Annotated in this window: 104 protein-coding genes and 5 tRNA genes (2 of these 109 cut by a window edge); 33 read left to right on the top strand and 76 right to left on the bottom strand. The window is 69.3% G+C overall.

Going from position 1 to position 113,171, the window contains the following annotated elements; genetic code table 11:
- On the top strand, positions 1-421 hold the 3' portion of the coding sequence (locus ACGFNK_RS33300; protein WP_393421836.1) for a M23 family metallopeptidase. 251 nt of this gene lie to the left of the window's left edge; 421 of the gene's 672 nt are visible here — the last part of the coding sequence; the start codon falls outside the window, past its left edge; it ends in the stop codon at positions 419-421.
- Positions 422-541: 120 nt separating this feature from the next.
- Here ACGFNK_RS33300 and ACGFNK_RS33295 read toward each other — a convergent pair whose 3' ends face one another.
- From ACGFNK_RS33295 to proS, 18 genes are all read right to left on the bottom strand, one after another.
- Complete coding sequence (locus ACGFNK_RS33295) at positions 542-1,099, bottom strand: TetR/AcrR family transcriptional regulator (RefSeq protein WP_393421959.1); 558 nt, start codon at positions 1,097-1,099, stop codon at positions 542-544.
- 203 nt (positions 1,100-1,302) lie between these two features.
- Positions 1,303-2,139, bottom strand: a complete 837-nt coding sequence (gene whiG, locus ACGFNK_RS33290; protein ID WP_386346510.1) for an RNA polymerase sigma factor WhiG — start codon at positions 2,137-2,139, stop codon at positions 1,303-1,305.
- 319 nt (positions 2,140-2,458) lie between these two features.
- On the bottom strand, positions 2,459-3,604 hold the full coding sequence (gene dprA / locus ACGFNK_RS33285; protein ID WP_393421957.1) for a DNA-processing protein DprA: 1,146 nt from the start codon (positions 3,602-3,604) through the stop codon (positions 2,459-2,461).
- A gap of 61 nt (positions 3,605-3,665) precedes the next feature.
- Positions 3,666-5,300, bottom strand: a complete 1,635-nt coding sequence (locus ACGFNK_RS33280; RefSeq protein WP_393421834.1) for a YifB family Mg chelatase-like AAA ATPase — start codon at positions 5,298-5,300, stop codon at positions 3,666-3,668.
- Positions 5,300-5,671 carry a YraN family protein gene (locus ACGFNK_RS33275; RefSeq protein WP_393421832.1) on the bottom strand — a complete coding sequence of 124 codons (372 nt, stop codon included), beginning with the start codon at positions 5,669-5,671 and terminating at the stop codon, positions 5,300-5,302. Before ACGFNK_RS33275 ends, ACGFNK_RS33280 begins: the two co-directional genes overlap by 1 nt.
- Positions 5,672-5,823: 152 nt before the next feature.
- Positions 5,824-6,132 (bottom strand): DUF2469 domain-containing protein, encoded by a 309-nt coding sequence (locus ACGFNK_RS33270; protein WP_003993268.1) that lies wholly within the window; start codon positions 6,130-6,132, stop codon positions 5,824-5,826.
- 55 nt (positions 6,133-6,187) lie between these two features.
- Positions 6,188-6,718 (bottom strand): NUDIX hydrolase, encoded by a 531-nt coding sequence (locus ACGFNK_RS33265; protein ID WP_393421955.1) that lies wholly within the window; start codon positions 6,716-6,718, stop codon positions 6,188-6,190.
- Between the two features lies 1 nt (position 6,719).
- Positions 6,720-7,466: a signal peptidase I gene (lepB, locus tag ACGFNK_RS33260; protein WP_393421830.1), complete on the bottom strand. Its 747-nt coding sequence runs from the start codon at positions 7,464-7,466 to the stop codon at positions 6,720-6,722.
- An 80-nt stretch (positions 7,467-7,546) separates the two neighbouring features.
- On the bottom strand, positions 7,547-8,503 hold the full coding sequence (gene lepB / locus ACGFNK_RS33255; protein WP_393421828.1) for a signal peptidase I: 957 nt from the start codon (positions 8,501-8,503) through the stop codon (positions 7,547-7,549).
- Complete coding sequence (gene lepB / locus ACGFNK_RS33250; protein ID WP_393421826.1) at positions 8,412-9,473, bottom strand: signal peptidase I; 1,062 nt, start codon at positions 9,471-9,473, stop codon at positions 8,412-8,414. Before lepB (ACGFNK_RS33250) ends, lepB (ACGFNK_RS33255) begins: the two co-directional genes overlap by 92 nt.
- Entirely contained in the window at positions 9,466-10,206 is a 741-nt protein-coding gene (lepB, locus tag ACGFNK_RS33245) for a signal peptidase I (RefSeq protein WP_393421824.1), read from the bottom strand. Before lepB (ACGFNK_RS33245) ends, lepB (ACGFNK_RS33250) begins: the two co-directional genes overlap by 8 nt.
- A gap of 44 nt (positions 10,207-10,250) precedes the next feature.
- Complete coding sequence (gene rplS, locus ACGFNK_RS33240) at positions 10,251-10,601, bottom strand: 50S ribosomal protein L19 (protein WP_019760519.1); 351 nt, start codon at positions 10,599-10,601, stop codon at positions 10,251-10,253.
- A gap of 134 nt (positions 10,602-10,735) precedes the next feature.
- Entirely contained in the window at positions 10,736-11,569 is an 834-nt protein-coding gene (gene trmD / locus ACGFNK_RS33235) for a tRNA (guanosine(37)-N1)-methyltransferase TrmD (protein WP_393421821.1), read from the bottom strand.
- Positions 11,569-12,159, bottom strand: coding sequence for a ribosome maturation factor RimM (rimM, locus tag ACGFNK_RS33230; protein ID WP_393421819.1), 591 nt, complete (start codon positions 12,157-12,159; stop codon positions 11,569-11,571). The genes trmD and rimM overlap by 1 nt, the downstream gene beginning before the upstream one ends.
- Positions 12,160-12,283: 124 nt before the next feature.
- Positions 12,284-12,523: an RNA-binding protein gene (locus ACGFNK_RS33225; protein WP_327353152.1), complete on the bottom strand. Its 240-nt coding sequence runs from the start codon at positions 12,521-12,523 to the stop codon at positions 12,284-12,286.
- 2 nt (positions 12,524-12,525) lie between these two features.
- On the bottom strand, positions 12,526-12,954 hold the full coding sequence (rpsP, locus tag ACGFNK_RS33220; RefSeq protein ID WP_386346500.1) for a 30S ribosomal protein S16: 429 nt from the start codon (positions 12,952-12,954) through the stop codon (positions 12,526-12,528).
- A gap of 225 nt (positions 12,955-13,179) precedes the next feature.
- Positions 13,180-13,776, bottom strand: coding sequence for a hypothetical protein (locus tag ACGFNK_RS33215; RefSeq protein ID WP_393421816.1), 597 nt, complete (start codon positions 13,774-13,776; stop codon positions 13,180-13,182).
- Positions 13,777-14,026: 250 nt separating this feature from the next.
- Positions 14,027-15,469: a proline--tRNA ligase gene (gene proS, locus ACGFNK_RS33210; RefSeq protein WP_393421815.1), complete on the bottom strand. Its 1,443-nt coding sequence runs from the start codon at positions 15,467-15,469 to the stop codon at positions 14,027-14,029.
- Positions 15,470-15,701: 232 nt separating this feature from the next.
- Here proS and ACGFNK_RS33205 point away from each other — a divergent pair, with 232 nt between their 5' ends.
- Positions 15,702-16,586, top strand: coding sequence for an SAM-dependent methyltransferase (locus ACGFNK_RS33205; protein WP_393421813.1), 885 nt, complete (start codon positions 15,702-15,704; stop codon positions 16,584-16,586).
- Between the two features lie 80 nt (positions 16,587-16,666).
- On the opposite strand, the gene ffh is transcribed toward ACGFNK_RS33205, so the two are convergent.
- From ffh to ACGFNK_RS33180, 5 genes are all read right to left on the bottom strand, one after another.
- Positions 16,667-18,220 (bottom strand): signal recognition particle protein, encoded by a 1,554-nt coding sequence (ffh, locus tag ACGFNK_RS33200; protein WP_393421811.1) that lies wholly within the window; start codon positions 18,218-18,220, stop codon positions 16,667-16,669.
- Between the two features lie 141 nt (positions 18,221-18,361).
- Positions 18,362-20,836 (bottom strand): [protein-PII] uridylyltransferase, encoded by a 2,475-nt coding sequence (locus tag ACGFNK_RS33195; RefSeq protein WP_393421809.1) that lies wholly within the window; start codon positions 20,834-20,836, stop codon positions 18,362-18,364.
- Between the two features lie 25 nt (positions 20,837-20,861).
- Positions 20,862-21,200, bottom strand: a complete 339-nt coding sequence (locus tag ACGFNK_RS33190; RefSeq protein WP_009308760.1) for a P-II family nitrogen regulator — start codon at positions 21,198-21,200, stop codon at positions 20,862-20,864.
- A complete protein-coding gene (locus tag ACGFNK_RS33185) occupies positions 21,197-22,540 on the bottom strand; it encodes an ammonium transporter (protein ID WP_393421807.1) in 1,344 nt (447 codons plus the stop codon). The genes ACGFNK_RS33190 and ACGFNK_RS33185 overlap by 4 nt, the downstream gene beginning before the upstream one ends.
- A 312-nt stretch (positions 22,541-22,852) precedes the next feature.
- On the bottom strand, positions 22,853-24,337 hold the full coding sequence (locus ACGFNK_RS33180) for a hypothetical protein (RefSeq protein WP_393421953.1): 1,485 nt from the start codon (positions 24,335-24,337) through the stop codon (positions 22,853-22,855).
- Positions 24,338-24,775: 438 nt separating this feature from the next.
- Between ACGFNK_RS33180 and ACGFNK_RS33175 the strand changes: the two genes are divergently transcribed.
- Complete coding sequence (locus tag ACGFNK_RS33175) at positions 24,776-25,444, top strand: bifunctional DNA primase/polymerase (RefSeq protein ID WP_393421805.1); 669 nt, start codon at positions 24,776-24,778, stop codon at positions 25,442-25,444.
- A 90-nt stretch (positions 25,445-25,534) separates the two neighbouring features.
- On the opposite strand, the gene ftsY is transcribed toward ACGFNK_RS33175, so the two are convergent.
- Positions 25,535-26,731 (bottom strand): signal recognition particle-docking protein FtsY, encoded by a 1,197-nt coding sequence (gene ftsY, locus ACGFNK_RS33170; RefSeq protein ID WP_393421803.1) that lies wholly within the window; start codon positions 26,729-26,731, stop codon positions 25,535-25,537.
- A 175-nt stretch (positions 26,732-26,906) separates the two neighbouring features.
- Between ftsY and ACGFNK_RS33165 the strand changes: the two genes are divergently transcribed.
- On the top strand, positions 26,907-27,896 hold the full coding sequence (locus tag ACGFNK_RS33165; protein WP_386346490.1) for an LLM class flavin-dependent oxidoreductase: 990 nt from the start codon (positions 26,907-26,909) through the stop codon (positions 27,894-27,896).
- A gap of 97 nt (positions 27,897-27,993) precedes the next feature.
- On the opposite strand, the gene ACGFNK_RS33160 is transcribed toward ACGFNK_RS33165, so the two are convergent.
- From ACGFNK_RS33160 to ACGFNK_RS33145, 4 genes are all read right to left on the bottom strand, one after another.
- On the bottom strand, positions 27,994-29,412 hold the full coding sequence (locus ACGFNK_RS33160) for a sugar porter family MFS transporter (protein WP_393421801.1): 1,419 nt from the start codon (positions 29,410-29,412) through the stop codon (positions 27,994-27,996).
- Between the two features lie 227 nt (positions 29,413-29,639).
- The gene (gene smc / locus ACGFNK_RS33155) at positions 29,640-33,221 is read right to left on the bottom strand and encodes a chromosome segregation protein SMC (RefSeq protein WP_393421799.1); all 3,582 of its coding nucleotides are present in this window, start codon (positions 33,219-33,221) and stop codon (positions 29,640-29,642) included.
- A gap of 212 nt (positions 33,222-33,433) precedes the next feature.
- Positions 33,434-33,637: a hypothetical protein gene (locus tag ACGFNK_RS33150; protein WP_165338055.1), complete on the bottom strand. Its 204-nt coding sequence runs from the start codon at positions 33,635-33,637 to the stop codon at positions 33,434-33,436.
- Between the two features lie 390 nt (positions 33,638-34,027).
- Positions 34,028-34,309, bottom strand: a complete 282-nt coding sequence (locus ACGFNK_RS33145; RefSeq protein WP_393421797.1) for an acylphosphatase — start codon at positions 34,307-34,309, stop codon at positions 34,028-34,030.
- Between the two features lie 131 nt (positions 34,310-34,440).
- On the opposite strand from ACGFNK_RS33145, the gene ACGFNK_RS33140 reads away from it, so the two are divergent.
- Together ACGFNK_RS33140 and ACGFNK_RS33135 are read left to right on the top strand one after the other, a co-directional pair.
- On the top strand, positions 34,441-35,583 hold the full coding sequence (locus ACGFNK_RS33140; RefSeq protein ID WP_393421795.1) for a CAP domain-containing protein: 1,143 nt from the start codon (positions 34,441-34,443) through the stop codon (positions 35,581-35,583).
- A 71-nt stretch (positions 35,584-35,654) separates the two neighbouring features.
- Positions 35,655-36,044 (top strand): winged helix-turn-helix transcriptional regulator, encoded by a 390-nt coding sequence (locus tag ACGFNK_RS33135; protein WP_393421793.1) that lies wholly within the window; start codon positions 35,655-35,657, stop codon positions 36,042-36,044.
- Here ACGFNK_RS33135 and mutM read toward each other — a convergent pair.
- The 9 genes from mutM to ACGFNK_RS33090 all read right to left on the bottom strand — a co-directional run bounded on the left by mutM (position 36,017) and on the right by ACGFNK_RS33090 (position 45,310).
- A complete protein-coding gene (gene mutM, locus ACGFNK_RS33130; RefSeq protein ID WP_393421791.1) occupies positions 36,017-36,877 on the bottom strand; it encodes a bifunctional DNA-formamidopyrimidine glycosylase/DNA-(apurinic or apyrimidinic site) lyase in 861 nt (286 codons plus the stop codon). The genes ACGFNK_RS33135 and mutM overlap by 28 nt on opposite strands.
- A 163-nt stretch (positions 36,878-37,040) precedes the next feature.
- Positions 37,041-37,865, bottom strand: a complete 825-nt coding sequence (rnc, locus tag ACGFNK_RS33125; RefSeq protein WP_386346483.1) for a ribonuclease III — start codon at positions 37,863-37,865, stop codon at positions 37,041-37,043.
- 19 nt (positions 37,866-37,884) lie between these two features.
- Positions 37,885-38,058 carry a 50S ribosomal protein L32 gene (gene rpmF / locus ACGFNK_RS33120; protein WP_033321093.1) on the bottom strand — a complete coding sequence of 58 codons (174 nt, stop codon included), beginning with the start codon at positions 38,056-38,058 and terminating at the stop codon, positions 37,885-37,887.
- A 2-nt stretch (positions 38,059-38,060) separates the two neighbouring features.
- Complete coding sequence (locus ACGFNK_RS33115; protein ID WP_344392626.1) at positions 38,061-38,705, bottom strand: YceD family protein; 645 nt, start codon at positions 38,703-38,705, stop codon at positions 38,061-38,063.
- A gap of 172 nt (positions 38,706-38,877) precedes the next feature.
- Entirely contained in the window at positions 38,878-39,969 is a 1,092-nt protein-coding gene (locus ACGFNK_RS33110) for an ATP synthase F0 subunit B (RefSeq protein WP_393421789.1), read from the bottom strand.
- A gap of 133 nt (positions 39,970-40,102) precedes the next feature.
- Entirely contained in the window at positions 40,103-40,582 is a 480-nt protein-coding gene (gene coaD / locus ACGFNK_RS33105; protein ID WP_386346532.1) for a pantetheine-phosphate adenylyltransferase, read from the bottom strand.
- 26 nt (positions 40,583-40,608) lie between these two features.
- On the bottom strand, positions 40,609-41,196 hold the full coding sequence (rsmD, locus tag ACGFNK_RS33100; protein ID WP_393421787.1) for a 16S rRNA (guanine(966)-N(2))-methyltransferase RsmD: 588 nt from the start codon (positions 41,194-41,196) through the stop codon (positions 40,609-40,611).
- Positions 41,197-41,241: 45 nt separating this feature from the next.
- Positions 41,242-43,440, bottom strand: coding sequence for an ATP-dependent DNA helicase RecG (recG, locus tag ACGFNK_RS33095; RefSeq protein WP_393421785.1), 2,199 nt, complete (start codon positions 43,438-43,440; stop codon positions 41,242-41,244).
- A gap of 109 nt (positions 43,441-43,549) precedes the next feature.
- The gene (locus ACGFNK_RS33090; RefSeq protein ID WP_393421783.1) at positions 43,550-45,310 is read right to left on the bottom strand and encodes a DAK2 domain-containing protein; all 1,761 of its coding nucleotides are present in this window, start codon (positions 45,308-45,310) and stop codon (positions 43,550-43,552) included.
- Between the two features lie 253 nt (positions 45,311-45,563).
- Here ACGFNK_RS33090 and rpmB point away from each other — a divergent pair, with 253 nt between their 5' ends.
- Complete coding sequence (gene rpmB, locus ACGFNK_RS33085) at positions 45,564-45,749, top strand: 50S ribosomal protein L28 (protein ID WP_003993230.1); 186 nt, start codon at positions 45,564-45,566, stop codon at positions 45,747-45,749.
- A 109-nt stretch (positions 45,750-45,858) separates the two neighbouring features.
- Here the strand turns inward: rpmB and thiD are convergent, their stop codons facing one another.
- Both thiD and ACGFNK_RS33075 read right to left on the bottom strand, forming a co-directional pair.
- Positions 45,859-46,662 carry a bifunctional hydroxymethylpyrimidine kinase/phosphomethylpyrimidine kinase gene (gene thiD, locus ACGFNK_RS33080; protein ID WP_393421781.1) on the bottom strand — a complete coding sequence of 268 codons (804 nt, stop codon included), beginning with the start codon at positions 46,660-46,662 and terminating at the stop codon, positions 45,859-45,861.
- Positions 46,659-47,624 (bottom strand): thiamine-phosphate kinase, encoded by a 966-nt coding sequence (locus tag ACGFNK_RS33075; RefSeq protein WP_386346477.1) that lies wholly within the window; start codon positions 47,622-47,624, stop codon positions 46,659-46,661. The genes thiD and ACGFNK_RS33075 overlap by 4 nt, the downstream gene beginning before the upstream one ends.
- Positions 47,625-47,851: 227 nt before the next feature.
- Here ACGFNK_RS33075 and ACGFNK_RS33070 point away from each other — a divergent pair, with 227 nt between their 5' ends.
- Together ACGFNK_RS33070 and ACGFNK_RS33065 are read left to right on the top strand one after the other, a co-directional pair.
- On the top strand, positions 47,852-48,085 hold the full coding sequence (locus ACGFNK_RS33070; RefSeq protein WP_344392617.1) for an Lrp/AsnC ligand binding domain-containing protein: 234 nt from the start codon (positions 47,852-47,854) through the stop codon (positions 48,083-48,085).
- A 20-nt stretch (positions 48,086-48,105) separates the two neighbouring features.
- Complete coding sequence (locus ACGFNK_RS33065; RefSeq protein ID WP_393421779.1) at positions 48,106-48,606, top strand: DUF3515 domain-containing protein; 501 nt, start codon at positions 48,106-48,108, stop codon at positions 48,604-48,606.
- An 18-nt stretch (positions 48,607-48,624) separates the two neighbouring features.
- On the opposite strand, the gene ACGFNK_RS33060 is transcribed toward ACGFNK_RS33065, so the two are convergent.
- Genes ACGFNK_RS33060 through ACGFNK_RS33050 form a run of 3 tightly spaced genes read right to left on the bottom strand, consistent with a single transcriptional unit; the run spans position 48,625 to position 51,644 of the window.
- Positions 48,625-49,782: a D-alanine--D-alanine ligase family protein gene (locus ACGFNK_RS33060; protein WP_393421777.1), complete on the bottom strand. Its 1,158-nt coding sequence runs from the start codon at positions 49,780-49,782 to the stop codon at positions 48,625-48,627.
- A gap of 60 nt (positions 49,783-49,842) precedes the next feature.
- Positions 49,843-50,862, bottom strand: a complete 1,020-nt coding sequence (locus ACGFNK_RS33055) for an NAD(P)H-dependent glycerol-3-phosphate dehydrogenase (RefSeq protein WP_386346474.1) — start codon at positions 50,860-50,862, stop codon at positions 49,843-49,845.
- Positions 50,859-51,644: a lysophospholipid acyltransferase family protein gene (locus ACGFNK_RS33050; protein WP_393421775.1), complete on the bottom strand. Its 786-nt coding sequence runs from the start codon at positions 51,642-51,644 to the stop codon at positions 50,859-50,861. The genes ACGFNK_RS33055 and ACGFNK_RS33050 overlap by 4 nt, the downstream gene beginning before the upstream one ends.
- A gap of 206 nt (positions 51,645-51,850) precedes the next feature.
- Here ACGFNK_RS33050 and cofC point away from each other — a divergent pair, with 206 nt between their 5' ends.
- Both cofC and ACGFNK_RS33040 read left to right on the top strand, forming a co-directional pair.
- Positions 51,851-52,483, top strand: a complete 633-nt coding sequence (gene cofC, locus ACGFNK_RS33045) for a 2-phospho-L-lactate guanylyltransferase (protein ID WP_393421773.1) — start codon at positions 51,851-51,853, stop codon at positions 52,481-52,483.
- A 10-nt stretch (positions 52,484-52,493) separates the two neighbouring features.
- Positions 52,494-52,697 (top strand): hypothetical protein, encoded by a 204-nt coding sequence (locus tag ACGFNK_RS33040; protein WP_235990986.1) that lies wholly within the window; start codon positions 52,494-52,496, stop codon positions 52,695-52,697.
- Between the two features lie 149 nt (positions 52,698-52,846).
- On the opposite strand, the gene ACGFNK_RS33035 is transcribed toward ACGFNK_RS33040, so the two are convergent.
- The 4 genes from ACGFNK_RS33035 to leuC form a co-directional block, all read right to left on the bottom strand.
- The gene (locus ACGFNK_RS33035) at positions 52,847-53,458 is read right to left on the bottom strand and encodes an HU family DNA-binding protein (RefSeq protein ID WP_386346471.1); all 612 of its coding nucleotides are present in this window, start codon (positions 53,456-53,458) and stop codon (positions 52,847-52,849) included.
- A 137-nt stretch (positions 53,459-53,595) separates the two neighbouring features.
- A complete protein-coding gene (locus tag ACGFNK_RS33030; protein WP_386346470.1) occupies positions 53,596-53,826 on the bottom strand; it encodes a hypothetical protein in 231 nt (76 codons plus the stop codon).
- A 301-nt stretch (positions 53,827-54,127) separates the two neighbouring features.
- Positions 54,128-54,721, bottom strand: a complete 594-nt coding sequence (gene leuD, locus ACGFNK_RS33025; protein WP_393421951.1) for a 3-isopropylmalate dehydratase small subunit — start codon at positions 54,719-54,721, stop codon at positions 54,128-54,130.
- 11 nt (positions 54,722-54,732) lie between these two features.
- Complete coding sequence (leuC, locus tag ACGFNK_RS33020; RefSeq protein WP_386346469.1) at positions 54,733-56,166, bottom strand: 3-isopropylmalate dehydratase large subunit; 1,434 nt, start codon at positions 56,164-56,166, stop codon at positions 54,733-54,735.
- Positions 56,167-56,354: 188 nt separating this feature from the next.
- On the opposite strand from leuC, the gene ndgR reads away from it, so the two are divergent.
- Positions 56,355-57,071 (top strand): IclR family transcriptional regulator NdgR, encoded by a 717-nt coding sequence (ndgR, locus tag ACGFNK_RS33015; protein ID WP_386346468.1) that lies wholly within the window; start codon positions 56,355-56,357, stop codon positions 57,069-57,071.
- A 135-nt stretch (positions 57,072-57,206) separates the two neighbouring features.
- Here the strand turns inward: ndgR and ACGFNK_RS33010 are convergent.
- The 9 genes from ACGFNK_RS33010 to ACGFNK_RS32970 all read right to left on the bottom strand — a co-directional run bounded on the left by ACGFNK_RS33010 (position 57,207) and on the right by ACGFNK_RS32970 (position 61,258).
- Positions 57,207-57,279, bottom strand: a tRNA-Glu gene (locus ACGFNK_RS33010).
- A gap of 28 nt (positions 57,280-57,307) precedes the next feature.
- Positions 57,308-57,379 (bottom strand) — tRNA-Gln (locus tag ACGFNK_RS33005).
- A 20-nt stretch (positions 57,380-57,399) separates the two neighbouring features.
- A tRNA-Glu gene (locus ACGFNK_RS33000) sits at positions 57,400-57,472 on the bottom strand.
- A 62-nt stretch (positions 57,473-57,534) separates the two neighbouring features.
- Positions 57,535-57,607, bottom strand: a tRNA-Glu gene (locus ACGFNK_RS32995).
- Positions 57,608-57,628: 21 nt separating this feature from the next.
- Positions 57,629-57,700 (bottom strand) — tRNA-Gln (locus ACGFNK_RS32990).
- A 90-nt stretch (positions 57,701-57,790) separates the two neighbouring features.
- Positions 57,791-58,558, bottom strand: coding sequence for an HAD family hydrolase (locus tag ACGFNK_RS32985; RefSeq protein ID WP_393421770.1), 768 nt, complete (start codon positions 58,556-58,558; stop codon positions 57,791-57,793).
- A 121-nt stretch (positions 58,559-58,679) separates the two neighbouring features.
- The gene (gene gltX, locus ACGFNK_RS32980) at positions 58,680-60,155 is read right to left on the bottom strand and encodes a glutamate--tRNA ligase (RefSeq protein ID WP_393421768.1); all 1,476 of its coding nucleotides are present in this window, start codon (positions 60,153-60,155) and stop codon (positions 58,680-58,682) included.
- Positions 60,148-60,936, bottom strand: a complete 789-nt coding sequence (locus ACGFNK_RS32975; protein WP_386346465.1) for a fumarylacetoacetate hydrolase family protein — start codon at positions 60,934-60,936, stop codon at positions 60,148-60,150. Before ACGFNK_RS32975 ends, gltX begins: the two co-directional genes overlap by 8 nt.
- A gap of 130 nt (positions 60,937-61,066) precedes the next feature.
- Complete coding sequence (locus ACGFNK_RS32970; RefSeq protein ID WP_393421766.1) at positions 61,067-61,258, bottom strand: hypothetical protein; 192 nt, start codon at positions 61,256-61,258, stop codon at positions 61,067-61,069.
- A gap of 594 nt (positions 61,259-61,852) precedes the next feature.
- On the opposite strand from ACGFNK_RS32970, the gene ACGFNK_RS32965 reads away from it, so the two are divergent.
- The 8 genes from ACGFNK_RS32965 (at position 61,853) to ACGFNK_RS32930 (ending at position 72,389) form a co-directional block, all read left to right on the top strand.
- Positions 61,853-65,650 (top strand): nitrate- and nitrite sensing domain-containing protein, encoded by a 3,798-nt coding sequence (locus ACGFNK_RS32965; RefSeq protein WP_393421764.1) that lies wholly within the window; start codon positions 61,853-61,855, stop codon positions 65,648-65,650.
- Between the two features lie 9 nt (positions 65,651-65,659).
- The gene (locus tag ACGFNK_RS32960) at positions 65,660-66,073 is read left to right on the top strand and encodes a roadblock/LC7 domain-containing protein (protein WP_033321189.1); all 414 of its coding nucleotides are present in this window, start codon (positions 65,660-65,662) and stop codon (positions 66,071-66,073) included.
- 99 nt (positions 66,074-66,172) lie between these two features.
- Positions 66,173-66,571 (top strand): DUF742 domain-containing protein, encoded by a 399-nt coding sequence (locus ACGFNK_RS32955; RefSeq protein WP_165339911.1) that lies wholly within the window; start codon positions 66,173-66,175, stop codon positions 66,569-66,571.
- Positions 66,552-67,127, top strand: coding sequence for an ATP/GTP-binding protein (locus ACGFNK_RS32950; protein WP_388683367.1), 576 nt, complete (start codon positions 66,552-66,554; stop codon positions 67,125-67,127). Before ACGFNK_RS32955 ends, ACGFNK_RS32950 begins: the two co-directional genes overlap by 20 nt.
- A 350-nt stretch (positions 67,128-67,477) precedes the next feature.
- Positions 67,478-70,708: a nitrate- and nitrite sensing domain-containing protein gene (locus tag ACGFNK_RS32945; protein ID WP_393421762.1), complete on the top strand. Its 3,231-nt coding sequence runs from the start codon at positions 67,478-67,480 to the stop codon at positions 70,706-70,708.
- A 10-nt stretch (positions 70,709-70,718) separates the two neighbouring features.
- Complete coding sequence (locus ACGFNK_RS32940; RefSeq protein ID WP_033321188.1) at positions 70,719-71,132, top strand: roadblock/LC7 domain-containing protein; 414 nt, start codon at positions 70,719-70,721, stop codon at positions 71,130-71,132.
- Between the two features lie 95 nt (positions 71,133-71,227).
- A complete protein-coding gene (locus ACGFNK_RS32935) occupies positions 71,228-71,827 on the top strand; it encodes a DUF742 domain-containing protein (RefSeq protein WP_393421760.1) in 600 nt (199 codons plus the stop codon).
- Complete coding sequence (locus ACGFNK_RS32930; RefSeq protein ID WP_031224757.1) at positions 71,808-72,389, top strand: ATP/GTP-binding protein; 582 nt, start codon at positions 71,808-71,810, stop codon at positions 72,387-72,389. The genes ACGFNK_RS32935 and ACGFNK_RS32930 overlap by 20 nt, the downstream gene beginning before the upstream one ends.
- A gap of 153 nt (positions 72,390-72,542) precedes the next feature.
- On the opposite strand, the gene ACGFNK_RS32925 is transcribed toward ACGFNK_RS32930, so the two are convergent.
- The 7 genes from ACGFNK_RS32925 to ACGFNK_RS32895 all read right to left on the bottom strand — a co-directional run bounded on the left by ACGFNK_RS32925 (position 72,543) and on the right by ACGFNK_RS32895 (position 82,004).
- The gene (locus ACGFNK_RS32925) at positions 72,543-72,731 is read right to left on the bottom strand and encodes an acyl-CoA carboxylase subunit epsilon (protein WP_344392590.1); all 189 of its coding nucleotides are present in this window, start codon (positions 72,729-72,731) and stop codon (positions 72,543-72,545) included.
- Positions 72,732-72,777: 46 nt separating this feature from the next.
- Complete coding sequence (locus ACGFNK_RS32920) at positions 72,778-74,382, bottom strand: acyl-CoA carboxylase subunit beta (RefSeq protein WP_393421758.1); 1,605 nt, start codon at positions 74,380-74,382, stop codon at positions 72,778-72,780.
- Between the two features lie 155 nt (positions 74,383-74,537).
- A complete protein-coding gene (locus ACGFNK_RS32915; protein WP_393421756.1) occupies positions 74,538-75,800 on the bottom strand; it encodes an ABC transporter substrate-binding protein in 1,263 nt (420 codons plus the stop codon).
- Entirely contained in the window at positions 75,797-76,876 is a 1,080-nt protein-coding gene (locus ACGFNK_RS32910) for a hypothetical protein (protein WP_393421754.1), read from the bottom strand. Before ACGFNK_RS32910 ends, ACGFNK_RS32915 begins: the two co-directional genes overlap by 4 nt.
- On the bottom strand, positions 76,873-78,273 hold the full coding sequence (locus ACGFNK_RS32905) for a hypothetical protein (RefSeq protein ID WP_393421752.1): 1,401 nt from the start codon (positions 78,271-78,273) through the stop codon (positions 76,873-76,875). Before ACGFNK_RS32905 ends, ACGFNK_RS32910 begins: the two co-directional genes overlap by 4 nt.
- 87 nt (positions 78,274-78,360) lie before the next feature.
- Positions 78,361-80,649, bottom strand: a complete 2,289-nt coding sequence (locus ACGFNK_RS32900; RefSeq protein ID WP_393421750.1) for a tetratricopeptide repeat protein — start codon at positions 80,647-80,649, stop codon at positions 78,361-78,363.
- The gene (locus tag ACGFNK_RS32895; protein ID WP_393421747.1) at positions 80,646-82,004 is read right to left on the bottom strand and encodes a serine protease; all 1,359 of its coding nucleotides are present in this window, start codon (positions 82,002-82,004) and stop codon (positions 80,646-80,648) included. Before ACGFNK_RS32895 ends, ACGFNK_RS32900 begins: the two co-directional genes overlap by 4 nt.
- Before the next feature lie 281 nt (positions 82,005-82,285).
- Here ACGFNK_RS32895 and ACGFNK_RS32890 point away from each other — a divergent pair, with 281 nt between their 5' ends.
- Both ACGFNK_RS32890 and ACGFNK_RS32885 read left to right on the top strand, forming a co-directional pair.
- Positions 82,286-82,891, top strand: coding sequence for a YceI family protein (locus tag ACGFNK_RS32890; protein WP_393421745.1), 606 nt, complete (start codon positions 82,286-82,288; stop codon positions 82,889-82,891).
- A gap of 186 nt (positions 82,892-83,077) precedes the next feature.
- Positions 83,078-83,713, top strand: coding sequence for a hypothetical protein (locus tag ACGFNK_RS32885; RefSeq protein WP_393421743.1), 636 nt, complete (start codon positions 83,078-83,080; stop codon positions 83,711-83,713).
- Here the strand turns inward: ACGFNK_RS32885 and ACGFNK_RS32880 are convergent.
- A complete protein-coding gene (locus tag ACGFNK_RS32880) occupies positions 83,710-84,318 on the bottom strand; it encodes a YdeI family protein (RefSeq protein WP_393421741.1) in 609 nt (202 codons plus the stop codon). The genes ACGFNK_RS32885 and ACGFNK_RS32880 overlap by 4 nt on opposite strands.
- Positions 84,319-84,625: 307 nt before the next feature.
- On the opposite strand from ACGFNK_RS32880, the gene ACGFNK_RS32875 reads away from it, so the two are divergent.
- The 4 genes from ACGFNK_RS32875 (at position 84,626) to ACGFNK_RS32860 (ending at position 88,711) form a co-directional block, all read left to right on the top strand.
- Positions 84,626-85,816: a Cmx/CmrA family chloramphenicol efflux MFS transporter gene (locus tag ACGFNK_RS32875; protein ID WP_393421739.1), complete on the top strand. Its 1,191-nt coding sequence runs from the start codon at positions 84,626-84,628 to the stop codon at positions 85,814-85,816.
- A gap of 148 nt (positions 85,817-85,964) precedes the next feature.
- Positions 85,965-86,459, top strand: a complete 495-nt coding sequence (locus ACGFNK_RS32870) for an N-acetyltransferase (protein ID WP_386356735.1) — start codon at positions 85,965-85,967, stop codon at positions 86,457-86,459.
- 364 nt (positions 86,460-86,823) lie between these two features.
- The gene (locus ACGFNK_RS32865) at positions 86,824-87,693 is read left to right on the top strand and encodes an alpha/beta hydrolase (RefSeq protein WP_393421737.1); all 870 of its coding nucleotides are present in this window, start codon (positions 86,824-86,826) and stop codon (positions 87,691-87,693) included.
- A gap of 235 nt (positions 87,694-87,928) precedes the next feature.
- Entirely contained in the window at positions 87,929-88,711 is a 783-nt protein-coding gene (locus tag ACGFNK_RS32860; RefSeq protein WP_393421735.1) for a S1 family peptidase, read from the top strand.
- Positions 88,712-88,815: 104 nt separating this feature from the next.
- On the opposite strand, the gene ACGFNK_RS32855 is transcribed toward ACGFNK_RS32860, so the two are convergent.
- From ACGFNK_RS32855 to ACGFNK_RS32835, 5 genes are all read right to left on the bottom strand, one after another.
- Complete coding sequence (locus ACGFNK_RS32855) at positions 88,816-90,147, bottom strand: hypothetical protein (protein ID WP_393421733.1); 1,332 nt, start codon at positions 90,145-90,147, stop codon at positions 88,816-88,818.
- An 80-nt stretch (positions 90,148-90,227) separates the two neighbouring features.
- Complete coding sequence (cimA, locus tag ACGFNK_RS32850; RefSeq protein ID WP_393421731.1) at positions 90,228-91,853, bottom strand: citramalate synthase; 1,626 nt, start codon at positions 91,851-91,853, stop codon at positions 90,228-90,230.
- A 331-nt stretch (positions 91,854-92,184) separates the two neighbouring features.
- The gene (locus ACGFNK_RS32845; RefSeq protein WP_393421729.1) at positions 92,185-93,444 is read right to left on the bottom strand and encodes a TolB family protein; all 1,260 of its coding nucleotides are present in this window, start codon (positions 93,442-93,444) and stop codon (positions 92,185-92,187) included.
- Between the two features lie 230 nt (positions 93,445-93,674).
- On the bottom strand, positions 93,675-94,763 hold the full coding sequence (locus ACGFNK_RS32840; RefSeq protein ID WP_393421727.1) for a branched-chain amino acid aminotransferase: 1,089 nt from the start codon (positions 94,761-94,763) through the stop codon (positions 93,675-93,677).
- A 242-nt stretch (positions 94,764-95,005) separates the two neighbouring features.
- A complete protein-coding gene (locus tag ACGFNK_RS32835; RefSeq protein ID WP_386356715.1) occupies positions 95,006-96,046 on the bottom strand; it encodes a 3-isopropylmalate dehydrogenase in 1,041 nt (346 codons plus the stop codon).
- Between the two features lie 178 nt (positions 96,047-96,224).
- Here ACGFNK_RS32835 and ACGFNK_RS32830 point away from each other — a divergent pair, with 178 nt between their 5' ends.
- The gene (locus tag ACGFNK_RS32830) at positions 96,225-97,826 is read left to right on the top strand and encodes a fibronectin type III domain-containing protein (protein ID WP_393421725.1); all 1,602 of its coding nucleotides are present in this window, start codon (positions 96,225-96,227) and stop codon (positions 97,824-97,826) included.
- Between the two features lie 72 nt (positions 97,827-97,898).
- On the opposite strand, the gene ACGFNK_RS32825 is transcribed toward ACGFNK_RS32830, so the two are convergent.
- A complete protein-coding gene (locus tag ACGFNK_RS32825; protein ID WP_121406138.1) occupies positions 97,899-98,027 on the bottom strand; it encodes a hypothetical protein in 129 nt (42 codons plus the stop codon).
- Positions 98,028-98,284: 257 nt separating this feature from the next.
- Positions 98,285-98,833 carry a GNAT family N-acetyltransferase gene (locus ACGFNK_RS32820; protein ID WP_393421723.1) on the bottom strand — a complete coding sequence of 183 codons (549 nt, stop codon included), beginning with the start codon at positions 98,831-98,833 and terminating at the stop codon, positions 98,285-98,287.
- Positions 98,834-98,964: 131 nt separating this feature from the next.
- On the opposite strand from ACGFNK_RS32820, the gene ACGFNK_RS32815 reads away from it, so the two are divergent.
- Positions 98,965-99,912: an NADP-dependent oxidoreductase gene (locus ACGFNK_RS32815; protein ID WP_393421721.1), complete on the top strand. Its 948-nt coding sequence runs from the start codon at positions 98,965-98,967 to the stop codon at positions 99,910-99,912.
- A 156-nt stretch (positions 99,913-100,068) separates the two neighbouring features.
- On the top strand, positions 100,069-101,976 hold the full coding sequence (locus ACGFNK_RS32810; RefSeq protein WP_393421719.1) for a glycoside hydrolase family 97 catalytic domain-containing protein: 1,908 nt from the start codon (positions 100,069-100,071) through the stop codon (positions 101,974-101,976).
- A gap of 120 nt (positions 101,977-102,096) precedes the next feature.
- On the opposite strand, the gene ACGFNK_RS32805 is transcribed toward ACGFNK_RS32810, so the two are convergent.
- Entirely contained in the window at positions 102,097-103,275 is a 1,179-nt protein-coding gene (locus ACGFNK_RS32805) for a serine hydrolase domain-containing protein (protein ID WP_393421717.1), read from the bottom strand.
- Positions 103,276-103,618: 343 nt separating this feature from the next.
- On the opposite strand from ACGFNK_RS32805, the gene ACGFNK_RS32800 reads away from it, so the two are divergent.
- On the top strand, positions 103,619-104,407 hold the full coding sequence (locus ACGFNK_RS32800) for an SDR family oxidoreductase (protein ID WP_393421716.1): 789 nt from the start codon (positions 103,619-103,621) through the stop codon (positions 104,405-104,407).
- Positions 104,408-104,476: 69 nt separating this feature from the next.
- Here the strand turns inward: ACGFNK_RS32800 and ACGFNK_RS32795 are convergent, their stop codons facing one another.
- The 3 genes from ACGFNK_RS32795 to ACGFNK_RS32785 form a co-directional block, all read right to left on the bottom strand.
- A complete protein-coding gene (locus ACGFNK_RS32795; protein ID WP_393421714.1) occupies positions 104,477-105,373 on the bottom strand; it encodes a LysR family transcriptional regulator in 897 nt (298 codons plus the stop codon).
- 166 nt (positions 105,374-105,539) lie between these two features.
- Positions 105,540-107,171, bottom strand: coding sequence for an L-glutamate gamma-semialdehyde dehydrogenase (gene pruA, locus ACGFNK_RS32790; RefSeq protein ID WP_393421712.1), 1,632 nt, complete (start codon positions 107,169-107,171; stop codon positions 105,540-105,542).
- A 253-nt stretch (positions 107,172-107,424) separates the two neighbouring features.
- Positions 107,425-108,351: a proline dehydrogenase family protein gene (locus ACGFNK_RS32785; protein ID WP_386356697.1), complete on the bottom strand. Its 927-nt coding sequence runs from the start codon at positions 108,349-108,351 to the stop codon at positions 107,425-107,427.
- Between the two features lie 179 nt (positions 108,352-108,530).
- Between ACGFNK_RS32785 and ACGFNK_RS32780 the strand changes: the two genes are divergently transcribed.
- Complete coding sequence (locus tag ACGFNK_RS32780; protein WP_393421710.1) at positions 108,531-109,724, top strand: PucR family transcriptional regulator; 1,194 nt, start codon at positions 108,531-108,533, stop codon at positions 109,722-109,724.
- 20 nt (positions 109,725-109,744) lie between these two features.
- On the opposite strand, the gene ACGFNK_RS32775 is transcribed toward ACGFNK_RS32780, so the two are convergent.
- Together ACGFNK_RS32775 and ACGFNK_RS32770 are read right to left on the bottom strand one after the other, a co-directional pair.
- Positions 109,745-110,236 carry an SRPBCC family protein gene (locus ACGFNK_RS32775; RefSeq protein ID WP_393421949.1) on the bottom strand — a complete coding sequence of 164 codons (492 nt, stop codon included), beginning with the start codon at positions 110,234-110,236 and terminating at the stop codon, positions 109,745-109,747.
- A 5-nt stretch (positions 110,237-110,241) separates the two neighbouring features.
- The gene (locus ACGFNK_RS32770; protein WP_393421708.1) at positions 110,242-110,625 is read right to left on the bottom strand and encodes a metalloregulator ArsR/SmtB family transcription factor; all 384 of its coding nucleotides are present in this window, start codon (positions 110,623-110,625) and stop codon (positions 110,242-110,244) included.
- Between the two features lie 164 nt (positions 110,626-110,789).
- Between ACGFNK_RS32770 and ACGFNK_RS32765 the strand changes: the two genes are divergently transcribed.
- Both ACGFNK_RS32765 and ACGFNK_RS32760 read left to right on the top strand, forming a co-directional pair.
- Positions 110,790-112,280, top strand: a complete 1,491-nt coding sequence (locus tag ACGFNK_RS32765) for an ABC transporter substrate-binding protein (protein ID WP_393421706.1) — start codon at positions 110,790-110,792, stop codon at positions 112,278-112,280.
- Positions 112,277-113,171, top strand: the beginning of a protein-coding gene (locus ACGFNK_RS32760) for an ABC transporter permease subunit (RefSeq protein ID WP_393421704.1). Its footprint extends 968 nt past the window's final position; 895 of the gene's 1,863 nt are visible here — the first part of the coding sequence; its start codon is at positions 112,277-112,279; its stop codon lies off the right edge, out of view. The genes ACGFNK_RS32765 and ACGFNK_RS32760 overlap by 4 nt, the downstream gene beginning before the upstream one ends.

Below are 113,171 nucleotides of genomic sequence, written 5' to 3'. Positions count from 1 at the left end.
GACCCGCGGCTGGGACCCGCCGGCGACGGAGTACGGCCGGGGCCACCGCGGCGTGGACCTCGCGGCGCCACCGGGCACGCCCGTCCGCGCCATCGCCCCAGGCCGGGTCTCCTTCGCGGGCAGGGTCGCGGGCCGCGGAGTCGTCTCGATCGAACTCGGCAGCACCGGCGATCCACCCTTGCGCACCACATACGAACCGGTGCGCGCGACAGCGAAGAAGGGAGACGACGTAGCGCCGGGCGACATCGTCGGTGTCGTGGAACCCACGGGCTCCCACTGCCAGGCATCCTGCCTGCACTGGGGCCTACTCCGAGCCGACACCTACCTGGACCCGCTCTCCCTGCTACCCCCGGGTCTACTCCGCCGCGGCCCTTCACGCCTGCTCCCGGTCATCGGCGTACCGGAGGGACCACCGACGTAGGGGGAGCAGTGCCGGCGTGGCTTGGCGTCGCGTCCAGTCGACCGTTTTGCCGCAGAGGCGGAGGGGGAGGGTGGGAAGCCCGGAAGAGCGAACTCACCCTCCAATCAACCGAGAAGGGCCTCAGCCCCGCACCCCCCGCAACGCCATCGCCACAGCGGCATCGGTGATGGCGTCCGGATCCTCGGCCGCGCCCAGTTCGATGCGCCGTACGGCAGCGTCCACGATGCCCTGGAGGAGCATGGCGGCCATGCGGGGCTGGTCGTGACCTATGTCCCCGAGCGCTTCCACGATCATGGCGACGAGGCCGCCGTGCGCGGCGCGGATCTTTTCGCGCGCGCCCGCGTCGAGTTCGCTCGCGGAGATGGCGACGACTGCCCGGTGCCGCCGGTCGCCGACCAGGGCGAGCTGCCGGCGGACATACGCCTCGACCTTGCCCTCGGGCGTCTCGGCCTGCGACATCGCCGCCTCGACCTCGGCCGCCCACACCGGGAAGTCGACCGCGCAGAGTTCTTCCACCACGGCCGCCCGTGACCGGAAGTACTCATAGACGGAGGACCGCGCGAGTCCCGTGCGCTCGGCGAGCGCGGGGAACGTCAGCGCCTCAGTCCCACCCTGCGACAGCAATGATCGTGCCGCGTCCAACAGGGCGGCTCGCTGCATCGACCGGTGCTCGGCCACGGAGGCCGCTCGAATCCTTGGCACGCCTCCACTTTACGGATGGACCACCCGCGACGGGAGTCACTCCGCATGACGGGGTCTGATCAGGACTCCTCGGCCGGACGGCCCGAGGACGCCGCGATCGAAGGGAGCGGAGAGGAGCAGGAGGCGCGATTCAGCCAGGTCGGCGGAGGCCAGCGGCTGTCAGACACCGTCAGCAGCGGTCAGCGTCCGAAGCTCGCAAGCTTCGCCCGCAACTGGAGCACCGACTTCGTGTGGATCTGGCTGACCCGGCTCTCGGTCACCCCAAGTACGTTGCCGATCTCGGCGAGCGTGAGGCCCTCGTAGTAGTACAGCGTGACCACGGTCTTCTCACGCTCGGGCAGCGTGTTGATGGCCCGTGCGAGAAATCGCCGCAGCTCGCGGTCCTCGGCGACCTCCACAGGGTTGTCGGCCGCGGTGTCCTCGAGCGTGTCCATCAGGCTCAGCCGGTCACCGCTCTCGCCGCCGACGTGCAGCAGCTCCTCGAGGGCGACCACGTTCGCCAGCGACAACTGGCTGAAGACGGCGTGGAGTTCGTCCACCCCGATGCCCAGCTCGTGGGCCACCTCGCCCTCGGACGGACTGCGCCGCAGCCGGGCTTCCAGCGTCGCGTAGGCCCGCTCGACGTTGCGCGCCTTCTGCCGCACGGACCGCGGAATCCAGTCCAGCGCCCGCAGTTCGTCGATCATCGCGCCCCGGATCCGGGTGATCGCGTACGTCTCGAACTTGATCTCCCGCTCGATGTCGAACTTCTCGATCGCGTCGATCAGACCGAACACCCCGGACGAGACGAAGTCCGCCTGCTCCACATTGGGCGGCAACCCCACACTCACCCGGCCCGCGACGTATTTCACCAGCGGCGAGTAGTGGAGGATCAGCTGCTCGCGCAGCCGCTCGTCGCCCGTCGCCTTGTACGACCTCCACAACTCGTCGAGCGTCGAGGGCGCGGGCGGCCGCACGTCGCCGCGGGCAGCGGGGGGAACAGCCGCCCTGTCTGACCCGGAGGTGTGCTGGGGCATTCGTCGTCTTGTGCCGTTCTGCCGTGAACAGGCGATGCCTGAGTGAGCTGTCGGTCCGAAGTCGAGGTGCTTGTCTGGATTGCTCGGCTGAGTTGCTTGTCTGAGTTGCTTGGGTCCTTGTCTGATTCGTAATCCTCGTGAGCGTAGCGTGACTGAGGAGTCGCAGTGAGCGAAGAGCGGGGTATCCACCGTGCGCAGATACGTTCCGCTGGGCGCCCCTCAGGGTCAGGTCCGTCGCCGTACGTGACCACCGCGAGGCACCAACTGCGGGAACTGCCAGGCACATCGGGGTGTCGCCCGGACGGAGGAACACGCTGGGTCAGCATCGCCCCCGATCCGGGTGGACGGGGATCACCGCTTCGCGTGTCAACTTCCAGCCGTCGCCGTGTCGTTCGACGTAGCCAAGTGACCGGAGTTCGTACAGCCTGCCGATCGCGTCGTCCTGCGTCGTCCCGGCACCTCTGGCGATCTCCTCAGCCGGCGCGGTACCTCGGGCGGGCAGCGCGGCAAGCACTCGGCGGGCGTCCGGGTCCAGGAGGTCCCGCGGCAGCACCGGCCCGCGCCGGTCCGGCGCCAGGTCACCCATGTCGCCGACCAGCTCGGCAATCTCGGCGGCGTCGGTGACGAGCACCGCGTCCCCACGCAGCAGTTCGTGCACACCGGCCGACAGCCCGCTGGTGGCGGGGCCCGGCACTCCTATCGTGTAGCGCCCCAACCGCTGTGCGGCGCGCGCGGTCACCAGCGCCCCGCTGCGGTAGGCCGCCTCGACGACCACCGTGCCGCGGGTCAGCGCCGCGATGACCCTGTTGCGGAGGATGAATCTGCTCGGTGTCGGGTGATCACCGGGTGGCAACTCGCCGACGACCAGGCCCTGTTCGGCGATCCTGGTGATCAACTGGGTGTGTCCGCGCGGGTACGGCTGGTCGACCCCGCAGGCGAGCACGGCGACGGTGGCTCCGCCGGCCCCGAGCGCACCGCGATGCGCCGCGCCGTCGACTCCGTACGCGCCCCCTGACACCACGACCCAGCCCCGCTCCGCGAGCCCCGCGCCGAGGGTGGCCGCCATATGGGCGCCGTACTCGGTGCAGGCCCGGGCGCCCACGACCGCGACGGACCGCAGCGCCCATATCCGCAGGTTGGGCCGCCCTCGCACCCACAGTCCGATGGGCCGCGCGTCCCCCAGGTCGTCGAGCTGCGCCGACCACTCGGGGTCCCCTGGACACACGAAACGCATCCCAACGTCCCGCGCCGCCGCCAGGTCCCGCTCCGGATCCGCCCGCTGTGCCCTGGCCCGCAGGCCCGCCCACCGTTTGTCCGTCACCCCCGGCAGCTGTTCCCCTTGTCCGGAGAGGCGGCGCACTACCTCGCCGGCCCCCAGCCGCCGGAGCCAGCGCCCGCAGACCTCGTCCCCGGGCTCGACGACGCGGGCGAGGAAAACCCGGTGGAGCCGCTCTCCGTCCCCGATCAACCAGTCGCCGCCCCCGCTCCTTCCCTCGCTGCCCCCGCTCACGCGCTCATCACCCCGCTCACGACATCGCTCCGATCGCCATGGGCACTCCCCGCGGCACCCCTGTGCGCAACTGCAGGGCGAGAGCGACATCCGTGGCCTCGGGCCGGTCGTGGCCGACGAGGTCCGCGACGGTCCAGGCCACGCGCAGTACGCGGTCGAGGCCGCGCGCGGTGAGGAGGCCGCGCTCCAGGCCCCGTTCGGCTTCGTCCATGGCACCAATCGAGGCGTACCACCGGCTGCGCAGTTCGCTTCCGGGGACCTCGCTGTTCGTCCGCCACGGCGTGTCCGTCAGGCGGGCGGCCGCGCGCTCCCTGGCCGCTCGTACCCGGTCGGCGACTGTCGCGGTGGATTCGCCCCGCATGCCTGCGTCGATCAGCGCCGAGCGCGTGACGCGGTCCACCTCGACCCTGAGGTCGACCCGGTCGAGCAGCGGACCGGAGAGCCTGGCCTGGTACCGGCGGATCATCGGAGTAGAGCACTCGCACGAGCTACCCGCCTGCGGCGCCTGCGAGAAGCGGCCACAGGGGCATGGATTGGCCGCGAGCACCATCAGAAATCTCGCCGGGAAGCGTACGACACCTGCGGTGCGCGCGATCACGATGTGTCCCGCCTCCAAAGGCTGGCGCAGCGCGTCCAGCGCCCGGCTGCTGAATTCTGGGGTTTCGTCCAGAAAAAGAACCCCGCGGTGAGACAGCGACACCGCGCCGGGTCGTGCGATTCCCTGGCCGCCACCGACCAGGGACTGCATCGTCGCCGAGTGGTGGGGCGCGCAGTAGGGCGGGATGTCGATGAGCGGCTTTCCCGGAGGGAGCAGGCCCGCGACGGAATGGACCGCCGTGACCTCAAGGGACTCCTCCCTGCCCAGCCGCGGCAGGATGGCAGGCAGCCGCTCGGCGAGCATCGTCTTGCCTGCGCCTGGCGGGCCTTCCAAGAACAGATGGTGTCCGCCGGCCGCGGCGATCTCCACCGCCGTCCGCGCCGAAGTCTGGCCGACGACATCGGCGAGGTCATGGTCCTGATCGTGCTGCGCGGCGCCCATGCCGTGCATGCCTGAGGCGGCGCGTGTACCCGGCATACGAAGGCCCGCGAGGAGCGGGTCGGGGCGGCCCTGTTCGTCCGCTTCCTCTTCGGGCACCGGCTCGTCCGTGAGGACGGCGATCAGCTGGCGCAGGCTGCGGACGCCGAGCACCGAGACGCCGGGCACCAGCGAAGCCTCGGCAGCGGCGCACTCGGGCACCACCACCTGTTCGTATCCGGCGTCCGCCGCCGCCAGCACCGCGGGCAGCACGCCCCGTACCGGCCGCACCCGGCCGTCCAGGCCCAGCTCCCCGATCATCACGATGTCGGGGAGAACCCGTGGGTCGATCCGCTCGGAGGCTCCCAGTACGGCGCAAGCGACAGCGAGATCAAACCCACTGCCGCCCTTCGGCACCGACGCCGGGCTGAGTCCCACCGTGAGCTTCTTCTGGGGCCACTCGCCGCCGGAGTTGACCACGGCCGCCCTGACTCGGTCCCGGCTCTCGGTCAGGCTCTTGTCGGGCAGGCCCACCAGCGTGAACGCCGCGACCCCCGGCTCCAGGTCCGCCTGGACCTCGACGACGACGCCCTCCACGCCGACCAGCGCCACCGAGCACGTACGGGCGAAACCCATCAGGCCACCCCCCGTACATGCTCGACGACGGGCGCGCCGCGGTCGGGGAGAAGGACGCCGACGACATCGATCCGTACGCCGCCGGGTGGCGCCCCTCCGTGTTCCTGCACCCAGCGCTCGGCCAGGCCTCGCAGTCGCTCCGCCTTGAGGGGCGTAATGGCGGCCATCGGGTGCTCGAAGGCACCGGCCCGGCGGGTCTTGACCTCGCAGACGACCACCGCGTCGCCGTCCCGGGCCACGATGTCGATCTCACCGGTCCTGCCACAGCGCCAGTTGCGCTCCAGGACCGTCATCCCGGCCTCGCCAAGCCGCCGCGCGGCCAGATCCTCGCCGTACTGGCCGAGTGCGCCCCGTGCATTGCGTGCGTTCATGTCGGCACCACCTCCGGCGCCAACGATGAGGGCAGCTCAGCAAGCTATTGGATCTTGGTGGACAACCCTGGGCTTGTGGACAAAGTCGCCGCTCCTGCGGGTGATCAGCGGCCGCCGGCACCTCCAGGTCAGCGGCGGCCGACAGCTCCGGGTCAGCCGCTCGGCAGCTCCAGGTCGCTCTTGTTCAGCTCCTCAATGTTCACGTCCTTGAACGTGAGTACCCGGACCTGCTTCACGAAACGAGCAGGCCGGTACATGTCCCACACCCAGGCATCCGCCATGGACACCTCGAAAAACACCTCACCCTGAACCGAGTGGACCTGCATCTCATAGTCGTTGGTGAGGTAGAAGCGCCGCTCGGTCTCGATCACGTATTTGAACAGACCGACGACATCGCGGTACTCCCGGTAGAGCTTCAGCTCCATCTCGGTCTCGTACTTCTCGAGGTCCTCGGCGCTCATGGCATGTTCCCCTTCAGCCGTGCGTCCCCCTATTGTGCGCCAGCCTCGCGAGCCCCTAGACGATTTCGGTGTCCAGGATCTCCGGCCTGGCCGGGGGCCCCTCGTCGAGCAGCCTGCGCAGCAGCTCGGCGAGTCTGGTCGGATACACCGTCTCATGTGCCTGGAGTAGTTCGTGGCACGTCCACCAGCGTGCACCTGCGACACTGCGCCGTTCCAGCTCGGTCAGGCCCAGGGCCTGGGTCGCCGTCTGACTCGTACGGGCCAGGTAGTACCACTCGTCCTGGTCCCAGCGGCGCCCCGCGAACGGGAAGGAGCACGTCCGCCGCCACAGCACCGGGCCGAGCTCGACGTCGGTGATGCCGGTCTCCTCCGCGAGTTCCCGCAATGCGGCTTCCTCGCGCGTCTCGTCGCCTTCCACGCCGCCGCCCGGAGTGAACCACCAGTTGTCCGACGGATCACCGGGCTCGTGGCCGTGCAGCAGCAGGATGCGGTCCCGCGGATCGAGAAGCACCACCCGCGCGACTCTCCGCAGCTCACCGAGCCCCTCCTGTCCCTCGGGCGGCAGCTCACCGAGGCCTTGAGGCACGTCAGCCGACAAGAACCTGCTCCTTGGCCGGCCCACCGCTCCGCCGCCGCGCCGCCCGCTTGGCGAGCGGCCCGTACGCGGCCCCGCCGAGGACGAGCACCGCGCCCGCCACGATCACGGCGAGGACCAGCCTCAGGGGCCCGGGCTGGGAAATGCCGCCCAGTGCCTCGAAGCCGGTGGCACGGTCCAGAACCCCGTTCATGGGCCACACCACCGCATCGACCCGCGCGTCCACCGAACCGCGCGGCACCGAACCGTTGCCGGCCTCCGTGAGATGGGCGGTCGAATCGAGGGAGCCGCTGCGCTCGTCACCGAGCAGGAAGAGCCGGCCCTCGGGAACCGTGACGGTCGGGATCTTGCTCGCCTGGGCCTCGGAGCCCTTGGCCAGATACGGTTCGTCGATCTGCTTGCCGTTGACGGTCAGCTTGCCGTCCGTGCAGCAGGCGACCGTGTCGCCGCCGACCGCGACGACCCGCTTGACCATGGGGACGTTGCCCCAGCTGGCCTGCTTGAAGACGACGACGTCGCCGCGCTGGACCTCACTGCCGTCGATCCGCTCGGCGAGGATCCGGTCGCCGGCCGCGATGGTGGGCGACATTGAGGCCGTCGGCACGGTGTAGGGCTGGTAGACGACCGCGCCCCACGCGAACCCTCCGAGGAAGAGCACACAGCCGAGGGCCACAGCCAGGTTCGACAGCATGCTGCCGAGCCGTCCCTGGCCCTCGTCCGTACGACGTGTCTGGCTCATCCCAGTGCTCCCCCAACTCGGAGAATCGACCCCGGGGCGCTCGTTGTGGCCCCGGAAGATCGGCGATCTGGGACGGCACCCTACCTGGCGGTACCCCGCCCAGAAACCCTGGTGTTTTCGACGGTGATCCGGCGCCTGCGCCACAACACCAGGGGCACCGCGCCCGCGAGGCCGAGCGCACCGGGAGCCGCGGCGCTGAGTCCCTGGTCGAAGGTTTCCGGCACCGGCAGCGTGGACCAGCGGGTGGGCGGCCAGGCGACCACGATGGCGCGGCCCACGACGTTGTCCGCGGGGACGAAGCCTTCGTTGTCGTCCTGCTGGTGGTAGCGGGAGTCCAGCGAGTTCTGCCGGTGGTCACCCATGACCCAGATTTTGCCCGGGGGTACCGTCTTCTTGAACTGGCCGCCCGAGTCGTCGTTGCTGCACGGCGTGTCCCCTGGGTACACGTAAGGCTCGTCCAGCTCCTTGCCGTTGACCTTCAGCGGCCCGGTGCCCTTGCACTCGACGGTGTCTCCGGCGACCGCGACGACCCGCTTGATGAGGTCTTTCTCGTCGGCGGACGGCATCAGGCCGATCCAGCTGAGGGCCGTCTGGACCGCGTTCGGACTCGGGGCCGGTTCGCCCGCCAGCCAGCCGTCGGGGTCGTGGAAGACGACGACCTCGCCGCGCTCGGGCTCGGAGCCGAACCACGGGGTGAGCTTGTCGACCAGGACGCGGTCACCCTGCTGAAGGGTGTTCTGCATCGAGTCCGAGGGGATCGAGAACGCCTGCACCAGGAAGGTTTTGATCAGCAGCGCGAGGATCAGCGCGATACCGATCAGGAGCGGGAGTTCCTTCCAGAAGGACCGCTGCTTCTTCGGCTTCGGGGCGTCCCCGCCGCCCTGCTCGTCGTCCCCGTCGTCGCCGTCTCCGGCTCCGGAGCCACCTCCGGAGGGCACGACGTCTTCAGTGGCCGGGGGAGCCGTCTTCTCGGGGTGCTCCGGTTTCTCCTCCGGACCCTCGTGTCCGGACCGTGCTCCGACCGCCAAATCCCCCACATCCACTCCTCACTCCGTGCCACCGGCCGCGCCCGATGCGGCGCAGGCCCACCACTCCCATAACGAGCGGGAGTTCCGCAGGGCTCGGGAGCGGGATCAATCCGTATCGATCCGCATTGGCCAGCCTATGCGACGCGCCCAGGGCGGTGGTCGATCCGCCGGGCGCGTCGGGCACGGACACATAGGTGTCCTGTTCTTCCAGACCTCGCCAGTGGCCGATGGGCCAGGCGATGACCATGGCGCGGCCGACGACCTCCTCCTCGGAAACGGTGCCGTTGTAGGCCTCGGTGCGGTGGAAACGGGAGTCGGCGGAGTTTTCCCGGTGGTCGCCCATGACCCACAGACGGCCTGCGGGCACCTTCACCTCGAACGGGATCGAGGAGGGTTTGTTGCCGGGATGGATGTAAGCCTCATTGATCGGCATGCCGTTGACGGTGACGCGGCCCTGGGCGTCGCAGCACTTGACGGTGTCACCGCCGACCGCGACGACCCGCTTGATCAGGTCCCGTTCGTTCTCGGAGGGCAGCAGGCCGATGAAGGTCAGCACTTGCTTGACCTGCTTGACGACGATGGGGTCTTCGTTCTTCGCGATCGGCTGCTCGTCCTCGAGCCATCCCCCGGGGTCCTTGAAGACGACGACGTCGCCGCGTGTGGGCTTCGAGCCGAACCACGGGGTGAGCTTGTCGACCAGGACGCGGTCGCCGATCCGGATCGTCTGTTCCATGGAGCCCGACGGGATCACGAAGGCCTGGACGAGGAACGTCTTCAGGACGAGGGCTATGAGCAGGGCGACACCTATGAGGAGCGGTATCTCCTTGACCGCCGAGCGTTGCCTGCGCCGCTTGACCTTGCGGGCGAGCTTGCGCCGCTCGGCCCGGCCCGGGCCTACGCGGCCACTGGTGGGCCGGTATCCGGTGGGCAGTCGGGTGTCGACACGGTGGCTTCCGCGCGGTCGTCCTCGATTACCCATGCGCACCGACCGTTGTGTTCAGCTCGTTCGCCTCCGGGTCGGGCACGCGCGCGTAGACATCGGCGGGCTCCAGGCGGGTCCAGTGGTCAGTGGGCCAGGCGATCCAGTCGGCTCTGCCGATCACATCACCGACGGGGACCATGCCTCCGCCCGGTGAGCCGAGATGGTCGCGGGAGTCGCTGGAGTCGCCGCGGTGGTCTCCGAGGACGAACAGGGTGCCGTCTGGCACAACGACGTCGAAGGGGGCCTCGGACGGCTTGTTCCCCGGGTACAGAAACGTCGATTCGTCGACCGACCGGCCGTTCACCTCGATCCTCCCCTGCCTGTCGCAGCAGACCACATGGTCTCCCCCCACACCGGCTACTCGTTTGATGTAGTCGGCGGTACCGAAATGGCCGGTGCCGTCGAACACGACGACATCGCCGCGGTTCGGCTCGGCACCAAAACGGTACGCCAACTTATTTACGAGAACGCGGTCCCCGATCCTCAATCCTGGCTCCATCGAACCACTGGGAATTTGGAACGGCTGCACCACAAACCGACTCAAAAGCAGCAGAAAAACCAAGGAGGCGAGCACTGTGAGGCTGATGCGACCACCGGGAAGCCACTCGGCGGTCCAGGACACCAACGAGAAACGCGACCGTCCTTCCGTCCCCTCTGTGCCCGAGATCTCCTCGGCTTCGGTGGGGCGGGAGGAGCGGTCGCGCTCCGTCGACTGTGCTTCGGCGTCCATCGGGCCAGATGCTATCCGGCCCTCTTGTGGACCCCGGCGCGAGCTCAGCTCTCGCGCTTCTCCTTGATCTTCGCGGCCTTGCCGCGCAGGTCGCGCAGGTAGTACAGCTTGGCGCGACGGACGTCACCGCGGGTGACGAGCTCGATCTTCTCGACGATCGGGGTGTGCACCGGGAAGGTGCGCTCGACGCCGACGGAGAACGAGACCTTGCGGACCGTGAAGGTCTCGCGGACACCGGCGCCCTGGCGACGGATGACTACGCCCTTGAACTGCTGCACACGGGAGCGGTTGCCCTCGATGACGCGTACGTGGACGTTGACCGTGTCGCCCGGGCGGAAGGCCGGGACGTCGCTGCGCAGCGACGCGGCGTCGACGGAGTCGAGCAGGTGAGACATGATCGTCTGCTTTCTTCGCTGATGCCACAGGTCATCAACGGGAACTAGGTTTCCGGGAGGTGTGCTGCCGTGTCGGGGCGGGCGTCCTATCCCCCTGTGGCAGGGGCGCACGCTGGACGACGTACAGCAGCGGTCTATTCTTCCACGCCCTCTGGCCTGCGCCAAAATCGGCCGTAGGCCTTCCCCTCCGGGTCCGGCGCCCAGCCAAGGATGGAGAGCATTTCGCGGTCCTTCTTGTCGAAGACCGAGGGGTCGCAGCGCTCGATGAGGTCTGGCCGGTTGGCTGTCGTACGCCGCAGGGCCTCGTCGCGGCGCCAGCGGGCGATCTTCCCGTGGTGGCCGCTGAGCAGGACGTCCGGGATGCCTCGGCCGCGCCACTGGGGCGGCTTCGTATAAACGGGCCCCTCCAGGAGGCTCGCCATGGCGCCGGGTGCGAAGGAGTCGTCCCTGTGTGACTCGGCATTGCCCAGGACTCCGGGCAGCAGTCGCGCCACGGCCTCCGTGATCACGAGTACGGCAGCCTCGCCGCCGGCCAGGACGTAGTCGCCGATGGAGACCTCGTGGACGGGCATCCGGGTCGCGTACTCGTCGATGACGCGGCGGTCGATGCCCTCGTAGCGAGCCGGCCCGAAGAGCAGCCAGGGCCGCTCGGAGAGCTCGACGGCGAGTTCCTGGGTGAAGGGCCGTCCGCTGGGCGTGGGGACGACCAGGGCGGGCTCGTGGGAGCCGGTCTCGTAGCCGTCTGCGAGCACGGAGTCCAGGGCCTCGCCCCAGGGCTCGGTCTTCATGACCATGCCGGGGCCGCCGCCGTAGGGGGTGTCGTCGACGGTGCTGTGCCGGTCGTACGTCCACTGCCGCAGATCATGGACGTGCACATTCAGCTGTCCACGCGCGCGTGCCTTGCCGACGAGGGAGACGTTCAGGGGCTCCAGGTACTCGGGGAAGATCGTGACGACGTCGAGCCGCATTACGCCTCTTCCCCGGAGGACGTGTTCCCGACGTCGGAGGACGTGTTGTCGGCGTCGTCCCTGGAGGAGACGATTTCCGCCTGGTCGTCGATCAGTCCCGGCGGCGGGTCGATGACCGCCCGCTGCTCCTCCAGGTCGATCTCTACGACGATCTCCGCGACGAAGGGGATCAGCGCCTCGCTGCCGTCGGCCCGCTCCACCACAAACAGGTCCTGCGAGGGCAGATGCGAGATCTCCGTGATACGTCCGACCTCGGCGCCGTCCTTCGTGACGACGTCCAGGTCCATCAGCTGGTGGTCGTAGTACTCGTCCGGCTCCTCGGGCGTCGCATCCGGGTCGACCTCGGCGATCAGCAGGGTGTTGCGCAGCGCCTCGGCGGCGTTCCGGTCGCGTACGCCCTCGAAGCGCAGCAACAGCCGGCCGCTGTGCACACGGCCCGTCTCGATGGTCAGCGGACCGGCCGAGGCGGGGTCCGTGGCCAGTACGGCGCCGGGCGCGAGCCGCAGCTCCGGCTCGTCGGTGCGTACCTCGACGGTGACCTCGCCCTTGATGCCGTGGGCGCGGCCGACGCGAGCGACTACCAGCTGCACTGTGTTTGATCTCCTGTCGTGTGCCTGCCGCATGAGTCGTGTGCCTACGGCATTACTCGTAGACGACTACGGGCCGGGGACGGCCCAGTGGCCCTCCCCGGCCCGAGCCGGTGTTGCGTATACGTCAGCGAACCTGATCCACGTCGACTAGGTCGACGCGGACACCACGGCCGCCGATGGCGCCCACGACAGTGCGCAGGGCGCGCGCGGTGCGGCCGTTGCGACCGATCACCTTGCCGAGGTCGTCGGGGTGCACCCGGACCTCGAGGACGCGCCCACGGCGCAGGGTGCGCGAGGCGACCTGCACATCGTCGGGGTTGTCCACGATGCCCTTCACGAGGTGCTCGAGAGCCTCCTCGAGCATGCTCAGGCCTCGGTCGACTCAGACGAAGACGACTCGGCCTTGGCCTCGTCCTTCTTCTCAGCCTTCTTCTTCTGGGTGATGGCCTCACCCTTGCCCTCGTCGTCGCCGCCCAGGGCCTCGAACGACGGACGCGCTGCCTTCTCGGCCGGCTGCAGCAGCGGCGGCGGGGCGGGCTCGCCCTTGTACTTCTGCCAGTCGCCGGTCTTCTTCAGGATGGCGAGAACCGGCTCGGTCGGCTGGGCGCCGACGGACAGCCAGTACTGCGCGCGCTCCGAGTCCACCTCGATGCGCGAGGGGTTCTGTACCGGGTGGTACAGGCCGATCTCCTCGATGGCCCGGCCGTCACGGCGGGTACGGGAGTCGGCGACGACGATGCGGTAGTGAGGCGCACGGATCTTGCCCAGACGCTTCAGCTTGATCTTGACTGCCACGGAAGTGGTGTCTCCTGGTCTTGACGTGGTTGGGCACGGCGAGATTGCCGCGTGGGGTTGCGGTACCCGAGTGCCCGATGGACGCGTCAGCCGGAGGAGAGAGGGGTCCTGTGCGGCTGTCGAGTACAGCCAGCCATTCTGCCATACGTGGACGGGCATGCCGAACCGGGGCCGTGGCCGTCACCAGGACGGCCACGGGCGTCACCGGCCCGTGAGGGGCGCCGCTCAGCCCGCTGCGGCGCCGACCACCTCGGGGATGCGGAACGGCTTCCCGCAGCCGCCGCAGACGATGGGTGCCTGGGCGAGTACCGACGGGACGACGCGGACGTTACGCCCACAGTCGCAGACCGCCTTGACCCGGACACCGCCTCCGGAGGAGCCGTGCCGGGCGGCCGGACCCCGGAAGCTGCGGGCCGTGTCGGCGGAGGTCGCGGCGGAGTGCGCCTTGAGGGCGCGGGTCAGCCGCTCGATCGTCGGGCGATAGCGCCGCTTCGCCTCGGGGCTGAGCGTGACCAGCGAGAAGCCACTGCTGGGATGCGGCTCCTCGGGGTGGTCGAGGCCCAACTCCTCGGCGATCGCGAGGAATCTGCGGTTGTGGTACCGGCCGGCGCGCGAGGTGTCACGGACTCCTCGGGCGGCGGCGATGCCGTGGACTGCCTCGTGAAGCAGTCGCTCGAAGGAGAGCTCGCGTCCGCAGGCGGACGACGACTCCCCGATCAGGGACTCGGGCGCGGCAAGATCCGGCAGTTCGGAGTGGTGCCGCTGAATGTCGGCCCACGCCCCTGCCAGCTCTGCGGCGAGAACAGGTGGTGTCGTGCTCACGTCGTGACAACGAGCCTGAGTGCCCGTGTGTTCCTATTCCGGGGCATCCCAAATAATTTGCACGTACCCGTCAGTTGCCGCTGATACGTCCGGACGAGGGCGGGTGCGCCGATCTGCGGAGAAGCCTCGCAGCTCACACCAATGCGGTACGTAGTTACACGTACGCCCCGGCACGTAGACGATGTCCGCGCACCGGGGCACCTGGAGTCATCAGATGCGCAAGGGGCGTTTCAGCCGCTCTCGTCGGGCGTCAGTAGGCGCGCGCGACAACGGCGACGTTACCGGGTGCGTCCTCGGACCCGGGAACCGACCCGTCCTCAGCGACCAGACAGCGTACGGTCACCGCGTGCTCGGCCAGCTTGGCCTCACCTTCCGCGCCGAGATCGGCCCACGGGATCCGCGCCCAGCCACCCGACGTCGCCGCCTCGACGGCCTCCGCGATCGTCGACACCTCAGCCGTACGGGACTCACGGCGCTCGCGCGACTGCCGCAGAAGCAGCGCCTGGTCCTCCTCGAGGACAGCGGGCAGCCGGCCGGCGAGCGAGTCGATCGCCACCGGCTCCTTGCCTCCCTCAGACTCCGTCCGGGAGGTACCCCCAGGAATGCGCCGGGCCAGCATCGCGGTGCCGCTCTCCAGGTCACGGGGGCCGACCTCGATGCGTACGGGTACGCCCTTGAGCTCCCAGTCGATGGCTCGGCGGCCGAACGGCAGGTCCGTGCGGTCGTCCACCTGGACGCGCACGCCCGCCGCCTTCAGCCGGTCGCCGATCTCGCGGACCTTGGCCAGAACCGCGTCATCGCCCTTCACGGCGAGGACTACGGCCTGGACGGCGGCGAGACGGGGCGGGATCCGGAGTCCGTCGTCGTCGCCGTGCATCATCACCAGGGCGCCGATCATGCGGGTCGTCGAGCCCCAGGAGGTCTGCCAGACCAGTTCCTGCGTGCCTTCCTTCGACAGGAAGCGGGTGTTGAACGCCTTCGCGAAGTTCTGGCCGAGTTCATGGCTGGTGCCCAGCTGGAGGGCCTTGCCGTCGCCCATCATGCCCTCGAGCGTGAGGGTGTTGACGGCGCCCGCGAAACGCTCCTTGACGGTCTTGCGGCCCAGGACGACATCCATCGCGAGGGTGTTCTCCATGAAGTCCGCGTAGACGTGGCGCTGGATACGTGCCGCGAAATCACGCGCCTCCTCGTACGTCGCGTGCGCGGTGTGCCCCTCCTGCCACAGGAACTCGGTGGTCCGCAGGAACAGGCGCGGGCGCAGCTCCCAGCGCACGACGTTCCCCCACTGGTTGATGAGCAGCGGAAGGTCCCGGTAGCTCTGCACCCATTTCGAGAAGGAAGCGTTGACGATCATCTCCGAGGTGGGGCGTACGACGGCGGGCTCCTCGAGCTCCTTGCCGCCGCCATGGGTGACCACGGCCAGCTCGGGCGCGAAACCGTCGACGTGATCGGCCTCCCTGGCGAGGTACGACTGCGGGATAAGGAGCGGGAAGTACGCGTTCTGGGTGCCTGTCTCCTTGATGCGGGCGTCCATGTCCTGCTGCATCCGCTCCCACAGCCCGTACCCATACGGTCGGATCACCATGGTGCCGCGCACCGGACCGTTGTCGGCCAGCTCGGCCTTGGTGATCAGATCCTGGTACCAGCGCGGAAAATCGTCCGCCCTGGGAGTGAGAACAGGTGCCTTCGCCATGGTGCGAAGGGTACGGCGGTCACTGTCCCGATCGTGACCGAATTATTCCTCCGCACGCGAAGCGGCCAGGGCGCATTGAGGCGCACACAGGTGGCACTCAAGCAGAAGGCCGCAACCCCTGGACGCCACGACGAGCGCGGAGTTTCCTGGCATACGGGGGGAGTAAGAGCGCATTGCACGGGGGCAAAGGAAACGGGGCACAGTAGCAACTCTCGGTGGATTGGGGCGCTTTATGACACCTACGCTCGTGCGGCAGCACCTGCCTCACGCAGGACCCACGTCCCGTGTGGACCCGTGCTCACGCGCGCGTGACTGGGCCGAGATCCAGGAACGGATGCTCGTCCCGCTCTGCGAAGCCGTCTACGAACGACTCGAAGTAGGCCACTCGACCCGTTTGCTCGGCCTCGGCTGCGGTTCCGGCCTCGCTCTCCTGATGGCGGCGTCACGGGGTGCCATGGTCACCGGTGTCGACTCGTGCACACCCGAACGGCTGGCCCTCGCGCGGGAACGTCTGCTGCCCGAAGCGTGGGGCACGCGCGCGCGTGCCGACGTACGAGACGTACGGCTGGTCGACGGGACCCCTCAAGACGCCTTAGCCGACGCAGATGCCGCCGATGCGGAGACGCCCGTGTACAGCCTGGTGACCGCCTTCGAACCGATCGGCTGCATGGCCGGCGACTCCGAGGGACTCGGTGAACTCCTGGAGGCCGCAACACCGCTCGCCGCCCGCGGCACCCCGGTGGTACTCGTCGGCTGGGGCCCGCCGGAACGCTGCACCACCTCGTCCGTGCTGCGGGTCGCCACCAAACTGGCGGACCCCCTGCGCAGCACGGGCAGCTGGCGCCCCGCCCGCCGCGACGACCTGGAGGAGGTCGCCCAGCGCGCCGGCCTGCGGCCCGACGGCTCCGGACGGGTGGCCTGCCCCTTCGGGTACGCCGACATGGACAACGCCGTACGCGGACTGCTGTCCACCGGGCTCTTCGACGCAGCCGCCGCCGCGACCGACCAGGCCCAGGTCGACAAGGAGCTGACGGAAGCGCTCCATCCGTATCAGCGGCACGACGGCACGGTGTGGATGCCGAATGTGTTCCGGTACCTCATCGCGCGTACGCCCTAGGCCCGATACGTCACTGGGGGCGCCCTCCCGGAGAAGGGCGCCCCCAGCGACGTACGAGAAAAGGCGTACCGGAACAGCCGTCAGCGCATGAACTTCTTGAACTCGTCGGGCAGTTCGAAGTCCTGCGGCTGCTGACCGCCCGGCAGGCCCAGGGCACCCCCGGCCTGGCTCGCGGCCTCCCGGCGGGCGGCTGCCTCCTGCTCCTGCTGCTTGCGCTTCATCGGGTTGCCGGAGCGCTGCTTGCCCTTGGCCTTCTTGGCCTGCTTCTTCGTCCGGCCGGCGCCGCCTCCCGTGCCCGGCATCCCAGGCATACCCGGCATACCGCCACCCTGGGCCATGCGGGACATCATCTTGCGGGCCTCGAAGAACCGCTCGACCAGGCCCTTGACCGCACTGACCTCGACACCGGAACCCTTGGCGATACGGGCGCGCCGCGAGCCGTTGATGATCGTCGGCTCCTGGCGCTCGGCCGGAGTCATCGACTTGATGATCGCGGCCGTACGGTCGACGTCGCGCTCGTCGAGGTTGTTGATCTGGTCCTTGATCTGGCCCATGCCGGGGAGCATGCCGAGCAGCTTGGAGATGGAGCCCATCTTCCTGACCTGCTCCATCTGGTCCAGGAAGTCGTCGAGCGTGAAGTCCTTGCCCTTGCTGGACGCCAGCTTGGAGGCCATCTTCTCGGCCTCTTGCTGCGAGAAGGTCTGCTCGGCCTTCTCGATCAGCGTGAGCATGTCGCCCATGCCGAGAATGCGGGACGCCATGCGGTCCGGGTGGAACGCGTCGAAGTCGTCCAGCTTCTCGCCGTTCGAGGCGAACATGATCTGGCGGCCGGTGACATGCGCGATCGAAAGCGCCGCACCACCGCGGGCGTCGCCGTCGAGCTTCGACAGGACCACCCCGTCGAAGCCGACGCCGTCGCGGAAGGCCTCCGCGGTGTTGACCGCGTCCTGACCGATCATCGCGTCGACGACGAAGAGGACCTCGTCGGGCGAGACCGCGTCACGGATGTCGGCGGCCTGCTGCATCATCTCGGTGTCGATACCGAGGCGGCCGGCGGTGTCGACGATGACGACGTCGTGCAGCTTCTGCTTCGCGTACTCGATGGAGTCCTTGGCGACCTGCACCGGGTCGCCCACGCCGTTGCCCGGCTCGGGCGCGAAGATGCCGACGCCCGCACGCTCGGCGACGACGCTCAGCTGGTTCACGGCGTTCGGGCGCTGGAGGTCGCAGGCCACGAGCACGGGGGCGTGGCCCTGGCTCTGGAGCCACTTGCCGAGCTTTCCGGCGAGGGTCGTCTTACCGGCACCCTGCAGACCCGCGAGCATGATCACGGTCGGCGGCTGCTTGGCGAAGCGCAGCCGCCGGGTCTCGCCACCGAGGATGCCGACGAGCTCGTCGTTGACGATCTTGATGACCTGCTGGGCAGGGTTCAGCGCCTGGGAGACCTCGGCCCCGGTCGCCCTCTCCTTGACCTGCTTGATGAAGGCGCGCACCACGGGCAGCGCGACGTCCGCCTCCAGCAGGGCGATACGGATTTCACGCGCCGTGGCGTCGATGTCCGCCTCGCTGAGGCGCCCTTTGCCGCGGAGGTTCTTGAATGTCGCTGCGAGGCGATCGGAAAGAGTGTCGAACACGGCGGTCGCGAATCCTCAAGTTGGGAGCAGGCGGACAGGGTCGCCCTCCAGGGTATCCGCACGCGCCAAGTGGGGTCTTCACCCAGTTCGTACGAAGCCAGAGGGCGCCCTCAGTCGTACGGCACCGCAGGCGCCCCCCGCCTACTCCCGCAACGTCTCCTCCAGCGCCCGAGCCACCGAGGCCGCCTCCTCGCCCGGCAAGGGCGCCCCCTCGGGACCCGTCACGTAGAAGGCGTCCACCGCGTTGGCCCCCAAAGTGCTGACGTGCGCGCTGCGCACCCGTACGTCCGCGTCCTCCAGGGCCCGGCCGATGCGGTGCAGCAGCCCGGGCGCGTCATGAGCCCGCACCTCGATCACGGTGGCCCGCCGCGATCCGACCGAAGCGACCGTCACCCGCGGCGGCGGCGCGATGATCCCCCGCCGCCGGGGATATGCAGCGTCCCGCTCGGCGAGCCGTCCCGCGATGTCGAGGGAGCCGTCGAGGGCGCGGACGAGGTCGGCGCGGAGCCGGGCGGCCTGCGGCAGCGAGCCGTACTCGGCGGCGACACGCCAGTCGAGGAGCAGCACAGAGCCCTCTGAAGGCGAGGAGTTCTCGGAGTCCTGGACGGAGTCCGGCAGATCCAGTGCGCGCAGTTCCGCCGTACGCACGGTGAGCCGGTGCATAGCGAGCACGCCGGCCACGGCAGGCAGCACCCCGGGCTGGTCCGGCACCGCGATGAGCAGTTCCACACCGAGGGGTTCCGGCTCGCCCGAGGGGTCCTCGGCCGGCGGCTCGGTCTGGGCGCGCAGGGACAGTACGGGGCTGCCGGTGCGGAACGCCTCGATCGCGAGACGTTCCTGCTCGGCGGTGGGCGCGGCGGTCTCCGGCTCCTCGGGGGCGTCCCCGGCGAGTACGGCCGAGACCCGCTTGACGAGGTCGGCCACCAGGGACGCGCGCCACGAGGACCAGGCGGCGGGCCCGGTGGCCAGCGCGTCCGCCTCGGTGAGCGCGTGCAGCAGCTCCAGCGTGCCCTGCGAGCCGACCGCCTCGGCGACGGAGCGCACGGTGGCCGGGTCCTCCAGGTCGCGCCGGGTCGCCGTCTCGACGAGCAGCAGGTGGTGGCGTACGAGGGCGGCGAGTGTCGCGACGTCCGTGCGGTCGAAGCCGATCCGGGCGGCCACGTCGCGCGCGATGATCTCGCCGGCTACGGAGTGGTCGCCGGGCCAGCCCTTGCCGATGTCGTGCAGCAGCGCGGATACCAGGAGGAGGTCGGGGCGGCCGACGCGGCGGGTCAGCTCGGAGGCCTGGACCGCGGTCTCGATGAGGTGCCGGTCGACGGTCCAGATGTGCACGGCGTTGCGCTGTGGGCGGCAGCGTACGCGTTCCCAGTCGGGCAGCAGCTGGGTGATCAGGCCCTCCGCCTCCAGCGCCTCCCAGACCTCGACGGTGGGGCGCCCGGAGCCGAGCAGGGTGACGAGCTGTTCGCGGGCCTCGGCGGGCCAGGGCGTGGGGAGCGGGCGGGCCGCGGCGGCCATCCGGCGGACGGCGTGCAGCGAGAGCGGCAGTCCGGACTGGGCGGCCGCGGCGGCGGCGCGCAGCGGCAGTACGGGGTCGCGGTCGGGGCGGGCGGCGCGGGCGAGGACGACCTCGCCGTCCTGCTCGACGACACCCTCTGCCAGCGGGGACCGCTCGGGGGCGGGCTTGCCGCCGCCCAGCATGGCGCGCAGGCGCGGGCGTACAGCGCGCGACTTGAGCACGCGCCCCACTTCACGCCAGGTGACGTCACTGGCGTACGAGATGACGCGGGCGGCCTCGTACACCTGGCGCAGCAGGGTGTCGGCGTCCAGCAGGCCGAGTTCTGCGGCGACCTGGTCCTGTTCCTGGAGCGAGAGCCGGTCGGTGGCGCGGCCGGTCGCGAGGTGCAGGGCGTCGCGGACGTCGAGTATCCGCTTGCGGGCGTCGGCGAGGCCCTCGCGCGGGGCGTCCGCGAGCCAGGAGGCGGCGACGGCGCGCAGGGCGGTGGCGTCGCGGAGGCCGCCGCGGGCTTCTTTGAGGTCGGGTTCGAGGAGGTACTGCAGCTCGCCCTGGCGCTCGGCCCGTTCGGCGCACAGTTCCTGGAGTTCGGGGAGGCGTTTGGGCGCCTGGTTGCGCCAGTCGGCGAGGACGGACGTACGCAGTCCTGCCGTCAGGCCGAGGTCGCCCGCGAGATGGCGGGCGTCGAGCAGGCCGAGCTGGACCTTCAGGTCTTCGCCCGCGGTCTTGCGCGCCTCGGCCGGCGTACGGACGGAGTGGTCGAGGGCGAGGCCGAGGTCCCATACGGGGTACCAGATGCGGTCCGCGAGAGCGGCCACCGCGTCCGGGTCGGCGCTGCCGTCGTGCAGGAGCAGCAGGTCGAGGTCGCTGCGGGGCGAGAGTTCGCCGCGGCCGTAGCCGCCGACGGCGATGAGGGAGACGCCGCGCAGTCCTTCGGCTCCGGCGTCGAACAGACCGGTGAGCCAGTCGTCGGTCAGTTCCGCAAGGGCCGCACGGCGCGGCGGCCCGGACCGCGCCCCCTCCTGGAGGAGGCGCAGCCGGGCCGCCGCATAGCCGCTGGGTCCCGAGTCCTCTGCTTCCGTACGTACGTCCGTACTCGTCACCCAGCGACTCCTGTTCTTCTTCTCTTTACAGCGCGTCGGGTCCGCGCTCGCCGGTCCGGACCCGGACGGCCGTCTCGACCGGGATGGACCAGACCTTGCCGTCTCCGATCTTGCCGGTGCGGGCCGCCTTGACGATGACGTCGATCAGCTGTTCGGCGTCGTCGTCCTCGGCCAGCACCTCGATACGGATCTTGGGGACGAGGTCGACGGTGTACTCGGCGCCGCGGTAGACCTCGGTGTGTCCCCGCTGACGACCGTAGCCGCTGGCCTCGGTGACCGTCAGGCCGTGCACCCCGAAGGCCTGCAGGGCTTCCTTGATCTCGTCGAGCCGGTGCGGCTTGACGACTGCGGTGATGAGCTTCATGCGTCCACCTTCTTGGCCTTGGCCTCCTGAGCCGGGGCGCTGGGAGCGGCGCTGAACGCCGAGCCACCACCACCACCGCTGAAGTCGTATGCGGTTTCGGCGTGCTCCGCCTGGTCGATGCCCGCGACCTCGTCGTCCTCACTGACCCGCATCCCGATCGTCTTGTCGATCAGGAAGGCGAGGACCGCGGAGGCCACCAGCGAGTAGGCGAGGACCGCGAAGACACCGGCGCACTGCTTCCAGAACTGGTCCAGGCCGCCGCCGTAGAAGAGGCCCGCGACGTCGGACTGGCCACCGCCGGTGGCGAAGAAGCCGATGAGCAGGGAGCCGACGACACCGCCGACGAGGTGGACGCCGACGACGTCGAGCGAGTCGTCGTAGCCGAGCTTGTACTTGAGGCCGACGGCCATGGCACACAGCACACCGGCGATGGCGCCGACGGCGATCGCGCCGAGCGGGGAGACCGCGCCACCGGACGGGGTGATCGCGACCAGACCGGCGACCGCGCCGGAAGCGGCACCGAGGGTGGTGAACGCACCGTGGCGGATCTTCTCGTAGGCGAGCCAGGCGAGTACGGCGGCAGCGGTGGCGACCTGCGTGTTGATGAACATCAGCGCGCCGACGCCGTCATCGTTGCCGAGCCAGGAGCCGGCGTTGAAGCCGAACCAGCCGAACCACAGCAGACCGGCGCCGAGCATGACCAGCGGGAGGCTGTGCGGGCGCATCGGGTCCTTCTTGAAGCCGACGCGCTTGCCGATGACCAGGATCACGCCGAGTGCCGCGGCACCAGCGTTGATGTGGACCGCCGTACCACCGGCGAAGTCGATCACACCGAGCTCGAAGGCCCAGCCGCCGGCGCCCCAGACCCAGTGCGCGACCGGGAAGTAGACGACCGTGGCCCACAGGGCGACGAACAGGGCCCACGCCGTGAACTTCACACGGTCCGCGAGGGCGCCGCTGATCAGGGCGGGCGTGATGATGGCGAACATCAGCTGGAAGACGGCGAAGACGTAGATCGGGATCGTGTAGCCGTCCCAGAGCTGCGTGAGGCCGATGCCGCTGAGCCCGACGTAGTCCGAGGACCAGCCGATGATGCCGCCGGAGTCGGTGCCGAACGCCATGGAGAAGCCGTACAGCACCCACAGAATGGTGACGATCCCCAGGCTGATGAAGCTCATCATCAGCATGTTGAGGGTGCTCTTGACGCGGACCATGCCTCCGTAGAAGAAGGCCAGGCCCGGTGTCATGAGCATCACCAGTGCAGAACAGATGAGCATGAACCCGGTGTTGGCGGCAGACAGCGTGGGAGCTTCTGCGGCCAGGGTGATGGCTGGTGCCATCGGCGTCTCCTCGTCGTTGGTACGGCCCCGTGCGGGGGAAGCCTGAGCGGGCAGAGCGGTGGGCCGGTTATGCGGCACGACATTGGCGCAGCGCCGTTTCCGTCGACGCCCCTCGATGTTTCGCCGCCGTGACGAAGGCGCCTCGCGTGTTACGCGTTGATGAACTGCCGGATGTCCGCTCGCGCGATCGTTATCGTGGCGCAACCTTCCGGCGAAAGTGCACAGCCGACCGCGGCCTGCCGTCCGATGACCTGGCGTGGGGAGCCGAGTCGGGCGGTAAGGGACGGCGGGCCGCGGCCGGGGCTTTGCGAGTCAGACCGCGTCGGCGGTCTCGGGCAGGTCAAGGGCCAGTTGCCCGGTCAGATCCACCACTTCGGCGAGGTCTCCGAAGTCGCGTACGGCCGTGTCGACGGTCTTTCGGATACGGGTGTTGACCCGCTCGGAGCGGACCTTCTTGGCGACCGTGAGCGCCTTCCTGGTGAGCACCGCACCCTGCTCGGGCTCCCGCTGCAGCAGGTGCACCGTGGCCATCCCGATGAGGTTGAGTGCGTACGAACGCTGGTGCTCGGCGTCCTTCGCGAAGAGGTCGACGGCCTTCTGCATCACGGGCTCGGCGAGCGAGGCGTAGGTGGGGCTGCGGCCCGCGACATAGGCGAGGTCACGGTAGGAGTGGGAGTTCTCGGCGTGCAGCTCCGCCTCGCTGAAGAAGCGGATCCAGTCGGGCTCGGGCTCGTCGAACTCCTGGGCGTCGACGAAGGTGTCCTCGGCCATCCGGACGGCGCGCTTGCACTTGCCGGGCTGGCCCATATTGGCGTACGCCCGGGCCTCCATCGCATACAGCATGGACTGTGTACGAGGGCTCGCACAGTCGCGGCCTCCGTACTGTGCGAGGTGGATCAGTTCCAGGGCGTCGTCGGGCCGCCCGAGGTGGATCATCTGGCGGCTCATGCTGGACAGGATGTACGAGCCGAGCGGCTTGTCGGCGGCTTCCTTGGCGGCGTGCAGGGCGAGGACGAAGTACTTCTGCGCGGTGGGCTGCAGCCCGACGTCGTAGCTCATCCAGCCCGCCAGCTCGGCCAGCTCTGCGGCGACCTTGAACAGGCGCTTGGCGGTGGCCGCGGGCTGAGGTTCCTGGAGGAGGTCCGTCACCTCGTGCAGCTGGCCGACGACGGCCTTGCGGCGCAGACCGCCGCCGCACTGCGCGTCCCACTGCCGGAACATGACCGTGGTGGTCTCCAGCAGATCGAGCTCGGGCTGGGACAGCCGGCCCGCGCGCCGCGTGACGGCTTGGGGCTCGGGTTCTTCGCGGGGGCCCGCGGGGCTGGGTACCAGCCAGCGTTGCATGGGCTCGATCAGGGACGAACCGGCGGAGAGGAACAGCGAGGTGCCGAGGAAGCCGCGGCGGGCCAGCATCAGGTCACTGCGGGAGAACTCGCTGATCAGGGCGATGGTCTGCGGGGCGGTCCACGGCAGGTCGACGCCGGACACGGACGGTGACTGGTGGGCGGAGCGCAGGCCGAGGTCCTCGACGGCGACGACACAGCCGAAGCGCTCGGAGAACAGCTCGGACAGGATGCGCGGGATCGGCTCGCGCGGGTTCTCCCCGTCCAGCCAGCGGCGCACGCGGGAGGTGTCCGTGGAGATGTGGCTGGCGCCCAACTGGCGGGCCCGGCGGTTCACTTGACGCGCCAGCTCACCCTTGGACCAGCCGCTGCGCACGAACCAGGAGCTGAGCAGCTCATTGGGACGCTTGTCAGCGCCAGTCGCGGTCGTCCCGCTTCCGCCGTTGCCGCCCACTGGCACGCCCCCATTTCTGAAACCACTTGTTGCGCTGTGTGCGCCAAGCCCTACCAGATTGCCGGTACATACGGTCGCCCGTCCGGCGGTTCTCACCTGTCGAACGAAGAGCCGACTTGCCTCCGGCATACTCACGAGTTGAGCGTTCCCAGGAGTCGTGCACTCACAGTAATCCTACGATCACCTCCCCGGCCATGGCGGATGCGGAAACGCCACCATTCGCCACCCCTTCGAATGAACTCACGGTTGCCGGTCCGCGATTCACTTGACACAGGACAGCCAGGAGTGGCGGAACGGTGCACGCCGGGGCGCGCGGAGCCAAGCGCACCACCCGGAGCGCTTCTGGACGCTGCTTGCTCCAAGTCGACGCCGGGAACACAGGGTTACGTTCCGATTCCGCCACGTAACCATCGGTGCGCTGAACCTGTTGGAGGGGGCATGGGCTTCACGATCGGCGGCAGCCGTGGGATGCGCGAGATCAGGCCCGGCTCACGTCGCCGTGGCCGCTCCTCGGAGTGCACCGCCGTGGCCGAGTTCACCGGACTGTGGGGCTGGGACGTGGTGCCCGGCGCCCGAGCGGCCGCGGGTTCCTGCTCGTGCGGCGGGACCGACTGCCCGGCACCCGGCGCGCACCCGCTGGACTTCGCACCGGTCGTCCCGGCCGGTGCCACGCTCGACCAGGCGACCGAAGCCTGGGCCGACTTCCCCGGCGCCGCGGTCCTGCTCCCGGTGGGACGCGCCTTCGACGTGATCGAAGTCGCCGAACCCGCCGGGCGACGCGCACTGATCCGCCTCGAACGGATGGGCCTCCCGCTCGGCCCCGTGACGGCGACCCCGGACGGCCGCGCCCACTTCTTGGTCGCCCCAGGCACCGCGGCCGAACTGCCCGAGTTCCTCTACCGCATGGGCTGGGACTGGGACGACGCCACCCTCGACCTCCATGGCCTCGGCCCCGGCACGTACATCACGGCCCCGCCCTCCGACCGCGCCGGCCTCGGCCCGGTCCGCTGGCTCCGCTCCCCCGCCCTCGACTCGGCGACAAAGCCGCCCGCGGCACGACTGCTGCTGGGGACACTGGCCTACGTGGCGCACCGGTCGCGGGCGTAGCCCCGCGGGGCGGCAACAGCGAAGCGCGCGTCCCCGACTGCACCTCGGGAACGCGCGCTTCTCCCAGCACCTACTACTTTCAGTAGCTGCCTATTCTCCGATAAGAGCGTCAACGAACGCCTCCGGCTCGAACGGCGCCAAGTCGTCCGCGCCCTCGCCCAGGCCGACGAGCTTGACCGGAACGCCCAGCTCGCGCTGGACCGCGATGACGATGCCGCCCTTGGCCGTGCCGTCGAGCTTCGTCAGGACGATGCCGGTGATGTCGACGACCTCGGCGAAGACACGGGCCTGGACGAGGCCGTTCTGACCGGTGGTGGCGTCCAGGACCAGCAGGATCTCGTCGAGCGGCGCGTGCTTCTCGACCACGCGCTTGACCTTGCCGAGCTCGTCCATGAGACCGGTCTTGGTGTGCAGGCGCCCCGCGGTGTCGATGAGCACGACGTCCGAGCCCATCTCCTTGCCCTCCTTGACCGCGTCGAAGGCCACGGAGGCGGGATCGCCGGCCTCGGGCCCGCGCACCGTGTACGCGCCGACCCGCTCGCCCCAGGTCTGGAGCTGATCGGCGGCGGCGGCACGGAACGTGTCGGCGGCACCCAGGACGACAGTGCGACCGTCCGCGACAAGAACGCGAGCGAGCTTGCCGGTGGTGGTGGTCTTGCCGGTGCCGTTGACACCGACGACCATCACGATGCCGGGCTTGCTGGCCTCGGGCTCCGTCTTCACGGTGCGGTCCATATCGGTGCCGACCAGCTTGAGGAGCTCCTCGCGCAGCAGGCCGCGCAGCTCCTCGGGCGTACGGGTGCCGAGCACCTTCACACGCTCACGCAGCCCCTCGACAAGCTCCTGGGTGGGCTGAACGCCGACATCGGCGGTGAGGAGCGTGTCCTCGATCTCCTCCCAGGTGTCGTCGTCCAGATGCTCGCGCGACAGGAGCGTGAGCAGCCCCTTGCCGAGCGCGTTCTGCGAGCGGGAGAGCCGGGCGCGCAGACGCACCAGGCGCCCCTCGGTCGGCTCCGGGATCTCGATCTCGGGTGCGGCCGGGCGTTCCTCGACGGCGACGCCCCCCGAGGCGTCCGGAAGATCCACCTCCTCGATCGTGCGGCGCGGTTCCTCGCGCGGCGTCTCGGCCTCGTCGCCGACGTGCGGCTCGGCCGGAGGGGCGGTGATGTCGGGCGTGGCGGGGGGCGGCGGGGGCGGCTGCTTCCGCTTGCGGCTGCCGACGACGAGCCCGCCGAGCGCACCGATCACGACTACGGCGATGACTACAAGAAGGATGACGATGTCCATAACGCACCCAGTATGCGCGACCCTCCACTCGCCGTCTTTCTCCGCTCACGGGCGCGTGCCGTCAGGATGCGCGAGGTGTCTCCAGGGTGTGGCCCCGATGTCACGGCTATAGCTGTCTGACGCTCCGTCAGCTACCGTCCCCCTTCGCCGGCACCCGCCCGAAGGAGGACCCGCCATGCCCGTGACGGTCGTACGTTTCAACCTGGTGGAGCCCGACGCGACGAGCGAATCCCTCAGCGCCCGCTACCAGGCCGCCCTGGAGATGGCCGCGTACGCGGACGACCGCGGGATGAGCACCGTGCAGACCGAGGAGCACCATGGCGTCGCCAACAACTGGCTGCCCTCGCCCTTCACCTTCGCGGGCGCGGTCTTCGGCGCCACCCGCCGGATCGCGGTCACGGTCTCGGCGATCATCGGTCCGCTGCACGATCCGCTGCGGCTGGCCGAGGAGATCGCCGTACTCGATCTGATCAGCGGCGGCCGGCTGGTGACGGTCGCGGGGATCGGCTACCGACCCGAGGAGTACGCGCTCTTCGACGTCGAGTGGAAGCGGCGCGGCAAGCTCCAGGACGAGCTGCTGGAGACGCTGCTCAAGGCGTGGACGGGCGAGGACTTCGAGTACCGGGGCCGTACGGTCCGGATCACCCCGCGCCCGTACACCCGGCCGCATCCGCTGCTGTTGGTCGGCGGCTCCTCGCAGGCGGCGGCCCGGCGTGCCGCCCGGCTCGGGCTGCCGTTCTTCCCGAGCGCGCATCTGCCGGAGCTGGAGGCGTACTACAAGGAGCGTCTCGTGGAGTACGGCACGGAGGGCTGGACCATGATGCCTCCGGCCGAGACCCCGCTGCTGCACCTGGCCGAGGACCCGGACCGCGTGTGGGCGGAGCACGGCGAGCACTTCCTGCACGAGGCGCGGACATACGCGTCCTGGCAGTCCGGCGACATCCGTTCCGCGGTGAAGTCGGGGGCGACGACAGTCGACGAACTGCGCGCCGAGGGCGTGTACCGGATCGTGACGCCGGACGAGTGCCTGGCCCAGGGCCTCGACAACTACGTACTGCATCCGTTGTCCGGCGGGATGCCGGTCGACGAGGGCTGGCGCAGCATGCATCTGTTCTGCGAAAACGTGCTGCCCCGGCTCAAGAACCTCGAGAACCACGAGGGCTGAGCCGGGGCAGTACGCCTTACGGAACGAGGAGAGGGGCAGCGGGGACTTGGCCCGTCTCCTCGTGCTCGGGGGCCTTCGGGGCCCTTTCGAGGCGGATCTATCCCATCTCCTCCAGCGCCTTGCCCTTGGTCTCCGTGACGAACTTGAGCACGAAGGGGATGGAGAGGGCGGCGAAGACGGTGTAGATCACGTATGTCAGGGAGAGGTTCCAGTCGGCCAGGGACGGGAAGCTCGCGGTGATGGCCCAGTTGGCGATCCACTGCGCGGAGGCGGCGACGCCGAGGGCGGCGGCGCGGATCTTGTTCGGGAACATCTCGCCGAGGAAGACCCAGACGACCACACCCCACGAGAGGGCGAAGAAGAGCACGAAGACGTGGGCTGCGATCAGCGCGACCCAGCCCTGGGTGGCCGGTAGCTTGCCGTCGACGAGGTCGAAGGAGAAGGCCCAGGCTTCGAGGGCGAGACCGAGGACCATGCCGACGGAGCCGATGAGCGCGAGGGGCCTGCGGCCGATGCGGTCGACGAAGATCATGGCGATCACGGTGCCGACGATGTTGATGATCGACGTCGTGAACGAGTAGAAGAAGGACTCCGTCGGGTCGACGCCGACGGACTGCCACAGCGTCGAGGAGTAGTAGAACGCGACGTTGATGCCGACGAACTGCTGGAAGACGGAGAGCCCGATGCCGATCCAGACGATCGGCCGGAAGAAGAAGCTGCCGCCGAGCAGGTCCCTGAAGGTCGACTTGTGCTCGCTCTTCATGGCGTGCTCGATCTCCCGCACACGGGCGTCCAGGTCGACGTCCTTGCCCTCGACCTCGGCGAGCACCTCGCGGGCGCGGGTCTCCTTGCCGGCGGAGATGAGGTAGCGGGGTGACTCGGGGATCGCGAAGGAGAGCAGGCCGTACAGGATGGCGGGGATGACCATCACGCCGAGCATGACCTGCCAGGCTTCCAGGCCCATCAGGCTGCCGCGCTGGTCGCCGTCCGCGGCGTTCAGGATGGCCCAGTTGACCAGCTGGGAGACGGCGATGCCGATGACGATCGCGGCCTGCTGGAAGGAGCCGAGGCGTCCGCGGTACGCGGCGGGGGCGACCTCGGCGATGTAGGCGGGGCCGATCACGGAGGCCATGCCGATGGCGAAGCCGCCGACGATGCGCCAGAAGGCCAGGTCGTACAGCGCGAAGGGCAGTGCGGAGCCGACGGCGCTGACGATGAAGAGGACGGCCGAGATCTGCATACAGCGGATGCGGCCTATGCGGTCGGCGATGCGGCCCGCCGTGGCGGCGCCGATCGCGCAGCCGATCAGCGCGATGGCGATCACCTGCGCCAGGGCCGCGGAGCCGATGTCGTAGCGGTCCCGGATGGCTTCGACGGCGCCGTTGATCACGGCACTGTCGTAGCCGAAGAGGAAGCCGCCCATCGCGGCCGCCGCCGCGATGAAGATGACATGCCCGAGGTGTTCGGGGTGAGCCTCTCGGGGTCCTGTCTTGGGTACCTGCGCTGCGCGGGTCACGTGTACTCCTCGGGCCGCCGGCCTCGCTGCCGGGGGGTGGGTAAGCCCTTCAACTGAAGGTGAAGGCAACGTTTCTGAGGTTATTCCTTCAAGTTTCGAAGTCAACAGGGGTAGATGAGGGCAGGGTTATAAGCGGGTAAGGGTTTTGTGTTCGAATCTTGAATGGGCTGCCCATGTTGTGACCATCGAGCAACCGTCCGGCCATCCGAAGAGCCGGCGAAGCCGAGCTACCGAAGCCTCTGGCTGATCACCTTCGACACCCCGTCGCCCTGCATGGAGACGCCGTACAGCGCGTCGGCGACCTCCATCGTGCGCTTCTGATGGGTGATCACGATCAGCTGCGAGGCCTCTTGCAGCTCCTGCATGATGCGGATGAGCCGCTGCAGGTTGGTGTCGTCGAGCGCCGCCTCGACCTCGTCCATCACATAGAACGGGCTGGGCCGGGCCTTGAAGATCGACACGAGCATCGCCACGGCGGTCAGCGAGCGCTCGCCGCCGGAGAGCAGGCTGAGGCGCTTGACCTTCTTGCCCGGCGGCCGGGCCTCCACATCCACGCCCGTGGTGAGCATGTTGTCGGGATCGGTCAGGATCAGCCGTCCATCGCCGCCGGGGAACAGCCGGCTGAAGACGCCTTCGAACTCGCGGGCCGTGTCCCGGAACGCCTCGGTGAAGACCTGCTCGACGCGCTCGTCGACCTCCTTCACCACCTGGAGCAGATCGGCACGCGTCTTCTTGAGGTCCTCCAGCTGCTCGCTGAGGAACTGGTGACGTTCCTCCAACGCCGCGAACTCCTCCAGGGCGAGCGGGTTGACCTTGCCGAGCTGCTGGTAGGCCCGTTCGGCCGACTTGAGCCGCTTCTCCTGCTCTCCGCGGACGAACGGCCGGGGCTGGTTGCGCGGGTGCTCCGGGTCCTCGGGCAGTTCCTCTCCCTCGGCGGCGAGCGAGGGCGGCACAAGCTGGTCGGGGCCGTAGTCGGCCACGAGACCCGCCGGTTCCACACCGAGCTCCTCCAGCGCCTTTGACTCCAACTGCTCGATCCGCAGCCGCTTCTCGGCGCCGAGTACCTCGCCGCGGTGCACTGAATCCGTGAGTTTGTCGAGTTCGGCCTTGAGGTCCCGCCCCTCGTTGCGGGCGGCGACGAGATCCTGCTCCCTCAGGGCCTTGGCGCTCTCGGCGGCGGTGCGTTCCTCCTCCGCCCGGCCCACCGAGACCTCGACGTGCGCGAGCAGTTGCCGCGCACCGGAGGCGACGGCTTCGGCGACGGCGGCTTCGTGCCTCAGCCGCGCCCTGCGCTGCTCGGCACGCGCGCGTGCCTCACGTTCGGCGCGCGCGGCCCGGTCGAGCGCATCGGCCCGTCCGGCCAGCCCTTTGACCCGTTCCTCGTGCGTGCGTGCCTGGAGCCGGGCCTCCATCTCGGTCTGCCGCGCATTGGCGCCGTCCGCGGCGAGCCGGTCCCGTACGGAGGTGTCGGGCTCCTCCTCGACGGGCATCTCCTCGGCCACGGCGAGCCGTTCGGCCAGCTCTTCGACTTCCTCCAGGGCCCTGTCGAGGGCTTCCTGCGCCCGCGCGGCAGCGGCGGTGCTCCGCTCGGCCTCCCCTGCCGCCCCTCGGGCCTGCCCGGCCAGCCGCCCGAGCTGCTGGGCGACCGCCGATTTCTCCCGCTCCCCGGCTCGCCGCCGCTCCCCCAACTCCTCGACGAGTGCGGCCCGTTCCTTGCGCTGCTCGGCTGCGAAATACTGCGCCTCGGTCAACTCATCGCATCGCACGGCGAGTTCTTCCAGCTCGGCTGCGGCTTCGTCGACGGAAGCCTGCACCTCGAGCAGACTCGGCGCCCCGGCCGACCCTCCGTGCGCGAAGTGCGCCCCGAGCAGATCGCCTTCGGCGGTCACCGCGGTCAGCTCCGGCCGCGCACTCACCAGATCCTCGGCGTCCTCCAGGGTTCCCACCACGACGATGCCCCGCAGCAAGCGCCGTACGGCGGGCATGAGTTCGGCGGGCCCTCGGACCAGATCGGCGGCGTACGGAGGCCTGTCGTGCCCCGGAGTTACGCCACTGGGGGCGCCGTCGCCCGATGCCGGCACCTCCTCGGGTGCCCCCGCAAGCAGCAGGGCCGCTCGCCCGGCGTCCTGCTTGCGGAGCAGGCGGATGGCGTCGGCGGCCGAGTTCGGGGTGGTCACCGCGATGGCGTCCGCTGCCGTCCCGAAGGCGGCGGCCAGGGCGACCTCGTAGCCCGGGGTGACCGACAGGAGTTCGGCGGCCGGGCCCAGCAGGCCGGTGAGACGGTCCTTTGCACCGAGCAGGGCCCCCGTGCCGTCCTTGCGGCGCAGGCCGAGGGCCAGGGCCTCGTGGCGGGCCTGGGTGGCGGCGCGCTTGCGTTCCGCGGAGGTGGTCGCCTCGCGGGCCGCCGCCAGGGCGGACTCCGCCTCCGCCAGCGCAGACTTGGCCGCCTCGTGCCGCTCGGCCAGCTCCGCGTCTCCCTCGTCCAGGCCGTCCACCTCGGCCTTGAGCGTTTCGTACTCCTCCTGCGCCGCGACCGCCCGCTCCTGGGCCTCGTCCCGTGCGGAGGCGAGGCGGTCGATCTCCGCCTGGGCGGATGTGGCACGCGAACGGGCCGCGTTGACCTGGCCGTTCAGCCGGGCGAGCCCTTCGCGGCGGTCGGCGATGGCGCGGGCCACGTCCTTCAGCCGCCGTTCCTCCATCGCCAGTTCGCGCTCCAGCTCGGACCGGTGCGCGACCGTGTCCTCCAGTGCCCGCTCGGCCGCCTCGAGGGCCGCTTCGAGCTCGGCCTCCTGTTCACGGATCCGTGCGGCCTCGCGCTCCATGTCCTCGGGATCGCGCCCGCGCCGCTCCTCGGGCGGCACGGAGGTCGCGCTCTTGACCCGGGCGTCGGCCAGCGAGATCGTGCCGCGCACCCGCTCGGCCAGCTGCGACAGTTCGTGCCAGGTCTGCTGCGCCCGCTGGAGCCGCGGTGTGAGGCGCCGCACCTCGTCCTCGAGCTGCGCCTCCCGCTGGAGGGCCTTCTTCAGCTCGGCCTCGGCGGCGTCCTTGCGTTCCTTGAGCGCGGCCTCGTCGGCGATCTCGGCCTGGAGCGCCTGGCGGAGTCGTACGAGGTCGTCGGCGAGCAGCCGCAGCCGGGCGTCCCTCAGGTCGGCCTGGATGACGGCGGCCCGGCGCGCGACGGCCGCCTGGCGGCCGAGCGGCTTGAGCTGGCGCCGCAGTTCGTCGGTCAGGTCCTGCACACGCGCGAGGTTCGCCTGCATCGCGTCCAGCTTCCGCAGCGCCTTCTCCTTGCGCTTACGGTGCTTGAGGACGCCCGCGGCCTCCTCGATGAAGGCACGGCGGCCCATCGGATCGGCGTGCAGCACGGAGTCGAGCTGTCCCTGGCCGACGATGACGTGCATCTCGCGGCCGATGCCGGAGTCGGACAACAGCTCCTGAATATCCAGCAATCGGCACGTATCACCGTTGATCTGGTACTCACTGCCGCCGTTGCGGAACATGATCCGCGTGATGGTGACCTCGGCGTACTCGATGGGCAGCGCGCCGTCGGAGTTGTCGATGGTGAGGGACACTTCGGCGCGGCCGAGGGGCGGTCGCCCGGTCGTCCCGGCGAAGATGACGTCCTCCATCTTGCCGCCGCGCAGCGACTTGGCGCCCTGCTCGCCCATGACCCAGCTGAGCGCGTCCACGACATTGGACTTGCCCGAACCGTTCGGGCCGACGACACACGTGATCCCCGGCTCGAACCGGAGCGTGGTCGCCGAAGCGAACGACTTGAACCCTCTCAGGGTCAGGGCCTTGAGGTGCACGCCGCCGGACTCTACCGTCCGGGTCTGTCTCACTCCATGAACGAACGGTTTCACCCATGAACGTGCAGGGCACACCAGACGTTAAAGACAGTGAAAGGGTGCGCGGGACAGAGGCGGGGCCAAAAAGAAGGGACGCCGAAGCGTCCCTTGCAATTCTGGTTAGCGGCTGACACGGACAGCCCGATCACTGGCGGCGTCATTTGCCGTAGTGGTCAGGTGAGCGCAGGCTCCGCCTGGGGTACGTCGATGCTCTTCAGAAGTTGTTCGTGAGAAGCGGCAGCCGTCAGCTCGTCGTTCTCGGCCTGGATCCGTACGAGCTCGGATTCCAGGTCCTGGACGCGCTGCTGGAGCCGTCGCATCTCGGCGAGGAGTCGCGGGTCAGAGCCGCCGACGTAACCGAGAAGCGCCTTTGCCATGATGGATGGTCCTCCACAATGAGTGACCGACCGAAGCGGTTGGGTCGTGAGGGAATCGCACCCGTGGTGCTTGGCACTGTTCAGTTGTTGCTGCCGTTCTTACATGCCAAACAGCTAAGGTGCGCGGGGCTTTCAGCGTCTCACCAAAAAGTTTGACGGTCAACACGATCACGCCCTGTATTGACGGGCGACCCGGGGCGCGCGGCCTGGAAACGGGCGGCGCTGCCTCTCCTGCGGGGCCCTGAGGGCGTAGAGATCATCCTTCCTTCGCGAGCCTGCCACGACAAGCGGTTCTTGGCAACCACCAGGTAGTTTCTGCCTCGGGCAGGTGCCCCGGGCCGCTCGCGCTCCCCTGCCTGCGGTGTGGCGGCCCGCGAGGAGCAGTGGATCTCAGCGGATGACGAAGCCGTCGTAGCCGCCGCGGGGTGTGTCCCAAATCTCGGTGACTCCGTCGACCCGGCCGGGTGTGTCGTCCCCCCGCAGCCAGTCGAGCAGTCCCTCACAGCCGGCCCGCGGCCCCTCGGCGACCACCTGAACCCGGCCGTCCGGCAAATTGAGAGCAAAGCCACTCAGGCCGCCGAGCTCCAGCGCCTTGGCACGGGTGAACCAGCGGAAACCCACACCTTGGACGCTTCCACGCACCCAGGCCACGAGTCGCACATCGTCGTTCATGCGTGCACGCTAACCAGTCATTTGCTTCCTGAGCACTTCCTCCTCATGCGTCATGCGGTACCGTCCCGACGCAATGCACCTCACTCGTTCGGGTGAGGAACGTTGACTGCAAGGATGAGGAAGGCCAGGAGATGGGACGCCACCGACGCTCCGCCGCCGGCCGCGCCGCCACAGGCCGCGCCACCGGCGTCACGCAAACGTACGGATCACACACCGGCGGCTACTCAACGGCCGGTGCGGGTTACTACGCGACCGACGCCATCTCGGCGGCCGGGCAGGGCCTCTACGAGGGGCATGCCCTCCACCCGCAGAACGATGCCTACGCGCACAGTGACGCGTATCTCTTCGCAGCGGGCGACACCGCTCCGGGGAGTGCCGCGTACCTCTACGCAACGGGCGACGTCGACGCGTACGCCACGACCAGCTTCGCGTCCGTCCCCGGCCCCCGCGGCGGGCGCTCGCACCGCCGCCGCAAGAAGGCCAGGGCCGCGGTGCCCGTGCGCACCGGTCTGCTCGGAGTCTCCGCGGCCGTCGCGATGGGCGCCGTCGCAGTCGCCTCCGGGCTGATTCCGGGCGGCGGTGACACCAACACGGCCGGCGGCAACAACGCGGGCAAGGTGCAGACCTCGGACTTCCCGACCGGCCTGGGCGCCCAGGGCGGTGCGGACGGCTCCGCCGACGACCGCGACGGCTCCGGCACAAGCCGTGACGCCGACCGTTCCCCCTCGCCTTCACCGACCCCCACGAAGCCGACGAAGGAGCCCTCGAAGGAGCCCTCGAAGGAGCCCTCGGCGAAGCCGACCACGAAAACTCCGGAGAAGCCGAAGCCGAAGCCGACTCCGTCGCGTACGGCCACGAAGGTACCCAAGCCCACCCCGCCCAAGGCGGTGTCCCCGCAGACCGCGGCTGAGGCCGAGGTGCTCAAGCTGGTGAACCAGGAGCGGGAGAAGGCGGGCTGCAGCCCGGTGACGGCGTCCGGCACGCTCGCCAAGCTGGCCCAGGCCTTCAGCGAGGACATGGCCGAGCAGGACTTCTTCGACCACACCGACCCGAGCGGGGCCACCCCGTGGGACCGGGCGGATGTACTCGGCATAGCGAACCTCGGCGGCGAGAACATAGCCCGTGGCCAGGCCGACGCCGAGGCCGTCATGGAGGCCTGGATGAACAGCCCCGGCCACCGCGCGAACATCCTGAACTGTGACTTCAAGACCCTGGGAGTCGGCGCCCACTTCGCTGCGGGCGGCCCCTGGTGGACGCAGGACTTCGGCTACTGAGCGACCACTGAGCGGTTTCTTTTGGTTAGCGCCACCTGTTGGTAGGCGCTGCGCCGGAGTACGCTGAAGGTATGGACCTCACGGAGACACAGGATCTTGCGTTCGACGTGTTCTCCAAGGGGTGTCCCTCACGGGGCACCCTGGAGCACGTCACGGGGCGCTGGGGCGGGCTCACGCTCGGGGCGTTGCACGAAGGCTCGTTCCGCTTCAATGAGCTGCGTCGGCGCGTCGACGGCGTGAGCGAGAAGATGCTGTCGCAGACGCTGCACGCACTGGAGCGCGACGGTCTGGTGCACCGCGAGGCGCAGTCCACGAACCCGCCGCGTGTGGACTACGAACTGACGCCGCTCGGCCGCGAGGTCGCCGAGCGGCTGCTGGCCCTCATCCACTTCATGGAGGGGCGCATGGGCGAGGTCCTGGCGGCGCGCGAGCGTTACGACGAGGCGCGCGGCAGCCGCTGACAGCGCGGGCAGAAGTAGCTGGACCGGTTCATCCAGGGCCGCCGCCGGATCGCGGTGCCGCAACGCCGGCACGGTTCGCCCTCCCGCCCGTACGCGTCGAGGGACCGGTCGAAGTAGCCGGATTCACCGTTCACGTTGACGTACAGGCTGTCGAAGCTGGTGCCGCCGGCGGTGAGGGCCTCGTACAGCACGTCCCGTACGTGGCCGAGGAGTTCGGCGGTGCGCGGGCGCGTGAAACCGGTGGTCGGGCGCTCGTAGTGCAGTCGCGCGCGCCACAGCGCCTCGTCCGCGTAGATGTTGCCGACGCCACTGATCAGCGACTGGTCGAGCAGAGCCCGCTTGATGGTCGTACGTCTCCTCCGCAGCGCCTCGTGGAAGGCGGCGTCGTCGAACTGCGGGTCCAGTGGGTCGCGGGCGATGTGCGCGATGACGTCGGGCAGCCCTTCGGGGGTGGTCGTGTGCAAGGAGAGCCCGCCGAAGGTGCGCTGGTCGACGAAGCGGAGTTCGGTGGTGAGGGTGTCGTCGAAGCGAACGCGGATGCGCAGGTGCTTCTCGTCGGGCGCGCCCTCCGGCTGGACGAGCAACTGGCCGCTCATACCGAGGTGCGCGAGAACGGCACTCGGCTGATCCGCCAGCGGTAGCCAGAGGTACTTGCCGCGACGCTGAGGCAGCCCGATCCGGTGCCCCTTCAGCCGGGCCCCGAAGTCCTCGCCGCCAGCGATGTGCCGGCGCACCGCGCGCGGATGCCGCACCTGTACGTCGGCGACGATCCGTCCGCTGACCCAGCGCTCCAGACCGCGCCGTACGACCTCGACCTCAGGAAGCTCGGGCACGGTTTCTCCTCCGGATGCGTGGACGACTCGGGCGCCCCTAGGGCCGCGCGCCCGCAGCGTACCGCCGCGCCATGGGCGGGCCCGAGTGGGGTCGCGGAACACGATCGCCCGCCCCCTACGTGCTGTCCGGGGGCGGGCGATCGGCTACGGCTGTGGCCGTGGGTCAGGCGGGAGCGGCGTCGGAGCTCGCGGTGGAGGGGATGTCGGCCTCCCCCTCGGCGTCCGCGGCGGCCTTCGTCGCCTGCACGCGCTCGTCCGCGGCGGAGCGGATCTCCCGCCACGCGGACTCCGCGGCCTGCTGCTCCGCTTCCTTTTTGCTGCGGCCGGTGCCGGTGCCGTACGAGACGCCTCCGACGCGGGCGGCAGCAGTAAAGGTCTTCTCGTGGTCCGGGCCGGTCTCCGTGACCAGGTACTCGGGCACGCCGAGCCCCTCGGTCGCGGTGAGCTCCTGGAGACTGGTCTTCCAGTCCAGGCCGGCACCGAGATTCGAGGACTTCTCGATCAGCGGGTCGAACAAGCGGTGCACCAGCTCCGCCGCCGAGTCGAGCCCCTGGTCGAGATAGACCGCGCCGATCACCGCTTCCAGGGTGTCAGCAAGGATGGAAGCCTTGTCCCGGCCGCCCGTGCCCTCTTCGCCCCGGCCGAGCCGGATGAAGGAGCCCAGGTCGAGCCCGCGGCTGACCTCCGCCAACGCACGCGAGTTGACCACCGCGGCCCGCAACTTGGCCAGCTGGCCTTCGGGCAGGTCGGGGTGGGTGCGATACAGCGTGTCCGTGACCACGAGGCCGAGTACGGAGTCCCCGAGGAACTCCAGGCGCTCGTTGGTCGGCAGACCGCCGTTCTCGTACGCGTACGAACGGTGGGTCAGCGCACGCACCAGAAGGGCGGACTCGAGCCTGTAGCCGAGCCGCCCTTCCAGAAGCGTGTGGGACGAGGCCGTGTTGTCCGCCTTTTTCTTGGCGTTCGAATCCGCCTTGGCGTCAGACATGAAGCCTCTCACCAGCCGCTCAGACCTCGAGGACCTGGCGCTTGTTATAGGTGCCGCAAGCAGGGCACGCGATGTGCTGCAGCTTGGGCTCGTGGCAGCGCTCACACGCAACCAGGTTGGGGACCGCAGCCTTCCACTGCGACCGGCGGTGGCGCGTGTTGCTGCGCGACATCTTCCGCTTCGGAACAGCCACGGCTACTTCTCCTGCTTCTCGTCGACGCCCGATTCGGCGCCGCTGATCTCGTCCTTCTCGCCATCTTCGAGTGAACCGGCGAGTCCCTGCAGTGCCGCCCAACGGATGTCGACGGCGTCATGGTGGTGGCCCGGTTCGTCCGAAAGACGCACTCCGCACTCGGAGCACAGTCCCTCGCAGTCCTCCTGGCACACCGGCTGCATCGGCAGTGCGAGCACCACCGCATCACGCAGCACAGGCTCGAGGTCGAACAAGCCGTCCTCGATGAAAAGCCTGTCCTCGTCTTCCTCGGCGTCGTCGGCCGGTTCCGCCTTGGGGCGGCCCCGGTCGTCGGCGTCAGGGTACGAGAACATCTCCTGGAAGTCCGCTTCGAGCTCCAGCTGAAGCGGCTCCAGACACCTTACGCACTCCCCCTCGGCGACGGCCCGGGCGGTGCCAGTGACCAGCACACCTTCCATGACCGATTCGAGCCGGAGTTCGAGCTCCACCGGCGCGCCTTCCGGCACTCCGATGACTCCCTGGATACCGAAGTCCTTGGGAGCGCCGACCGCGCGGGTCAGCCGCTGCAGCGCACCAGGACGTCGCCCCAGCTCGTGTGTGTCGAACACGAGAGGGTTGCGGTGGTCGAGGCGGGCGTTCAGGGCCATTCCTGCTTTCGATCTTGAAACTCAGAGCTTCGCCGCCCCAGATGTTCCCGGGCAGCGTGGATCGCGGACGAACGCGCGACCGAAGAGCCAGGATACTGGACCTTGCGCTCTCGGCCCAATCCGGTGCGCGCCGGCCGTCCAGGACACCGGCGTACGCCGCTGGGAGCGCCCCTCAGCGTCCGCCGCGCTCCTGCTCGTACTGGCGCAGCTGCTCGGCGCTGATCATGCTCGTGTCGAAGAGGCTGGTCTCGTCGAGGGCGTGCGCCTGCGGCTCGGGCTCGGGCTGCTGCCCGTAGGCCTGCTGCCCCTGGCTGGGGTCGTATCCGGCCTGCTGGGCGTTCGGGTCGTAGGCCTGCTGCGGATAGGCAGCGTACGGATCGGCCTGCTGCCGGTACGCGAATTGCTGTTGATCCTGCTGCCCGTATGGCTGCTGATAGCCGTACCCGTCGGTCTGCTGCTGATACGCGTACTGCTGCTGGTCCTGCCCGCCGTACGGCTGCTGGGCGGGAACGGCCGGGGCCGGTTCGGCGGGCCGGGCGGGAGTGTCCACGGGAGCCGCGAGGCCGTCCAGGTACTCGGCGTCCGTGGTGTGCTGCACGGCCGAACCGTCGTCCGTGAGCGCGCCCAGGTCGTCGGAGGCGATACGGCCGTGCAGCTTCTGGCGACCGCGGCCGACGGCCTCCAGGGTCTTGGCGAGGACGGCCTCGAAGGCGCCGAGCTTGACGTCGACGTATTCATCGGCGTTGCGACGCAGGGTCTGGGGGTCGTGGCTGCGCTCGGGCGCGTCCTCGTCCTCGTAACCGTGCTCGTCGAGGCCGGGTCCGGTGCCGAGGAGCTTCTCGCGGCCCCGGCCGACGGAGCCGAGGGTCTTGGTGAGGACGACCTCGAAGTTGGCGAGCTTGGAGTCGACGTAGTCGTCGGCCTCCGCGCGGATCTCCTCGGCCTCCTTGCGGGCATCGGCGAGGATGCGATCGGCCTCGTTCTGGGAGCGACGGGCGATCTCGGTGCCGGAGATCAGCGAGCCGCGTTCGGCGTGCGCGGACTCGATGATCCGCTGGGCCTCCTCGCGGGCTTGCTCCACCAACTGCTCGCGCCCGCCGATGAGTTCCTGGGCCTGGGCGAGGGAGCCGGGCAGGGCCTGGCGCACCTCTTCGAGCAGGGAGAGGAGCTCGGCGCGGTTGACCACGCACGAGGCCGACATGGGCATGGAACGGGCGCTGCCGACCGCCGAGACGATCTCATCGAGCTTCTTCTGCACGTCCACCGTGTGCTCGCCACTCTCTACAGCTGTGATGGAGACGGACGGATCGACTGTACGGCCACTCCCTCACCATCCGACACCGGGTGACGAACTGTCAGCCCGCAGGGGCCGTCCCGGTCTCCTTGGGGCGCCCGGCTCAGTCCTTCTTGAGGCGTTCGTTGAGAGCTTCGAGGACCACCGGCGGCACCAGGTGGGAGACGTCGCCGCCCCAGGCCGCGACCTCCTTGACGAGCGAGGAGGACAGGAAACTGTAGGTGGGGTTGGTGGGGACGAAGAGGGTCTCGACTCCGGAGAGGCCGTTGTTCATCTGGGCCATCTGCAGCTCGTAGTCGAAGTCGCTGACCGCGCGGAGTCCCTTGACGATCGCGGGGATGTCGCGCTGCTTGCAGAAGTCGACGAGGAGGCCGTGGAAGGCTTCCACCTCGACGTTCCCGAACTCCGCGGTGACCTGGCGGATCAGGTCGATCCGCTCGTCGATCTCGAAGAGGCCCTTCTTGGACTGGTTGATCATCACCGCGACGTGCACGACGTCGTACAGCTTGGACGCTCTGGCGATGATGTCGAGGTGTCCGTTGGTGATCGGGTCGAATGACCCGGGACAGACGGCGCGGCGCAACTGAGGTCCCTCGCTCTCCGGTCCGGTCATCGTGCGTCTTCGCACGTAGAGGCGGCGCGACCGTACCAAAACGATCCCTCGCCGTAACGACGGGAGCGCAGTGCCTCGAAGCCGCCGGGCCACCGGAATTCGCCGCCTCTAGTACTGCGTTCAACGGTGACGAGAGCTTCGCCCGCGAGCCAGCCCTCTGCACGGAGTGTGAGCAGTATCTCGCGAAGATCGTCGTCCGGGACGTCGTACGGCGGATCGAGAAAAATCAGGTCGTACGGGGCTGTCGGCGCCCCCGCGCGGATGATCTGCGCCGCTTTGCCGGATCTCACCTCGGCGCCGGGCAGCCCGAGCGTTTTCACGTTCTCCCTGAGGGTGCGCACCGCTCTGGCGTCGGCCTCGACCAGGAGGGTGTGCCCGGCGCCGCGCGACAGTGCCTCCAGACCCACGGCGCCGGAGCCGGCGTACAGATCGAGGACGCGCTCGCCCTCCAGGGCGCCGCCGAGCAGGGACTGCCAGGTGGAGAAGAGGCCCTCGCGTGCCCGGTCGGAGGTGGGCCGGGTACGGGTTCCGTGCGGGACGGCCAGGCGGCGTCCGCCGGCCCGGCCGGCGATCACGCGGGTCATCTCTGTCCTTGTCGTGGAACGAGCGGCTGTGACAGTCCCAGTCTGTCAGCCCTTCTCCAAATACTGCTCCCTCTCCTCGTCCAGCAAAGCTTGCAGAGCCGTGCGCAGGGCGGGCAGGCCCGTGAGATCGGGGTCCGCGGCGACGACCGCGGTCGCCTCCTCGCGGGCCTCGGCGATGATGTCCTCGTCCTCTATGACGGTGAGCATGCGCAGCGAGGAACGCACGCCGGACTGGGCCTGGCCGAGGACGTCGCCCTCGCGGCGCTGTTCGAGGTCGATGCGGGACAACTCGAAGCCGTCGAGCGTGGCGGCCACGGCACCGAGGCGGGCCCGGGCCGCGCTGGCCTCCGGCATCTCGGTCACCAGGAGGCACAGCCCCGGAGCCGAGCCCCGGCCGACCCGGCCGCGCAGCTGGTGCAGCTGCGATACGCCGAACCGGTCCGCGTCCATGATCACCATCACCGTGGCGTTCGGGACGTTCACCCCCACCTCGATCACCGTCGTGGCGACCAGCACGTCCGTCTCGCCCGCGGCGAAGCGGCGCATCACGGCGTCCTTGTCGTCCGGCTGCATACGGCCGTGCAGCACCTCGACCTTGAGCCCCTGGAGCGGGCCCTTGGCGAGCTGGTCGGCGACGTCCAGGACGGCGAGGGGCGGACGCTTCTCGGCCTCGTCCTCGGTGGACTTCTTCTTGGCCGAGCCGTCTTCCTCGTCCCCGATACGGGGGCAGACGACGTATGCCTGATGGCCGCCCGCGACCTCCTCGCGCACGCGCTCCCACGCGCGCGACAAGAAGTGCGGCTTGTCGGCGGCCGGGACGACATGGCTGGCGATGGGTGAGCGCCCGGCGGGGAGCTGGTCGAGGACGGACGTCTCCAGGTCACCGAAGACGGTCATCGCGACCGTACGCGGGATGGGTGTGGCGGTCATGACCAGCAGGTGTGGTGGCTGCTTGCCCTTGCCGCGCAGGGCGTCGCGCTGCTCGACCCCGAACCGGTGCTGCTCGTCGACCACGACCAGGCCCAGGTCGTGGAACTGCACCTTGTCCTCGATCAGCGCGTGCGTGCCGATGACGATCCCCGCCTCGCCCGTAACGAGATCGAGAAGCGCCTGCCGACGGGCGGCGGCGCCCATGGACCCGGTCAGCAGCACCACCTTGGTGGCCTGCTCGGCACCGCCCAGCATCCCTCCCTCGGCCAACTCCCCCATCATCTCCGTGATCGATCGATGGTGCTGCTGGGCGAGCACTTCGGTGGGCGCGAGCATGGCGGCCTGACCACCGGCGTCGACGACGGCGAGCATGGCGCGCAATGCCACCATCGTCTTTCCGCTGCCGACCTCTCCCTGGAGCAGCCGGTGCATCGGATGCTCGGTGGCGAGGTCGTCGAAGATCTCCTTGGAGACCTTTTGCTGGCCCTCGGTGAGGGTGAAGGGGAGCTTGGCGTCGAAGGCGGTGAGGAGGCCGTCCGGGGTGGGTTTGCGGGGGACGGCCGGGAGTTGGTCGTCCGCGTGGCGACGGCGGGCCAGGGCTACCTGGAGGACGAAGGCCTCGTCCCACTTGAGGCGGGCGCGGGCGTCTGTGTAGTCGGCTTGGGTGCGCGGCTGGTGGATCTTCAGAAGGGCTTCGGGAAGGGGGAGAAGATCACGGTCGTCCCTGAGCGAGTCCGGCAGTGGATCAAGGGCCTCCTGGGCGCTCGGCAGCACGGTCTGAATGGCCTTGCCGATCTTCCAGGACTCCAGCTTGGCGGTGGCCGGGTAGATCGGGATGAGCGATCCGGCCCACTTGTCGATGGCCTCCTCGCCGTCTCCACGCAGCAACTCGTAGGCAGGGTGGGCGAGTTGGAGTCGGCGGTTGAAGACGGAGACCTTGCCCGCGAACAGCGCGCGTGTGCCCGGCAGGAGCTCCTTGTGCGGCTTGTGGGCGCCCTTGCCGAAGAAGACCAGCTGGAGACGGCCGCTGCCGTCCGTGATGGTCACTTCGAGGCGCTGGCCCTTCCCGCGGGGCGCCTTGGGCGAGGCGAAGGTGAGCAGGCGGGCGTCGGCGACCTGCGCGACCACCGTGACGTGCTCGTCCATGGGCAGGTCGGCGAGGTGGGTGAGCTGGCCACGCTCCTCGTACCTGCGCGGATAGTGGTGCAGCAGGTCGCCGACGGTGTGCAGGCCGAGGTGCTCGGCCATCACCTTCGCGGTGGCGGGGCCGAGCACTTTCCTCAGGGGTTCATCTAGCGCGGGCACGAGATCCATTGCACACCACACCACTGACAATGCCGTATACGTCCCGGAAATCCGCTGGTCAGTCGGATCCGCTCCCGGGCGGTTCGGTTTTCCCGAACCCACGCCCCCAGCTCCCGGGCTACTCCACGCCGATCAGCAGCAACGCGCCCTGTCGACCGCCGCGGTACACCACCGTGTCGACGGCCAGGTAGGACTCGCGTACCCGGGCTTCGAGGTGGACGGCGATCGTGTCGGGAGCTTCGTCGCCCAGGACCAGGGTGACCATCTCGCCGCCCGCCGAGAGCATGCGGTCGAGGACGGTTTCGGCGGTGGCCGTGATGTCGGTGCCGATCACCGCGACATCGCCCTCTATGAGGCCCAGGATGTCCCCGGCCTGGCAGATGCCGGCCATGGTCCAGGACTCCCGTTCCGCGACGGCGAGTTCGGCATAGCGGGTCGCCCCGGCCGCCGAGGTCATCGAGACGACGTCCTCGTCGAAGCGCCGCTCCGGCTCGTGCACGGCGAGCGCCGCGATCCCCTGCACCGCGGAACGCGTGGGGATCAGGGCGACCCGGACTCCGTCCGCGCGGACCTGCTCGGCCGCAGCGGCAGCCGTGTGCCGCAGTTCGGCGTCGTTGGGCAACAGCACCACCTCGCGCGCGTGGGCCCGCCGTATCGCCTCGACGAGCTCTCCGCTCGCGGGCGGCTCCTCCGGGCGCGCGAGGACGGTGGTCGCGCCGGCTTCGGTGTACAGCCCGGCCAGCCCCTCTCCGGGGACCACGGCCACGACCGCGCGCTGCACCCGCTCACGGACCGGCCGCCCGGCGGCGCCCGCCATATGCGCGTCACCGGCCCCGAAGTGCGTGATCCGGATCCGGTACGGCCGCCCGGCCTCGACGCCCGCTTCCACGGCCGCGCCCGCGTCGTCGACGTGCACATGGACGTTCCACAGCCCGTCACCGCCGACCACGACGAGCGAGTCGCCCAGCCCGTCGAGCCGCTCCCGCAGCCGGTCCACAGCGGCGTCCTCCGCCTCCAGGAGATAGATCACCTCGAACGCGGGCCCGCCCTCCTCCGGAGCCGGGGCCGGGTCCGCGCACTCCCCCACGTCTCCGAGCGGCTCCACGGCAGCGGCTTCCACGCGCGCGTGCCCCATGAGAACCGGCACCGCCCCCGAGGCACGGGGCGCCTCCCCCGTGAACGTCTCGACCAGCGCCGCCAGTACGGCCACGAGCCCGCGCCCGCCCGCGTCCACCACTCCGGCCCGCTTCAGGGCCGCCAACTGCCCCGGAGTCGCCGCCAGGGCGGCCCGAGCGCCCTCGTACGCCGCCCGTGCCACCGCCCCGCAGTCGCCCTCTGCCCCGGAGGCCGCGTCCGCGGCGGCCGAGGCGACCGTGAGGACCGTGCCCTCGACGGGGTGCGCGACGGCATGCCGTGCCGAGTCGGCCGCCTGCCTGAAGGCGAGCCGCAGTCCCTGGCCGTCGGTGCGGGCGGTCTCGCCGTCGGCGGAGAGCACCTGGGCCATGCCCCGCAGGAGCTGCGCGAGGATCGTCCCGGAGTTCCCCCGGGCCCCGATGAGCGCACCGTGGGCCATCGCAAGCACCGCGTCGGCGAGCGTCGGCCGCTCGACCGCCCCCGCCACTCCTTCGCCAGAGGCACCGGAAGCGCCAGAGGCCTCGGAGGCACCACCGGAGACCGCGTCGTGCGCCGCGAACACCGCCTCGACCGCCCCGGCCGCCGACTCCACGGTCAGATACAGATTGGTACCGGTGTCCCCGTCCGCGACCGGATAGACGTTGATCGCGTCGATCTCCTCGCGCGCGCGGCCGAGTGCCTCGAGCGCGAGTCCGCACCAGGCGCGCACCGCGAGCGCGTCCAGTGTCTGCGGCACCTGCGGCACCTGCGCCTCCTTGAGCAGCGAACGTGGGACGCAGCGTAGACCCGGGTCAGGTTTCCGCCGGTAGTGGGCCGGGGCGGACCCCGGGCCGACCATGGTAGTTTCGTTGCACGGACGCAGTCGTTGTATGCTGCTCCGGTTGCCCGATCCGATCGGGCCTTCCCCTGGCACCGCCACTCAGATCCTGGATTCCTAGATCCTGATTCCGGCATGCCGGGATCAACCGTAAGAGCATCTGAAGTCTTTGGAGTGACCCGTGGCTGCCAACTGCGACGTCTGCGGCAAGGGGCCGGGCTTCGGCAACAACATCTCGCACTCGCACCGCCGTACGTCCCGTCGCTGGAACCCGAACATCCAGCGCGTCCGTACCGTGGTGGGCGGGACGCCGAAGCGCGTGAACGCTTGCACCTCGTGCATCAAGGCCGGCAAGGTCTCGCGCTGACGCTCTGCTAGCGCGCGGCCACTGCTGGTTCGCTGCATGGCCGGTCCACCGGAGGGTGGGCCGGCTTTTTGCTGTGCCCCGGACGGCGCGCAAAGGTTTACGCGAACGCTTACGCGCGCCGTCCCGCCGCCCACCGCCACCCATGATCCACCGGCCCGATCCCGCTCCCCAGCGCGAACCCCGCCGCGATCGCCCCGGTGACGTACTCCTTGGCCGCGGCCACCGCCTCCGGCACGGACCGCCCCTTCGCCAGCCCCGAGGCGATGGCGGACGCCAGCGTGCAGCCGGTGCCGTGGGTGTGCCGGTTGTCGAGACGGGGAGCACGCAGCCAGTGCTCCTCGGAGCCGTCGGTGAGGAAGTCCACGGCGTCACCTACGAGATGGCCGCCCTTGATGAGGGCCCACTGCGGCCCGTAGGAGAGCAGGGCCGCCGCGGCTCGCCGCATCCCGTCCTCCGACTGGACCCGTACGCCCGTGAGTTGGGCGACCTCGTCGAGGTTCGGGGTGGCCACGGTGGCGACGGGCAGCAGCTTTGTGCGTAGGGAATCCAGGGCGTCCTCGGCCAGCAGGGAGTCGCCGTGCTTGGAGACGCCGACCGGGTCGATGACCGCGGGCGCGTCCGTGCCACCGATCAACTCGGCGACGGTCTCGACGAGTTCGGTCGAGGCCAGCATCCCGGTCTTGACCGCCTGCACCCCGATGTCGTCGACCACGCTGCGGTACTGGGCCCGCACTGCCTCCACCGGAAGCTCCCAAGCGCCTTGCACACCAAGGGAGTTCTGGGCGGTGACCGCCGTGAGCACGCTCATGCCATGCACGCCGAAAGCCAGCATCGTCTTCAAGTCGGCCTGGATTCCGGCCCCTCCACCGGAGTCGGAACCCGCGACCGTCAGCACACGCGGCGGAGCGCTCATGACTCGATGTCCGCGAAGTGATCCCAGCCGCCCTTGCTGGTCCACGCCGCCCCGTCGACGGTGACCTGGGGCAGCGCCGAGGGGTTGAGGACCTCGCCGATCACCTTCCAGCGTGCGGGCAGCTTCACATCCGAGGGGAAGGTGGCGACGATCGCGTGGTCCTCGCCGCCGGTGAGCACCCACTGGAGCGGATCGACGCCGACGGCCTGCCCGATGTCGTTCATCTGCGAGGGGATGTCGACGGCGCCGGAGCGGACGTCGATCCGTACCTTGCTGGCTTCCGCGATGTGCCCGAGGTCGGCGATCAGCCCGTCGCTGACGTCTGTCATCGAGGTCGCGCCCAGCCCGGCGGCCGCGGGGCCCGCGTGGTACGGCGGTTCGGGCCGCCGGTGGGCCTCGACGAAGGCGCGCGGCGAGCGGAAACCGCGCGAGAGCACCGCGTGGCCGGCCGCGGACCAGCCCAGCCAGCCCGTGACGGCGACGACATCACCGGGCTGGGCGCCCGCGCGGGTGACCGGCTCGTGGTTGCGCAGATCGCCGAGCGCGGTGATCGAGACCATGATGGTGTCACCGCGCACGACATCGCCGCCGACCACGGCCGCGCCCGCCACCTGGCACTCGTCGCGCAGGCCGTCCATCAGCTCGGAGGGCCAGGTGGCCGGGAGCTCGGCCGGGACGACCAGGCCGAGCAGCAGCGCGGTGGGTACGGCGCCCATGGCGGCGATGTCCGCGAGGTTCTGCGCCGCCGCCTTGCGCCCGACGTCGTACGCCGTGGACCAGTCGCGGCGGAAGTGCCGCCCCTCCAGGAGGATGTCGGTGCTCGCCACGACCCTGCGGTCGGGAGCGGCCACCACGGCGGCGTCGTCGCCCGGCCCGACCCGTACCGCCGGGGTGGTGGTGAGCCGTGAGGTGAGCTCCTTGATGAGCCCGAACTCCCCCAACTCGCCCACGGTTCCCTTCATTGTCGTACGTCTCCTTCTGTTACTGCCGCTGCCCGGCCTGTCACTTGGCGCCGCCCGGTCGCGAGCTGTCACGGACCTGGGTACGGTCGAGTCGACCGGCAACTTCTGTCGTTCGTGCACCTCGGCGTGCAAGATCGGCCCCCGCGGGTCTCCCCGCGGTGAGCGGCGACGCGATACCGTGGCGTTCCTTTTCCCCACATGATCCTCGTGGCCGCCCTGGAGGTTCCGTGGTACAGGCGTACATCCTGATCCAGACGGAGGTCGGCAAAGCGTCGACCGTCGCTGAGACGATCAGCAAGATTTCGGGGGTGATCCAGGCCGAGGACGTGACCGGACCTTACGACGTGATCGTGCGGGCCCAAGCCGACACCGTTGACGATCTCGGCCGCTTGGTGGTCGCGAAAGTCCAGCAAGTGGACGGCATCACCCGTACCCTGACCTGCCCGGTGGTGCACCTGTAGCCCCCGTCTACCCTGTGCCGGTGAACTTGTTCCGTTCCCGGCTGTTCGGTCATCCCGCCCTTGTCCTGCTGATCTTCGCCACAGGCTGCTCCTCGGCAGACGACAGCGCGTCGGCCGCGGTTCCCAGCCCGGGCACGTTGGTCACCAAGCTGTGCCAGAACCTGGACGAACGGCTGCCGCCTAAGGTGGACGGTCTCGACCGGGAGGATCCCGAGCCCCGGTCCACGCTGACCGCGGGCTGGGGAGGCCCGGCGATCATACTGCGCTGCGGTGTCGAACGGCCGCCGAAGATGACCGACCCGAAGGTCGCTGAGGGCCATGACCCCGACGCGGTCGCCGGCGGGGTGAACGGCGTCGACTGGCTGATGGAGGAGGGGGACAACGGGTCGTACCGTTTCACCAGCGCTTCGCGCGTCGCGTACGTCGAGGTGACCGTGCGCGAAGGGCAGGACACGTCCGCCGTTCTTGTCGACCTGGCCTCGGCCGTCAAGAAGGCGATCCCCGAGGGGATCGCCGACTGAGAAAACTGCGGGTGCGTTTTAGCGCAGCCCTGTAGGCCGGCGCAGCGCAGCCTGGATCAAGCGGTCCACCAACTCCTGGTAGGGCACGCCGGTCGCCTCCCACATCTGCGGGTACATGGAGATGGGCGTGAAGCCGGGCATCGTGTTGATCTCGTTGACCACGAACCCGCCGTCCTCGGTGAGGAAGAAGTCCGCGCGCACCAGGCCCTCGCAGGACGCGGCCTCGAAGGCCTCGACGGCGAGCCGCTGGACCTCGGCGGTCTGCTCGGGGGTCAGCGGGGCGGGCACGATGCCGGGAGTCGAGTCGATGTACTTCGCCTCGAAGTCGTAGTACGCGTGCGACTGCACCGGCGGAATCTCGGCGGGCACCGAGGCGCGCGGCCCGTCCTCGAACTCCAGGACCCCGCACTCGATCTCGCGACCGCGCAGCAGCGCCTCCACGATGATCTTCGGGTCGTGCTGCTGGGCCGCCGCGATCGCCTCGTCGAGACCGCCCAGATCGTCGACCTTGGTGATGCCGATGGACGACCCCGCGCGCGCGGGCTTCACGAAAAGCGGCCAGCCGTGCTCGCCCGCGAAGTCGACGATCTTCCTGCGGGCCGCCGCTTCGTCGCGCTCCCACTCGCTGGGGCGGATCACCGTGTACGGGCCGACGGGCAGCCCGAAGGAGGTGAACACCCGCTTCATGTACTCCTTGTCCTGGCCGACGGCCGAAGCGAGCACGCCCGAGCCGACGTACGGGACACCGGACAGCTCCAGGAGGCCCTGGAGGGTGCCGTCCTCGCCGTACGGGCCGTGCAGCACCGGGAAGACGATGTCCACCTCGCCGAGCGCCTTGGGGACCGAACCGGGTTCGCTGTAGACGACTTCGCGGTTGGAGGGGTCGACGGGGAGGATCACCCCGCCCTCGTCGGACTCGGCGAGCTGCTCCACGCTCGGCTGGCGCCGGTCGATGATGGCCATCCGCTCCGGCTCGTCCGCCGTGAGGGCCCAGCGGCCGTCCTGGGTGATGCCGATCGGCAGGACGTCGTACTTCGTCCGGTCGATGGCGCGCAGGACGGCGCCGGCGGTGACGATGGAGATCCCGTGTTCGGAGCTGCGGCCGCCGAACACGACGGCCACACGCGGCTTACGAGGCTTCTGCCCAGGGCTCTGGGGGAGGTTCTCGGTGCTCATATCGCGTTGAGAGTACCCGTTGGTAGTGCGGTGAGTCAGCGCCCGCCGGGCTCCCGAGTGTCAGTGCCGCTCCGGCTTGGCGCTGCGCGCCATCAGCTCCTTGAGGGCGACCACGGGCGGCTTGCCGTCGTGGACGATGCCGACGACCATCTCCGTGATGGGCATGTCGACGCCGTGGCGGTGGGCCAGATCCAGCACGGACTCACAGGATTTGACGCCCTCTGCGGTCTGTTTGGTGACCGCGATGGTCTCCTGAAGGGTCATGCCCTTGCCCAGGTTGGTGCCGAAGGTGTGGTTGCGCGAGAGCGGTGAGGAGCAGGTGGCCACGAGGTCGCCCAGGCCCGCGAGTCCGGAGAACGTCAGCGGGTCGGCGCCCATGGCGAGGCCGAGGCGGGTCGTCTCCGCCAAGCCGCGGGTGATGAGTGAACCCTTGGCGTTGTCGCCGAGCCCCATGCCGTCCGCGATACCGACGGCGAGGCCGATCACGTTCTTGATGGCGCCGCCGAGTTCGCAGCCGACCACGTCGGTGTTGGTGTACGGGCGGAAGTAAGGCGTGTGGCAGGCGGCCTGGAGGCGCTGGGCCACCGCCTCGTCGCTGCACGCGACCACCGCGGCGGCCGGCATCCGGGCGGCGATCTCCCGGGCGAGGTTGGGTCCGGTGACGACCGCTATGCGGTCCGCGCCGACCTTGGCGACGTCCTCGATGACCTCGCTCATCCGCATCGCGGAACCGAGTTCGACGCCCTTCATGAGCGAGACGAGGACGGTGCCGGGCGCGAGCAGCCCGGTCCATTCGGCGAGGTTTCCGCGCAGCGTCTGCGAGGGGATGGCAAGCACGGTGAAGTCGGCGTCGTGCGCCGCTTCCGCCGCGTCCGTGGTGGCGCGCAGGTTCTCGGGGAGTTCGATGCCCGGCAGGTAGTCGGGGTTCGTACGCGTGGAGTTGACCGCTTCGGCGAGGTCGGCCCGCCGTCCCCACAGGGTCACCTCGCATCCGGCGTCGGCGAGCACCATGCCGAAGGCCGTGCCCCACGATCCGGTCCCGAAGACGGCCGCCCTGACGGGCTTGCCGGATGTCGTCACTTGCCGTGCCCCTCTTCCTGTTCTGTCTTTTCGTGTGGCCGCGTTTCGTGGGCCTGCGCCCTGCGCCGCTGCTCGATGCGTACCTGCTTCGGGTCGTACGGCGGCTGGGGCGCCTTCTCGCCGCGGATCACCTCGAGCTGGGCGGTGATCGCCGCCATGATGACCTCGGTGGCCTCCTTCAGGACCTCCGGGGTCATCTCCTTGTCGTAGAAGCGCGACAGATCCACCGGGGGGCCCGCGAGCACGTGATGGGTCTTGCGGGGAAGGACGTTGAGTTTCTTGGCGTATGGCGGCAGCAGCAGGTTGGCTCCCCACTGGGCGACCGGAATCACCGGGCACTTGGTCTGCAGCGCGACGCGTGCGGCACCGGTCTTGCCGATCATGGGCCACTGGCCGGGATCGCGCGTAATGGTGCCTTCCGGATAGAAGGCGACGCACTCTCCGCGTTCCACAGCGTCGATAGCGGCCCGGAAGGCGCTCAGCGCGTCGGTGCTCTCGCGGTACACGGGAATCTGTCCAGTACCGCGCATCGCGGCCCCGACGAATCCTTTTTTGAAAAGCCCGGCCTTCGCCAGAAAACGTGGAACGCGCCCGGTGTTGTACTGGTAATGCGCGTAGGCGAACGGATCCGCATGAGAATTGTGGTTCACCGCGGTGATAAATCCGCCCTCGGCCGGAATGTTCTCCATTCCACGCCAATCCCGCTTGACCAGAACCACCAGCGGTGGTTTGCAGAGGACCGCTGCGAAGCGGTACCAGAAGCCGATTCTGCGGCGGGGCACGCGGACACCTTCCTCCAGGACCTGGGTGGGCCGCACAAGTGTCGCTCCAGGCCGACGGTCTGTCGAGAACACCGTACGCCCGCCCGTCTCCCACCACTGCCCTGGCAAGGAGCTTCGCGCCCTGCGCTCCCGGGACCGGCCCCGCCAGGGTGTCTCACTCACTGTCCAGGTCACAATGGGCGCGACAAGAGAGGGATGGATCGCTGGTGCAGTGGACCTTGGTCATACCCCTGAAAGCCCTCACGCGGGCGAAGAGCAGGCTGTCGGACACCGCCGCCGACGGACTGCGCCCCGGGCTCGCCCTCGCCTTCGCGCAGGACACCGTGGCGGCGGCCCTCGCCTGTGCCGCGGTACGCGATGTGGCGGTCGTCACGGACGACGTACTGGCCGGCCGCGAACTGGCCGCGCTGGGCGCCCGGATCGTCCCGGACGAACCCGCGGGCGGCCTGAACGCCGCCCTCGCACACGGGGCGTCGCTCGTACGCTCCCAAAGCCCCGAGAGCCCTCTGGCGGCCCTGAACGCCGATCTCCCCGCACTGCGCCCCCCGGAATTGGCCCGCGTCCTCGACGCGGCCTCCGAATTCCCTCGCGCCTTTCTCGCGGATGCCGCTGGAACCGGCACGACTCTGCTGACCGCGTCCGCGGACCGTGAATTGCTCCCCGCATTCGGCCCGGATTCCCGCACCCGCCACCGGGCCTCGGGCGCCGTGGAACTCCCCCTGGACGCAGTGGATTCCGTACGTCAGGACGTGGACACCGGCGACGACCTGCGAGCGGCTGTGGCCCTGGGCGTGGGCCCGCGCACGGCGGCGGCGGTCGCGGCGTTGAACGTCGCCTAGTCTGGGCCTCATGCAGGCGACCGCGTATACGTACGACCCTGAGACCCGTAGCGGTCAGGTGCTGCTCGACGACGGCACTCCGGTGCCCTTCGACGGCCCTGCGTTCGAGGCGGGCGGGCTCAGGCTGTTGCGGCCGGGGCAGCGGGTGCGGATCGAGACGGAGGGCGAGGGGGACGCGCGCCGGATCACTCTGGTCACGCTGCAGACCCTCTGAAGCCCCTTGAAGACGCCCTGATGACGCCCTGATAACCCCCTGAAGACCCTCAGGGCCGCACCGAAGCCCCAAGATCTCTGAATACGCCGCGGGCCGGGCTCTCTTCCGTGTGGAGCCCGGCCCGGCGCGTGAGTGTCCCAGCGCCCTGTCTACCGGCGGGCGGTGGTCTTCTTGGCGGTGGTCTTGCGCGCCGTCGACTTCTTCGCGGGCGCCTTCTTGGCAGCCCCCTTCTTGGCGGCGGTCTTCTTGGCCGCAGCGGTCTTGCCGGTCGCCGCCTTCTTGGTGGTGGTCGTCTTGGCCGCGGTCTTGGCGGTCGTCGCCTTCTTGGCGGCGGTCGTCTTCCTGGCCGTGGTCTTCTTGGCGGGCGTCGCCGCCTTCTTGGCGGCGGTCCTCTTGGCCGCCGCCTTCTTGACCGTGGCGGCAGCGCCTCCGGACAGGCTGCCCTTGGGCGCCTTCTTGACCGCCACATCGTGCTTCGGGAGTTTCTTCGAACCGCTCACCAGGTCCTTGAAACCCTGGCCCGCGCGGAACCGCGGCACGGAGGTCTTCTTGACCCGAACACGCTCCCCGGTCTGGGGGTTACGTGCATAGCGGGCCGGACGATCGACCTTCTCGAAGGAACCGAAACCGGTGACCGAGACCCGTTCCCCTGCGACAACCGCACGGACCACGGCGTCCAGTACGGCGTCGACCGCGTCGGCGGCCTGCTGACGCCCGCCGACCTTGTCCGCAATCGCTTCTACGAGCTGCGCCTTGTTCACGTCTTCCCCTTCGGAGACATTGCCAGAACGAAAGTGTTCAAGCATTTCGCACGTTAGGCAGATATATACCGCAAATCAAACACGAAACGGGCTAATCACCCTAGTGCCGCAACGAACCAGGACTGTCGCGGAGTTCCTCAGAGACCTTCTTCGGGGAATCGCCCCTCATCGAGGTCCGCGATGAACCGCTCCAGACGCCTTGTCGCATCGGCGAGATCGTGCTTGGCCACGGCCGTAATGACCAGCAGCTTCCGGGTCAGCGCCATCCGTACGCCCTCCGGGACTTGCAGTGCGCGCACCCTTGCGTGCGCTTCCTTGAGTTGGGACGCGACTGCCGTATAGAGCTCGAGTTGGCCGTCGTGTTCCATGCACAGATTGTGCCATCTGGGGCGAGTTGTCGCCTGCGGTGGGGGTAACTGCCGCCTCCCAGGCGCTTCCCGCGTCCCTCCGCACAAGGCTGTGCCAAGGCTCGACTACCCCAACAAACCCCCTTGAAACAAGGGGAGTTGAAGCCAATCAGAACAGGCCGCTGACCTCGTCCTCCGGCACATACGGCAGTACCCCCAACCGTCCACGATTGGGGGTACTGAGGCCTATTGAGGTGGCTGGAATCAGCCTTGCGGGCTTGGGTCCGTTCGTCCTACAGACTCCGAGACCCAGAGCGTCCGCTCAGACTTGGAGCGTCCGCGGCTTGTAGGCGGGCCGCTTGGACTCGTACGTGGCGATGTCCGCCTCGCTCTGGAGCGTGATGCTGATGTCGTCGAGCCCGTTCAGCAGCCGCCAGCGGGCGTTCTCGTCGAGCTCGAAGGAGGCGGTGATGCCCTCCGCGCGAACCTCACGCGCCTCAAGGTCAACAGTGACCTCAGCCTGCGGGTCGTTCTCCGTGAGTTCCCACAGCGCATCCACGATCTTCTGCTCCAGAACGACCGTGAGCAGACCGTTCTTGAGCGAGTTGCCGCGGAAGATGTCGGCGAAACGCGACGAGATGACGGCCTTGAAGCCATAGTTCTGCAGCGCCCACACGGCGTGCTCGCGCGAGGAACCCGTACCGAAGTCGGGACCCGCGACGAGGACCGTGGCGCCCTTGCGCTCGGGCTGGTTGAGGATGAAGGACGGGTCCTTGCGCCAGGCCTCGAACAGTCCGTCCTCGAAGCCGTCCCTGGTGACCTTCTTGAGCCAGTGGGCGGGGATGATCTGGTCGGTGTCGACGTTGCTGCGGCGCAGCGGGACGGCCCGTCCGGTGTGTGTGGTGAATGCTTCCATGGCCATGGTTCTCAGACTCCAGCGGGCGTACGGACGGCAGACTGGTCGTTCAGGTCGGCGGGGGACGCCAGGTGGCCGAGCACGGCGGTGGCGGCGGCGACCTGCGGCGAGACCAGGTGCGTACGACCGCCCTTGCCCTGCCTGCCTTCGAAGTTGCGGTTGGAGGTGGACGCGGAGCGCTCACCGGGGGCCAGCTGGTCGGGGTTCATGCCCAGGCACATCGAGCAGCCCGCGTGCCGCCATTCGGCGCCGGCCTCCTTGAAGACGAGGTCCAGTCCCTCCTCGACGGCCTGCAACCCCACCCGCGCGGAGCCGGGAACGACCAGCATCCGTACGCCGTCGGCGACTTTGCGGCCCTCGACGATCGCGGCAGCAGCACGCAGGTCCTCGATACGGCCGTTGGTGCAGGAGCCTACGAAGACGGTGTCGACCTTGATGTCGCGCAGCGGCTGCCCTGCGGTCAACCCCATGTATTCCAGGGCCTTTTCGGCGGCATGGCGCTCCGAAGCGTCCTCGTACGAAGCAGGGTCGGGGACGGACGCCGAAAGCGGCGAGCCCTGACCGGGATTGGTGCCCCAGGTGACGAACGGCGCGAGGGAGGCGGCGTCGATGACGACCTCCTCGTCGAATTCCGCATCCTCGTCCGACTTGAGGGTCTTCCAGTACGCGACGGCGGCGTCCCAGTCCTCGCCCTCGGGGGCGTGGGCGCGGCCCCTGATGTACTCGAAGGTGGTCTCGTCGGGGGCGATCATGCCCGCACGGGCACCGGCCTCGATCGACATGTTGCAGATGGTCATCCGGGCCTCCATCGAGAGCTTCTCGATGGCGGAGCCGCGGTACTCCAGGATGTAGCCCTGGCCGCCGCCCGTACCGATCTTGGCGATGATCGCCAGGATCAGGTCCTTGGCCGTGACGTCCTCGGGCAGTTCACCGTCGACCGTGATGGCCATGGTCTTCGGGCGGGCCAGCGGCAGCGTCTGGGTGGCCAGCACATGCTCGACCTGGGAGGTACCGATGCCGAACGCCAGAGCACCGAAGGCGCCGTGCGTGGAGGTGTGCGAGTCGCCGCAGACCACGGTCATGCCGGGCTGCGTCAGTCCCAGCTGGGGTCCCACGACGTGGACGACGCCCTGCTCGACGTCGCCGAGCGGGTGCAGGCGAACGCCGAACTCGGCGCAGTTCTTGCGCAGCGTCTCCAGCTGGACGCGCGAGACCGGGTCGGCGATGGGCTTGTCGATGTCGAGGGTCGGAGTGTTGTGATCCTCGGTCGCGATGGTGAGGTCGAGGCGGCGCACGGGGCGCCCCGCCTTGCGGAGGCCGTCGAAGGCCTGCGGGCTGGTCACCTCGTGCAGCAGGTGCAGATCGATGAAGAGAAGGTCGGGCTCGCCCTCCGCGCGCCGGACGACATGGTCGTCCCAGACCTTCTCCGCGAGTGTCCTACCCATCGCTTTCCCTCCGGCCGGCCTGTATGGCGCCGGCCCAACTAGAGACTTCGGGATGGCCGCGTCCGTCACCCCCGCACCGGACGTCTGCCGCCGGGCCCGCTGGTCTACGGGCCGTTGTACGTACAGGGTGGCGCGTTCCACGGAAAATTGAACTTGCGTTTCACAGAGTGAGACGCGAGTATCGTTGCATGGACAACAGTAGCGGCGTCGGCGTTCTGGACAAGGCAGCCCTTGTCCTGAGCGCTCTGGAGTCCGGTCCGGCCACCCTCGCGGGCCTGGTCGCGGCGACCGGACTGGCACGACCCACGGCGCATCGTCTCGCCGTGGCACTTGAGCACCACCGCTTGGTGGCGCGGGACATGCAGGGCCGTTTCATTCTCGGTCCGCGGCTGGCCGAGCTGGCCGCGGCGGCCGGTGAGGACCGCCTCCTCGCCACCGCAGGGCCGGTCCTCACGCACCTCCGTGACGTCACGGGCGAGAGCGCGCAGCTCTACCGCCGCCAGGGCGACATGCGTATCTGCGTCGCCGCGGCGGAGCGCCTGTCGGGCCTCAGGGACACGGTCCCGGTCGGCTCGACGCTCACCATGAAGGCGGGTTCCTCGGCCCAGATCCTGATGGCCTGGGAGGAGCCGGAGCGCCTGCACCGTGGCCTGCAGGGCGCCCGCTTCACGGCGACAGCACTGTCGGGCGTACGGCGCCGGGGCTGGGCTCAGTCGATCGGTGAGCGCGAGCCGGGCGTCGCGTCCGTCTCTGCGCCGGTGCGCGGGCCCTCGAATCGGGTGGTGGCCGCCGTCTCGGTCTCCGGGCCGATCGAGCGCCTGACCCGGCACCCGGGCCGGATGCACGCCCAGGCCGTCATCGACGCGGCCGCCCGCCTCTCGGAGGCGCTACGCCGCACCGGCTGACACCCCGAGTCGATCCGACCGGTCGCTTCAACGCCGCAGCGATCGGCTGGAGTTGAGGTTGTCCTGCCGTTCAACTCAGCACGAAGAGTCAACGCGAAGAAGCCCTCCCCTGTTGGGGAGGGCTTCTTCGTCATGTACCCCCGACCGGATTCGAACCGGCGCTACCGCCTTGAGAGGGCGGCGTGCTAGGCCGCTACACAACGGGGGCGAGGATCTTGCGTTTCCGCAGATCCGAGCTGGTCTACCAGGACTCGAACCTAGACTAACTGAACCAGAATCAGTCGTGCTGCCAATTACACCATAGACCAAAGTGGTTTAGACCAGTTTGTACCCCCGACCGGATTCGAACCGGCGCTACCGCCTTGAGAGGGCGGCGTGCTAGGCCGCTACACAACGGGGGCCCTAGCGATCCTGCATGAGAAGCAGTGGGTGCGACCCGGACTGTCTCCCTGGGAAGGATCTGTACCCCCGACCGGATTCGAACCGGCGCTACCGCCTTGAGAGGGCGGCGTGCTAGGCCGCTACACAACGGGGGCTTTGCAGATGAGCTCTGCGAGCTGGCCTACCAGGACTCGAACCTAGACTAACTGAACCAGAATCAGTCGTGCTGCCAATTACACCATAGGCCATTGAAACGCAACCCCCGGCGGGGATCTTGTCTTAGTTTGCGCTTCCGGGTCCGGCCGTTCGACCTGCTCCCGGTGGGCGCAGGAAGAACATTACCCGAAGGTGGACGGCGCTCCAAAACGGGTATCGGCCCCGAGGATCGCGGGGAGTTCGGCCAGTGAGGTGATGCGGCGCAGGCCGGCGGGCTGATCCGGAGCCGCCTGTGCACCGGCGTCCGGGCCCGCGCCGGTGACCGCACTCACGCCCGTGCGGTCGATCAAGACCGAGAAGAGCCCTGCGTCGGCCGCGCCTTGTCCGTCGATCTCCGGGTGATCACCGACGTATGCGACCTGGTGCGGGGGCAGCGCGAGTGCCTCGCAGGCGGCGTGGAAGGCCTGGGCCTCCGGTTTGGAGACGCCGAGCTCGGCCGCGCACAACACCGCCTCGAAGCGGTCATATACACCAAGGACGCGGAGCTTGCGATCCTGGACGTGGAGACTGGAGTTGGACAGCACGGCGTGTCGGTGGCTGACGGCGAGGATGTCGAGCGCGGGCAGCACGTCCGGGAAGAGCTCCCAGGCAGCCTCGTAGTGGTCGATGTACCGCAGGAACCAGGCGTCGGCCTCGGCATCGGTCAGCTCCTCCCCCAGGAAGGCCCGCACCCGGTCCCGCCGCTGCCCCTCGAAGGAGGCCTCTCCGGCCGCGAACCTGGCCCACTGCTGATCGGTGATCTCCCGCCACCGCCGGAGCGCCTGCTTCACGGACGCGTACCCCTCGAGCAGGCCCTCGGCCGCCAGATGCCCGCGCATTCCGGCCCGGTCGGCCGCGGTGTAGTCGAAGATCGTGTCGTCCACATCCCAGACCACGGCTCTGATCGTCATGGTGTGACCTTCCCCAGCCCCGCCCCTTCCCGAAACTGGGCGCTGCGCCGCCATTCCCCGTCGGGCACGCAACGCGGAGGGGCGGCACCGGCGTCGGTGCCGCCCCTCCTTGCACGGTGCGCTACACGGCCAGCTTCGTCAGGGCCGCGTCGATGCGGGACAGGGTCTTGTCCTTGCCCAGGACTTCCAGGGACTCGAAGAGGGGGAGACCCACCGTGCGGCCGGTGACGGCTACGCGGACGGGGGCCTGGGCCTTGCCCAGTTTGAGGCCGTGCTCCTCGCCGGCCGCGAGGACGGCGTTCTTCAGGGACTCCGGCGATGTCCAGTCCGCGGATTCCAGCTTCGCGCGGGCCGTGCGCAGGAGCGCGTCCGAGCCCTCCTTCATAGCCTTCGTCCAGGACGCCTCGTCCTCGACGGGCTCCTTCAGGAACAGGAAGTCGACGTTCTTCGTGATGTCGGACAGGACCGTCAGGCGTGTCTGGGCGTGGGGGGCGATCGCCTCCCACCTGGCCTGGTCGAAGTCCTCCGGCGCCCACGGTGCGTGCGGTGCCTTCAGCCACGGCCCGCACGCCTCGATGAACGCCTTGACGTCCAGCCGCCTGATGTGATCGGCGTTGATCGCCTCGCACTTCTTCAGGTCGAAGCGGGCCGGGTTCGGGACGACGTCCTTGATGTCGAAGGCCGCGACCATCTCGTCGATCGAGAAGACGTCCTGGTCGGCGGAGAGCGACCAGCCCAGCAGGGAGAGGTAGTTGAGCAGGCCCTCCGGGAGGAAACCGCGCTCCCTGTAGAGGTTCAGCGAGGACTGCGGGTCCCGCTTGGAGAGCTTCTTGTTGCCCTCGCCCATCACGTACGGCAGGTGCCCGAAGGCCGGTACGGACTTGGCGATGCCCAGCTCGATCAGTGCCTTGTAGAGGGCGATCTGCCGCGGGGTGGAGGACAGCAGGTCCTCGCCGCGCAGGATGTGGGTGATCTCCATGAGGGCGTCGTCGATGGGGTTCACGAGCGTGTAGAGGGGCGCTCCGTTGGCTCGAACGATCCCGTAGTCCGGAACGTTTTCCGGGGTGAACGTCAGCTCGCCGCGGACCAGGTCGGTGAAGGTGATCGCCTCGTCGGGCATGCGGAAGCGGACGATGGGCTCGCGGTCCTCGGTCTTGTACGCGGCGATCTGCTCATCGGTGAGCGCGCGGCAGTGGCCGTCGTAGCCGGAGGGCTTGCCGGCCGCGCGGGCGGCCTCGCGGCGGGCGTCCAGTTCCGCCGTCGAGCAGTAGCAGTAGTACGCGTGGCCGGCGTCCAGGAGCTTGCGGGCGACGTCCTTGTAGATGTCCATCCGCTGCGACTGCCGGTACGGCGCGTGCGGCCCGCCGATCTCGGGGCCCTCGTCCCAGTCGAAGCCGAGCCAGCGCATGGAGTCCAGCAGCTGCTCGTAGGACTCCTCGGAGTCGCGGGCCGCGTCGGTGTCCTCGATGCGGAAGACCAGGGTGCCGCCGTGGTGGCGGGCGAACGCCCAGTTGAACAGGGCGGTGCGGACCAGGCCCACATGGGGGTTGCCGGTCGGCGAGGGACAGAAACGTACGCGGACGTTCGCGTTAGCCACGCTTGATCACCTTGTTGGTGAGAGTGCCGATGCCTTCGATGGTGACGGCGACCTCGTCGCCGACACTGAGCGGGCCGACCCCTGCCGGGGTGCCCGTGAGGATCACGTCGCCGGGGAGCAGCGTCATGGCCTCCGTGATGTTCACGATCAGATCCTCGATGGGGTGGATCATCTCGCTCGTACGCCCCAGTTGGCGCTGTTGGCCGTTGACCGTGCACTGGATCGTCAGGTCGGAGGGGTCGAGATCCGTCTCCACCCAGGGGCCGAGCGGGCACGAGGAGTCGAAGCCCTTGGCCCTCGCCCACTGCTTCTCGCGCTTCTGTACGTCGCGCGCGGTGACGTCGTTGGCGCAGGTGTAGCCGAGGATGACGTCCTTGACGCGCTCGCGCGGGACCTCGCGGCACATCCGGCCGATGACCACGGCCAGCTCGGCCTCGTGGTGCAGTTCCTGCGAGAAGGAGGGGTACGCGATCTCGTCGCCTGGGCCGATCACCGAGGTGGACGGCTTGAAGAAGGCGAACGGGGCGTCGGGCACCTCGTTGCCGAGTTCCTTCGCGTGCTCCGCGTAGTTGCGGCCGAAGGCCACGACCTTGTTCGGGAGCACCGGCGGGAGCAGCCTGACCTTGCTCAGCGGCAGCTTCGTACCGGAGAGTTCGAAGTCCGTGAAGGGGATGCCCTTGATGATGTCGAGGACGAGCCCGTCGGTCGATCCAGGAGGGCTGTCGCCCTCGACCGCGCCGAACGCGACGTTGCCGTCGATGGAGAACCTGGCGATGCGCACGGGAACTTTGCGCCCCTCTACTGAGCCGGCCGGAGTATGACGCTCCAGGCTAACGCGGGGAAGGGGTGCCACCTCACGCAAATACGCGGGGCCCGTAGGGCTCGTCCTCGACTCAGAGTCCTACTGCGGCCTACTGCTCGGCGCCCGCGCCCTCCGGGACGTCCACCAGGACCGTGCGGCGGGGGTTGGCGGTCTGGGCGGGGAGCTCGACGGCGTGCTCCTGGTGTTCCTGCTGCTCCGTGCGCAGTTCGCCGGCGTCTTCGAAATGGGCCAGCGTGGTGCGTCGCGGATTGGCTATGTTCTGGAACATCAGCGTCTTCATGGGCGGTTTTTGACCCCGTCGTACGGGCGCCTGCGCGGCCAACGGCCGTCGCACAAGCGCGTGTTGTCGGATTTGCTGTGCCTGTAAAGCCTCAGGCTAAACGTCCGGTTCCCGGAGAAAGTTGTGAAGACCCCATGATCACCGTGTGAGTTTCCTCACGAACCGCCCATCAAAACGGTCAATTCAGGCCGACCATCCACGCTAACAAAACGGACATTGCCCCACTGAAGACATCATTCCGCTCCTGATCATGTCGACTGGGACACGTCTCGCGCACGAGCAGATCGCCCGGTTGTGCCCGTTTTGAGGTGGATCACTTTCTACGACCGGTGACTCGCCCCTCACAAGGGGTCACGTTGGTCACAGCATGACCCATGGCCCTTGTTGGAGATCGGGCACTGTGCTGGAATTCCACGAACCGCCGCGGGATAGAACCGGCGCACAAGGGGCGCAACGCAGCGCCGCGTGCGCGGCGGGAAAGGGAAGCCAGCGCCGGTCACCGGAGACCGACAAAAAGGCGCATTGCGCCGGTACGACGCCGACACCGTCCCACCGTTCTGCGGAGGGGCGCCTGGTCCAGAGGTTGCGACGCTAGTGCAGGGACGTTTCAAGAGGGATGGCAGCGCTTCGGCGGAGCCGCACGGCGGGACCGACCGCGGTTCGTCGCCCCAGCACGCCCAGAACCAAGGACCGGCACAGACCGGCGACAGCGGTGATCGCGGCTCACGCCCCGGCCTGGCAGGTTCGCCGGGCGGTCCCGCCGCCTCGGCGGCGAAGCCGAAGAACCCGACCGGCCCCGGCTCCCGAATAGCGCTGCGCAACTGGCGCATCTCCACCCGCCTGGTCTCGCTGCTCGCGCTCCCCGTGGTCGCCGCGACCTCGCTCGGCGCGCTGCGCATCAGCGACTCCATGGACGACATCCAGCAGCTCGACAACATGAAGCTGCTGACCGACATGACCAAGCAGGCGACCGAGCTCGCCGCGGCGCTCCAGGAGGAGCGCGACAAGTCGGCCGGCCCCCTCTCGCACGGCGGAGACGGGACCGATTTCGCGGTCAAGGGCGTACGGGACAAGACGGACCGCGCGCGTACCGCCTTCATGGAGGGCTCGCGCGAGATCGACGACGCGAGCAACGACGAAACCCTCGACGGCGTCCGCGACAACGTCGTCTCCATCGTCTCCGAGCTGAGCAAGATCAAGAACATCCGCAACGTCGCCTACACGGACACTGAGAACTCCTCCCAGACGGTCGAGGCGTACCACCGGCTCATCGAGCGGCTGCTGGGCCTTTCCCAGGACATGGCGCAGGCGACCAGCAACCCGGAGATGATCCAGCGCACGCGCGCCCTGGCGGCCTTCTCCTCCGCCAAGGAGTACGCGTCCATCCAGCGTGCCGTGATCGCCGCGGCGCTGCCCGCGACCAACAAGACGTTCGGCTCTCTCTCGGAGAACGACCGCCAGTACGCCCTCTCCGCGCTGGACAACCAGGAGTCCGAACTCTCCGGTTTCGCCAGCATCTACGACGGCAACGCGTCGGCCCTGATGAAGCCGATCGACGACGGCAGCCCGACCATCGAGGAAGCCGACAACTACGCGCAGCGCGTGCTCGGCCGGCAGGACGGCCTGGAGCAGCGGGAGAAGCGCTCGTACCTGGACTGGATCGACGCCGACTCGGCCAAGCTCCAGGAGATGTCCAAGATCGAGCTCACGCTGCTCAACCAGATGGAGCAGAAGGCCCGTGAGCTGCGCAACGAGTCCGAGCAGGAAGCGATCATCTCCGGTGCGCTGATCCTGCTCGTGCTGGGTGTCTCGCTCGTCGGCGCCTTCGTGGTGGCCCGATCCATGATCCGCTCGCTGCGCCGGCTCCAGGACACCGCGACCAAGGTCGCCCAGGACCGGCTGCCCGAGCTGGTCAAGCAGCTGTCCGAGTCCGACCCGCAGGACGTCGACACCTCCGTGCAGTCGGTCGGTGTGCACTCCAAGGACGAGATCGGCCAGGTGGCCGCGGCCTTCGACGACGTGCACCGCGAGGCCGTACGACTGGCCGCCGAGCAGGCCCTGCTGCGGGGCAACGTCAACGCGATGTTCACCAACCTCTCGCGACGCTCCCAGGGCCTCATCCAGCGTCAGCTGTCGCTGATCTCCGAGCTGGAGTCCCGCGAGGCCGACCCGGACCAGCTGTCCTCGCTGTTCAAGCTCGACCACCTCGCGACCCGCATGCGCCGTAACGGTGAGAACCTCCTCGTTCTCGCCGGTGAAGAGCCCGGCCGCCGCTGGACCCGCCCGGTCCCGCTGGTCGACGTGCTCCGTGCCGCCGCCTCCGAGGTGGAGCAGTACGAGCGCATCGAGCTGTCCTCGGTCCCTGCGACCGAGGTCGCGGGCCGGGTCGTCAACGACCTCGTGCACCTGCTCGCGGAGCTGCTGGAGAACGCCACCTCGTTCTCCTCGCCGCAGACCAAGGTCAAGGTCACCGGTCACGCGCTGCCCGACGGCCGCGTACTGATCGAGATCCACGACACCGGCATCGGCCTCTCCCCCGAGGACCTCGCGGCGATCAACGAGCGGCTCGCCTCGCCGCCCACCGTGGACGTCTCGGTCTCCCGCCGTATGGGTCTGTTCGTGGTCGGCCGTCTTTCGCAGCGGCACGGCATCCGCATCCAGCTGCGTCCCTCCGACTCCGGTGGTACGACCGCGCTGGTCATGCTCCCCGTCGATGTCGCCCAGGGCGGCAAGAAGGCGCCGGGCAAGCCCGGCCAGGGTGCGGGTTCCGGCGGTCCGGCCGCCGCGCAGGCCGCGGCCGGTGTCGCGGCAGCCCGTCGTGGCGGGGCCGGCAGCGGTCCCGCGCTCGGCGCGGGTGCTGGTGCAGGTGCGCCCGGTGGCCCCGGGCGCCTGAACGCGGGGCCGCAGCGCGGGCAGGTCGGTGCGGGCTCGGGTCCGCGGCCTGCGCTGACCGGCAGCGACTCGGGTGGTCGTCCGGGCGGGCCGGGCGGCTCGCGTGGACCGCAGCCGCCCATGCCGCCCGCGCCCCCGCAGGGCAGGCCGGCTCCGGCCGGTGCAGCGCCGGGTGCTCCGCAGGGTCTTCAGGCCGCTGGTACGGGTACTCCGCAGGGCTTCGACGGTTTCAGCGACAGTGGCCGCCAGGACGCGTTCGGCTCCCGTGGTCCCGTACCGCAACAGCGGCGGCCCGAGAGCGACAACTCCGAGCAGGGCCATAGTCCCCGGCACGCGCAGCTGCCGCCGCCCGGTGGTCCTCGTGCCGAGCTGCCCGGGGGCAATCCCAAGCCGCGCGTGAGCAGTTGGAGCGACGAGCCGGGCCGGCGCGACTCGATGGACGCCCCGCGCGGCCACGAGGAGCCGGACGCCACCTCGCGCATGCCGCGCGTGGACGACCGTCAGGGTCCGGGCTCGACCGAGGAGATCCCCCGGTTCGACGACCGCCAGGGTTCGAGTTCCACGGGTGAGTACGCCCGGCCGGACTTCGACGCTCAGCGTCCCGGTTCCGGTGCTGGTACGGGTCCCGCCGACTTCGGCATCCCGGGTCCCGGCCAGGGCACCGGGCAGTTCGTACGCCCGGATGTGTTCGGTCCGCCTAATCCTCCCGCCAGGCAGAATCCGTCCTCGACCGGCCAGTTCGCCATGCCGGGCCGCGATGGCCGCCAGGACCAGCCCTCGAACGGGCAGCCCCCGGCGTCCGGCTACAACGGTTCCACCACGGACCGGGACGGCCGCGGCGAGCGCCAGGGCGGTGGAGACACCGGCCAGTTCGAGCGCCCCGGGACGAACGGTCCGAACGGCAGTCAGCGCCCCCAGCGTCCGCAGCCGCGTCGGCGCCCCTCGCTCCCCCCGCAGCCGTCGCATCCCCCGCGTGAGCCGGAGGGTCTGCCCCCGGCGGCGGGTCCCGGCGACGGACGTACACCGCTGTACGACACCCTGGAGACCAACTGGTTCCACCAGGGTCAGGGAGGTCAGGACCAGGACCAGGGCCGGAGCAACGGCTCCCGGACCGAGTCGGCGTCCTCCATGGACACCCCGCCGCAGCCCAACCGGGCACCCGCGGCCCCACAGCGCCCGGCGCCGGAGCCGGCTCCGGCCGTCACGTCGTCCTGGCGGGCCTCTCCCAATGACGAACTCGGCCGCCAGGCCGAGAAGGTACGCCAGCCCACCGCGGGTGGCGTGACCGTCTCGGGTCTGCCGCGCCGGGTCCCCCGCGCGAACCTCGTCGCGGGGACGGCTCAGCAACAACAGCACCAAAGCGGTCCGCAGGTCTCGCGTGCGCCCGATGACGTACGCGGCCGGCTGACCAATCTCCGTCGGGGCATCCAGCAGGGTCGCCAGGCCGGTTCGGGCCAGACCGGCAGCTTCCCCAGCCCCACTCACCAGCAGGAGCGTTAGTTGAGCCAGATGAGCCAGGCAGCACAGAACCTCAACTGGTTGATCACCAACTTCGTTGACAACACCCCCGGGGTGTCCCACACCGTCGTCGTCTCCGCCGACGGACTCCTTCTGGCGTTGTCGGAGGGCTTCCCGCGCGACCGCGCGGACCAGCTCGCGGCCGTCGCCTCCGGACTGACCTCGCTCACCGCCGGTGCCTCCCGGATCTTCGAGGGCGGCACGGTGGCGCAGACGGTGGTCGAGATGGAGCGCGGCTTCCTCTTCCTGATGTCCATTTCCGACGGCTCGTCGCTCGCGGTCCTGTCCCACCCGGACTGCGACATCGGTCTCGTCGGATACGAGATGGCCCTGCTCGTCGACCGTGCGGGCGCCGTACTGACGCCCGATCTGCGGGCCGAACTGCAAGGCAGCCTGTTGCACTAGATAGCCACATAAGGCAAGACCCACCGTCAGGCCGCCCGTTCCCCCACCGGCCCTCATCGACGGCACGATGACCGACATGCTGTCCCGCCCGGAGGATTCATGACCCCGCCCACCGCCTCTCACGATCCGTACGCAGAGCCGTACGGGGACGAGGGCGACCAGCCGCTGGTACGTCCGTACGCGATGACCGGCGGCCGGACCCGGCCGCGCTACCAGCTCGCCATAGAGGCACTGATCAGCACCACGGCCGACCCGGCGCAGCTGATGGGGCTGCTCCCCGAGCACCAGCGCATCTGCCACCTCTGCCGTGAGGTGAAGTCTGTCGCCGAAGTGTCGGCGCTCCTGTCCATGCCCCTGGGCGTGGCACGGATTCTCGTCGCGGACCTCGCGGAGGCCGGTCTCGTCGCGATCCATCAGCCCGGTGGCGACGAGAACGCCGGTGGCCAGCCGGACGTGACACTGCTCGAAAGGGTGCTCAGTGGACTACGCAAGCTCTGACGGAGGGCGGGCGACCACCTCGGCGAAGATCGTGGTGGCGGGTGGCTTCGGCGTGGGCAAGACCACGTTCGTCGGGGCCGTCTCGGAGATCAACCCGCTGCGCACCGAGGCCGTCATGACGTCCGCCTCCGCGGGCATCGACGACCTCACCCACACCGGGGACAAGACCACCACGACGGTGGCCATGGACTTCGGCCGCATCACCCTGGACCAGGACCTGATCCTGTACCTCTTCGGTACGCCCGGCCAGGACCGCTTCTGGTTCATGTGGGACGACCTGGTACGCGGCGCCATCGGCGCGGTCGTCCTGGTCGACACCCGGCGTCTCGCCGACTGCTTCCCGGCCGTCGACTACTTCGAGAACAGCGGACTGCCGTTCGTCATCGCCCTCAACGGCTTCGACGGGCACCAGCCGTACACCCCCGACGAAGTGAGGGAGGCGTTGCAAATCGGCCCCGACTCCCCGATCATCACGACGGACGCGCGGCACCGCGCGGACGCCAAGAGTGCGCTGATCACGCTGGTCGAACACGCGCTCATGGCGCGTCTTCGGTAGCACCGAAATCAGCCATGTCATACGGCAGTTGTCGTAGAAGCCTTGGAGCCGGCTGTGTCCTTTGACACGGCCGGCCAGGCTGTTCATAACGTTTCGACAGAGAAATTGAGTGGCATCGACACGCGTCGCGGTCGCATGGTGCCGCTGTGCTCATATCGGCCCCGCCTTTTGGCGGGGCTCGCTCTTTATGACCGTTTTATCTGGGGCTTACGGAGCCCGGAATCCTCGGTTCCGAGTGTTTGGACGAGCACAGCCTGACGTGCTGGAATGCCTGAACTGCCCGGTAGCCCAGGGCTGGGAAGACACACGCGGCACAACGTTGGTGCCGACGCCGAGAGGTTGTTGGTCGAGTGAGGCGAAGCAAGAACGGTCCCGAGCCGTCGGCGCGGGGCAACTTCACCCCGCCGCCGCGAGGAGCGGCACCCGCACCCGCGCCCCGGAAGGCGGAGCCGACGGCCCCACCCGCGTCCAGCGGCAGCCGGCTGTCTCCGCGTAACTGGCGCGTACCGACCAGACTGAATGCCATCCTGCTCATACCCGTGCTGGTCGGCCTCGTCATGGGCGGCTTCAACGTCAAGAGCTCGATCGACACCTGGAACGAGGCTCAGGACGCCGAGAAGATCGCGCAGATCGTGGCCTCCGCGTCTGAGTACGCCGCGGCCCTGCTCAACGAGCGCGACCTCACCGCCGAGCCGCTCCTCAAGAAGAACCGCTCCGACGCGGAGCAGAAGGTCGTCGACCAGATCCGCGCCACCACCGACGAGAAGGCCGACGCCTTCCACGAGTCCGTCGAGGGCATGCCCTCCGGATACGGCCTGGAGCGCCGGCTCCGGCTCGTGGAGGAGGCGGAGCCGACGCTCGCGGCCCTGCGCAAGGACGCGTACAAGACCTCGCAGGACCCGGTGAAGACCGAAGAGAGCTACGTCGACATCGAGCACCTTCTGCTCGAGTTCTCGAACGAGCTGGGTCTCGGCACCGGCAACATCACCAGCTACGGCCGCACCGTGTACGCCGTCGCGCTGGCCAAGGGCGCCGCCTCGCTGCAGCGCTCGATCGGTATGCACCTCCTCGTCAGGCCCAGCGAGGAAGAGGCCACGTACAACCGGCAGCGGGTCGCGTTCACCTCCTATGCCTACCTGGAGGGCATCGCCGTCCAGGAGTACATCTCCGGCGGTACGGCACAGGACGCCGAGAAGCTCCGTACGGTCATGGCGCAGAAGACCGAGGAGGGCAAGCAGCAGGTCACCGAGGCAAAGCGGCAGGCCGAGGCCGCGGGCCGCGAGTTCGTGGCCCCGCCCGCCATGGACAAGATGGTCCAGGGCGTCGCCGCCGGAACGCCCGACGAACTGAGGACGCAGGGCATCACCCCCGCGACCTGGATGGCCGCGTCCACCGCCAAGTTCGACGGCTACGACCAGATCGAGGCCGACCTCATCGACAGGGCCGTCTCCGACGCGGGCCAGATCGCCTCCGACGCCCAGCGCGACGCCATCATCAACGGCGCGATCGTCATCATCGCCCTGCTCGCCGCGTTCATCATCGCCTCGCTCATGGCCCGCCAGATGAGCCGCTCGATGCGCCAGCTGCGCAACGCGGCTTTCGGCGTCGCCGAGCAGCGCCTGCCGATGCTGGTCGACCAGCTCTCGCGCACCGACCCCGGCCGGGTCGACACCCGGGTCGCACCCATCCCGATCACCTCCACGGACGAGATCGGCGAGGTCGCCCGCGCCTTCGACCAGGTCCACCGCGAGGCGGTCCGGCTCGCCGCCGAGCAGGCCCTGCTTCGGGGCAACATCAACGCGATCTTCACCAACCTCTCGCGACGCAACCAGTCGCTGATCGAGGGCCAGCTGACCCTGATCACCGACCTGGAGAACAACGAGGCCGATCCGGACCAGCTGGAGAACCTCTTCAAGCTGGACCACCTGGCGACCCGTATGCGCCGCAACGGCGAGAACCTCCTGGTCCTCGCCGGCGAGGAGCCCGGCCGTCGCTGGGACCAGCCGGTCCCACTGGTCGACGTGCTGCGCGCGGCCTCCTCCGAGGTGGAGCAGTACGAGCGCATCGAGCTCTCCGGCGTCCCGGAGGCCGAGATCCACGGCCGCGCCGTGACCGACCTCGTGCACCTGCTCGCCGAGCTCCTGGAGAACGCCACCACCTTCTCCTCCCCGCAGACCAAGGTCCGCGTCACCGCGACCCGGCTGCCCGACGGCCGCGTGATGATCGAGATCCACGACAAGGGGATCGGCCTCACCGCCGAGGACTTCGCGGACATCAACCACAAGCTGGCCAACCCGCCGACCGTGGACGCCGCGATCTCGCAGCGCATGGGCCTGTTCGTGGTCGGCCGGCTGTCCGACCGGCACGGCATCCGCGTCCAGCTGCGCCCCTCCGGCGAGCAGGCCGGCACGACCTCGCTCGTCATGCTGCCCGACGCGATCACCCATGGTGGCGGTGGCGATCAGAACCTCCAGGGCGACGAGTTCACCGTCTCGCAGATCATCCCGGAGCAGCAGTCCTTCCAGGGCGAGAACTTCCAGGGTCCGCCCCTGCGCACGGCCGCCGAGCTGGGCTTCGACGACAGCCGCTATGACAACGTCCCGGACGACATACGCGAGCTGGACCCCGTCGGCCGTTCACTGATGCGTGAGGAGCGCCGAGCGGCCCTGGAGGCCCAGTCGCAGCAGCCGGAGCTCGAGGCCGGGTCCTTCCACGAGGACTACGACCGGCAGCAGCCCGGGTACGACGACGGCAGGTCCGGCTACGACAGCAACCAGTCCGGCTACGAGACCGAGCAGCCCGCCTACGACGAGGGCAGGCCCGCATACGACGGCACACCGGCCGCGTACAGCGAGCAGCCCGCGTACGACCAGCAGACGGCGTACGACGAGACGTACTTCCCGTCGAACCCGTCGAACGGCGGCTACCCGGAACCCTCCTATGCGGAGCCGGTCCAGGAGGAGCAGCCGCAGGCCCACGGATCCCCGCAGGACAGGTTCTCGCCGTTCGAAGGCCAGTCCTACCAGGACGACTGGCCTCAGCAGGACGAATACGGGAACGGGTATCGATCCGAGTACGCTCCGGAAACGGAATCCGCGCAGGCCGCTGACGTGGCCGAGCAGGACCGCGTAGGCTTCGATCGTCCGGGACCGGCCCCCTCCGCCGCGCACGAGCTGACCGACGCCGGGCTTCCGCGCCGCGGTGCTCCCGCGAACGGCGCGAGCAGTCGGCAGCCCGTGAGCCAGGAAGCGCCGGCCACCTCGGACAGCAGCGGCAGCAACGGCAGCGGCGACTGGCGGTCGGCCAACGACCAGCGGTGGCAGCGCGCCGAACAGCTGAAGAAGCCCAAGGCGGGCGGGGTCACCTCCTCCGGCCTGCCGCGGCGGGTACCCAAGGCCAACCTGGTCGAGGGCACCGCCGAATCCACGCACCAGGGCGGCCCTCAGGTCTCCCGCGCCCCCGAGGATGTCCGGGGCAGGCTGAGCAACCTGCGCCGGGGCGTCCAGCGGGGACGTAACGCAGGTAGTGAAACGAACGGCCAGGGCTTCGGTCCTGATAGCACCTACAACCAGGAGCGTTAGTGTGAGCCCGATGAGCCAGGCGGCGCAGAACCTGAACTGGTTGATCACCAACTTCGTGGACAACACCCCCGGGGTGTCTCACACGGTGGTGGTCTCCGCCGACGGACTCCTTCTGGCGATGTCCGAAGGCTTTCCGCGCGACCGCGCCGACCAGCTGGCGGCCGTCGCGTCGGGTCTTACCTCGCTGACCGCGGGCGCGTCCCGCATCTTCGAGGGTGGCAGTGTGAACCAGACGGTTGTGGAGATGGAGCGAGGATTCCTCTTCATCATGTCCATTTCCGATGGTTCTTCGCTCGCGGTCCTTGCACATCCGGAAGCGGACATCGGTCTCGTTGGGTACGAGATGGCCCTTCTGGTGGACCGTGCCGGTACGGTTCTGACGCCTGATCTGCGTGCTGAGCTCCAGGGCAGCCTTCTCAACTAGCAGACAAGCGATACATTTTGGCGTCCCGTGGCCGTAAGGTTTCGGACACGGCTATCCAGAGTGATGGGTGCCCGGCACAGTCGGAGGAGGAGAAAGTGGCAACACCCCCAGGCGGTTCGTCTTCGGGCAACTGGTCTTACGGTCCTGGCCAGGGCCAGGACCAGGGTGCCGGTTCGCAGAACCCGAACCGGTACAACTTCCCCTCCACCCCGAGCCACCGGCAGCGCCAGCCGTACGCGCCCCAGAGCCCTCAGGGCCCTGGTCCCTCGCCGTACGACCAGCCGTCGGCCCCACGCATCCAGCCCGTGCAGCCGCATCGCCGCTCCCCTGAGCCGTCCCCTGCCGGCGGGGCGTCAAACCCTCTGGTGCGCCCGTACGCCATGACGGGCGGCCGCACCAGGCCGCGGTACCAGCTCGCCATCGAGGCGCTGGTGCACACCACCGCACAGCCGCACCAGATGCAGGGCCAGCTGCCCGAGCATCAGCGGATCTGCAACCTCTGCCGGGAGATCAAGTCGGTGGCCGAGATCTCGGCCCTGCTCACCATCCCTCTCGGCGTGGCCAGGATTCTCGTCGCCGACTTGGCGGAGGCGGGCCTGGTCGCCATCCATCAGCCCGGCGGCGACGAGAACGCCGGCGGCCAGCCAGACGTGACACTGCTCGAAAGGGTGCTCAGTGGACTTCGCAAGCTCTAGCGGCGGTCCTTCCCGCTCAACCACCTCGGCGAAGATCGTGGTGGCGGGTGGCTTCGGCGTGGGCAAGACCACGTTCGTCGGGGCCGTCTCGGAGATCAACCCGCTGCGCACCGAGGCCGTCATGACGTCCGCCTCCGCGGGCATCGACGACCTCACCCACACCGGAGACAAGACCACCACGACGGTGGCCATGGACTTCGGCCGCATCACCCTGGACCAGGACCTGATCCTGTACCTCTTCGGTACGCCCGGCCAGGACCGCTTCTGGTTCATGTGGGACGACCTGGTACGCGGCGCCATCGGCGCGGTCGTCCTGGTCGACACCCGGCGTCTCGCCGACTGCTTCCCGGCCGTCGACTACTTCGAGAACAGCGGACTGCCGTTCGTCATCGCCCTCAACGGCTTCGACGGCAACCAGCCGTACAACCCGGACGAGGTCCGCGAGGCCCTGCAGATCGGCCCGGACACCCCGATCATCACGACGGACGCGCGGCACCGGGCCGATGCGAAGTCGACCCTGATCACTCTGGTTGAGCACGCGCTGATGGCGCGGTTGCGCTAGCCGCGCGGTGCACGAAGGGGGCGCCCTCTCCGGTTGGAGAGGGCGCCCCCTTTTTGGTGCGCGGCTACCGGGTTGCCCCTATGGGTAGTTGGCCGTCTGCGGGCCGTGTGTGGCTGGTCGCGCAGTTCCCCGCGCCCCTACGGGGCGCGAGTCTTAGCGCCAGCTGTGCGGGGCCCGGAAGCCCGGCTCGCGCTCAAGGCGGCGCCAGCCGGCCTTGGTGCGGCCGCGGTGGGCCGTGGTCGTGGGAGCGGCGGCGGCGCGGGCCAGGAGGATGGCCGTGATGGCGGCGACTTCCTCGGGCTCGGCGTGGCCCTTCTCGACGCGAATGTCAGGGGTGCTCATGGGCGTAAGTCTCCGTGAGTGAGGTTTCCGCAGGGGGACCGCAGCGTTACTGCGGCGGGTTGCCGTGCTTGCGGGACGGCAGATCGGCGTGCTTCGTGCGGAGCATCGCCAGCGAGCGGATCAGCACTTCGCGGGTCTCGGTGGGGTCGATCACGTCGTCCACCAGACCGCGCTCGGCCGCGTAGTACGGGTGCATCAGCTCGGCCTTGTACTCCTTGACCATGCGGGCTCGCATGGCCTCGGGGTCGGCGGCCTCGGCGATCTGCCGGCGGAAGATCACATTGGCGGCACCTTCGGCTCCCATCACTGCGATCTCGTTGGTCGGCCAGGCGTAGGTGAGGTCGGCACCGATGGACTGGCTGTCCATCACGATGTAGGCGCCTCCGTACGCCTTACGGAGGATCAGCGAGATCCGGGGCACGGTCGCGTTGCAGTACGCGTACAGCAGCTTCGCTCCGTGGCGGATGATCCCACCGTGCTCCTGGTCGACGCCGGGCAGAAAGCCGGGGACGTCCAGAAGAGTGACGATCGGGATGTTGAAGGCGTCGCACATCTGCACAAAGCGCGCGGCCTTTTCGCTGGCCTCGATGTCCAGAACACCGGCCAGGGACTGCGGTTGGTTGGCGACGATGCCGACCACCTGGCCGTCGAGGCGGGCCAGGGCGCAGATGATGTTGCGGGCCCAGCGCTCGTGGACCTCCAGGTAGTCGCCGTCGTCGACGAGTTCCTCGATGACCTTGGTCATGTCGTACGGCCGGTTGCCGTCCGCGGGCACCAGGTCCAACAGGACCTCGGAGCGGCGGTCGGCGGGGTCCTCGGAGTTCGCGTGGGGCGGGTTCTCGCGGTTGTTGGACGGCAGCATCGACAGGAGGTAGCGGACTTCGGCGAGGCAGGTCTCCTCGTCGTCGTACGCGAAGTGCGCGACACCGGAGGTCTCGGCGTGCACGTCCGCGCCGCCGAGGCCGTTCTGGGTGATCTCCTCGCCGGTGACCGCCTTGACGACGTCCGGCCCGGTGATGAACATCTGCGAGGTGTCGCGGACCATGAACACGAAGTCCGTGAGCGCCGGGCTGTAGGCGGCGCCGCCCGCGCACGGGCCGAGCATCACGCTGATCTGCGGGATGACGCCGGACGCCTTGGTGTTGCGCTGGAAGATGCCGCCGTAGCCGGCGAGAGCGCTGACGCCTTCCTGAATACGGGCTCCCGCGCCGTCGTTCAGCGACACGAGAGGCGCACCGGCGGCGATGGCCATGTCCATGATCTTGTGGATCTTCGTGGCGTGGGCCTCGCCCAGCGCACCGCCGAAGATCCGGAAGTCATGGGCGTACACGAAGACCGTACGTCCCTCGACCGTGCCCCAGCCTGTGATCACACCGTCCGTGTAGGGCTTCTTGGCCTCCAGGCCGAAGCCCGTGGCCCGGTGCCGGCGCAGCTGCTCGACCTCGTTGAACGAGCCCTCGTCCAGCAGGAGCTCGATGCGCTCCCGGGAGGTCAGCTTGCCCTTGGCATGCTGTGCCTCGGTCGCCTTGTCGCTGGGTCCGCGCAGGGCCTCGGCACGGATCGCGTGCAGTTCGGCCACGCGCCCGCGGGCGTCGGTGGGTTCTCCTGCGGCTTCTGGGGCGGAGGATCCGGCATCGTCCAAAACGGTCATGTAGCGACCTTACGAAGTCCACCTACGAAAGCGGGCCGTCGACTCCTCACAGTCTCCGAGTCGTTTTCCTGGTACCACTGAACAGAACCTGGGAGGCATGCGGGTCAACCACCAGCTCAGGGGCGGTCTGGCTTGTTGGGGTTCTACAAAGGGGCCTACTGTGGCGTGCTGCACACATCGGTGGGGGCGAACTGGTTCTTGGCCTGGTTCTTCTGCACCAGCTGGACGTCTTCCAGGATGCCCTTGACGCTCTCCCGCCCCCTGCCCTGGCTGTAGCGGGTGAGGGTAAGCAGAGTCGCTTCGTGGAAGGCGTCGCGTACCGCGGGGGGCATCACGTCCGAGGCGTCCAGGCAGCGAGGGGTGTCTGGGGAGGTGAGCCGCTCGGCGACTTCGCCCTCCACGTCACCGCTCCTGGGGCGGACCTTGTTGTTGGCGGAGAACACTCGAGCCAAGTCCACCCATTCCTGCTGACCTGACTGTGAGGCGAGCCTGCCCAGCAGCTTCCTGGCCTGAGTGCTGTCGCTGAAGAGTGCGGCGAAGTCTCCGGTCACCTCGTGGGCCTTCACCTTCTCGTAGGGGCCGCCGGGCAGCAGCTGGGCCGAGTCCATGAAGGTGGCCTCGTTGGCCCTGTCGCCGTAGAAGAAGGGCGCGAAGGAGCCCTGGTGCTCCAGCGTGCAGTTGCCCTTGCCGAACAGGAGCCCATTGCCGTTGTCGGGCCCTCGATGGTCTGCGGTCAGGGCGGTCTTGGCCAAGTGGGCGTCCTGGGCGAGCAGTGAGCCCCAGGCCAGCCAGGCATCCCGCACCTCGGGCGAGGTCCACTCCAGATCGCCGCGCACCCACCGCTCGTACGCCTTGGGGCCGGAGTCCTGTAGCACCAGGTCCTCGATCCAGTCGGTGCCGGGCCAGCCGGAGGGGCCGTCGTCGCCCATGCCGATGCACCAACTCGCGAGCGGCTGAGGTGACTTGGTCGGTTCGGTGTCCTTGCGGTGCCAGACGATGCTCTTCAAGTCGGCCCTCAGCGGCACCCAGTGCACCGGCCCCGCGCCTTTGCCGGAGGGCTGCCAGGGCGGGCCGTACTCGCCCTTGTTGTAGACGCCAAGGCCGTCGAGCCGCTTCAGGCGCCTCTGGTAGGCGTACTCGGCGAGTTCGCCGATGCCAGGCATGATCACGATGTCGGGGGGCTCGCCCGCCTGCACCTGAGAGAGCAGCACCTCGCGCTGCGCGGCGGTGCCTTGGTACTCGTACGGGATGTCGAAGCTCTCGAGGAGGGCCTCGAACTGCTCTCCCTGGCGGCCGGTCCAGGTGCCGAGGATGGTGACCTTCTCCTCGCCCTCCGTCTGGCCCGGTGCCGCGAGTTCGCAGCCAGACGCCGTGAAGAGCAGGGCGCAGACAAGGAGTACGGTGCGGAGCCTGGTCAACGGGCCCTCCAGTAGTCGGCGTTGAGCCTGCGTCCGATGCCGGCGGCGGGCAGGACTGCGACGAGGATGCCGCCGCCTAGCGCGCCGTAGTACACCGAGCTCTGCCACTCGCGGGCCTTGAGCTCCTCACGTACGTCATTGGACATGCGGGAGACGAGATTCTGGTCCTCCTCGAGCCGATGGCGCCCGGCCAGATCGCCGGTGTCCGTGGAGCGCTCGGCCTGTTCTGCGACGCTTCTGATCTCGGTGAGCGTTTCTCGGGCGTTGTCCAGGTGCCGCTGGGTGGCGGTCGTGGCGAGGAGTGGGACCACGGCGAGGGCGACGGTGAGTACGAGGGCGCTGAGCAGCCATGGATTGTAGTCGCGGCCGCAGCGGTCGCGCAGTACCCAGAGCGCGGACAGCAGCATCAACGCGAGAACGAGCAGAGCGAGTTCGGCCACGGCCCAGCCGGTGTACCCGAGTGCTCCCATCGTGGCGAGCCGCTCCACGCGATTCATCTGCCGGTCCTGCAAGCTGTCCAGGCGCGGCACCAGACCGCTCTCGGAGCGGATGAGCAGCGAGCCCGCCTCGCTGAACTTCTGCTCCTGTATGGGCTTGTCGTCCTGGTAGCGGAGTGCGCCGAGCGTGATGGAGTTGTCGTACGAGTCGAGCAGGCCGTTGACCGTGCCGAGATCGTCACTGGTCCTTTCGGCGAGCCGGGACAGGCTCTGGTCGGCCGCCGAGAGCTGCGACTGGTAGCTCTCCTCCGCGCCCGGCACGCCGTTGAGGTTCCTCTTGACCCAGTTGGCCTCCCAGTCGGCCCGCAGCAGTGCCAGCCGTGTCGCGGCCACGCCCTGCACCGCGGGGGCGGCCTGGGAACGCAGTCCGTCGGCGCTCAGCACCACTTCGCGGTACGAGACGAGGAGCGCGCTGACCGCGACGATCGCAGCAAGGGCCATCGCCAGGAGGTGGAATTCCAGGAGTCTGCGGGTCCGGTAGCGGCTGAGCCGTCTGCGGTACGCGGCTGACGGCCCCGTCCCTGTGCGAGGGCCGGCGCCGGCCGCTGCGGCGGGACGCTTCGTCGCCTGGTCGCTCACAGCAGTTCCCTTCCGCACTTGATGCAGTAGCGGGCCTCACGGCCCGCGGGGTGCTCGCAGCCCGCACAGCGCGGGCCGCCGCCTGTCCTGGTCGGGGCCTCGGTCAGCGGTCCGCCGGGCCGCGATCCGGCCCACAGGATCCTCTGGCCGAGCGTGTCGGTGTTCACCGTGGCGTGCAGCCGGACCCGGCCCGCCTCGGCGTCGATGATGTCCGCGAACACACGTATGTCCTCCAGCACATGCTCGACGCCGAGCCGCGTGGCAAGGCGCGCGGCCTCGCCCAAGTGCCGCTCGGCGATCTCGCGTTGCAGCGGATCGAGGGCGCGGAGGCCGGTGCGCAGAGCGCGGTGCATGGCAGTGACGTCGTGCATGCTGCGGAGGCTTGCGCCGCCTACCGGGTCCACGACGCAGGGCTTCCGCTCGTCGGCGCGATGCCAGCGGGCTATCACGGGCACGGACTGATCGCCGATGCTGACCATGGCGAACTGAAGGCTGGTCTCCAGCGGGTCGCCCTCGGCGTCGACGGCCAGGGTGAGCAGGTAGTCGCGGACACCCGACTCCCACTGGTACGTGGGGAACCGCCAGCGGGGCGGGCGTCCCGGCTCGGGCAGAGCGCGGAGCCGGTGCGGCCGTGGCGCCTTCTCGCCGAGACCGACCTGGCGCACGGTGGGCCGGGCGGTCACCTCGATGGGCAGTTCGGGGCTGTGCACCCGGCGCAGCCGCCGGATCGCTTCTGAGATGGCGTTGCCCAGCCGCTCCTCCACGAACTCGGCGGTGCCGTGCAGGCGTTCGGCCATGGTCAGCAGCGGCTCGGGCACCCAGTCGTTGCCGACGGCCAGCACATCGCAGGTGAACTGCCCGGCGCAGGCGTCGAGTTCCTCCTCCAGGCGGGTTTCGCCGGGGCCGCTGCTGCCGTCGGTGATCAGCAGCAGATGACGTACGGGCAAGGGGCGGGCGGCGAGCAGGGCCCGTGCCCGGGCCAGCCAAACGGCGTACCCGGCCGGGCGCGGGCCGTCCCGGTGGAGGGCGAGGACTTGGGCCGCGAAGGCGGCGCGGCGCTTGTCGTGTGTGTCGGCCACGGCCCACTCCTCGCCGCCGACCGGGTAGCACAGTTCCGGCTCGGGGCCGGAGCCGAGTACGGCGTAGGAGATGCCGTCGGGCAGGGCGCGCAGTGCCGCGGGCAGCGCGTGCCGCACAGTGTGGCGGTGCGGCTCGGCGACGTCGAGGGCGATGATCACAGCGAGTTCGACGGCCGGGAGTTCGGCGGGGACGCCGGTGTCGGCGATCTCGACTCGCAGATGCGCCTCGATCTTGGCGCTGCGGTGCGGGCGCTGATCGCGTTCGAGATCGACGGAGAGCCGAATGTCCAGCTGTCGCGACCGGGTGGGGCTGCTCATGAGTCCTCCAGCGCTCCTTCGGCTTTGTGCGCTCTGCTCTGCTTCAGCGATGGCTGTGGCTTTTACCTGTGCGGGTTCGGGCCGGAGTCAGACGAGGGTCTGCGGTCGTATCGCGTGGGACAGGTCGACCAAGTGCTCGTGCGCGGTGGCCGAGTCCTGGTGGTGTGCGGCCAACTGCCGGTAGTGCTGCTCGAGTTGTTCGCGTACGTCACGCTCCGCGGACGGCAGCTCGCGGCGCGTCCCGACGCGTTCGCCGCGTGCGTACAGCGCGTCGAGCTTCCATTCGTACAGTTCGGTACGCAGCCGCAGCGCCTCGTCCTCGGAGAGCCGCAACTCGGAGGCGCCCGGCGCCTGTTCGCCGACACGCCGCAGTTCGTCGAGGCCGGCGTCCACGTCCTCGGGGGCGGGCAGCGGGCGTGACCCGGCGGGCAGCCGTGCGGCCCGGATGCGCAGGGCGGCGATGGCGGCCACGGTGTGGTCGAGCGAGCCGACGGGGACCCGGCCGAGCACGTCCAGAGCGGCCCCGCGGTTGCCCTCGCGCAGCGCGATCCTCGCCAGGCCCAGGGCGGCACCGCCGTGCGAGCGGTTGCGGGCGAGCACCGATTCGTACAGTTGCCGAGCGGTGGGCTCGCCGCCTCCTCCCGTGGCCTCACCGAGCGCTTCGATGCAGTAGGCGAGCGCCAGTTTGGGCGCGTACTCTCCGGGCAGGTCGAAGCGGACCTGGGTGAAGTGCTCCTGGGCCTGGGCGACTTGGCGCGGGTCGTCGTCGAGGTCGGCGAGGCGCAGCGCGACCAGGGCGCGATGCCACTGAATCCGCCAGTCGCGCACGGCCCGGGGTCCGGGGATGTGGTCGGCGGTGCCGAGCTCCTCCCGGGCGCGCTCCAGGTCGTCCCTGCCGTCCCGGCTCACGAGGACGCGTACGTTGTGCAGGCAGATCTCCACCGAGGTGGGCCGCTCGCTGTCCTGGCTCAGGAGTTTCCCGGGGTCGTAGCCACTGCTTATCTCGAACTGGCTGGTCTGCGGATCGCCCGGATAGCGCCGCGGCACCGGCAGATAGCGGGCGATCTCGGTGGGGGTGGGCGCGCCGAGGTCCAGGGCCGGCGCGGCGGGCGGGCTGTGCCGGTCTCGGCGCGGACGAGCCAGCCAGTGGTCGAGCCCGGGCACGGTGCCGAGCCGTGCGCCGAGCAGCTGGGCGGAGGGCCGGAAGTACGCGGAGGGCTCGGGCGGGTCGGTCTTGCCGCGCAGGGCGCGGATCTCCCGCAGTGCGCCGCGCAGTTGGCCGGCCATCTCCTGGGCGTCGGCGAAGCGGCGCTCGGGATCCTCCCGGGTGGCGCGCTTGACGACCCAGTGGAAGGAGGCGGTGCCTAGCCCCGGTACGTCGTCTCCGACGGCCCAGGTGGCCAGCTCGCGCAGGGTGACGCCGACGGTGTGCAGATCATGGGCGCCGGTGAGCGTGGCGGCGGTCTCCGCTTCGGGAGCCATGTAGCCGGGGGTGACGTGGGCGGGCGGCTCGCTCTGGCCCTGCTCGCGCATCCCGCCGAGGTCGATGACCTTGACGCCGTCCTTGTGGTGCACGACGTTGGACGGCTTCATGTCCCCGTACACGAACTGCTTCTCGCCGCCGGCGTGCAGGTGACCGAGGGCTTCGAGGATCTGACAGCCGTACGCCGCGACGTGCTCGATGTCGAGCACGAAATCCCCTCGCCGGGTCTCCTCCACAACCGCCTGGAGGGTGCGGTCGCCTACGTCGTCCATGACGATGTAGCCGCCGGTGACCTTGCCGGACTTGTCGCGGTGGCCGACGAAGTCGCGGATCTGGACGATGCGGGGGTGGCGGATCGCGACCAGATTCCGGCGCTCCACGTCCGCCTTTGCGGCGCCGTCCTCCTCGTACCGGTTGAGCAGGCCCTTGACGGCGACGACGTCGCGGAGGTTGGTGTCGCGGGCCAGATAGACCCAGCCCTGGCCGCCGTGCGCGATGGGCCCGATGATCTTGTACTTGTCGCCCAGCACAGCGTTTCGAGCCAGTTCGGGCCGGTACGAGTAGCGCTCGCGGCAGACCGGGCAGTAGCCCTCAATCGGCACCGGGCCCTCGGTGTAGGGCGGGGCGAAGGTGATGCCGCAGTCCGCCGAGGAGCAGGTCATCCGGATACGCAGCGGTGCCTCACCGCTGATCAGACGCTCCTCGGGGGCCCGCGGCTCGTGTTCGGGCAGGTCCAGCAGCTCCCTGGGTCCGAACTCCATGGATTTCTCGGGGAGTTGGGGCAGGCCTGGGTCGTTCTTCTCGGCGCGACCGCACTCGGCGCAGTAGCCCGTGGGCAGGACGGCGCCGCCGCACGGGGCGCCGGTGAAGCGGCGGTGCGGGCAGGAGGTCATGCCTGTCCTCCGTGCGAGCGGCGGTCCGGGGGCACATGGGCGCGGATGTCCGCGCGCAAGGTCTTGATCAGCTTGCGCAGCCGCTTCAGCCGCTCCTGCGGATCGCTGATGCCGTCGATCGCGCCGCGTTCCGTGCGGCGCAGATCGGCCACTAAGGACTTCGAGCCGAGTGAACCGCTGCCCAACGGGCCTTCCAGTTCCGCGTGGTCTTCTTCGAGTTGCTTCAGACAAGCGAGCAGCCGATCTGCGTGGTCCGCGAGCGCGGGCGCCAGCAGTTCGTCGACGGCCGCCGTCCAGCCGCTGCCACCACCGGTACGGAAGACGATCAGCAGCCTGAAGCCGACCCTGCGCAGCCTGTCCAGGAGCTCTATCAACGGCCCGGGCTCGGGCTCCTTGTCCAGGCCCTCGACGGCAACCGTGACGGGGTGAGAGGGATCGCGCAGGGTTGGCGGGCCCGGACTGCGCCGGGTGCCGAGCAGCCAGTCCCAGTACGCCAGATACTGTCGTCCGGGCGTGTACGCGATGTAGCCCATGGCGTGGTCTGCCAGTCCGGATCTGCTGGAGCGACCGCCCTGGTAGCGCAGCCCGGCGCGGTTCAGCAAGAACTGCAGCGAGCGGTCCTTACCGCTGTCCGGAGGTACGACGGTGATCTTCACCGGATCCTCGTCGGGGTCCTCGAACCAGGTGCGCAGCCGGTCCTCGAAGCCGTGGTCCCAGGCATCCGGACCGATCAACCCCTTGACCGTGGGCGACAGTTCGGCGATGCGCTCGACGGGGATCAGATACGAGAAAGCCAGCCGGTTGTCGTCGGGCAGCGGCATACCCAGGTCGCCACGCCAGCTGACGATCAGGCCGACCACCCGGGCCGAGTTCCGCTCGTCCGGCCTGGTGCACACGGCGGCGCCGCTGAAGCCCCGGCGGACGACCCCCCTGCGGTGGACGGCGTCCACCTGCACCCACTCGCCGCTCACGCCGCCGATCGTGCCGTGCAGGGCCATCCCGTCCTCGAACCCCTTCGCGTACCCCGTGGCGTACACCTGGAGTCCGGCCCACATCCGGGACTCCAGCGTGGCGGGGCGCGCGTGCGGGCGCGGGCTCGCCAGCCGGAGTAACGCGACGTCCTCGCCCTGGCCGTCGGGACCGGGCAGCCAGCCGCCCTCGGCGACACGCGCCGCCACCGGTTCGATCTCCCGGTTCTCGGCGAATTCCACCCACATCACGTCGCCCGGGTCGCGCACCACGTGCGCACACGTCATCGCGGTGTCCGGGGCGATCAGCACACCCGCACCGCACACCGGCCCGTTCGCATCCCCGCGCCGCAGCCTCAACCGCCAATCCGCCCGTAGCTCCCCCATGCCGCATCAGCGTACGCGCGTCACATGGCCCGTCCCTAGACTCGTGACCAGGATTGACCGGCCAATGAGCGGAAGGGGGCCGGGAGATGACGCGGGCGGGCCTGGACCCGGCCGGTTCTGCCGAGCTCCGCCGACGGTTCGGTGTGCCTCGTGAGCACGACCCGTAAGAGCGACCCCGTACGAATATCCCCATGAAACCCGGAATAGTTCTACGGTGGACATCGTTGAACGTTGAACCAGCCTCGGTGCAGAGCCGAGGCTCGTCCCCCAAGGAGCCAGTCATGGGTCTCTTCAGCAGCAAGAACACCAGCGACACCGCCACCGCCGCTGCCCCGGCCGCCGATCTGTCCGCCCTCACCGGCGACTACACCATCGACGCGTCGCACACCACCATCGGCTTTGTCGCCCGGCACGCCATGGTCACCAACGTCAAGGGCAGCTTCAACGACTTCTCCGGCACCCTGCACCTGGACGGCAGCGACCCGTCCCGCTCGACTGCGACCATCGACGTCAAGATGGACAGCATCGAGACCGGCAACGCCGACCGTGACGGCCACCTCAAGAGCGCCGACTTCTTCAAGACGGACGAGTTCCCGACGATGACGTTCCGCTCCACCAAGGCGGAGTCCCTCGGCGGCGACGACTACCGCATCACCGGCGACCTCTCGATCCTCGGCACCACCAAGCAGCTCTCCATCGACCTGGAGTTCAACGGCGCCGCGAAGGACCCCTTCGGCAACGAGCGCGTCGGCTTCGAGGGCAAGGCGGAGATCCTGCGCTCGGAGTGGGGCCTCACGTGGAACGCGGCGCTGGAGACGGGCGGCGTCCTCATCTCCGACAAGATCAAGCTGAACTTCGACATCTCGGCGATCAAGAACGCCGCCTGATCCTGCGGGGGCGGTCTCTCTGCACGTTCCGTCACGTCCCGCCGCTCCGAGCCGGACGGAACTCCTGCGACCATTTCGTGTGCGTAGTGTGCAACAGCCGTACCCGGTACGGCTGTTGACGCACGATGAACCTTCCTGGCGACCCGGCATGGGGAGTCCAGGGAAGTCCAGTTCCAGGAGACGCAGTTGAGCACGAAGACGGGACCGCAGCGCTACCCCGGTGCGAGCCGGACGCATTGGTACCAGGACGAGTACGGCGGCGACGCGATGGAGGTCAACGCCGTCGTCCTGCACACCACGGAGGGCCGCACCCTGCCGGACTACGGCGGCGGGGCCTCGGCCCCGAACCTCACGGCGGTGCCGGACCTGGCCGCCGAGAAGCTGCGCTGGTACCAGCACTTCGACATCGAGACCTCGTCCCGCGCCCTGGTCAACGAGTCGGGCGGCGTGGAGACGAACGCGCTCAACGTCTGCCAGCTCGAACTCGTCGGCACCTGCGACCCGAGCACCCACGCCAAGTGGGAAGAGGCGGGCCAGTCCCACATCTACTGGCCGAAGGCACCCGATTGGGCCCTGCGCGGAGTCGCCCGCTTCCTGGCATGGATGCACAGCGAGCACGACGTACCGCTGTCCGGCCCGAAGGCATGGCCCGCCTACCCGAAGTCGTACGGAAACGATGAGGGACAGCGGATGAGCGGTGGGGAGTGGAACGACTTCAACGGGGTGTGCGGGCATATGCATGTCCCCGAGAACCTGCACGGGGATCCTGGAGCGATCGACTTCTCGCAGCTCATCAAGTACGCCAAGGATGAGCAGGGCTAGGGTCGGCTGACTGGGCCGCGGGGCGACCGGCCTGAAATGGGGGCTCTCCCCAGCTCGGCGATGGCCTTGTTCAGCCGAGCGGCCCTGACCTCCGGAGTCCTGGCCTTCAACAGTCCCAGCATGACCTGATACTGCCCGGTCCTGCCGAGCCGCTCGAAGGCCTCCTTCGCACGCGGATCGCGTTCCAGCGCGGCGGCCAGATCGTCCGGAACAGTGGCGCTGCGCTGCGACTCGTAAGCAGCCGCCCAACGCCCGTCCGTCTTGGCCGCCGCCACCTCCGCGAGCCCCCGGGGCCGCATACGCCCGGCCGCCGTGAGGGCCGCGACCTTGCGCACGTTCACCATGGACCACTCGCTGCGCGGCCGGCGCGGGGTGTACTTCTGCAGGAAGTACGTCTCGTCGTGGCGCCTGCGCTGACCATCGATCCACCCATGACAGAGGGCCACGTCGAGGGCCTCCGCCACGGTGACGGTGGTCCGGCCGGAGCCCTTCTTGGCGATCTTCAGCCAGATCCCGCGCTCCAGCCCGGCATGAGCATTGAGCCAGGCGTCCAGCTGTTCCGCGGTGTCGAAAACCTTGATCTCCGGGCCGTCGAGAGTGTCCATGAGAGGCACAGTAGGGCGGGTATAGGACAGTTTCCGTCCTATAGATGCAACGTACCTGGGCCGCGTTCTTGAGCGGGGGACCCGGCGTTAATTGAGTGGACCGGGGGCAGCGGGCGTCACTAACCTGCCCCTCATGTCCAGCCCCGAGGCGTCAAGACTCCAGCCACCGGCTCTCCGGTGGCTGTTTGGGATGTCGGGCTGAAGCTCCTCGATCAGCGATCAAAGATCGACGATCCACGTCACCCCTCACCGTTGCCGGAACGCCGTGCCGTCGGCCGTGTTCGTTTTCGGGTGTGCGGAGTTTTTCATGCCGTTTGGGCTGTATCTGTTGGGGCTTGCCGTCTTCGCTCAGGGGACGTCTGAGTTCATGTTGTCCGGCCTTGTGCCGGACATCGCGCGGGATTTGGGGGTGTCCGTTCCGGCTGCCGGGTCGCTGACCTCGGCGTTCGCTGTCGGGATGATCGTGGGGGCGCCGTTGATGGCCGTCGTCAGTCGGCGGTGGTCCCGACGTGGGGCGTTGCTGGGGTTTCTTGGGACCTTTCTGGTTGCCCATGTGGTGGGGGCAGTCACCAGTGACTTCGGCGTGCTGCTGGTCACCCGAGTCGTGGGGGCCTTGGCCAACGCCGGGTTTCTTGCCGTCGCTGTCGTGACAGCCGTCGCGATGGTGGACGCGAAGGCCAAGGGGCGGGCCACGTCCGTGCTGCTCGGTGGCGTCACCGTCGCGTGTGTGGCGGGGGTTCCCGGTGGGGCTTTGCTGGGGCAGATGTGGGGATGGCGGTCGGCCTTCTGGGCCGTGGTCGTCCTGTCCGTACCGGCCCTGTTCGCGATTCTGCGGTCCGTGCCGGGTGGGGTTCCCGACATCGCCAGTGTCAGTGTGCGCCAGGAAGTACGGGCGTTGCGAGGGCCACGGCTTCAACTGACCCTGCTCCTGGGTGCCTTGGTGAACGGGGCGACCTTCTGCACGTTCACCTATCTCGCGCCGGTGGTCACCTCGGTCACCGGGCTCGGGGCCGCGTGGGTGCCCGTCGTGTTGGCGCTGTTCGGGCTGGGGTCGTTCGTGGGCGTGAGCGTCGGGGGGCGGATCGCTGATGCCCGGCCCGTACCGCTCCTGGTGGTCGGCGGGTTGGCGCTGCTGGTCGGATGGGGCGTCCTCGCGCTGACGGCGGGGCATCCGGTGGCCGCGGTTGTACTCGCCTTCGTTCAGGGCGCGCTCTCGTTCGCCGTCGGATCCACGCTGATCTCCCAGGCCCTGTACGCGGCAGCCGACGCGCCGACCCTGGCGGGCGGCTTCGCCACGGCGGCGTTCAATGTCGGGGCCGCGGTGGGCCCATGGGTCGGTGGGGTCGTGATCGGGGCAGGGCTCGGATATCGCTCACCGTTGTGGGTGAGTGCCGTGCTTGTGGCGCTCGCACTCACAGTGGGAGTGACCGGGCGGCTGCAGCTCACCCAGCAGAGGTCACGTCCACGGACGGATCCTGTTGGCGAATCCGGTCGGTGACACGCGATCCAGGCGTACCCTCCGCGAAAGCGTGGCCACTTTCCCGGAAAGTGGCCACGCTTTTCGCAACTGGCCTCCTGGCAGAGGGGTTTGGCCGGCAGCGCATTAATCCGGTGCGGGACCAGTCCTTCGCCCGTACCCTTCCGCCATGACCTGGCTGCCCCCGGACTTCGTCCATCCCGTACGTGTCGAGTTGCCCGGTGGGCAGTTCATCCGGCCGATCAGCGGAGCCGACGCTCCGATCGACTACCCCACCGTGATGGGGTCGCGGGAGCGGTTGTGGGAGATCTTCGGGGAGGCCTGGGGGTGGCCCGCGGCCACCATCACGTATGAGGCCAACAAGGCGGATCTTGAGCGGCATGCGGCTGAGATCGCCGCGCATGAGTCGTTCAATTACGTGTTGTTCGACGCGGCGGGCACCACCGAGTACGGGTGTGTCTACATCGATCCGCCGGAGAAGGCGGGCGCCGATGCCGAGGTCTCGTGGTGGGTGGTGGACGACGTCGTCGGGACTGAACTGGAGCGGGAGCTCGACGCGTTCGTGCCTCGGTGGGTCGGCGAGGCGTGGCCCTTCGAGCGGCCGCGGTTCATCGGGCGGGATCTGACGTGGAAGGAGTGGCTGGCTCTGCCGGATGCCGGCTGACGCGGGTCGCTTGTGCGGGCGTTTTCTTCCCCGGGCCCGCCCCTTCCCGAAACCGGGGGATCCGCCCCCGGACCTCCGGAACGTCGCGGACGGGGCGAAGTACGCAAGCGGAAGGGCTCATACACGTAGTGCGGATGATCTTCCGCTGGGTAGTGTGATCCGTCGGTCCAAACAACTGTCCGCACGGCGCCCTGAAGGCTCCGCGCTTGGCCGCCTGGCGCTTACCACACACCAAGACGTCGCTGCGGCGGGGACGGTGCGCCGCAGGACGAAGGCCCGTCCCTCGGCCGTGAGGTAACTCGTGGCGATGAGGCTTGCGACGCGCGTGCCGCCGGCACCGCAGAGGCCAGAAAGTGAGCAGAAGATGCAACCCACGTTCGTACTGGTTCACGGAGCCTTCGCGAACTCCTTCTCCTTGGCACCGCTCCAGGCCGAACTCGGCCTCCTGGGACACCGTTCGGTCGCCGTCGACCTGCCCGGCCACGGCTTCGGGGCGACCTTCACCCGCGCGTATCAGGCGCCGCAGGATCTGGACGGGCTCGCCACCGCGCCCGGTTCGATCAGAGGTGTCACGCTCGCCGACAACGCTGCCCACCTGATCGGGATCCTGGAACGGGCCAGGCGGAACGGCCCCGTGATCCTTGGCGCCCACAGCCGAGGCGGCGCCACGGCCACAGCCGCGGCCAACGCGCGGCCGGACCTGATCGACCGCATCGTCTATGTCGCGGCCTGGTGCCCGGTCGCTCTCGACGTCGGCGACTACTACGCCGAGCCGGAGATGGCCACGGTCGACGCCGCTTCCCTGGTTTCGGCGATGGCGGGGAATCCCGCCGAACTCGGCCTGCTCCGCGTCAACTTCCGCACCGCGGATCCGGACGCCCTCGCGGCGCTCAAGGCGGCCTTCCTCGCCGACGGCACCGACGAAGAGTTCCTGACCTTCCTGAACACCTTCCAGCCCGATGAGAACCTGGACGTCGGCACCTCCACCGACCGGGCGCAGGCCGCGACCTGGGGGCGCGTCCCGAAGACCTTCGTCCGCCTGGCCAACGACGCGAGCATGCCGCTCGCCATGCAGGACCGGCTGATCCGCGAGGGCAACGAGCTGACGCCGGACAACCCGTACGACGTCCGCACTCTCGAGGGCAGCCACCTGAAGTGGCTGGTCGACCCGGCGCCGGCGGCCCGGGTCCTGGGTGAACTTGCCACGCTCTCGGCCCCGTCCGTCCGATCATGATCGGAGCCTGCGGGGCCGGCGCCCCGCGCGCCTGACGCGGCGCCCCCAACCGGGAACCGGACACGCGTGGCCGGAATTCGTGCCTTGTGGCGGCGCGTGCCGCGTTCTCATAATCCTCCAACAGAAAACACCAGCTCATGCCGCTGAAGGTGCGATCTTCTGTTACTTCTTTGGCATGTTCCTGACATAAACCGGACCCCAACATCATGCCCAACCCCCCACGGAAGGCATCACGTTGAAGAAGCTCCTCAAGGCGTTCAAGAGATGCGCCGTCCTCGGCGCCGCCGCCCTCGCGATCGTCAGCCTTCAGCCCGTCAGCGCTACGGCCGCCACCCCGCCCGTCGTGGGCGGAACACGCGCCGCGCAGGGTGAGTTCCCGTTCATGGTGCGGCTCTCCATGGGCTGTGGAGGTGCGCTCTACACCCAGCAGATCGTGCTCACCGCCGCGCACTGCGTGAGCGGCTCGGGCAACAACACCAGCATCACGGCCACCGCCGGTGTCGTGGACCTGCAGAGCTCGAGCGGCCGTGTCCAGGTGCGCTCCACCAAGGTCCTCCAGGCCCCGGGCTACAACGGCACCGGCAAGGACTGGGCGCTCATCAAGCTCGCCCAGCCCATCAACCTGCCGACGCTGAAGATCGCCACCAGCAGCCAGTACAACACCGGTGACTTCACCGTCGCCGGCTGGGGTGCGGCCACCGAGGGCGGGGCCCAGCAGCGCTACATGCTCAAGGCGACCGTGCCGTTCATCGACGACGCCACGTGTGAGGGCTACGGCGGTTTCTACAGTGACCTCGTGGCGGGCGAGGAGATCTGCGCCGGCTTCGAGCAGGGCGGCGTCGACACCTGCCAGGGTGACTCCGGCGGGCCGATGTTCCGCAAGGACAACGCCGGTGAATGGATCCAGGTCGGCATAGTCAGCTGGGGCGACGGCTGCGCTCGGCCGGACGCTCCGGGCGTCTACACGGAGGTCTCCACGTTCGCCTCGGCGATCGCTTCGGCAGCGGCTTCTCTCTGACGCAAGCCTCGTACGACGACGTAAGCCTCGTACGAACGTACGCGGGTCCGGCGCCCTCTGCGCCGGACCCGTTCCCCTTGCCCTTTACGGGATTACGGGATGCCTCAGAAGCCGCCCCCGAAGTCACCCCCGCCGAAGCCGCCGTCGCCGAAACCGCCTCCGAAGTCACCGGAGGAGAAGTCCGCGCCGGAGACGTCGCCGCCCTCGTAGCCGCCGCCTCCGAAGTCGCCGTAGCCGGAGCCGTAGGTGGCCGCGTACGAGGGGCTGGCCATCATCGAGCCGAGCAACGTGCCGATGAGGAGACCGGGAAGGATGCCGCCGCCGAAGTAGCCGCCGGCCCAGGGGCCGTAGGCCGGGCCCGCCTCCCAGTAGGGGCGGCGGCCGGTGTCGGTGTCGACCTCGCGGACGGCGGGGTCCAGGCCGTCGGTCAGGCGGGTGCGGTCGGCGGCGCAGACCGGGACCTCACGGGGTGTGCCGCCGTCGGGTGTCCAGGTCGCGTCGGCGACCGACGGACCGTGGCTCGGGTCGAAGAAGCAGGGGGCGCGACGCGCGGGCGGCGGACGGCCCTCGCGACGCGAGGCGAGCACGGCGAGCGAGAAGCGGCCGTCCTCCAGGGCCTGGGTGACCGCGCGCACCTCCTCGGGGCGCTGCGCCGCGGCCATGAACGACTTCGCCTGTTCGTACGCGTCGAGGGCGCGCTCGTAGTCGGCGCGCATCGCGTCGTCCGCGCCCTTCTCGGCGGGGTGGAAGTCGAGCCGGTCGAGCTCCTCACCGAAGGCGGTGATGTCCTCGTCGACGACCACGCGGAGCTTCTCGAGCGCGGCCTGCCGCTCCTCTTCCTTCATGCGGCGGTTGCGGCGTACGAGCGTGTAGGCGCCCGCGCCACCGGCCGCGAGCACCGCACCGGCACCGATCAGCGCGCCGGTCGGGACGTCGCCGCCACCGTCGGTCCAGCTGTTGGGGGCGGAGCCGCCGACGTTCATGAGGGCGCGGTCGGTGAAGTCGTCGAGCTGGTTCTTGGTGCCGTTCTCGTCCTCGACGCTGGTGACGAGGTTCTCCACGCCGTTCGGCGGCAGGACGGCCGCGTCGGCCTTCGCGTCGAAATCGTCACCGAGCCGGATCGCGTACAGGCCCGTGACACCGGTCGCCGTGCGCAGGTTCTGGAAGAGGTCCTGCTTCGGGAAGTCGGCGGGGAGCACCGCGACGAAGACCGGCTTGTCGGCGTCCTCGATCTTGTCGGCCAGGGCCTCGGCGTCGGCCTTCGGCAGTTGCCCGGACATGGAGGGGTCGACGTACACGGGGCTCTCCTGCAGGGCCTCCGCAACCGTCGAGACATCTGTCGCGGCATGGGCGCGCGTGGCCCCGACGGAGAGCACCGCCAAGGCCGCGAACGCGATCACCAATAGGGTCAGTCCACGGTTCAGTGCGGCCTTCATACCTTCGAATTTACTCCTGCACGGCACAAAGTGGGGTGGACGGTGCACACCGGGCGCAGCACCGTCCACCCTGGCTCCCTTTACTCCGCCGGCTCGACCCCGGCCCGCAGCAAGCCGTACGTGTACGCGTCCTCCAGGGCCTGCCACGACGCGGCGATCACGTTGTCCGCCACGCCCACCGTCGACCACTCCCCCGCACCGTCCGACGTGGAGATGAGGACCCGCGTCGTGGAGGAGGTGCCGTGCTTGCCCTCCAGGATGCGGACCTTGTAGTCGACCAGGTCGAGGTTGGCCAGCTGCGGGTAGATCTTCTCCAGGGCCACGCGCAGGGTCTTGTCCAGCGCGTTCACCGGACCGTTCCCCTCCGCCGTCGCGACGATGCGCTCGCCCTTGGCGAAGAGCTTGACCGTGGCCTCGTTGGCGTGGGACCCGTCGGGGCGGTCCTCGACGATCGCCCGCCAGGACTCCACCTCGAAGTACTTACGGACCTTGCCCTCCACCTCCGCCCGGAGCAGAAGCTCGAAGGAGGCGTCGGCCGCCTCGTACGTGTACCCCTTGAGCTCGCGCTCCTTGACCCGCTCCACGACCCGGCCCACCAGCTCACGGTCGTCGCCCAGGTCGATGCCCAGTTCCTTGCCCTTGAGCTCGATCGACGCCCGGCCCGCCATGTCGGAGACCAGCATCCGCATGGTGTTGCCGACCTGCTCGGGGTCGATGTGCTGGTACAGATCAGGGTCGACCTTGATCGCCGACGCGTGCAGTCCCGCCTTGTGCGCGAAGGCCGAGACCCCTACGTACGGCTCATGCGTGGACGGCGTGAGGTTCACGACCTCGGCGATCGCGTGCGAGATGCGCGTCATCTCGGACAGCGCGCCTTCGGGGAGGACCTTCTTGCCGTACTTCAGCTCCAGTGCCGCCACCACCGGGAACAGGTTCGAGTTGCCGACCCGCTCCCCGTATCCGTTCGCCGTGCACTGGACGTGCGTCGCGCCCGCGTCCACCGCGGCCAGGGTGTTCGCGACCGCGCAACCCGTGTCGTCCTGGGCGTGGATGCCGAGCCGGGCGCCCGTGTCGGCCAGGACCGTGGCGACCACGGCCTGGACCTGGGCCGGCAGCATGCCGCCGTTGGTGTCGCAGAGCACGACCACGTCGGCGCCCGCTTCCGAGGCCGCCCGTACGACCGCCTTCGCGTACTCGGGGTTCGCCCGGTAGCCGTCGAAGAAGTGCTCGCAGTCGACGAACACCCGGCGGCCCTGGGAGCGGAGGTACGACACCGTGTCGCGGACCATCTCCAGGTTCTCGTCGAGTGTCGTACGCAGGGCCAGCTCGACATGCCGGTCATGGGACTTGGCGACGAGGCAGATGACGGGAGCGCCGGACTCGAGGAGCGCGTTGACCTGGGCGTCCTCGGCGGCCTTGCCGCCCGGGCGGCGTGTGGCGCCGAAGGCGACGAGCTGGGCGTGCTTGAAGTGGATCTCCTGCCGGGCGCGGGCGAAGAACTCGGTGTCGCGCGGGTTGGCGCCGGGCCAGCCGCCCTCGATGAAGCCCACGCCGAAGTCGTCCAGGTGCCGTGCGATGGCCAGCTTGTCCGCGACGGTGAGGTTGATGCCCTCGCGCTGCGCACCGTCGCGCAGCGTCGTGTCGAAGACGTGGAAGTCGTCGTCGACGTTGGAGGGACCCTGATTCTCGTCGGTTGCGTCTGTCATCTCTACTGGCTCCTGTGTGGGATGCGGTCTACCGGAATGACCGGCTCCACCGCCCTCATAATCCCTCGCGCTCCGCCCCGGCTGCGGTTGGGCCGGGAAACAGAAAAACCCCTCGCGGGTGCGAGAGGTCTGCGCGCGGGTCGAGGACGACGGTGTCCGCCCGTACGTGGTCGTACGGGGCGGTCACTGCGGACCGGCGCGCCTGCTGCCAATAATCGTGGCGAACGAGAGCACGGGGGCAGTGTGGCACAGACTGCCCCCATGCTCATGTTTGTCTCAGAATGCGAGCGGGACGTCACCCAGCGCATGGTTGCGCCGGGTCGGGAGCACCTCAGCGCAGTTGGCGGACGTACGCGTGCTGATGGTCGTAGGTGTCGCCCGGCACCAGGTCGGCCGAGTACGAGCTGAAGGCCACCCGGCGACCGTGCGCGTCGATCACCGGCGAGATCGCCGAGTCGTCGTTCAAGCCGCCCTCACTGTCGGCGCTGACCAGCTCGGTGCGCCCGGTGCGCAGATCGCGTACGTACACACGGCTCGTGTGGTCGCCGGTGTTCGGGCTGGACGAGACGAACGCGAGACGGCGGTTGTCGGCACTGAGCACGGCGGACCCGGTGGACTCCGACGGGTCCGTTGCGTCGATCCGGCGCAGCTCACCGGTCTCGAGGTCGCGGATGAACGCGTTGTGTCCTTTGTTGGTGTCGCCCGGCGTCAGCTTCGAGTCGAGCGAGCGGAACAGCGCATAACGGCCGTCCGCGCTGAGGGACGAGTACTCGGACTGAGCGTCGGAGACCGCACCGTCCGGCGCCTTGTCGGCCTGCCACAGCTTCCCGCTCGGTACGTCGCGGACGTAGATGTCGCTCCAGTCGCCGCTGGAGGGGAACGGGACGAAGAACTGGTAGCCGACCCGTTCGCCGTCGGCACTGATCGAGATGTTGGTGACCGACCTGGGCCGGTTGGGTTCGGGCACCTGGCTGACCCTGACCGCCGTGCCCGTCTTGCGGTCGACCCGGTGGACACTGCCCCATGCGTCGCCCTGGACGGGTTCCGAACGTCTGGCGACGAGGGCGACATAGCGTCCGTTCGCGCTGATCACCGGCGAGTTCTCGGTGTCGTATCCGGGCGCGACGTCCTCGATCCGGTCGACCGCACCCGTTTTGAGGTCCTTCACGTAGACGTGTGTGCGGCCGTCCGTGTCACCGGGCACCAGGTTGCTCGCGTTGGAACTGAACGCCGCGTAGCGGCCGTTGGCGCTCAGCGAGATGTCGTGGACTCCGGTGTCGGCCTGCGTGCCGTCCGCTGCGGTGCTCACCCGGCGGGTCTCACCGGTTCTCAGATCCCGTACGAAGGCGTCCCGCGCGTCGTTCGTGTCACCCGGGACGAGATTGGTGGCCTGCGAGGTGAAGGCGAGGTACCGTCCGTCGGCGCTCAGCCCTTCGGCCGTCGACCAGGCGTCCCCATCGGTGCCGTCCGGTGCCACGCTGGCCTTCTCGGTGCGCGGCACGGGCTGTGGCGCGGCCGACGCGGGCAGTGCGACGCCGGTGAGCGCGGTGATCAGGGCAGCGCCGAGCGCAACCCTCCGTGCAGTGGTCATGATTCCCCCACGTTCCCCGTTGGTCGCTTGCTCCCCCGGCCCAGCGCCGGGGCCCACAGGGATACAAACGCACCAGCGGTACGGGGTCAATCAGACGGAATGCGTACAACCTGGACGGCGCGTCAGGCGTCCGTGCGTGTCAGGCGGTTGGCGTTCCGGCACCGTGAACCACCGGTCCCCGCCCTCCAGTTGGGGAGTGCGGGGACCAACACGGCTTCAGACAAAGGCCGTCAGCCGAGGTTGTGCATCCAGCCGTGCTTGTCCTCGCTCACCCCGCGCTGGATGTCGAGCAGCGCCTCGCGCAGCTTCAGTGTGACCGCGCCGGGCTGTCCGCCGCTCTGCTGCCACTCGCCGGCGTGGCACTTGACCGTGCCGACGGGGGTGATGACGGCGGCGGTGCCGCAGGCGAAGACCTCGGTGAGGCTGCCGTTCGCGGTGTCGGCGCGCCACTGGTCGATGGAGATGCGCGCCTCCTCGGACTCGTAACCGAGGTCGGCGGCGACCGAGAGCAGCGAGTCGCGGGTGACGCCCTCCAGGATGGAGCCCGTCAGCGTCGGGGTGACGATCTTGTCTCCGTACACGAAGTACAGGTTCATGCCGCCCAGTTCCTCGACCCACTTGTGCTCGACGGCGTCGAGGTAGCAGACCTGGTCGCAGCCCTTCGCGGCGGCCTCGGCCTGGGCGAGCAGGGACGCGGCGTAGTTGCCGCCGGTCTTGGCGTCGCCCATGCCGCCGGGGACGGCGCGCACGCGGTCGTCGGAGGCCCAGATCGAGACGGGCTTCACGCCGCCCGGGAAGTAGGCGCCGGCCGGGGAGGCGATGACCATGAACAGGTACTCGTTCGCGGGCTTCACGCCCAGACCGACCTCGGTCGCGATCATGAATGGGCGCAGGTAGAGCGACTCCTCGCCGCCGTGCGCCGGCACCCATGCCTTGTCCTGCTGGACGAGCAGGTCGCAGGCCTCGATGAACGTCTCGACGGGCAGCTCGGGCATGGCGAGACGGCGGGCGGACCGCTGGAAGCGCTGGGCGTTCATCTCGGGACGGAAGGTGGCGACCGAGCCGTCCGGCTGCCGGTAGGCCTTGAGGCCCTCGAAGATCTCCTGCGCATAGTGCAGGACGTTGGTCGCGGGGTCGAGAGAGAGCGGCCCGTACGGCACCAGCTGCCCGTCGTGCCAGCCGCGGCCCTCGGTCCACTTGACCGTCACCATGTGGTCGGTGAAGTGGCGGCCGAACCCGGGGCTGGCCAGGATCGCCTCCCGCTCCGCGTCGGAGAGCGGATGCGCGGAGGGCTTGAGCTCGATCGTGGGCGTCGTCATGAGTGGTTGTCCTTCACCGGTTGTCTGTAGGGGCCGCGCTCACGCCCATACTGGCCGATGGCCAGTGTTAGGGCGTCCGAGCATTCCCTCAATCCGCGGCTCCACGTTCGATTATCGCGTGAACGGAGCCGTGGAGGATATGGGTGTGAATGCGGCCCAGGGGATGATGGTGGCACCCGGCGGGACATAGGAAAAGCCGCCGGGTGCGAAAGCGACCCGGCGGCTCGAGGAGTTCCGGCGGGTCAGCCGGATACTCGGGCGGCGAGCGCGTCGCCGATTTCGTCGGTCGTGCGGGTCGTGGTGCCGCGCTCCGCGAGGTCGGCGGAGACGGCGTCCTCGATGCGGGCAGCCTCGGCCTCGAAGCCGAGGTGACGCAGCAGGAGGGCGACGGACAGGACGGTGGCGGAGGGGTCGGCCTTGCCCTGGCCTGCGATGTCCGGGGCCGAGCCGTGCACCGGCTCGAACATCGAGGGGAACTCGCCGGAAGGGTTGATGTTCCCGCTCGCGGCGACGCCGATGCCGCCGGAGACGGCCGCGGCGAGGTCGGTGATGATGTCGCCGAAGAGGTTGTCGGTGACGATCACGTCGAAGCGCTCGGGCTGCGTGACGAGGTAGATCGTCGCCGCGTCCACGTGCATGTACTCGGTGGTGACGTCGGGGAACTCCTCGGCCACCTTGTTGAAGATGTTGGTCCACAGGTGACCCGCGAAGGCCAGCACGTTGTTCTTGTGGATCAGCGCCAGCTTCTTGCGCGGGCGGGCCTGAGCACGGGCGAAGGCGTCGCGGACGACGCGCTCGACACCGAAGGCCGTGTTGACGGAGACCTCGGTGGCGACCTCGTGGGGGGTGCCCTTGCGGATGGTGCCGCCGTTGCCGGTGTACGGGCCCTCGGTGCCCTCGCGGACCACGATGAAGTCGATCTCGGGCTGGCCCGCGAGCGGGGTGGCGACGCCCGGCAGGAGCTTCGACGGACGCAGGTTGACGTGGTGGTCGAAGAGGAAGCGGAGCTTCAGCAGGAAGCCGCGCTCCAGGACGCCGGACGGCACGCTCGGGTCGCCGATCGCGCCGAGCAGGATCGCGTCGTGCTTCTTGAGCGCGTCGACGTCCGCGTCGGTGAGGGTCTCTCCGGTGGCGTGGTAACGCTTGGCGCCGAAGTCGTACTCCTTGGTCTCCAGCTTCACATCCTGCGGAAGGACGGCGGAGAGCACCTTCAGGCCCTGGGCAACGACCTCTTGGCCGATGCCGTCACCGGGGATCACTGCGAGATTGAGGCTGCGAGACATGTCGGCACCCTACTCCTCCGTCCCACGGGATGACACGGCACGTCCGCGATACGGACACACATGTACAGCCCATCCATAGCCCGTCCACGGCCCGCCGAGTGACGCAGCATCGGCCCGTCAGCCTCCGTTCACCCAGAAGTCAGGCCTGTGTTGGGGCTCGCTGGGAAGTTTTCCCACCATGACTGTTCCACCCGGCGGGTCACCGCCCGAGCACCCCGTCCCGAACGTCGGCATCCCCGAGCAGCTGGCCCGCCGTATGAGCATGGCGGAGCAGCACGAGTACCTGCGGGCGAGACTGTCGCGGCGGGCGCTGGTGACCGCGGGCGCCTTCGCGGGCGCGGGGCTGCTGGCCGGCTGTACGGGCGAGGACTCGGCGAGCCCCGCGCGGACGACGTCCTCACCGGTGACGGATCCCGTCACGGGTCGCGTCCCCGGCTCCGTGGTCGCGCCCTTCGGCCGTCATCTCGCCTTCGGTGCCGACCCGAAGACGCAGATGAGGATCTCCTGGCAGGTGCCGTTCGCCGTCAAGAAGCCCTACGTGCGGGTGGGTTCGAAGCCCTGGGACCTGAGCCGCAGGATCGACGCCGAGGTCCGGGACCTGCGCACGCCGTCCCTGTCGAAGAAGCTGCCCGCAGTCGAGCAGTACTACCTGCACGCCGCCCTCGACGGCCTCAAGCCCGGCACAACGTACTACTACGGCGTCGGCCATGAGGGCTTCGACCCGACGTCGGCAGAACGCCTGTCGACGGTCGGCTCGTTCCGTACGGCGCCCGCACGCCCCGAGCAGTTCGTGTTCACGGCCTTCGGCGACCAGGGCGTGAGCTATGACGCGCTCGCCAACGACCAGGTGATCCTCGGCCAGAACCCGTCCTTCCACCTCCACGCGGGCGACATCTGTTACGCCGACACGACCGGCCACGGCAAGGACTCGGACACATACGACGCCCGGGTCTGGGACCAGTTCCTCGCGCAGACCGAGTCGGTCGCGAAGTCCGTGCCCTGGATGGTGACGACCGGCAACCACGACATGGAGGCCTGGTACTCCCCGGACGGCTACGGCGGCCAGGCGGCCCGCTGGTCACTCCCGGACAACGGCTTCGATCCGAAGAGGTCGCCGGGCGTCTACTCGTTCACGTACGGCAATGTCGGCATCGTGGCGCTCGACGCGAACGACGTCTCGTACGAGATACCCGCCAACCTCGGCTACTCGGACGGGAAGCAGAGCGAGTGGCTGGACAAGCGGCTCGGGGAGCTGCGCAAGTCCGTTGATTTCATTGTGGTGTTCTTCCACCACTGCATGTACTCGACGTCGACGCACGCCTCGGACGGCGGCCTGCGCGACGCCTGGCTGCCGCTGTTCACCAAGCACCAGGTGGACCTGGTCATCAACGGGCACAACCACGTCTACGAACGGACCGATGCGATCAAGGGCGGCGAGGTCGGCAAGCGTGTGCCCGTGGGCGCCTCGACGGATCCGACGCGCGACGGGACCGTGTACGTCACCGCGGGCGGCGCCGGCAAGGAGCTGTACGGCTTTCCGGACGGGGTGAAGGACAGTTACGAGGGCAAGGTGAACGACCGGGAGTCGGTCGACAGCTTCCGCTGGACCAAGGGGAAATCGGAGAACCCGGAGACCGTGGAGTGGTCCCGGGTTCGCTACACCGGCTTTTCGTTCCTCGCGATCGAGGCGGAGACCGGCTCGTCCGCGAAGCTCAAGGTGTCGGCGCTCGCGCAGAACGGTGGGCGCATCGACTACTTCGAGGTGCGGCGCGGCAGTTGAGGCCGCGCCGCACCACTTACGGGTTGCGGCTCCCGGAAGCTGAGGGCTCAGCGGCCCATCGAAGGCGGGGGCTCAGTGGCCCGTCGCGCCGCCGTTGTCCCTGCGGTCGAGGGCGCGCTGAAGTGCGGCGGCGGCGTTCTTACGGTCGGACTCGCTCGTACGGGAGACGTGACGGACTCGGCGGACGGTCGTCTCGGCCATGGGAAATCGACTCCTTAGGACAGCACGGAGTGCGGAGGGGGTTACGAGACGCCGGGTGGGGCGGGGAGCGGTGCCGCAGGGGTTGCCTGCCTAGGGCTCCGGCTCACGACCGCCATTCGCTTGGTCGAGCGAGACGTTCGGCTTCTACAAAGCTAAGCGAGGACCGGGCGTCTGTCTCCACAATTACTTGGGCTTCCTACTATCTGAGACGGTGGAATGGGTCACACCCCTCTGACCTGCAATGAGGGTCGATCCGGTCAGAGCACGTCGCCGTCGCGCCAGTCGAAGACAAGTTCGTACGCGGGGTCGAGCGCACCGGTGGAGGCAGGGCGGAGGAAGAGCCAGACCTCCTCGTCCGGGAGGTGCACGACGCCGTCCGGGCTGTCCGGGCTGAAGGCGTGGATCCGGCCCGGCCACGGCTGCCAGCCACGAGAGGCGTACAGGCCCTCGCCCTCGTGCGTGGCGGAGAGCGCGCCGAGTGCGTACGCGCGGTCGATGACCCCTTCCAGGGCGGCCATGACCCGGCCGCCGAGCCCCTGGCGCCGGATGTCCGCGCGGACCGCGACGCCCTCGACGTAACCCGTGCGCAGCGAGCGGCCGTGGTGCAGCACCCGGCGCTGGACCACCGCGCCGTGTGCGGCGAGACCGGTGTCGTCGTGCACGAGGGCGTGGACGCCACCGAGCGTGTGGTCCCAGTCCTCGTCGCTGAAGTCACCCTCGAAGGCGTCGTCCAGGAGGGTGCGGACGGCGCGGAGCTCTGCGGGGGCGAGATCGGCCGTGTGAGCGGTACGCAGTCGGAGGGTCATCGCGTCAGTATCGCGGGGGCGGCGGATGCGGAAGGCGGGGTGCGGACGGCTCGCTTCGGGAGCACGATGGGGAGTGGAGCGGTTCGCGACTCCGGCTTCGGCTTCGGCTTCGGCTTCGGGAGGGAGACCCGATGACCACCGCACTGCCGCGTACGCGTGTGATGACCCAGCACCGGTTCGGCGGACCCGAGGTTCTGGTGATCGAGGAGCGGGAGCGGCCCGTTCCAGGTCCGGGTGAGGTGTTGCTGAGGGTGCGTGCGGTGGGGGTCAACGCCCTTGACCGGCTGGTGCGTTCAGGGGCGGCTCCGGTCCTCGGGGAGCCGCCGTTCACATTGGGTGGCGATGTCTCGGGCGTGGTCGAGGCGACCGGTGAGGGCGTCACACTCTTCCGCCCCGGTGACGAGGTCTTCGGCAAGATCCCGGCCGGCGGCTACGCGGAGCACGTCACCGCGCCGGCCGAGCACTTCGCGGCCAAGCCCACGACACTGGACCACGTCCACGCGGCAGCCGCGCCCACGGCGACGCTCACCGCCTGGCAGGCCCTCGTCGACCTCGCCCAAGTCGCCCCGGGCACACGTGTGCTGGTGCACGCGGCGGCGGGCGGTGTCGGCCACGCGGCAGTACAGCTCGCCAAGGCAGAGGGCGCGTACGTCATCGGCACGGCGCGCGCCGGCAAACACGGCTTCCTGTACGACCTCGGCATCGACGAGGCGGTCGACTACACGGCCACGGACTTCGCCACCGCCGTACACGACATGGACGTGGCCCTCGACCTGATCGGCGGCGACTACGGCCCGCGCACGCTCAACACCCTGCGTCCCGGCGGCCTGTTGATCTCGGCGATCCCCGGCGACCTCGGCCTCTCCCCCGAGGACGTGGACGCCCGGGGCATGCGCTTCGCGGTCGTCCTGACGGAGCCGTCGGGCGTCCGCCTGGGGAAGATCGCCTCGCTCCTGGCGAGCAATCGCCTGCGTATCCACGTGGAGGCGGTCCTGCCTTTCACGGAGGCAGCCAAGGCCCATGAGCTGAGCGAGTCCGGACACGTCCAGGGCAAGCTCGTCCTCACGCTCCCGGACTGACACCTTCCTCCGGCCACCTCCCACGCCGAAGGTCCGGTCTCTGTACTGAACCAGTCATCAGCAATCCGATGTCTGATGCTGTCAGACTCCTTGACACTCCTCAAGAGCCCCTTCACGCTCACAGTCATCCGATGTCTGTGACAGGAGGGGTTCTACATGGCGGTCCAACCCCGGGCCCGCACCATCGTGTTGACGCTCTGCTCCGCACTGCTCGCCACGGCCACCGCGGCGCTTCCCGCTCGCGCCGAGGCGCCCGCGGCCCCGGCATCCTGGGAGGTGCGCGGCCCGCAGGGCTCCCCCACGGCCGTGGTGGCTCTCGACGACGGCCGGCCGACGCTCACCGTGAGACGCGCCGGCCGCACCGTCCTCGAACCGTCTCCGCTCGGCATCGTCACCGAGCAGGCCGACTTCTCCAAGGACTTGACCTTCGCCGGCCGTACCGACCGTACGGTCAACGAGCGCTACACCATCCCAACCGGCAAGTCCCACACGCGCGTTGCCCGGATGACCGAGTCCCGCTTCCGCTTCCGTACAGCCGACGGCGCCCGGCTCGACCTGCTCACGCGTGTCGCACCGGACGGCGTCGCCTACCGCTACGTCCTGCCGGGCGACCACGGCGACGTCGTACGCGAGGCCTCCGCCTTCACTTTCCCCGCCACGGCCGAGGCCGTCATCAACCGCTATCGCGCGGACAACGAACTCCCCTTCATCCGCTACGAGTCGGCAGCCGCCGCGCCTGAGGGCACGTACTCGATGCAGGCCCTCTTCAAGACGGACGGCGGCTACGCCCTGATAGCCGAGTCGGACCTGACCGGCAGCTACGCGGGCGCCCACCTCACCCACGCGGCCAACTCGCCGACGTACGGCGTGAGTCTGTGGAACGACGAGCCGGTCCAGGCGTCCGGCCCGCTCACCACCCCCTGGCGCGCGATGATCACAGGTGATCTGGCGACCGTCACCGAGTCAACCTTCACCGACGACCTCGCCCCCAAGTCCCGGGTCCGCGACACCTCCTGGATCAAGCCGGGCGCGGCGCTGTGGACCTGGCTGGCCGGCGGCAAGGAGGCCGGGCAGAGCCTGGAGGCGCAGAAGAAGTACGTGGACTACGCGGCCGAGCGCAACTGGCCGTACGAAGTCGTGGACGCGGGCTGGTACTTCAAGCCCGGCGAGTGGGAGGTCATCGACCCGGACTGGCAGACGAACAGCTGGATGCCGGAGCTGGTGCGCTACGGCAAGGAACGCGGCGTCGGCATCCACGTCTGGCTGCACTACACCCTCCTCACCGACCCCGTCGAACGCGAGAAGTGGCTCTCCACGCTGGAGAAGTGGGGCGTCAAGGGCGTGAAGATCGATTTCATGGACTCTGAGTCGCAGGAGCGGATGAGCTGGTACGACGACGTGCTGAAGGACACCGCGAAGCATCACCTCATGGTCAACTTCCATGGCTCCACGATCCCCAAGGGCATGCAGCGCACCTGGCCGCACGTCATGACGCTGGAGGGGGTCGGCGGCGAGGAGAAGCGCAACAACACGGCGGCACAGCTGGCCGCACTGCCCTTCACCCGCAACGTCATCGGCTCCATGGACTTCACCCCGGGCGCCTTCCACCGCCCGTACCGCCCCAACGTCCAGTCGGACGCGGGTGAGTTGGGCCTGAGCGTGCTCTACGAGTCCGGCATCCAGAACCTCGCCGGCACTCCGGAGTCGTACGACGCCCGCCCCGAGGCCCGCCGTTACCTGGAGCAGCTTCCCACCGGCTGGGACGAGACCCGCCTGCTCACCGGCGACCCGGGCCGCTCCGCGGTGCTGGCGCGGAAAGCGCCGGACGGCCGCTGGTTCATCGGCGGTACGTTCGCGGGCGCGGCCCAGAGTGTGGACGTACCCATGCGTCTCGGCGCGGGCAAATGGCTCGTGGAGACCGTGACCGACGGCCCGTCGGGTCTGGTCCGGGAGCCGCGCGTCGTCCACGGCGGCGACACCCTCACCGTCCCGGTCGTGACGGACGGCGGCTTCGCGGCCCTCGCCTGCCGCTGGTACCCGGGCCGCACGACCTGCGACCGCTGACCATCGCACGACGTTCAGCACCGCGAGACGGGCGACCGCCCGTCTCGCGGTCCGTAGGTGGTAGCCGGAGGGCGGCCATATTGGCAACTGGGACGGCCTTGGCTCGCCCTCAGGTGAAGGTCACTTGCCGCAGAACTCGGCGTCGACGACCGCGTCGATGTCGCCCGCCCAGTCGCCGTTGAAGTTGAACGCCAGCGCGTGGCTGCCGTCGCGGGTCGTCACCGCGACCGCGACCGTGCCGTGAAAGTCACCGCCGTGCGCCCAGACTTCCTTGCCGCAGCTCGCCTTGGACTGCCGGAGGCCGAGACCGTAGCGGACGTCAGGGTGTTCTTCGTCCATCGGGACGGTCGTCATCATCTCGTCCAGCTGCTGCTCCGGCAGCAGCCGGCCGCGCAACAGCGCCGTGAAGAAGCGGTTCAGATCGGCCGAGTTGGAGATCATCCCGCCCGCCGCGCCCGCGACGGACGGGTTGTACTCAGTGACGTCGTACGTCTTCTTCTCTTCCGGGTCCCCCAGCTTCGAGTAGGCCCGGCTGCTCGGCTGCGGCAGGTGCGGGTCGGTACCGGGCACGCTCGTGGCCTGCAGGCCGAGTGGCTCGATGATGCGCTGCTGGATCTCGGCCCCGTACGTATGGCCGGTGACCTTCTCGATGATCATTCCGGCCACGATGTAGTTGGTGTCGGAGTAGTTCCAGCCCTTGCCCGGCGCGAAGTCCGGCTTATGGCGCATGGCGATCTGCACCTGCTGCTCGGGGGTCCAGGTGTCATAGCGGTGTCTGAGGAACTCCTTGCTGAACACCATCCGTCGGATCTCCGGGTCCAGAGTCCAGTTGCGGATACCGCTGGTGTGGTTGAGGAGCTGTCGTACGGTGATCTTGCTGCCGTCATGGCCATGGCCGTGGACGACGCCGGGCAGCCACTGCTCGACGGTGTCGTCGAGCCCGATCTCCCCCTCCGCCTCCAGCTGGAGCAGCACGGTCGACACGAAGGTCTTGGTGATGCTGGCGACGCGGTAGCGGTCCTGGGCGCCGCGCGGCTGCTGGGTCTTCAGGTTTCCGACACCCGAAGTGCCGTTCCAGATCCCGTACTTGCCCCTCGCCTGGCCGGTCACTCCGGGCACACCGTCCTTGACGGCGGCGTCCATGGCCTGCTGGGTCGACCGGTGGTGGTCCCTCTCGGGGACGAGGGCGGAGGCAGGGGCAGCGGGGTCCGCCACGGCGGGCGATGTGAACGACGACGCCGTCATGGCTGCTGCCGCCACCGTGCCCGCCAACCCGAACCTCATCGTGCGGATTGTCATGTGCCGTCCCTTTCGTTGATGGCGATCAACGGGAGGGACCCGGACAGCGCGCGCGGAGGTTACCCGCCCACAGGCCGGTTGAGTGGCTTTCAGCCCTTCTTCAGGACCAGGACGGGGTCGCCTCGATCCGCTTCCTGCGCCGGTCACGGGCGGAGGGGCCGGGATGCCATAGGAATTCCCTATAGCACGTACTGACATTTCGTCTTTGCCTCTCGTTCTTTCCCGTACGTACCGTGAAACAGCTCGACGAGGTGCTCACCGCGATTTCTCCGAAGATTCGCGCTCTGCGCACGTCGATCCTTTTCGTCGAGCGGGCAATTACGCGATCGAGAGGACCGGTGGCATGACCACGATCGAGAACGGATCGGGAACGCGAGAACTCGCGGGAAAGCGGGCCCTGGTCACGGGTGGTTCGCGCGGAATCGGAGCGGCCGTCGTGCGCCAACTCCTGGACGCGGGCGCCCAGGTGCTCACGACGGCCAGGTCGAAGACGAGCACGGTGCCGGAGGGGGCCACCTTCGTGGAGGCCGACGTGCGGACACGGGCTGGTGCGGAGGCGCTCGCCGCTGCCGCACAGGAGGTGCTCGGCGGGGTGGACGTCCTGGTCCACAACGCGGGTGGGGCGCGACCGCACGAGGGCAGCTCGGCCATCCCCGACGAGGAGTGGCAGGACGCCCTGGACCTGAACTTCCTGGCGTCGGTGCGGCTGGACTCGCTGCTGATACCGGGGATGCGGGAACGGCGTTCGGGGATGATCGTGCACGTCTCCTCGTCCGCGGTCCTCACCCCGATAGGGCCGTTTCTGCACTACACCACGGCGAAGGCGGCGCTGGAGAACTACAGCCGGGGACTGGCCTTGGAACTGGCCTCGCTCGGAATCCGGGTCAACGCCGTGTCTCCCGGCAGAACCGCCACCCCCGGTGGCGAACAAACGCGGGAGCAGTGGGCGGAGGTGTCCGCGCGCATGGGCGGGGCACCGGCGGAGACCAACGCCGACGACACCCCGCCGCTGGGGCGCGACGGTCAGCCCGAAGACATCGCCCACGCGGTGCTGTTCCTCGTGTCCGAGCGGGCGAGCTGGCTGACCGGGAGGAATCTCGTCGTGGACGGCGGCGAATTCCCCATGGGTTGACGCCGACGGAATTCCGGAACGTCCGTTTCGACGAAAAGAATTCAGCGGCGCCCGTCTCGTGCCCGGCCGTCAGGAAACGGGTGAAAAGAAAGCGGACTCGGACCAGGTTTCTTGACGCAGGAGTTCGAGCAGCGCCGTCTCCGCCGGGCCCGCGCCTTGCGGGACCACGGCGATGACGGGCTGGGACACGACCGGGAACACCGGGCGAACGAGTTCCTCGTGACCGTGGGGCACCGCGGAGGCCGGGACGAGCGTGACCCCCAGCCCGTGGGCGGCCCAGCGCACGGCCGTCGCCGTCTGGGACACGCGGGCGGCCGTGGTCGGGGTCAGCTCGTTGTCCCGCAGCACGCTCAGCAGCACGCCGTCGAGCGCGCTGTCGCGGTCGAACCTCACCCACGGCTCCCCCTCCAGTTCGCGCAGCTCGACCCGGTCCGCGGCGAGTTGCCGATGCCCGGCGCCCAGCACCACGACGAACTCCTCGTCGCCGAGGTGGTGGGCGTCGGCGGGACTTCGCTCGCACGACGCCATCAGGGCGAGGTCCACCACGCCCCGGCGGCACAGCCGCTCCAGCTCGGCGGAGCTCGGCTCCTCGAAGACGGTGACCTCCAGCCGCGGGAAGCGGCGACGCAGCGTGCCCAGCACACCCGGCAGCTGCCGGGTGCCAAAGCCCATCTGCACCGCGACCACCAGCTCGCCCACCAGCTCGTCGGCACCGGCCCGCGCCGTCGCTCTCGCGCGCCGCGACGCACTCACCGCGACCTCCGCCTCCCGCAGGAACGCGCGGCCGACCACGGTGGGCACCAGTCCGGTCGGCGTGCGGGCGAACAGTTTCACGCCGAGTTCCCGCTCCAGGCCGCGGATCTGCTGGGACACCGACGGTTGAGCGACGTGCAGCAGCTCCGCCGCCGCCGTCACCGAGCCCTCCTCGGCAACGGCCAGGGCGTACTCGTACTGACGAAGACTCATCGGCTCCCGTCCCCTCCCTGCGGTGGGCCTCGGTCCACCCCGTTGTCATCGTTGTGGACCGAGGCTAACCGCTGTTCCGTTGTTCCCCGGGGCCGGTTTCGAGGTCTGACCGGAGAAGCTGCCGGGCGGAGTCCGCGTAGAGGACTTCGGCGGTCCGACGACCGGATCAGCCCATGTGCGGGTACGGGTAGTCCGTCGGCGGGACCAGGGTTTCCTTGACGGCTCGGGTGAGGGTCCAGCGCTGGAGGTTCTGGGGGGCGCCGGCCTTGTCGTTGGTGCCGGAGTTGCGGCCGCCGCCGAAGGGCTGCTGGCCGACGACGGCGCCGGTGGACTTGTCGTTGATGTAGAAGTTGCCGGCGGCGTAGCGGAGTTTCTCCGCGGTGTATGCCGCCGCCGCGCGGTCGTTCGCGATGACGGCGCCCGTGAGCGCGTAGTCGGACACCGACTCCATCTGGGCCAGCATCTCCTCGTACTTCTCGTCGTCGTAGACGTGCACCGCGAGGAACGGGCCGAAGTACTCCGTCGTGAAGACCTCGTTGGCCGGGTCGGAGCACTCGACGACGGTCGGGCGGACGAAGTAGCCCACCGAGTCGTCGTACGAACCGCCCGCGACGATCGTGCACTTCGGGTCCTCCGCGGCCCGGTCGATCGCCGCCTTGTTCTTCGCGAAGGCGCGCTCATCGATGACGGCACCGATGAAGTTCGACAGATCGGTGACGTCACCCATCTTGATGCCGTCGACCTCGGCCGCGAACTCCTCCTTGAAACCGGCGTTCCAGATGGAGGCCGGGATGTACGCGCGGGAGGTCGCCGAACACTTCTGGCCCTGGTACTCGAAGGCGCCCCGGGTCAGCGCGGTCTTCAGCACGGCGCGGTCCGCGGAGGGATGCGCGACGAGGAAGTCCTTGCCGCCCGTCTCGCCGACCAGACGCGGGTACGTGCGGTACTTGTCGATGTTCGCGCCGACCGTCTTCCACAGGTGCCGGAACGTCTTCGTCGAGCCGGTGAAGTGGATGCCCGCGAGGTCACGGTGGTTCAGGGCGACCTCGGAGACGGCCAGACCGTCGCCCGTCACCAGGTTGATGACGCCCTTGGGCAGGCCCGCCTCCTCCAGCAGCTGCATGAGCAGGACGGCCGCGTGGGTCTGCGTCGGGGACGGCTTCCACACGACGACGTTGCCCATGAGGGCGGGCGCGGTCGGCAGGTTGCCCGCGATCGCCGAGAAGTTGAACGGCGTGATCGCGTAGACGAAGCCCTCCAGCGGGCGGTGGTCGAGGCGGTTCCAGACGCCCGTCGAGTTCGCCACGGGCTGCTCGGCGAGCAGGTCACGGGCGTACTTGACGTTGAAGCGCCAGAAGTCGATCAGTTCGCAGGGGGTGTCGATCTCGGCCTGCTGCGCGGTCTTCGACTGGCCGAGCATGGTGGAGGCGGCCAGTGTCTCGCGCCAGGTCGTGGACAGCAGCTCGGCGGCGCGCAGGATGATCGCGGCGCGGTCGTCGAAGGACATCGCGCGCCAGGCGGGCGCGGCGGCCAGGGCCGCGTCGATCGCGTCCTGCGCGTCCTGCTGCGTCGCGTTGCGGAAGGTGCCGAGCACGGCCTTGTGGTTGTGCGGCTGCACGACCTGGAACGGCTCGCCACCGCCCATCCGCTTCTCGCCGCCGATGGTGCAGGGAAGGTCGATGGGGTTCTCGGCCAGCTCCTTGAGCTTGGCCTCGAGCCGGGCGCGCTCGGGAGAGCCGGGGGCGTAGCCGTGCACCGGCTCGTTGACGGGGGTGGGGACCTGGGTCACAGCGTCCATGAGCTACCTCTTCCGAGTGAATGCCGGCCTTCGGCCCACGAGAGCCGAAGTTGTGTACGTATGTTGGGCGGCGGTCAGGGCTTGACCGTCATGAGCTCGCTGCGGCGTGCGAGTGAGAAGCCCCCACGGGGGCGGAGTCACGTTTTCCGTAACTCCTTTCCGGAAAACCGGGTCGACACAGTCGACCGTCGGGCGGTAGCTGCCGTCACCCGGGATGCACCCGGATGTCGACAGCTGCCGCCCACCCACAGCGTCAGCCCTTGGTGAGGATCGAGCGGGCGAAGAAGCGCAGGTTGGCCGGCTTCTCCGCCAGCCGGCGCATGAAGTAGCCGTACCAATCGGTGCCGTAGGCCGTGTAGACGCGTACGCGGTGGCCCTCGGCGGCGAGCCGGGTCTGCTCCTCGCCGCGGATGCCGTACAGCATCTGGAACTCGTAGTCTTCGAGTTTGCGTCCCACGCGCCGGGCCAGCTCCTGGGTGATGGCGATGAGGCGTGGGTCGTGGGACCCGATCATCGGGTAGCCCTCGCCCTCCATCAGGATCTTCAGGATGCGGACGTACGCCTTGTCGATCTCGGCCTTCTTCTGGAACGCGACCGACGCGGGCTCCTTGTACGCCCCTTTCACGATACGCACGCGGCTGCCGCTCGCGGCGAGACGGCGGGCGTCGGCCTCGGTGCGGTACAGGTAGGCCTGGATCACGCAGCCGGTCTGCGGGAAGTCCTTCCGCAGCTCCTGGTGGATGGCGAACATCGAGTCGAGCGTGGTGTGGTCCTCAGCGTCCAGCGTGACCGTGGTGCCGATGCGAGCGGCGGCCTCGACGACGGGACGGACGTTGGCGAGCGCCAGCTCATGGCCGTCCGGGAGCGCCTGGCCGAACAAGGACAGCTTGACCGACATCTCGGCCCGCTCGCCCAGGCCGAGACCTTCGAGGTGGTCGATCAGCTGCAGATACGCGTCGCGCGCCGCCGTGGACTGCTCGGGCGTGGTGATGTCCTCGCCGACCACGTCCAGGCTGACCTCCAGCCCCCGGTCGGTGAGGTGTTTGACGACCGGTACGGCGTCGTCGACCGACTCACCGGCGATGAACCGCTCGACGACCGGCTTCGTCACCGGCGCCGCCGACACCAGGCGGCGCATCCTGTCGCTGCGCGAGGCGGCGAGAATCACGGGTCCCAACACGGGGCAACCTCCACAACAGCGACCAGCAGGGGGCCGTGACCGGACGTTCGCGGGTGAACGCCTCGGCGACGGCGCGGAGAACCACCGTGAAACTTAAGGATCCCTCCGATCGTGGACCATCGACAGACGTCACGCATCCGTGCCCTGGATCTCAGACATCTGTATGAAGGGCGCGGGAAATGCGGGAGAATGCCCGAGTGAAAGGCGACTACCAGGAACTGGTCGACGAGATCTCGGGCCTCCTCGGCGCCCCCGCGACGCTGGAGAACCGGGACTTCGAGCTGATCGCCTTCGGCGCGTACGACAGCGACAGCGAGATCGACGAGTCAGCCCTGGACCCCGTGCGCACCCGCTCGATCCTCACCCGCCGCTCCACCACGGCGGTCCGCACCTGGTTCGAGGGCTTCGGCATCGCCCATGCCACCGGCCCGGTCCGTATCCCGCCGACGCCGGAGGCCGGGGTGTACCGGGGGCGCGTCTGCCTTCCGGTACGCCATCGGGAGCTCGTCCTCGGTTACGTATGGCTGCTCACCGACGATGCGGGCCCCACAGAGGAGCAGCTCGACGCGGCCATGGAGGTGGCAGCCCGGATCGGCGACCTCCTGGCGGACGAGGCCCAGGCGGGCGCGGATCTGACCCGTGAACTGCGCGCCGTCCTGACCGCCGAGCGCGGCTGGCCGCGGGACATGGCGGTGGCGGAACTCCGTACGGCACTGGGCGTGCGCGGCGAGGGACTGCACACGATGGTCTGCGTGACCCCGTGGCCGTCCGCCGACCCGGACGACGCGCCTTCGGTCCGTACGATCCCGGGGGCGACGGCCCTGTGCACGGTCCCCTGGGGCACCACCGGCCAGAGCCTCGCCCTGCTGGTGCGGCTGCGCTCGTCGACGGTGCTGACACCGGCGACTTCGGCGGCTGCGCGGCTGCTGAGGGAGGCTGAGGGGACGAGAACGGCCTCGGAAAGCCCGGCGGCGGGAATCGCGGCGCCCCGAAGTGGCCTCGCCGAACTGGGTGCCGCCTGGCAGGAGGCCTCGGCCGCGGCCGGTGCGGCTCTGGCCGAACCGGGGATCGGCCCGATCGCCGAGTGGGCCGCCATCGGCCCGTACCGCCTGCTGACGGCGCTGCCCGCGGAGGCGGCCCACGACCCCGTCGTGGTCCCCCTGCTGGACCCGGCCCACCGTGAACTGGCTCGCACCGCCGAGGCGTTCCTCGACTGCGCGGGGCAGGCGGGCCGCACGGCGGCCCACCTGGGCATCCACCGCCAGACCCTCTACTACCGCCTCTCCCGCGTCGAACAGCTCACCGGCCTGGACCTGGACGACGGCGAGGACCGCCTCCTCCTGCACATGACGCTGAAGGCACACCGCCTATAGCCGCTGCCGGCCGGCGAGGCTCAGGCCAGGGACTCGAAGTAGGCCTTCTGGGCGGGGTAGTAGTCGTCGAAGTCGGGGCGGGGGCCGTCCGTGCGGGCGGCGGTGAGCATGTCCAGGTAGTACTCCCAGCCGGGGCCGGTCGAGCCGAGGTCCTCCGTGGAGGTGAGGTGGTGGACCAGGCGGAGCTCGGTGGTGCCGTCGGTCTCGGCCAGGAGCAGTTCAAGGGACCAGACGCCGCTCTCGTCCTCAGTCGTGACGGCGAGCCGGTGCGGCGGTTCGCAGGCTTCGATGCGCATCGGCATCCAGGGTGCCGACTCCTCGAAGGCCATCTGCGCCTCGATGGTGCGGCCCGGCGCCGCCTCGCCGCGCCACGGCCCGAACCAGCGGGCGGTGCGCTCCGGCTCGGTGACACTCGCCCAGACGTCGTCGACGGGGGCACGGTAGGTGCGGGTGAGGATCAGGTCGTATCCCGTCGGAGTGGGTACGAGCCGCCCGGTAGGTTCAGAGGTGATGCCGGTCATGCCGTGTCCTCCCTGGAGTGGTGCGCGGTGTCGGTGGGCTGTGCCCGGTCGCGGTCCCGGCGCGTGCGGTGCACTTCGGTGTCCAGTGCCGCGAGGCGCGTCGGCCAGTCGAGGTGCCGTTCGTCGAACTGGGTGAGCCATGCGGCCAGTCCGCCCAGCCGGGAGCGTACGAGCGAGTAACGCCGATGCCGTCCCACCTGCTCGTCCCGCACCAGGCCGCTCTCCCGCAGCACCCGCAGATGGCGGCTCACCGCGGGCCGGCTGATGGTGAACCGTGAGGCGATCTCGCCCGCGGTCAGCGGGGCATGGCGCAGCATGACCAGGATCTCCCGGCGCACCGGATCGGCGACGGCGTCGGCCACCTCGGTCAGTTCGTCCACGACTGAAGCGTAACCCACAGGTTACGCGTTGACCCAGTCTTCGGGACTGCCCCCTGGGGCCGCCCACCGGACCGACGAGATCCGGACGCCACTACTGAAAACGATTATCATCATGCTACGGTCAGGCATTCGCCCCCTTGACCACCCCTTTACCGGAGGGTCCCGTGCGTCTGCCCGCCCGCCTTCTCCCCGTGTCCGCGGTCGCCGCCGCGTCCGCCCTGCTCACCGGCTGCTTCTCGGGAGCCGCTTCGGACAGCTCCGCCGAGGGCGGCGAAAAGCGCGTACGCGTCGCGCACATGCTGCCGCCGCGCTCCGGGCTCTCGCCGCTGTCCGACGACGCGTTCAAGCTGTCCCGCTGGTCGACCGCCGAGACGCTCGTCAAGCTCGACGCGGAGGGCGACGCCCAACCCGCGCTCGCCACCAAGTGGCAGCAGAACGGGAAGACTTGGACCTTCGAGATACGTGGCGGCGTGACCTTCCACGACGGTACGAAGCTCACCGCCGAGGCCGTCGTACGGTCGCTCACCGAGGCCGTCGGCGCCTCCCCCAAGCCCCGCATCCTCGACGGCGTGGACCTGACCGTGAAGGCCCGGGGCGACTCGGTCGCCGTCACCACCGCCACCGAGGACCCGCTCGTCCCGCAGCGGCTGAGCTCGCCGCAGCTGTCGATCCTGGCGGCGAAGGCGTATGAGGGGAAGACGGTCAGCCCCGTCGGCGCGGGCACCGGTCCCTTCGAGCTGAAGAAGGTGAACGGCACGTCCTCCGCGTCCCTCGACCGCTACGACGACTACTGGGGCGGCAAGGCCAAGTCCCCCGGAATCGACGTGAAGTTCGTGCCCGACGGCACCGCCCGCGCCGCCGCCCTGCGCAGCGGCGAGGCCGACGTCGTCGAGGCTCTGCCGGTCTCGCAGGCCGCGCTGCTCGAGGAGGACCAGATCACCGAGGTGCCGATGCCGCGCACCAACACCTTGTACCTGAACACCTCCGAAGGTCCTTTCGAGGACGCCTCGTTGCGGGCCGCCGCCCGCGAGGCCATCGACGCCGAGTCGATCGTCAAGGGTGTGTACGAGGACCGCGCCGACGTCGCCGAGGGCCTGCTCGGGCCCGCCCTGCCGTGGGCCGCCGGCCTGCGCTCGCCGGTGCAGCGCGCCAAGGCCGGTGACCCGGCCGGGAAGGCCATCACCATCGGTACGTTCACCGACCGCGCCGAACTGCCCGAGGTGGCCCAGACGCTGCAACAGCAGCTGCAGAAGGCCGGGTTCAAGGTGAAGCTGGACGTCCGCGAGTACGCCAACATCGAGTCCGACGCGCTGGCGGGCAAGTTCGACGCCTTCATCCTGTCCCGGGCGACCGTGCTCGACTCCGGCGACCCGGCCGCGTACCTCTACAGCGACTTCGGGTCCAAGGGTTCCTTCAACATCTCCCAGCTGTCGGACAAGACCGTCGACGCGGCCCTGGACAAGGCCACCGCGATGAAGTCCGGTGACGCGCGCCGCAAGGCCGTTGTCGACGCCGAGGCCGCGGTGCTCGCCACCGACGCCGCCGTACCGATGCTGCACGAGCGGGTCATCCAGGGCGACGCGGCCGGCGTCGTGGACGTCGCGCACGACCCGCGCGAGCGCGAGCTGATCACCATGGAGACGTACGTCAAGTGACGCTCGTGGCACGCCTGTTGAAGACCGCGTGGACCCCGGGCAGCCGAGCCGGACTCACCCGGCTCGGCTGCCTCGTGGCCGTCCTCGCCACCGTCGGACTGCTCCCCTGGCTCTCCGGCCGCGACCCCGCGCTCACCGTGCTGCGCGCCCGGTCCGCCGAGCAGGAGGCGACACCCGAGGCACTGGCCGCGATCCGCGCGGACCTCGGCCTGGACGCGGGTCCCCTTCCCCTGCTGGGGGCTTGGGCCTCCGGACTGCTGCGCGGCGACCTCGGCACCTCGTGGGTGTCGGGCACCGACGTACTGCCGTCGGTCGTCGCCGGGCTCCAGGTGTCGCTGTCCCTGATGGGCGCGGCCCTCGTCCTCGCGCTGCTGGTCACCTGCGCCCTGGTCGCGCCCGTGCTCATACGCGCCCGGGGGTCGGCAGGATCGTTCGCCGCGATGCTCGCCGCGATGCCCGAATTCCTGCTCGCCACACTCGCGTTGCTCGTGGGCGGTGTGTGGCTGGGCTGGCTGCCGACATCTGGCTGGATCGGCCCGCAGTACATGGTGTTGCCCGCGCTCGCCCTGGGCATCCCCGCGGGCGGTCTGCTCGGCCGCCTGGTCGCCGACGCGCTGCCCGCGGTCCTCGAAGAGCGGTGGGTCGAACTGTGGCGGGGGGCCGGGGTCGGTCAGGCACGAATCTCGGCCGCCGCGCTGCGTCGCGTACTGCCGCCGCTGGTACCGCAGTTCGGCATGGTCTCCGTCGGTCTTACGGGCGGGGCGGTCGCAGTGGAGGTCGTGTTCGCGGTTCCCGGCATCGGGCGTACGGCGCTGGGGGCGGCCAAGTCGCAGGACCTGCCGCTGCTCCAGGGTTCGGTCCTCGCGCTGCTCACGCTGGGCCTGGTCGCGG

The organism is Streptomyces sp. NPDC048825 (assembly GCF_043198355.1).
GTDB lineage: Bacteria > Actinomycetota > Actinomycetes > Streptomycetales > Streptomycetaceae > Streptomyces > Streptomyces xiangluensis.
The sequence above is the reverse complement of the archived record's forward strand: the minus strand, read 5'-3'. Positions and strand labels throughout refer to the sequence as shown.

What these genes read in the sequence shown, in the direction of transcription:
- ACGFNK_RS33040 (WP_235990986.1), top strand. Translation starts at nt 52,494, where the DNA reads ATGCAGGCGACCGCGTATACGTACGACCCTGAGACCCGTAGCGGTCAG.
- cimA (WP_393421731.1), bottom strand. Translation starts at nt 91,853, where the DNA reads ATGACAGACGCAACCGACGAGAATCAGGGTCCCTCCAACGTCGACGAC.
- rnc (WP_386346483.1), bottom strand. Translation starts at nt 37,865, where the DNA reads ATGTCTGACGCCAAGGCGGATTCGAACGCCAAGAAAAAGGCGGACAAC.
- ACGFNK_RS32780 (WP_393421710.1), top strand. Translation starts at nt 108,531, where the DNA reads ATGCGGGAGAATGCCCGAGTGAAAGGCGACTACCAGGAACTGGTCGAC.
- leuC (WP_386346469.1), bottom strand. Translation starts at nt 56,166, where the DNA reads ATGGGTAGGACACTCGCGGAGAAGGTCTGGGACGACCATGTCGTCCGG.
- ACGFNK_RS33030 (WP_386346470.1), bottom strand. Translation starts at nt 53,826, where the DNA reads ATGGAACACGACGGCCAACTCGAGCTCTATACGGCAGTCGCGTCCCAA.
- ACGFNK_RS32955 (WP_165339911.1), top strand. Translation starts at nt 66,173, where the DNA reads ATGACCCCGCCCACCGCCTCTCACGATCCGTACGCAGAGCCGTACGGG.
- ACGFNK_RS33225 (WP_327353152.1), bottom strand. Translation starts at nt 12,523, where the DNA reads ATGCTCGAGGAGGCTCTCGAGCACCTCGTGAAGGGCATCGTGGACAAC.
- ACGFNK_RS32870 (WP_386356735.1), top strand. Translation starts at nt 85,965, where the DNA reads ATGACCTGGCTGCCCCCGGACTTCGTCCATCCCGTACGTGTCGAGTTG.
- ACGFNK_RS32830 (WP_393421725.1), top strand. Translation starts at nt 96,225, where the DNA reads ATGACTGTTCCACCCGGCGGGTCACCGCCCGAGCACCCCGTCCCGAAC.
- ACGFNK_RS32880 (WP_393421741.1), bottom strand. Translation starts at nt 84,318, where the DNA reads ATGGACACTCTCGACGGCCCGGAGATCAAGGTTTTCGACACCGCGGAA.
- lepB (WP_393421830.1), bottom strand. Translation starts at nt 7,466, where the DNA reads ATGAGCCAGACACGTCGTACGGACGAGGGCCAGGGACGGCTCGGCAGC.
- ACGFNK_RS32960 (WP_033321189.1), top strand. Translation starts at nt 65,660, where the DNA reads ATGAGCCAGGCAGCACAGAACCTCAACTGGTTGATCACCAACTTCGTT.
- ACGFNK_RS33205 (WP_393421813.1), top strand. Translation starts at nt 15,702, where the DNA reads ATGACACCTACGCTCGTGCGGCAGCACCTGCCTCACGCAGGACCCACG.
- ACGFNK_RS32900 (WP_393421750.1), bottom strand. Translation starts at nt 80,649, where the DNA reads ATGACCTCCTGCCCGCACCGCCGCTTCACCGGCGCCCCGTGCGGCGGC.
- ACGFNK_RS32895 (WP_393421747.1), bottom strand. Translation starts at nt 82,004, where the DNA reads ATGGGGGAGCTACGGGCGGATTGGCGGTTGAGGCTGCGGCGCGGGGAT.
- ACGFNK_RS33185 (WP_393421807.1), bottom strand. Translation starts at nt 22,540, where the DNA reads ATGGCACCAGCCATCACCCTGGCCGCAGAAGCTCCCACGCTGTCTGCC.
- ACGFNK_RS32925 (WP_344392590.1), bottom strand. Translation starts at nt 72,731, where the DNA reads ATGAGCACCCCTGACATTCGCGTCGAGAAGGGCCACGCCGAGCCCGAG.
- ACGFNK_RS32855 (WP_393421733.1), bottom strand. Translation starts at nt 90,147, where the DNA reads ATGAAGGCCGCACTGAACCGTGGACTGACCCTATTGGTGATCGCGTTC.
- ACGFNK_RS33145 (WP_393421797.1), bottom strand. Translation starts at nt 34,309, where the DNA reads ATGAACGACGATGTGCGACTCGTGGCCTGGGTGCGTGGAAGCGTCCAA.
- ACGFNK_RS32840 (WP_393421727.1), bottom strand. Translation starts at nt 94,763, where the DNA reads ATGACGACGCCCACGATCGAGCTCAAGCCCTCCGCGCATCCGCTCTCC.
- ACGFNK_RS32970 (WP_393421766.1), bottom strand. Translation starts at nt 61,258, where the DNA reads ATGAAGACGCTGATGTTCCAGAACATAGCCAATCCGCGACGCACCACG.
- ACGFNK_RS33135 (WP_393421793.1), top strand. Translation starts at nt 35,655, where the DNA reads ATGGACCTCACGGAGACACAGGATCTTGCGTTCGACGTGTTCTCCAAG.
- ACGFNK_RS33190 (WP_009308760.1), bottom strand. Translation starts at nt 21,200, where the DNA reads ATGAAGCTCATCACCGCAGTCGTCAAGCCGCACCGGCTCGACGAGATC.
- lepB (WP_393421824.1), bottom strand. Translation starts at nt 10,206, where the DNA reads ATGGACGCCGAAGCACAGTCGACGGAGCGCGACCGCTCCTCCCGCCCC.
- ACGFNK_RS32865 (WP_393421737.1), top strand. Translation starts at nt 86,824, where the DNA reads ATGCAACCCACGTTCGTACTGGTTCACGGAGCCTTCGCGAACTCCTTC.
- ACGFNK_RS32985 (WP_393421770.1), bottom strand. Translation starts at nt 58,558, where the DNA reads ATGACGATCAGAGCCGTGGTCTGGGATGTGGACGACACGATCTTCGAC.
- ACGFNK_RS32940 (WP_033321188.1), top strand. Translation starts at nt 70,719, where the DNA reads ATGAGCCAGGCGGCGCAGAACCTGAACTGGTTGATCACCAACTTCGTG.
- rsmD (WP_393421787.1), bottom strand. Translation starts at nt 41,196, where the DNA reads ATGACCCGCGTGATCGCCGGCCGGGCCGGCGGACGCCGCCTGGCCGTC.
- ACGFNK_RS33275 (WP_393421832.1), bottom strand. Translation starts at nt 5,671, where the DNA reads ATGAACGCACGCAATGCACGGGGCGCACTCGGCCAGTACGGCGAGGAT.
- ACGFNK_RS33280 (WP_393421834.1), bottom strand. Translation starts at nt 5,300, where the DNA reads ATGGGTTTCGCCCGTACGTGCTCGGTGGCGCTGGTCGGCGTGGAGGGC.
- ACGFNK_RS32800 (WP_393421716.1), top strand. Translation starts at nt 103,619, where the DNA reads ATGACCACGATCGAGAACGGATCGGGAACGCGAGAACTCGCGGGAAAG.
- ACGFNK_RS33270 (WP_003993268.1), bottom strand. Translation starts at nt 6,132, where the DNA reads ATGAGCGCCGAGGACCTCGAGAAGTACGAGACCGAGATGGAGCTGAAG.
- trmD (WP_393421821.1), bottom strand. Translation starts at nt 11,569, where the DNA reads ATGCGGCTCGACGTCGTCACGATCTTCCCCGAGTACCTGGAGCCCCTG.
- ACGFNK_RS32810 (WP_393421719.1), top strand. Translation starts at nt 100,069, where the DNA reads ATGGCGGTCCAACCCCGGGCCCGCACCATCGTGTTGACGCTCTGCTCC.
- ndgR (WP_386346468.1), top strand. Translation starts at nt 56,355, where the DNA reads ATGGACAACAGTAGCGGCGTCGGCGTTCTGGACAAGGCAGCCCTTGTC.
- ACGFNK_RS32825 (WP_121406138.1), bottom strand. Translation starts at nt 98,027, where the DNA reads ATGGCCGAGACGACCGTCCGCCGAGTCCGTCACGTCTCCCGTACGAGC.
- ACGFNK_RS33165 (WP_386346490.1), top strand. Translation starts at nt 26,907, where the DNA reads ATGCCCGTGACGGTCGTACGTTTCAACCTGGTGGAGCCCGACGCGACG.
- ftsY (WP_393421803.1), bottom strand. Translation starts at nt 26,731, where the DNA reads ATGGACATCGTCATCCTTCTTGTAGTCATCGCCGTAGTCGTGATCGGT.
- ACGFNK_RS33150 (WP_165338055.1), bottom strand. Translation starts at nt 33,637, where the DNA reads ATGGCAAAGGCGCTTCTCGGTTACGTCGGCGGCTCTGACCCGCGACTC.
- rplS (WP_019760519.1), bottom strand. Translation starts at nt 10,601, where the DNA reads ATGTCTCACCTGCTCGACTCCGTCGACGCCGCGTCGCTGCGCAGCGAC.
- ACGFNK_RS32875 (WP_393421739.1), top strand. Translation starts at nt 84,626, where the DNA reads ATGCCGTTTGGGCTGTATCTGTTGGGGCTTGCCGTCTTCGCTCAGGGG.
- ACGFNK_RS33075 (WP_386346477.1), bottom strand. Translation starts at nt 47,624, where the DNA reads ATGAAGGGAACCGTGGGCGAGTTGGGGGAGTTCGGGCTCATCAAGGAG.
- thiD (WP_393421781.1), bottom strand. Translation starts at nt 46,662, where the DNA reads ATGAGCGCTCCGCCGCGTGTGCTGACGGTCGCGGGTTCCGACTCCGGT.
- recG (WP_393421785.1), bottom strand. Translation starts at nt 43,440, where the DNA reads ATGGATCTCGTGCCCGCGCTAGATGAACCCCTGAGGAAAGTGCTCGGC.
- ACGFNK_RS32905 (WP_393421752.1), bottom strand. Translation starts at nt 78,273, where the DNA reads ATGAGCAGCCCCACCCGGTCGCGACAGCTGGACATTCGGCTCTCCGTC.
- whiG (WP_386346510.1), bottom strand. Translation starts at nt 2,139, where the DNA reads ATGCCCCAGCACACCTCCGGGTCAGACAGGGCGGCTGTTCCCCCCGCT.
- ACGFNK_RS32820 (WP_393421723.1), bottom strand. Translation starts at nt 98,833, where the DNA reads ATGACCCTCCGACTGCGTACCGCTCACACGGCCGATCTCGCCCCCGCA.
- pruA (WP_393421712.1), bottom strand. Translation starts at nt 107,171, where the DNA reads ATGGACGCTGTGACCCAGGTCCCCACCCCCGTCAACGAGCCGGTGCAC.
- ACGFNK_RS32805 (WP_393421717.1), bottom strand. Translation starts at nt 103,275, where the DNA reads ATGACAATCCGCACGATGAGGTTCGGGTTGGCGGGCACGGTGGCGGCA.
- ACGFNK_RS32835 (WP_386356715.1), bottom strand. Translation starts at nt 96,046, where the DNA reads ATGTCTCGCAGCCTCAATCTCGCAGTGATCCCCGGTGACGGCATCGGC.
- lepB (WP_393421826.1), bottom strand. Translation starts at nt 9,473, where the DNA reads ATGGGTAATCGAGGACGACCGCGCGGAAGCCACCGTGTCGACACCCGA.
- ACGFNK_RS33060 (WP_393421777.1), bottom strand. Translation starts at nt 49,782, where the DNA reads ATGAGCACCGAGAACCTCCCCCAGAGCCCTGGGCAGAAGCCTCGTAAG.
- ACGFNK_RS32845 (WP_393421729.1), bottom strand. Translation starts at nt 93,444, where the DNA reads ATGACCACTGCACGGAGGGTTGCGCTCGGCGCTGCCCTGATCACCGCG.
- ACGFNK_RS33140 (WP_393421795.1), top strand. Translation starts at nt 34,441, where the DNA reads ATGGGACGCCACCGACGCTCCGCCGCCGGCCGCGCCGCCACAGGCCGC.
- ACGFNK_RS33115 (WP_344392626.1), bottom strand. Translation starts at nt 38,705, where the DNA reads ATGGCCCTGAACGCCCGCCTCGACCACCGCAACCCTCTCGTGTTCGAC.
- ACGFNK_RS32795 (WP_393421714.1), bottom strand. Translation starts at nt 105,373, where the DNA reads ATGAGTCTTCGTCAGTACGAGTACGCCCTGGCCGTTGCCGAGGAGGGC.
- leuD (WP_393421951.1), bottom strand. Translation starts at nt 54,721, where the DNA reads ATGGAAGCATTCACCACACACACCGGACGGGCCGTCCCGCTGCGCCGC.
- ACGFNK_RS32890 (WP_393421745.1), top strand. Translation starts at nt 82,286, where the DNA reads ATGGGTCTCTTCAGCAGCAAGAACACCAGCGACACCGCCACCGCCGCT.
- ACGFNK_RS32815 (WP_393421721.1), top strand. Translation starts at nt 98,965, where the DNA reads ATGACCACCGCACTGCCGCGTACGCGTGTGATGACCCAGCACCGGTTC.
- ACGFNK_RS32920 (WP_393421758.1), bottom strand. Translation starts at nt 74,382, where the DNA reads ATGACCGTTTTGGACGATGCCGGATCCTCCGCCCCAGAAGCCGCAGGA.
- proS (WP_393421815.1), bottom strand. Translation starts at nt 15,469, where the DNA reads ATGGCGAAGGCACCTGTTCTCACTCCCAGGGCGGACGATTTTCCGCGC.
- ACGFNK_RS33175 (WP_393421805.1), top strand. Translation starts at nt 24,776, where the DNA reads ATGGGCTTCACGATCGGCGGCAGCCGTGGGATGCGCGAGATCAGGCCC.